At 58.4% G+C, this 102,272-nt stretch carries 88 protein-coding genes and 2 pseudogenes (1 of these 90 cut by a window edge); 61 read left to right on the forward strand and 29 right to left on the reverse strand.

The window, feature by feature from the left end; all coding sequences use genetic code 11:
* Positions 1 to 530 carry the 3' portion of a PfkB family carbohydrate kinase gene (locus tag D8U60_RS09760; protein ID WP_130900005.1) on the forward strand. It extends 400 nt beyond the left edge of the window, so the window shows 530 of its 930 coding nt (coding positions 401-930); its start codon lies beyond the left edge, outside the window; its stop codon occupies positions 528 to 530.
* Positions 531 to 675: 145 nt separating this feature from the next.
* Here D8U60_RS09760 and D8U60_RS09765 read toward each other — a convergent pair whose 3' ends face one another.
* From D8U60_RS09765 to D8U60_RS09780, 4 genes are all read right to left on the reverse strand, one after another.
* Entirely contained in the window at positions 676 to 1,056 is a 381-nt protein-coding gene (locus tag D8U60_RS09765) for a Rho termination factor N-terminal domain-containing protein (RefSeq protein ID WP_071173202.1), read from the reverse strand.
* 61 nt (positions 1,057 to 1,117) lie between these two features.
* A complete protein-coding gene (locus D8U60_RS09770; protein WP_130900006.1) occupies positions 1,118 to 1,375 on the reverse strand; it encodes a hypothetical protein in 258 nt (85 codons plus the stop codon).
* Positions 1,376 to 1,419: 44 nt separating this feature from the next.
* Positions 1,420 to 1,764: a hypothetical protein gene (locus tag D8U60_RS09775; protein WP_041479419.1), complete on the reverse strand. Its 345-nt coding sequence runs from the start codon at positions 1,762 to 1,764 to the stop codon at positions 1,420 to 1,422.
* A 108-nt stretch (positions 1,765 to 1,872) separates the two neighbouring features.
* Complete coding sequence (locus D8U60_RS09780) at positions 1,873 to 2,526, reverse strand: HD domain-containing protein (RefSeq protein ID WP_130900007.1); 654 nt, start codon at positions 2,524 to 2,526, stop codon at positions 1,873 to 1,875.
* 228 nt (positions 2,527 to 2,754) lie between these two features.
* Between D8U60_RS09780 and D8U60_RS09790 the strand changes: the two genes are divergently transcribed.
* From D8U60_RS09790 to D8U60_RS09835, 9 genes are all read left to right on the forward strand, one after another.
* Entirely contained in the window at positions 2,755 to 3,234 is a 480-nt protein-coding gene (locus D8U60_RS09790) for a GNAT family N-acetyltransferase (RefSeq protein WP_071173199.1), read from the forward strand.
* Between the two features lie 159 nt (positions 3,235 to 3,393).
* Positions 3,394 to 4,050 carry a hypothetical protein gene (locus D8U60_RS09795; RefSeq protein WP_241663529.1) on the forward strand — a complete coding sequence of 219 codons (657 nt, stop codon included), beginning with the start codon at positions 3,394 to 3,396 and terminating at the stop codon, positions 4,048 to 4,050.
* A gap of 1 nt (position 4,051) precedes the next feature.
* The gene (locus D8U60_RS09800) at positions 4,052 to 4,546 is read left to right on the forward strand and encodes a PAAR domain-containing protein (protein WP_073472301.1); all 495 of its coding nucleotides are present in this window, start codon (positions 4,052 to 4,054) and stop codon (positions 4,544 to 4,546) included.
* Positions 4,547 to 4,552: 6 nt separating this feature from the next.
* On the forward strand, positions 4,553 to 5,293 hold the full coding sequence (locus D8U60_RS09805; RefSeq protein ID WP_071173197.1) for an alpha/beta hydrolase: 741 nt from the start codon (positions 4,553 to 4,555) through the stop codon (positions 5,291 to 5,293).
* Positions 5,294 to 6,070: 777 nt separating this feature from the next.
* A complete protein-coding gene (locus D8U60_RS09815) occupies positions 6,071 to 7,060 on the forward strand; it encodes a 2-dehydro-3-deoxygalactonokinase (RefSeq protein ID WP_130900008.1) in 990 nt (329 codons plus the stop codon).
* A gap of 19 nt (positions 7,061 to 7,079) precedes the next feature.
* Complete coding sequence (locus D8U60_RS09820; RefSeq protein WP_073472308.1) at positions 7,080 to 7,700, forward strand: 2-dehydro-3-deoxy-6-phosphogalactonate aldolase; 621 nt, start codon at positions 7,080 to 7,082, stop codon at positions 7,698 to 7,700.
* 62 nt (positions 7,701 to 7,762) lie between these two features.
* Complete coding sequence (gene dgoD, locus D8U60_RS09825) at positions 7,763 to 8,911, forward strand: galactonate dehydratase (protein WP_016770960.1); 1,149 nt, start codon at positions 7,763 to 7,765, stop codon at positions 8,909 to 8,911.
* Positions 8,912 to 9,102: 191 nt separating this feature from the next.
* Positions 9,103 to 10,413: an MFS transporter gene (locus tag D8U60_RS09830; protein ID WP_130900009.1), complete on the forward strand. Its 1,311-nt coding sequence runs from the start codon at positions 9,103 to 9,105 to the stop codon at positions 10,411 to 10,413.
* A 61-nt stretch (positions 10,414 to 10,474) separates the two neighbouring features.
* Positions 10,475 to 11,278, forward strand: a complete 804-nt coding sequence (locus tag D8U60_RS09835) for an IclR family transcriptional regulator (RefSeq protein WP_016770958.1) — start codon at positions 10,475 to 10,477, stop codon at positions 11,276 to 11,278.
* A 9-nt stretch (positions 11,279 to 11,287) separates the two neighbouring features.
* Here D8U60_RS09835 and D8U60_RS09840 read toward each other — a convergent pair whose 3' ends face one another.
* Positions 11,288 to 12,340 (reverse strand): alcohol dehydrogenase catalytic domain-containing protein, encoded by a 1,053-nt coding sequence (locus tag D8U60_RS09840; protein ID WP_016770957.1) that lies wholly within the window; start codon positions 12,338 to 12,340, stop codon positions 11,288 to 11,290.
* A gap of 190 nt (positions 12,341 to 12,530) precedes the next feature.
* On the opposite strand from D8U60_RS09840, the gene D8U60_RS09845 reads away from it, so the two are divergent.
* Positions 12,531 to 13,421 carry an AraC family transcriptional regulator gene (locus tag D8U60_RS09845; protein ID WP_130900010.1) on the forward strand — a complete coding sequence of 297 codons (891 nt, stop codon included), beginning with the start codon at positions 12,531 to 12,533 and terminating at the stop codon, positions 13,419 to 13,421.
* 17 nt (positions 13,422 to 13,438) lie between these two features.
* A pseudogene (locus tag D8U60_RS27865) lies at positions 13,439 to 13,531 on the forward strand (metal ABC transporter ATP-binding protein); the annotation flags it as partial.
* A 74-nt stretch (positions 13,532 to 13,605) separates the two neighbouring features.
* Here the strand turns inward: D8U60_RS27865 and D8U60_RS09855 are convergent.
* The gene (locus tag D8U60_RS09855) at positions 13,606 to 15,270 is read right to left on the reverse strand and encodes an electron transfer flavoprotein-ubiquinone oxidoreductase (protein WP_130900011.1); all 1,665 of its coding nucleotides are present in this window, start codon (positions 15,268 to 15,270) and stop codon (positions 13,606 to 13,608) included.
* A 549-nt stretch (positions 15,271 to 15,819) separates the two neighbouring features.
* Here D8U60_RS09855 and D8U60_RS09860 point away from each other — a divergent pair.
* The 10 genes from D8U60_RS09860 to D8U60_RS09905 all read left to right on the forward strand — a co-directional run bounded on the left by D8U60_RS09860 (position 15,820) and on the right by D8U60_RS09905 (position 25,248).
* On the forward strand, positions 15,820 to 16,569 hold the full coding sequence (locus tag D8U60_RS09860) for an electron transfer flavoprotein subunit beta/FixA family protein (protein WP_007908338.1): 750 nt from the start codon (positions 15,820 to 15,822) through the stop codon (positions 16,567 to 16,569).
* On the forward strand, positions 16,570 to 17,499 hold the full coding sequence (locus D8U60_RS09865; protein WP_016770954.1) for an FAD-binding protein: 930 nt from the start codon (positions 16,570 to 16,572) through the stop codon (positions 17,497 to 17,499). It begins immediately after the preceding gene.
* 81 nt (positions 17,500 to 17,580) lie between these two features.
* A complete protein-coding gene (locus D8U60_RS09870; RefSeq protein ID WP_130888464.1) occupies positions 17,581 to 18,402 on the forward strand; it encodes a transporter substrate-binding domain-containing protein in 822 nt (273 codons plus the stop codon).
* A gap of 9 nt (positions 18,403 to 18,411) precedes the next feature.
* The gene (locus tag D8U60_RS09875; RefSeq protein ID WP_038860459.1) at positions 18,412 to 18,774 is read left to right on the forward strand and encodes a DUF4398 domain-containing protein; all 363 of its coding nucleotides are present in this window, start codon (positions 18,412 to 18,414) and stop codon (positions 18,772 to 18,774) included.
* Positions 18,771 to 19,583 (forward strand): OmpA family protein, encoded by an 813-nt coding sequence (locus D8U60_RS09880; RefSeq protein WP_024013894.1) that lies wholly within the window; start codon positions 18,771 to 18,773, stop codon positions 19,581 to 19,583. The genes D8U60_RS09875 and D8U60_RS09880 overlap by 4 nt, the downstream gene beginning before the upstream one ends.
* A gap of 201 nt (positions 19,584 to 19,784) precedes the next feature.
* Positions 19,785 to 21,224 (forward strand): PLP-dependent aminotransferase family protein, encoded by a 1,440-nt coding sequence (locus D8U60_RS09885; RefSeq protein ID WP_024013893.1) that lies wholly within the window; start codon positions 19,785 to 19,787, stop codon positions 21,222 to 21,224.
* Between the two features lie 78 nt (positions 21,225 to 21,302).
* On the forward strand, positions 21,303 to 21,776 hold the full coding sequence (locus D8U60_RS09890; protein WP_130900012.1) for a translation initiation factor 2: 474 nt from the start codon (positions 21,303 to 21,305) through the stop codon (positions 21,774 to 21,776).
* Between the two features lie 163 nt (positions 21,777 to 21,939).
* Entirely contained in the window at positions 21,940 to 22,194 is a 255-nt protein-coding gene (locus D8U60_RS09895; RefSeq protein WP_016770949.1) for a YkgJ family cysteine cluster protein, read from the forward strand.
* 40 nt (positions 22,195 to 22,234) lie between these two features.
* Entirely contained in the window at positions 22,235 to 22,840 is a 606-nt protein-coding gene (locus tag D8U60_RS09900) for an START domain-containing protein (RefSeq protein WP_056788309.1), read from the forward strand.
* Positions 22,841 to 23,154: 314 nt separating this feature from the next.
* Positions 23,155 to 25,248: an LTA synthase family protein gene (locus D8U60_RS09905; protein ID WP_130900013.1), complete on the forward strand. Its 2,094-nt coding sequence runs from the start codon at positions 23,155 to 23,157 to the stop codon at positions 25,246 to 25,248.
* A 72-nt stretch (positions 25,249 to 25,320) separates the two neighbouring features.
* Here D8U60_RS09905 and D8U60_RS09910 read toward each other — a convergent pair whose 3' ends face one another.
* The gene (locus tag D8U60_RS09910) at positions 25,321 to 25,473 is read right to left on the reverse strand and encodes a DUF3309 family protein (protein ID WP_003183939.1); all 153 of its coding nucleotides are present in this window, start codon (positions 25,471 to 25,473) and stop codon (positions 25,321 to 25,323) included.
* A 329-nt stretch (positions 25,474 to 25,802) separates the two neighbouring features.
* Here D8U60_RS09910 and D8U60_RS09915 point away from each other — a divergent pair, with 329 nt between their 5' ends.
* From D8U60_RS09915 to csrA, 3 genes are all read left to right on the forward strand, one after another.
* Complete coding sequence (locus tag D8U60_RS09915; RefSeq protein ID WP_101156344.1) at positions 25,803 to 26,618, forward strand: SDR family oxidoreductase; 816 nt, start codon at positions 25,803 to 25,805, stop codon at positions 26,616 to 26,618.
* 63 nt (positions 26,619 to 26,681) lie between these two features.
* Positions 26,682 to 27,014 (forward strand): YnfA family protein, encoded by a 333-nt coding sequence (locus tag D8U60_RS09920; protein WP_073472324.1) that lies wholly within the window; start codon positions 26,682 to 26,684, stop codon positions 27,012 to 27,014.
* Between the two features lie 133 nt (positions 27,015 to 27,147).
* Positions 27,148 to 27,333, forward strand: coding sequence for a carbon storage regulator CsrA (gene csrA / locus D8U60_RS09925; RefSeq protein ID WP_024013891.1), 186 nt, complete (start codon positions 27,148 to 27,150; stop codon positions 27,331 to 27,333).
* Positions 27,334 to 27,338: 5 nt separating this feature from the next.
* On the opposite strand, the gene D8U60_RS09930 is transcribed toward csrA, so the two are convergent.
* From D8U60_RS09930 to D8U60_RS09945, 4 genes are all read right to left on the reverse strand, one after another.
* Complete coding sequence (locus D8U60_RS09930) at positions 27,339 to 27,566, reverse strand: YheU family protein (RefSeq protein ID WP_003172962.1); 228 nt, start codon at positions 27,564 to 27,566, stop codon at positions 27,339 to 27,341.
* Between the two features lie 169 nt (positions 27,567 to 27,735).
* Positions 27,736 to 28,926, reverse strand: a complete 1,191-nt coding sequence (locus tag D8U60_RS09935) for an osmoprotectant NAGGN system M42 family peptidase (protein ID WP_024013890.1) — start codon at positions 28,924 to 28,926, stop codon at positions 27,736 to 27,738.
* A gap of 172 nt (positions 28,927 to 29,098) precedes the next feature.
* Entirely contained in the window at positions 29,099 to 30,847 is a 1,749-nt protein-coding gene (ngg, locus tag D8U60_RS09940; protein ID WP_122700180.1) for an N-acetylglutaminylglutamine synthetase, read from the reverse strand.
* Positions 30,848 to 30,850: 3 nt separating this feature from the next.
* Positions 30,851 to 32,623 (reverse strand): N-acetylglutaminylglutamine amidotransferase, encoded by a 1,773-nt coding sequence (locus tag D8U60_RS09945; RefSeq protein WP_130900014.1) that lies wholly within the window; start codon positions 32,621 to 32,623, stop codon positions 30,851 to 30,853.
* 318 nt (positions 32,624 to 32,941) lie between these two features.
* Between D8U60_RS09945 and D8U60_RS09950 the strand changes: the two genes are divergently transcribed.
* A complete protein-coding gene (locus D8U60_RS09950; protein ID WP_130900015.1) occupies positions 32,942 to 37,765 on the forward strand; it encodes an NEL-type E3 ubiquitin ligase domain-containing protein in 4,824 nt (1,607 codons plus the stop codon).
* Positions 37,766 to 37,768: 3 nt separating this feature from the next.
* Here the strand turns inward: D8U60_RS09950 and mnmC are convergent, their stop codons facing one another.
* Complete coding sequence (mnmC, locus tag D8U60_RS09955) at positions 37,769 to 39,748, reverse strand: bifunctional tRNA (5-methylaminomethyl-2-thiouridine)(34)-methyltransferase MnmD/FAD-dependent 5-carboxymethylaminomethyl-2-thiouridine(34) oxidoreductase MnmC (RefSeq protein ID WP_130900016.1); 1,980 nt, start codon at positions 39,746 to 39,748, stop codon at positions 37,769 to 37,771.
* Positions 39,749 to 39,975: 227 nt separating this feature from the next.
* Here mnmC and pap point away from each other — a divergent pair, with 227 nt between their 5' ends.
* A complete protein-coding gene (gene pap / locus D8U60_RS09960) occupies positions 39,976 to 41,490 on the forward strand; it encodes a polyphosphate:AMP phosphotransferase (RefSeq protein ID WP_122611468.1) in 1,515 nt (504 codons plus the stop codon).
* A 103-nt stretch (positions 41,491 to 41,593) separates the two neighbouring features.
* Positions 41,594 to 42,778, forward strand: a complete 1,185-nt coding sequence (locus D8U60_RS09965) for a thiolase family protein (RefSeq protein WP_130900017.1) — start codon at positions 41,594 to 41,596, stop codon at positions 42,776 to 42,778.
* 116 nt (positions 42,779 to 42,894) lie between these two features.
* On the opposite strand, the gene D8U60_RS09970 is transcribed toward D8U60_RS09965, so the two are convergent.
* On the reverse strand, positions 42,895 to 43,086 hold the full coding sequence (locus D8U60_RS09970) for a DUF6316 family protein (RefSeq protein WP_130900018.1): 192 nt from the start codon (positions 43,084 to 43,086) through the stop codon (positions 42,895 to 42,897).
* A 208-nt stretch (positions 43,087 to 43,294) separates the two neighbouring features.
* Here D8U60_RS09970 and D8U60_RS09975 point away from each other — a divergent pair, with 208 nt between their 5' ends.
* Positions 43,295 to 44,248, forward strand: coding sequence for a DMT family transporter (locus D8U60_RS09975; protein ID WP_130900019.1), 954 nt, complete (start codon positions 43,295 to 43,297; stop codon positions 44,246 to 44,248).
* Positions 44,249 to 44,333: 85 nt separating this feature from the next.
* Here D8U60_RS09975 and D8U60_RS09980 read toward each other — a convergent pair whose 3' ends face one another.
* The gene (locus D8U60_RS09980) at positions 44,334 to 45,728 is read right to left on the reverse strand and encodes a class II fumarate hydratase (protein WP_016770937.1); all 1,395 of its coding nucleotides are present in this window, start codon (positions 45,726 to 45,728) and stop codon (positions 44,334 to 44,336) included.
* Between the two features lie 191 nt (positions 45,729 to 45,919).
* On the opposite strand from D8U60_RS09980, the gene D8U60_RS09985 reads away from it, so the two are divergent.
* The 7 genes from D8U60_RS09985 to D8U60_RS10015 all read left to right on the forward strand — a co-directional run bounded on the left by D8U60_RS09985 (position 45,920) and on the right by D8U60_RS10015 (position 53,743).
* Positions 45,920 to 46,435, forward strand: a complete 516-nt coding sequence (locus tag D8U60_RS09985; protein WP_016770936.1) for a DUF2059 domain-containing protein — start codon at positions 45,920 to 45,922, stop codon at positions 46,433 to 46,435.
* A 12-nt stretch (positions 46,436 to 46,447) separates the two neighbouring features.
* On the forward strand, positions 46,448 to 46,747 hold the full coding sequence (locus D8U60_RS09990) for a BolA family protein (RefSeq protein WP_041478259.1): 300 nt from the start codon (positions 46,448 to 46,450) through the stop codon (positions 46,745 to 46,747).
* Positions 46,748 to 46,915: 168 nt separating this feature from the next.
* On the forward strand, positions 46,916 to 47,857 hold the full coding sequence (locus D8U60_RS09995) for a rhodanese-related sulfurtransferase (RefSeq protein WP_130900020.1): 942 nt from the start codon (positions 46,916 to 46,918) through the stop codon (positions 47,855 to 47,857).
* Positions 47,858 to 47,892: 35 nt separating this feature from the next.
* A complete protein-coding gene (locus D8U60_RS10000) occupies positions 47,893 to 48,495 on the forward strand; it encodes a DsbA family protein (protein ID WP_177435457.1) in 603 nt (200 codons plus the stop codon).
* Positions 48,488 to 50,305, forward strand: coding sequence for an ABC transporter ATP-binding protein (locus D8U60_RS10005; RefSeq protein ID WP_130900022.1), 1,818 nt, complete (start codon positions 48,488 to 48,490; stop codon positions 50,303 to 50,305). The genes D8U60_RS10000 and D8U60_RS10005 overlap by 8 nt, the downstream gene beginning before the upstream one ends.
* A gap of 137 nt (positions 50,306 to 50,442) precedes the next feature.
* Positions 50,443 to 52,902, forward strand: coding sequence for an EAL domain-containing protein (locus D8U60_RS10010; protein ID WP_130900023.1), 2,460 nt, complete (start codon positions 50,443 to 50,445; stop codon positions 52,900 to 52,902).
* A 46-nt stretch (positions 52,903 to 52,948) separates the two neighbouring features.
* A complete protein-coding gene (locus D8U60_RS10015; protein WP_024013878.1) occupies positions 52,949 to 53,743 on the forward strand; it encodes an iron-containing redox enzyme family protein in 795 nt (264 codons plus the stop codon).
* 41 nt (positions 53,744 to 53,784) lie between these two features.
* Here D8U60_RS10015 and D8U60_RS10020 read toward each other — a convergent pair whose 3' ends face one another.
* From D8U60_RS10020 to D8U60_RS10040, 5 genes are all read right to left on the reverse strand, one after another.
* Complete coding sequence (locus D8U60_RS10020; protein ID WP_130900024.1) at positions 53,785 to 54,711, reverse strand: GGDEF domain-containing protein; 927 nt, start codon at positions 54,709 to 54,711, stop codon at positions 53,785 to 53,787.
* A 362-nt stretch (positions 54,712 to 55,073) separates the two neighbouring features.
* Positions 55,074 to 55,814 carry a YciK family oxidoreductase gene (locus tag D8U60_RS10025; protein WP_024013876.1) on the reverse strand — a complete coding sequence of 247 codons (741 nt, stop codon included), beginning with the start codon at positions 55,812 to 55,814 and terminating at the stop codon, positions 55,074 to 55,076.
* Between the two features lie 102 nt (positions 55,815 to 55,916).
* On the reverse strand, positions 55,917 to 56,588 hold the full coding sequence (gene mupP / locus D8U60_RS10030) for an N-acetylmuramic acid 6-phosphate phosphatase MupP (RefSeq protein WP_073472346.1): 672 nt from the start codon (positions 56,586 to 56,588) through the stop codon (positions 55,917 to 55,919).
* 4 nt (positions 56,589 to 56,592) lie between these two features.
* Positions 56,593 to 57,291, reverse strand: a complete 699-nt coding sequence (gene ubiG / locus D8U60_RS10035; RefSeq protein ID WP_130900025.1) for a bifunctional 2-polyprenyl-6-hydroxyphenol methylase/3-demethylubiquinol 3-O-methyltransferase UbiG — start codon at positions 57,289 to 57,291, stop codon at positions 56,593 to 56,595.
* A 58-nt stretch (positions 57,292 to 57,349) separates the two neighbouring features.
* Positions 57,350 to 58,684: a TRZ/ATZ family hydrolase gene (locus D8U60_RS10040; protein WP_071173171.1), complete on the reverse strand. Its 1,335-nt coding sequence runs from the start codon at positions 58,682 to 58,684 to the stop codon at positions 57,350 to 57,352.
* A 108-nt stretch (positions 58,685 to 58,792) separates the two neighbouring features.
* Here D8U60_RS10040 and mtnA point away from each other — a divergent pair, with 108 nt between their 5' ends.
* The 19 genes from mtnA to D8U60_RS10135 all read left to right on the forward strand — a co-directional run bounded on the left by mtnA (position 58,793) and on the right by D8U60_RS10135 (position 80,435).
* Positions 58,793 to 59,869, forward strand: a complete 1,077-nt coding sequence (gene mtnA / locus D8U60_RS10045; RefSeq protein WP_122700173.1) for an S-methyl-5-thioribose-1-phosphate isomerase — start codon at positions 58,793 to 58,795, stop codon at positions 59,867 to 59,869.
* 423 nt (positions 59,870 to 60,292) lie between these two features.
* Positions 60,293 to 62,947, forward strand: coding sequence for a DNA gyrase subunit A (gyrA, locus tag D8U60_RS10050; protein ID WP_016770926.1), 2,655 nt, complete (start codon positions 60,293 to 60,295; stop codon positions 62,945 to 62,947).
* A 170-nt stretch (positions 62,948 to 63,117) separates the two neighbouring features.
* Entirely contained in the window at positions 63,118 to 64,203 is a 1,086-nt protein-coding gene (gene serC / locus D8U60_RS10055) for a 3-phosphoserine/phosphohydroxythreonine transaminase (RefSeq protein ID WP_038860448.1), read from the forward strand.
* Positions 64,203 to 65,297 (forward strand): prephenate dehydratase, encoded by a 1,095-nt coding sequence (gene pheA / locus D8U60_RS10060; RefSeq protein WP_130900026.1) that lies wholly within the window; start codon positions 64,203 to 64,205, stop codon positions 65,295 to 65,297. The genes serC and pheA overlap by 1 nt, the downstream gene beginning before the upstream one ends.
* Before the next feature lie 13 nt (positions 65,298 to 65,310).
* The gene (gene hisC / locus D8U60_RS10065; RefSeq protein WP_016770923.1) at positions 65,311 to 66,423 is read left to right on the forward strand and encodes a histidinol-phosphate transaminase; all 1,113 of its coding nucleotides are present in this window, start codon (positions 65,311 to 65,313) and stop codon (positions 66,421 to 66,423) included.
* 28 nt (positions 66,424 to 66,451) lie between these two features.
* Entirely contained in the window at positions 66,452 to 68,659 is a 2,208-nt protein-coding gene (locus D8U60_RS10070) for a bifunctional prephenate dehydrogenase/3-phosphoshikimate 1-carboxyvinyltransferase (RefSeq protein WP_241663533.1), read from the forward strand.
* Positions 68,656 to 69,345 carry a (d)CMP kinase gene (gene cmk, locus D8U60_RS10075; protein WP_130900028.1) on the forward strand — a complete coding sequence of 230 codons (690 nt, stop codon included), beginning with the start codon at positions 68,656 to 68,658 and terminating at the stop codon, positions 69,343 to 69,345. The genes D8U60_RS10070 and cmk overlap by 4 nt, the downstream gene beginning before the upstream one ends.
* Before the next feature lie 119 nt (positions 69,346 to 69,464).
* A complete protein-coding gene (gene rpsA / locus D8U60_RS10080; protein WP_016770920.1) occupies positions 69,465 to 71,150 on the forward strand; it encodes a 30S ribosomal protein S1 in 1,686 nt (561 codons plus the stop codon).
* Positions 71,151 to 71,342: 192 nt separating this feature from the next.
* Positions 71,343 to 71,621: a hypothetical protein gene (locus D8U60_RS10085; protein ID WP_073472356.1), complete on the forward strand. Its 279-nt coding sequence runs from the start codon at positions 71,343 to 71,345 to the stop codon at positions 71,619 to 71,621.
* Between the two features lie 153 nt (positions 71,622 to 71,774).
* Positions 71,775 to 72,071: an integration host factor subunit beta gene (gene ihfB / locus D8U60_RS10090; RefSeq protein ID WP_003189779.1), complete on the forward strand. Its 297-nt coding sequence runs from the start codon at positions 71,775 to 71,777 to the stop codon at positions 72,069 to 72,071.
* A 30-nt stretch (positions 72,072 to 72,101) separates the two neighbouring features.
* Entirely contained in the window at positions 72,102 to 72,341 is a 240-nt protein-coding gene (locus D8U60_RS10095) for a LapA family protein (protein WP_130900029.1), read from the forward strand.
* A gap of 225 nt (positions 72,342 to 72,566) precedes the next feature.
* On the forward strand, positions 72,567 to 73,643 hold the full coding sequence (gene rfbB / locus D8U60_RS10100; RefSeq protein WP_177435455.1) for a dTDP-glucose 4,6-dehydratase: 1,077 nt from the start codon (positions 72,567 to 72,569) through the stop codon (positions 73,641 to 73,643).
* Positions 73,640 to 74,533, forward strand: a complete 894-nt coding sequence (gene rfbD / locus D8U60_RS10105; protein WP_130900031.1) for a dTDP-4-dehydrorhamnose reductase — start codon at positions 73,640 to 73,642, stop codon at positions 74,531 to 74,533. Before rfbB ends, rfbD begins: the two co-directional genes overlap by 4 nt.
* Entirely contained in the window at positions 74,530 to 75,420 is an 891-nt protein-coding gene (gene rfbA, locus D8U60_RS10110; protein WP_130900032.1) for a glucose-1-phosphate thymidylyltransferase RfbA, read from the forward strand. Before rfbD ends, rfbA begins: the two co-directional genes overlap by 4 nt.
* A 55-nt stretch (positions 75,421 to 75,475) precedes the next feature.
* Positions 75,476 to 76,396 (forward strand): glycosyltransferase, encoded by a 921-nt coding sequence (locus D8U60_RS10115; RefSeq protein ID WP_130900033.1) that lies wholly within the window; start codon positions 75,476 to 75,478, stop codon positions 76,394 to 76,396.
* Complete coding sequence (locus D8U60_RS10120) at positions 76,393 to 77,355, forward strand: SDR family oxidoreductase (protein WP_130900034.1); 963 nt, start codon at positions 76,393 to 76,395, stop codon at positions 77,353 to 77,355. The genes D8U60_RS10115 and D8U60_RS10120 overlap by 4 nt, the downstream gene beginning before the upstream one ends.
* Positions 77,352 to 78,371, forward strand: a complete 1,020-nt coding sequence (locus D8U60_RS10125; RefSeq protein WP_130900035.1) for a glycosyltransferase family 4 protein — start codon at positions 77,352 to 77,354, stop codon at positions 78,369 to 78,371. Before D8U60_RS10120 ends, D8U60_RS10125 begins: the two co-directional genes overlap by 4 nt.
* Before the next feature lie 94 nt (positions 78,372 to 78,465).
* On the forward strand, positions 78,466 to 79,059 hold the full coding sequence (gene cysC / locus D8U60_RS10130) for an adenylyl-sulfate kinase (RefSeq protein ID WP_130900036.1): 594 nt from the start codon (positions 78,466 to 78,468) through the stop codon (positions 79,057 to 79,059).
* Positions 79,056 to 80,435: an FAD/NAD(P)-binding protein gene (locus D8U60_RS10135; protein ID WP_177435456.1), complete on the forward strand. Its 1,380-nt coding sequence runs from the start codon at positions 79,056 to 79,058 to the stop codon at positions 80,433 to 80,435. Before cysC ends, D8U60_RS10135 begins: the two co-directional genes overlap by 4 nt.
* A 140-nt stretch (positions 80,436 to 80,575) precedes the next feature.
* Here the strand turns inward: D8U60_RS10135 and D8U60_RS10140 are convergent, their stop codons facing one another.
* The 8 genes from D8U60_RS10140 to D8U60_RS10175 all read right to left on the reverse strand — a co-directional run bounded on the left by D8U60_RS10140 (position 80,576) and on the right by D8U60_RS10175 (position 93,565).
* A complete protein-coding gene (locus D8U60_RS10140; RefSeq protein ID WP_130900038.1) occupies positions 80,576 to 81,823 on the reverse strand; it encodes a glycosyltransferase in 1,248 nt (415 codons plus the stop codon).
* A gap of 2 nt (positions 81,824 to 81,825) precedes the next feature.
* The gene (locus tag D8U60_RS10145; protein WP_241663530.1) at positions 81,826 to 82,884 is read right to left on the reverse strand and encodes a glycosyltransferase family A protein; all 1,059 of its coding nucleotides are present in this window, start codon (positions 82,882 to 82,884) and stop codon (positions 81,826 to 81,828) included.
* Positions 82,809 to 83,741 carry an NAD-dependent epimerase/dehydratase family protein gene (locus tag D8U60_RS10150; protein WP_130900040.1) on the reverse strand — a complete coding sequence of 311 codons (933 nt, stop codon included), beginning with the start codon at positions 83,739 to 83,741 and terminating at the stop codon, positions 82,809 to 82,811. Before D8U60_RS10150 ends, D8U60_RS10145 begins: the two co-directional genes overlap by 76 nt.
* 1 nt (position 83,742) lies before the next feature.
* Positions 83,743 to 86,202, reverse strand: coding sequence for a rhamnan synthesis F family protein (locus tag D8U60_RS10155; protein ID WP_130900041.1), 2,460 nt, complete (start codon positions 86,200 to 86,202; stop codon positions 83,743 to 83,745).
* 17 nt (positions 86,203 to 86,219) lie between these two features.
* Positions 86,220 to 90,281: a glycosyltransferase gene (locus D8U60_RS10160; protein WP_130900042.1), complete on the reverse strand. Its 4,062-nt coding sequence runs from the start codon at positions 90,279 to 90,281 to the stop codon at positions 86,220 to 86,222.
* 3 nt (positions 90,282 to 90,284) lie between these two features.
* On the reverse strand, positions 90,285 to 91,697 hold the full coding sequence (locus D8U60_RS10165; RefSeq protein WP_130900043.1) for an ABC transporter ATP-binding protein: 1,413 nt from the start codon (positions 91,695 to 91,697) through the stop codon (positions 90,285 to 90,287).
* On the reverse strand, positions 91,687 to 92,523 hold the full coding sequence (locus D8U60_RS10170) for an ABC transporter permease (RefSeq protein WP_130900044.1): 837 nt from the start codon (positions 92,521 to 92,523) through the stop codon (positions 91,687 to 91,689). Before D8U60_RS10170 ends, D8U60_RS10165 begins: the two co-directional genes overlap by 11 nt.
* 130 nt (positions 92,524 to 92,653) lie before the next feature.
* Positions 92,654 to 93,565, reverse strand: coding sequence for a glycosyltransferase family 2 protein (locus D8U60_RS10175; RefSeq protein WP_241663531.1), 912 nt, complete (start codon positions 93,563 to 93,565; stop codon positions 92,654 to 92,656).
* A gap of 464 nt (positions 93,566 to 94,029) precedes the next feature.
* Here D8U60_RS10175 and D8U60_RS10180 point away from each other — a divergent pair, with 464 nt between their 5' ends.
* The 3 genes from D8U60_RS10180 (at position 94,030) to fabF (ending at position 97,997) form a co-directional block, all read left to right on the forward strand.
* Positions 94,030 to 96,024 (forward strand): nucleoside-diphosphate sugar epimerase/dehydratase, encoded by a 1,995-nt coding sequence (locus D8U60_RS10180; protein ID WP_130900045.1) that lies wholly within the window; start codon positions 94,030 to 94,032, stop codon positions 96,022 to 96,024.
* 110 nt (positions 96,025 to 96,134) lie between these two features.
* A complete protein-coding gene (locus D8U60_RS10185) occupies positions 96,135 to 96,473 on the forward strand; it encodes a helix-hairpin-helix domain-containing protein (protein WP_130900046.1) in 339 nt (112 codons plus the stop codon).
* A 249-nt stretch (positions 96,474 to 96,722) separates the two neighbouring features.
* Entirely contained in the window at positions 96,723 to 97,997 is a 1,275-nt protein-coding gene (fabF, locus tag D8U60_RS10190) for a beta-ketoacyl-ACP synthase II (RefSeq protein ID WP_130900047.1), read from the forward strand.
* A gap of 39 nt (positions 97,998 to 98,036) precedes the next feature.
* Here the strand turns inward: fabF and D8U60_RS10195 are convergent, their stop codons facing one another.
* Together D8U60_RS10195 and eat are read right to left on the reverse strand one after the other, a co-directional pair.
* Positions 98,037 to 98,204, reverse strand: a complete 168-nt coding sequence (locus tag D8U60_RS10195; protein WP_016770901.1) for a DUF2897 family protein — start codon at positions 98,202 to 98,204, stop codon at positions 98,037 to 98,039.
* A gap of 221 nt (positions 98,205 to 98,425) precedes the next feature.
* Positions 98,426 to 99,790 (reverse strand): ethanolamine permease, encoded by a 1,365-nt coding sequence (eat, locus tag D8U60_RS10200; protein WP_130900048.1) that lies wholly within the window; start codon positions 99,788 to 99,790, stop codon positions 98,426 to 98,428.
* Positions 99,791 to 100,213: 423 nt separating this feature from the next.
* Between eat and kdpF the strand changes: the two genes are divergently transcribed.
* From kdpF to D8U60_RS10215, 3 genes and pseudogenes are all read left to right on the forward strand, one after another.
* Positions 100,214 to 100,303, forward strand: a complete 90-nt coding sequence (kdpF, locus tag D8U60_RS10205) for a K(+)-transporting ATPase subunit F (protein ID WP_007899818.1) — start codon at positions 100,214 to 100,216, stop codon at positions 100,301 to 100,303.
* Positions 100,304 to 100,311: 8 nt separating this feature from the next.
* Complete coding sequence (gene kdpA / locus D8U60_RS10210; protein WP_130900049.1) at positions 100,312 to 102,006, forward strand: potassium-transporting ATPase subunit KdpA; 1,695 nt, start codon at positions 100,312 to 100,314, stop codon at positions 102,004 to 102,006.
* A 10-nt stretch (positions 102,007 to 102,016) separates the two neighbouring features.
* Positions 102,017 to 102,272, forward strand: a pseudogene (locus D8U60_RS10215) (potassium-transporting ATPase subunit B); the annotation flags it as partial.

Below are 102,272 nucleotides of genomic sequence, written 5' to 3' on the forward strand. Positions count from 1 at the left end.
GCGGTTACAGTCTGCTCCACGAGGGCAAGGCGCAGGCGTTACTCGACTGGACGCTGGCGCTGCCGGCGTCGGTCAATGTGGTGTTCGATCCGGGGCCGTTGGTGGAGTCGCCCGATGCGCCGATGATGCAGACGTTGCTGCCGCGCATCGATGTGTGGACCAGCAACAGTGTCGAGGCGCTGCGGTTTACCGGAGCCGATGAGATTGGTATCGCGATGGATCGCCTCGCGGAACTGCTGCCGGAAAGTGTGCTGATGGTCGTGCGCGACGGGCCGCAGGGTTGCTGGATTCAGCAGCGTGGTGAGCGCCGGCAGGTGCCGGGGTTTGCAGTGAAAGCGGTGGACAGCAATGGCGCTGGTGATGCGCATGCCGGGGTGTTTGTGGCCGGGTTGGCGCAGGGGCTGGATGCACTGGAGGCGGCGCGGCGGGCGAATGCGGCAGCCGCGTTGGCGGTAACTCGGTGGGGGCCGGCTACAGCGCCGGGGACGGCTGAGGTGGATGCGTTTATCCGCGAGTCCTGCGGCGACTGAAATGAGGCCTTCGCGAGCAAGCTCGCTCCCACATTGGATCTACGTCGTACACAAATCTTCTGTAGGAGCTGCCGAAGGCTGCGATCTTTTGATCTTGAAAAGCAAAAGATCGCAGCTTTCGGCGGTTCCTACAGTGGGCGTCGTTCTAGCTCGCCTTGCGCAACGCCTCAATCAACTCCTGCTTGCGCATCGACGAGCGCCCCGGAATGTTCTTCGCCCGGGCCTCTTTCATCAGGCTATCGACAGTCTGCGTATCCTTCGAAGTCTCGCTGTTGCGTGAATGGCCCTTGCGGCTGGCCACCGCGCGGCGCGATGACTCTTTGCGATCTTCCGACTTGGCACTGGCGGGCTTCTTGCGACCCGAACCGCCGGACTTTTCACCGCCACCGGATTGTTTGTTCACCGTCGCCCAGGCGCGCGCCTCAGCTTCATCTTTCGACACGCCTTTTTTCTCGTAGCTGTCTTCGATGTGCTCGGCTTTGCGCTTCTGTTCGCTGGTGTATTTGTCTTTGCTTCCACGAGGCATGGGATTTCTCCTCAAGTTGCGGATCCGGCCGCTCGCCGCTTCGACGGCGAGCGGCTTGGCACTACTGCATATCCAGTTTGCGCGCCGCTTCGACGCCGGCAGAACTCAGCTTGATCGGCAGGTTCAGCGAGTGTTCGCCCGCTTCGCTCAAGGTCACATGACCATGATGAATCAGCCCGCGATCCTGCAGGGCGGCGAGGGCGCTGGCCACGACTTTCTCGCCCCGGTAATTGTCCAGCACCTCCTTGCCCAAGCCGTTGGGATGGGCGTGCAGCAGGCGGGTGAGAACTTCTTTTTCCAGGTCTTTGTCGACGTTCATGGTTACCTCTTCATGGGAGTGAATAGGGCGCTCGCGTCGGCGAACTACTGACCGGCACCTTCGGAACCGGAGCCACCGGTGGTGGTTTTCGAGCCGACACCGGGGCCGGCATTGTCAGGCGGAGTAGCAGGAGAATCAGGCGTGTTCATGCCACCCTGACGCCCCGGATCACTGCCTTGAGTGCGCGGATCGGTGCCGGTGGCGGGTGGCTGATTGATCAACGGCACGCCGGAGCCATCGGTATTCATACCGGGGGCACTGTTAATGGCGGGCGCGCGTGGCGGGGTCGGATCGGTAGGGCCAGTGCCCGCTGCCGTAGACGAGGCGGCGAACACCGCAGGGCAGAGCAGGGCGCTGAAGACTAAAGCGGTCAACCTTGACGAGATCATAGGGCTTCTCCAGTGATTGGAATCCTTACACTGGGTTGGTCAGCCCTGATGACGGATTGGTGCCTGATGATCGACGAACGGTCTTCGCCGGGGTCATGTGGCTGCTGTTCAGACGATGCCAATTTCCTCCTTGAACTGCTCCATGAAACCCTTCAGTCGTTGATGACGAATGTGCGCCAGGCGCTGACCGGTCACCGTTTGAAAACCGTCGGCCAGATGTAGCAGTTTGGTCTGGAAATGATCGAGGCAAAAACGCGTGTCATCGTACTCACGCTCAAGCGCTTCGGGATCCTGCGAGTCGTACAGCGCCGAGCCCATGCGCCCGGCCACATAGAAGGTTCGGGCAACACCGAGCATGCCCAGCGAGTCGAGGCGATCGGCGTCCTGGACGATTTTCGCTTCGAGCGTGATTGGGGTGATGTTGGCAGAGAAACTGTGGGCTTCGATGGCGTGGGCGACGTTGCTGATTTTCTCGTTGGGCCAGTCCAATTCCTTCAGCACGGACGAAGCTTTGTCCGCTGCCAGACGCGAAGCTTGCGAGCGAAGCGGCGAGTTTTTTTCGACCGATACGCAGTCGTGCAACAGCACCGCTGCTAGCAAAACCTCCAAATCGCCGCCTTCGGTTGCATGCAGGGTGCGTGCGGTGTGCCACACCCGCTGCAGGTGGGCGAGGTCGTGGGCGCCGTCATCTGACGGCTCCAGTGTGTGCCTAATCAGCGCTGATGCCAGTGTTTCCATGGGTGCAAAACAGTTAACGGTCATAAGCATCCTTTCAGAATGTGCGATATCAATTGTGGGAGCGAGCTTGCTCGCGAAGGCGTCCGGTCAGGCGCAACCGATGGCGCCCGATCCACCGCTTTCGCGAGCAAGCTCGCTCCCACAAGGGCACTGCAATGTTGGTGGTGAACCTGCATCAATCTTTGTCTGGCATGTGACGAGCGCAGCTGCGCGCCTTAGTATGGCGCTTTAATTTGCAGACAAGGCCTGTCCATGACGATCGAAATCCGCCCGGCGACCCCCAGCGATGCGCCGCAAATCCTCGCCTTTATCACCGAACTGGCAGATTTCGAAAAGGCCCGTCACGAAGTCATCGCCAGCGTCGCCGACATCGAACGCAGCCTGTTCGGCGAAGGCGCCACCGCCCACGGCCTGATCTGCCTGCGCGACGGCTCGCCGATCGGCTTCGCGGTGTTCTTCTTCAGTTATTCAACGTGGCTGGGCAGCAATTGCCTGTACCTCGAAGACCTCTACATCACCCCCGAACAACGAGGCGGCGGCGCCGGCAAAACCCTGCTGCGCCACCTGGCAAAAATCGCCTGCGCCAACGACTGCGGCCGCTTCGAATGGAGCGTGCTGGAATGGAACACCCCGGCCATCGAATTCTACAAGTCGCTCGGTGCGCAACCGCAGGAGGAATGGGTGCGGTATCGCATGGATGGCAAGGTGTTGCGCGAATTTGCCGAGGGCTGAGCACAATGATGGCAATCTACTACTGATTCAGTTGTCGCCACCGCTCTAGTCCGGCATTCTGTGCGCCATTTTTGCGCGCTCACGGACGACACCTGCAATGCATCTGGCAAAATTTCTCCGCGCCTGTGGAGCCCTCGCTGCGTCAATGAGTGACCAGCTATGAGCGGACTGCAGGCGTCCATGCGTCTGTATGGTCTGGTGAAAACTACCGGCTCTTCTGACGACCCGAATCGACAGGCTGTCGAAATTCTCTGCATGGCCCAGCGCACTGGCGGCCTGGCTATACGGGCTTTCGTGTCGCGGCTCGACGCCGAGTTGATGTCGCGCAGCGCCGGCCTCGGCGAATACCGTGTGGTAGCGCTGAGAACCTTTGATCCAACTGCGATTATCGACGCTCATCAAGGCTGGCTGATGCTGCACATCTGTTGCGGCTTCGTCGCTCTCGCCGGTCATTCTCTGTTGAAAAACGGTGCGTTGATCCCGATGGGCTGGCACGTCTACTCCCAAGTGGGGCGCTGGACCTCCAGGCATCATCTGGACCTTGGCGTGGAAATGGGCGACTTGCTGCAATCGACTTTCGAGCGCAATCACCTGCGCAACTACAACGCCTGGCTCAACGAACTTGATGATGCAACGCCTGCCGAGTTGAGTTGGCAAGCCAACGAAGCCTGGCGTGCCATACAAACCGCGACAGCACCTGAAAGCCGTGAGCATTGTCATGCTCTGTTCGACCCGGTCGACAATCGCTGGCGCTTTGCCGCGACCGACTCGACATCTATCAGCCATCCCCGGCACCCCTTAAGCAAGGAGCTTTGAATTGAGTGGTAAACCCGCAGCTCGCGTCACCGACCCAACCGCCTGCCCACTGCCAGGTCACGGCACCAACCCGATTGTCTCCGGCTCGCCGAACGTATTCTTCGACGGCCTCGCTGCTGCACGCATGACCGATAAATCAGCGTGTGGCAGCCCTATCACCGGAGCGGTCTCCGGCACTGTTTTCATTAACGGCCTGAATGCCGCGATGCTCGATAGCACTGGTGGGCATGGCAATGTCGTGATCGGTGGCTCGGGCACGGTGATCATCGGCCAAAGTGGGGGAGGGGCAGCATTTAGTGGGCTGTTGCCGATGCCGGTGCATTTCACTGACAGGTTGCAAGTAGTCAATCAGGACACCGGAGAGCCGGTCTCTTATCACCCTTACATCATTCAGCGGGGTGACGGCAGTGAAGAGTCTGGCGTGACGGATGCGGCGGGATTTACCCATACCGTCAGTTCGCACCTGGCTGAGACGATTAAATTATTTGTGGAGTAATTAGAGATGGCAAATGGAAGTGCTACAGCAGAGGCTCCACCACCGCCAATGGCGAAAAGGGATCCGGTGAGTCATACACTTACTTGCAAGACAGATCAATCGGTCAAGCAAGTAACAGTAAGCGTCCGCGATGCAATGGTTTTTCTTGTTGGTGGAGCTGGCGATCAGGAACGGTATTACGTTGATGGTCCCAATCACAATGTCGACTATGTGCGAGACATGGTCGACGCGGACATCGAAGCGCTGGAAATACAGAAATCTTGTACGACGTTGCCTCTTGGTTATAACTCATTTATGAGTGAGGAGGATTTGGAGCGTAACGTTATTCGAAAAATTCCAAGTTGCAATACTGCGATTTATATCATTGGCCACAGTTTGGGCGGCTGGAACGGTGCTCATTTGTCTGCGATTTTAACCGAGCGCGGTTTCAAAATAAAAATTTTGGTGACCCTGGATCCCGTAGGACACGGCAAGATCGTATATGGTATTTCGAAAATATATCGTCAGGTTCCCAAGCCTAAAGCGCAGTATTGGGTAAATATCAGGGCAGCTGCGGTCGATTGGAACCTGTCAGATCTGGTTGCAGACTTCGGTGAGCAATGGGAGATCTCCGAAGGACCGAACGTCATGGGGCGGCTCGATATCAATCACGCAGATGCCAACTCTATGTATGCTCACGCCTTGCCCGGTGGAAAGTCAGCGCGACAGATTGTAGCGGAGTCAATATTCAAATGGATTAAGGGGTAACTACCTGTGAAGGTTTTAATCTTGACAATATGTATGTCGGTACTCTCGGCTTGTTCTTTGAATCATGGTCGGCCCATTGCTAACCTCAAATACGAAAAGACAGAGCGGCTTCGTACTACCGGAATTTATCAAGTTTATTTCAAGTCCGACGTGGAACTTCTCGGCCTGTTCAAGTCGTCTATAGGGCGTGGGCTGGTCTGCTCGTTGACGAATGACCTTGATTTCTCTCAGGCACACCGAATTAAACAGTCCGGCTTCGGGTTTATCGAGAGGGTTTCGCCGGACTCGTTAATCTATAGAGCAGATGTCATTTTTGACGAGTCGGTAGACGATGAGGGGGGAGAAAGGCGCCTGAAAGGGGAAACACTGGATCCCTTTTTAAAAGCCAGAGATTCCTTTTCCTGTGTTTATAGAGTCCACTCCACTACATACAAGACGTATTTTTCCAAGATTATGCGGGTACCTAGCGCGGATTTGCTGACAACTGGACCTGCAAAATAAAAAGTATCCCGTCCGGCCTTGCCTCTTTCGAGGGCCGCTCTCCCTGAGTATTTCCCGACCGCAGCGGCATGGCGAACCTTGCATTTTTGTCCGTGCAAGCCTGACTTGGCCCTTCGATCGCCATCGTTGCAGCCCAAGAGGGGGCGCTTTGAGTGAGGTGATACCGTTACTGTTGATTTTCCCATAATGTGGGATTGATATTTATATATTGAGATTTCCCGTCCCTCGGGTTTATAGTCCGTCGCACTCACTGCCAAAAACAAAACAGGTGAAGCGATGCAGGCGCAATTGATCGCGCTCGATTGGGGGACGACCTCATTACGTGCTTACAAACTCGCGGCGGACGGTGTGGTGCTGGAGCAGCGTGCGCTGTCGTCCGGGATCATGCAGTTGCCCAAGACCCCGCGAATCATCCACGGCCGTGAATGCGCCGATGGTTTTGAACTGGCCTTCGACGAGGCCTGTGGTGACTGGCTTGATGTGCAGCCGGATCTGCCGGTAATCGCTTGCGGCATGGTCGGCAGTGCGCAGGGCTGGCGCGAAGCGGCTTACTGCGAGACGCCGGCCGACGTCGCCCATCTCGGAAGTTCCCTACAAACCGTTGTCAGTCTGCGCGGTACGCCGGTGCATATCGTCCCGGGCGTGATTCAGCGTTCGCGACTGCCGAATGTAATGCGTGGCGAAGAAACCCAAGTCCTCGGCGTGCTGCAAAGTCTGCCGGCCGAGGCGGGTAACGATCTGTTGATCGGCCTGCCCGGCAGCCACTCGAAATGGGTGGAAGTGGTCGATGGCCGCATCATCCATTTCGACACGTTCATGACCGGCGAAGTGTTTGCCGTGCTCAGCGAGCACAGCATCCTCGGTCGTACCCAACAACCGAGCGCGACCTTCGATGCGCAGGCGTTTGATCGCGGCGTACAGATCGCGCTGTCGACAGATGCCGAGCTAGGTGTGCTGTCGACCTTGTTCAGCGCCCGTACCCTCGGCCTGACCGGCGAACTGAACCCGAGCGCTCAGGCAGATTATCTGTCCGGCCTGATGATCGGCCATGAGCTGGCCGCGCTCGCCAATGTGCAGCGGCGCCGGCGCAATCAAGCGAATCTTCCATCGATTGTGCTCATCGGCAATGCGCTTCTGTGCGCACGCTATCAACGCGCCCTCGACGCCTGCGGCTTTGCTCGGGTGACGCTGGCCGAGCAGGCCACCGAGCGTGGCCTGTGGCAACTGGCGCGTGCCGCCGGACTCATAGATTCCTCATCCCGTTAACCCTGACTGGAGGCCTGACATGCTCAAGCAAGCACTGGCACAAAACGGTCTGATCGCGATTTTGCGTGGCCTGCAACCGCAGGAAGCGGCGGCTGTCGGAGAAGTCCTGTATTCCGCCGGATTTCGCGTCATCGAAGTACCGCTCAATTCCCCATCGCCGTACGAAAGTATTCGCATCCTGCGTGATGCGCTGCCCGCCGATTGCCTGATCGGTGCCGGCACGGTGCTCAGCCCCGAGCAGGTCGAGCAGGTCAAAGCGGCTGGCGGCCAAGTGATCGTCATGCCGCACAGCGATGCCAAGGTGTTGCGCGCGGCGAAAGCGGCGGGGCTGTACCTGTCGCCGGGCGTGGCTACGCCGACCGAAGCCTTCGCCGCACTGGCTGAGGGCGCGGACATTCTCAAGCTGTTTCCGGCCGAGCAAATGAGCCCGGCGGTCGTCAAGGCCTGGCTCGCGGTGTTGCCAGCCGGCACGGTGCTGGCGCCGGTCGGCGGCATTACGCCGGACAACATGCAGGCCTTTATCGATGCCGGTGTGAAAGGTTTCGGTCTCGGTTCCGGCCTGTTCAAACCGGGCATGACGCCCGAGCAGGTGGCGGTCAATGCCAAGGCCTACGTGGCTGCCTGGAAAGCCCTGCGTTAAGAATTTTTGGGCGCTGTGTGCGCTGCATCTAATAAAAGCTGCATTTACAAAAGAGAGCAGAGATGAAAATCACCAAACTCACGACCTTCATCGTTCCGCCGCGCTGGTGCTTCCTCAAGGTCGAAACCGACGAGGGCGTGACCGGTTGGGGCGAGCCTGTGGTTGAAGGGCGCGCCCATACCGTAGCGGCTGCGGTGGAAGAATTGTCCGACTACCTGATTGGCAAAGACCCACGCAATATTGAAGACATCTGGACCGTGCTCTATCGCGGCGGCTTCTACCGTGGCGGCGCGATTCACATGAGCGCGCTGGCCGGTATCGACCAGGCACTTTGGGACATCAAGGGCAAGGCCCTCGGCGTGTCGGTCAGCGATCTGCTCGGTGGTCAGGTGCGCGACAAGATTCGTGTCTATTCGTGGATCGGTGGCGACCGTCCGGCCGACACCGCGCGTGCGGCGAAAGAAGCAGTGAGCCGTGGTTTCACGGCGGTAAAAATGAACGGCACCGAAGAACTGCAGTTCCTCGACACCTTCGAGAAAGTCGACCTCGCCCTGGCCAACGTTGCCGCCGTGCGTGATGCGGTGGGGCCGAACGTCGGTATCGGCGTCGACTTTCACGGCCGCGTGCACAAGCCGATGGCCAAGGTGCTGATGAAGGAGCTCGACCCGTACAAACTGATGTTCATCGAAGAACCGGTGCTCAGCGAAAACTACGAAGCGCTGAAAGAACTGGCGCCGCTGACCAGCACGCCGATTGCCCTCGGCGAGCGGCTGTTCTCGCGCTGGGACTTTAAACGGGTGTTGAGCGAAGGCTACGTCGACATTATCCAGCCGGATGCCTCTCACGCTGGCGGCATCACTGAAACCCGCAAGATCGCCAACATGGCCGAAGCCTACGACGTCGCGCTGGCGCTGCATTGCCCGCTGGGACCGATCGCCCTGGCGGCGTGTTTGCAACTCGACGCGGCTTGTTACAACGCGTTTATCCAGGAGCAGAGCCTCGGCATCCATTACAACGAGAGCAACGACTTGCTCGACTATGTGAAGGATCCGCGCGTGTTCGACTACGACCAGGGCTTCGTGAAGATTCCGAACGGCCCAGGGCTGGGCATCGAGATCAACGAGGAATACGTGATCGAGCGTGCCGCCGTCGGCCACCGCTGGCGCAACCCGATCTGGCGCCATGCCGATGGCAGCTTTGCCGAGTGGTGAGTCTCTGACTCGCTAGCATCAGATCGTTCCCACGCTCTGCGTGGGAATGCCTCAATGGACGCTCTGCGTCCGCTGCTGGGACGCGGAGCGTCCCGGGCTGCATTCCCACGCCGAGCGTGGGAACGATCAGTTCTCCGAGGGAGAGGAGATCTGCGTCATGACCTCAACAAACATAAAAAGAGGCATCTCTCATGCAAGCGCACACCCTCTCCGGGCAGGCGTCTTTAGTCACGCCTAGCCGCAAGCGATTTTTCATCATGGTGTTGCTGTTCATCACCGTGGTCATCAACTACCTGGACCGCAGCAACCTGTCGATTGCCGCGCCGGCGCTGACCAGTGAGCTGGGCATCGATCCGGTACACGTCGGTCTGATCTTCTCCGCCTTCGGCTGGACTTACGCTGCCATGCAGATCCCCGGCGGCTGGCTGGTCGATCGCGTGCCGCCGCGCATCCTTTACAGCGTCGCGCTGCTGCTGTGGTCGGTGGCCACGGTGATGCTCGGTTTCGTCAGCAGCTTCATCGCGCTGTTCGTGCTGCGCATGGCCGTCGGTGCGCTGGAGGCGCCGGCCTATCCGATCAACAGCCGCGTGGTCACCACCTGGTTTCCTGAGCGCGAGCGCGCCACGGCGATCGGTTTCTACACCTCCGGACAGTTTGTCGGTCTGGCTTTCCTGACCCCGGTGCTGGCGTGGCTGCAACATGAATTCGGCTGGCACATGGTGTTCGTCGCCACCGGCGCGGTGGGCATTCTCTGGGCGCTGATCTGGTACGCGGTGTATCGCGAGCCGCGCGATTTCAAAGGCACCAATCAGGCGGAAATCGACCTGATCCGCGAAGGCGGCGGGCTGGTGGATATCCAGGCCGAGACGGCCAAGGTCAAGGCCAGATTCAGCTGGACCGATCTGGGCATCGTCCTCAGCAAACGCAAGTTGTGGGGCATCTACCTTGGCCAGTTCTGCCTGAACTCGACGCTGTGGTTCTTCCTCACCTGGTTTCCGACCTATCTGGTGAAATATCGCGGCATGGACTTCATCAAGTCCGGTCTGCTCGCATCGCTGCCGTTTCTTGCCGCGTTCGTCGGCGTGTTGTGCTCGGGATTCTTTTCCGACTTCCTGATCCGGCGCGGCTACACCGTGGGCTTCGCACGCAAGTTGCCGATCATCGGCGGGCTGCTGATTTCGACTTCGATCATCGGCGCCAACTTCGTCGAATCGACACCGTTGGTGATTGCCTTCCTCGCCCTGGCATTTTTTGGCAACGGGCTGGCGTCCATCACTTGGTCGCTGGTGTCGACGCTGGCACCGGCGCGTTTGCTCGGTCTGACCGGTGGCGTGTTCAACTTCATCGGCAACCTGTCGGCGATTGCTACGCCGATCGTGATCGGCTTCCTCGCCAGCGGCGATTCGTTCGCTCCGGCGATCACCTACATCGCCGTGCTCGCACTGGTCGGTGCCTTGTCCTACGTGCTGCTGGTGGGCAAGGTCGAGCGTATCGAGTTGTAGTGCTCAGTCTCGGGCGACCATAATGCCGCCCGTTCCTTCGCTCAACGGTAAAAGGCTGGATATGCAGGAAGACGCCCCGGAAAAAACCAAGGACGCCGCGCCCACCGGCACCCAGACGCTACTGCGCGGCCTCGGTGTGGTGCAGGCGGTGGCCAGTGGCGCGCGTGATCTCAAGGAGATTGCCCGGCTGATCGGCACCACGCGCAGCACCACCCATCGTCTGGCCAGTTGCCTGGTCGACGAGCGTTATCTGCGCGTCGTGCCGCAAATCGGTTATCTGCTCGGGCCGAAACTGATCGAACTGGGCTTTCAGGCCCGTGAAGAGTTGCCGCTGGTGACCCTGGCCGGGCCGTATCTGGACGAGCTCTCGGCACTGACCGGCGACACCGTGCATTTGGGGATCAGGGAAGGCGACGAAGTGCTGTACCTGCTGAAGAATCCAGGACGCAACGGCCCGGAAATGCGCTCACGGGTTGGCCATCGCATGCCGCTGGTACGCACCGGGATCGGCAAGGCCTTGATGCTCGATGATTCGCCGCAGGACTGGCGGCGGCTGTACGACATCAGCCTGCCGGCGGGTGGCAAAAGTCAGTTCTGGCCGCAGCATCCGCAGCAGTCGTGGGAACAGCTTGAGCAGCGCATGGGCGAATACGTTGCCGGTGGCTACGCGTTCGATCTGGAAGACAACGAACCGTCGATCCGCTGTGTGGCGGCGCCAATTCGTGATGCGAGCAAGGGCATAGTCGCGGCGATCAGTATCGCCAGCACCGTGCCGTACATGCCGCTGGAAAAAATGGCCGAGTTGATCCCCCTGCTCAAAGGGGTCACAACCCGGCTGTCGGCGGAGCTTGGTTTGAAGGTATAGCCCTAAGGTTTAGGCCTTCAGCGTCGCCATGTCGATGACGAAGCGGTACTTCACATCACCGGCAATCATCCGCGCATAGGCTTCGTTGATCTGGCGGATGTCGAGCATTTCGATGTCGCAGGTGATGTTGTGCTCGGCGCAGAAATCCAGCACTTCCTGGGTCTCGGCGATACCGCCGATCAAGGAACCGGCCAGCACGCGGCGGCTCATCACCAGTTTGCCGGCGTGGACGGGCGGGTTCACCGGCTCGATCAGGCCGACCAGAATGTGCACACCGTCGAAACGCAGGGTGTCGAGGTACGGGTTCAAATCGTGCTGCACCGGAATGGTGTCGAGCAGGAAGTCGAAGTAGCCGGCCGCGGCCTTCATCTGCTCGGCATCGGTGGAGACGATGACGTGATCGGCGCCCTGACGGCGACCTTCTTCAGCCTTGCTCGCCGAGCGGGTGAACAGTGTCACTTCCGCGCCCATCGCCTTGGCGAACTTGATGCCCATGTGGCCGAGGCCGCCCATGCCGAGAATCCCGACCTTGTCACCGGCCTTGACGCCGTAGTGCTTGAGCGGCGAGTAAGTGGTGATGCCGGCACAGAGAATCGGTGCGGCGCTGGCCAGAGCGAGTTTCTCGGGGATGCGCACAACGAAGTGTTCGCTGACCACGATGCTGTCGGAATAACCGCCCATGGTGTTGCTGCCATCGACCCGGTCCGGGGTGGCGTAAGTCATGGTCGGGCCTTCGAGGCAATATTGCTCGAGGTTCGCCTGGCAGGCTTCGCAGCTGCGGCAGGAGTCGACCATGCAGCCGACGCCAACCAGATCGCCTACCTTGTGACGGGTGACATTCGCACCGACAGCGGTGACTTTTCCGACGATCTCATGGCCGGGCATCAGCGGATAAACGGCGATGCCCCATTCGTTGCGTGCCTGATGGATGTCGGAATGGCAGACGCCGCAGTAGAGAATTTCGATCGCCACGTCGTCGGCGCGCGGGCTGCGGCGTTCGAATTTCATCGGGGCGAGGGGAGTGGTGGCCGACTGGGCGGCATAGCCGATGGCGGTGTACATGGAGGACCTCGCAAAAACAGTGACAAGTGAGGCGGTGAATTCTGGCCGCCAGACGCGGGTGCGGCCATGACGATTTCTCCGGGTCTCATGCCTAATCCTCCGGCATGCGGGTCGCAGCGGTCGCATTGGCCAGCGGATCTGCGATGATGTTTTCATCCCCTTTTCCGTGAATTTTACGAAGACCTATTCGATGCAGTTGACCCGTCATCTTGATGCCAATGCCCGGCTGGTTTCGCTGATCGAACCGCTGGCGCTGCGCGATGGCTACAGCCAGACCGGCCTGCCCGGTGTGCAGATCCTGCGCGCCAGTTGCGACGTCGCCCGTGGCCCGCACATTTACGAGCCGAGCCTGATGATCATCGCCCAGGGCAGCAAACTGGCGTTCCTCGGCCCACGAACCATGGAATACGGCGCCGGGCATTACCTGATCCAGGCGCTGCCGGTGCCGTTCGAATGCGAAACCTTTGCCTTGCCCGATGCGCCATTGCTCGGTGTGTCGGTGGCGATCGATCGCGTCCTGCTCGGCGAATTGGTGCTGGCCATGGGGCTGGCGCCGGGTCGGCATATTCCGGCGCAGACGCCGGAGTCGATGACCTCGGTGGTGCTCGACGATGGCATGCGCGGTTGTGTCGAACGGCTGCTCAGCTGTCTGCACGATCCGCTGGAATGCCAGATTCTCGGCCCGGCACGGGTTCGCGAGTTATTGTTCGTCGCGCTGCGCGGACCGCAAGCGGATGTGTTGCGGGCGTTGGTCGAGCAACAAGGGCAATTCGCCCGGGTGGCGGCGTCGATCAGCCTTCTGCATGCGCATTACACCGAGCCGCTGAATGTCGAGACACTGGCCAGTTGCGCGAACATGAGCGTGTCGACGTTTCATGAGCATTTCAAACGCAGCACACTGTTGTCGCCGGTCCAGTATCTGAAGCGTTTACGTTTGTTGAAGGCGCAGACGCTGCTGGTGGCGGAGGGGCTGGGCGTGGCGCAGGTGGCGCATCGGGTGGGGTATCAGAGCACGTCGCAATTCAGTCGCGAATACAAGCGTTACTTCGAACGCAGCCCGGGGGAAGAGCGCGCTGCCTGATCCGCCGATAATCCCCTGTGGGAGCGAGCCTGCTCGCGAAGGCGGTGTATCAGTCGACATCATCTTTATATGACACACCGCTTTCGCGAGCAGGCTCGCTCCCACAGTTGTTTTGTGGTGGCAGAAGAATTTTGGGCAACAAAAAGGCCCCCATGTCGGGAGCCTTGTTGTTCAGCGTTTCGACTTACATGTTCGGGTAAGTCGGGCCGCCGGCGCCTTCCGGCGCGACCCAGGTGATGTTCTGCGCAGGGTCCTTGATGTCACAGGTCTTGCAGTGCACGCAGTTCTGGGCGTTGATCTGGAAGCGCTTCTCGCCGTCTTCCTTGGTGATCACTTCGTATACGCCGGCCGGGCAGTAACGCTGCGCCGGTTCGTCGTACAGCGGCAGGTTTTTGCTGATCGGGATGCTCGGATCGGTCAGCTTCAAGTGGCACGGCTGCTCTTCTTCGTGGTTGGTGCCGGAGATGAACACCGAGCTGAGTTTGTCGAAACTCAGTTTGCCGTCAGGTTTCGGGTAGTCGATCTTCTTGCAGTCGGCCGCGAGCTTGAGGCAGGCGTAATCCGGCTTGTTGTCGCGCAGGGTGAACGGCAGTTTGCCGCCGAAGATGTTCTGGTCCAGCCAGTTGAAACCACCGCCGATGATCGCGCCGTACTTGTGAATCGCCGGGCCGAAGTTACGGCTGGCGAACAGTTCTTCGTGCAGCCAGCTGTTCTTGAACGCGTCGACGTAAGTGGTCAGTTCGACGGTGCAATCCTGCTCGGCGAACAGCGCATCTGCCACCGATTCCGCCGCGAGCATGCCGGACTTCATCGCGGTGTGGCTGCCTTTGATCTTGGCGAAGTTCAGGGTGCCGAGGTCGCAACCGATCAACGCGCCGCCCTTGAAGACCATTTTCGGCAGCGAGTTCAGGCCGCCCTTGGCGATGGCGCGGGCGCCGTAGCTGACGCGCTTGCCGCCTTCCAGATATTGCTTGAGCACCGGGTGATGCTTGAGGCGCTGGAACTCATCGAACGGCGACAGGTAAGTGTTGCTGTAGGACAGGTCGACGATCAGACCGACCACCACCTGATTGTTTTCCAGGTGATAGAGGAACGAGCCGCCGGTGTTCTCGGTGCCCATGATGTCCAGCGGCCAGCCGGCGGTGTGCACCACCAGGCCTGGCTGATGCTTGGCCGGGTCGATTTCCCAGATTTCTTTCAGGCCGATGCCGTAGTGCTGAACGTCGGCATCGCTGTCGAGGTTGTAGCGTTTGATCAGTTGCTTGCCGATGTGGCCACGGCAGCCTTCGGCGAACAGCGTGTATTTGCCACGCAGTTCCATGCCCGGGGTGTACAGGCCTTCTTTCGGATGGCCTTCACGGTCGACGCCCAGATCACCGGTGATGATCCCGCGCACCACACCGTTTTCATCGATCAGCGCTTCCTGAGCGGCGAAGCCCGGGTAGATTTCCACACCGAGGTTTTCCGCCTGCTGAGCCAGCCAGCGGCACAGGTTGCCCAGGGAGATGATGTAGTTGCCTTCGTTGTGCATGGTCTTGGGCACAAAGAAGTCAGGAATCTTCTGCGCGCTGTCAGCGTTTTTCAGCACGAAAATGTCATCGCGTGTGACGGGCGTGTTCAGCGGAGCGCCGAGCTCTTTCCAGTCCGGGAACAATTCGTTCAGGGCGCGGGGTTCGAATACCGCACCGGAGAGGATGTGTGCACCGACTTCGGAGCCTTTTTCGACCACGCAGACGCTGATTTCCTTACCGGCGTCAGCGGCCTTCTGCTTCAAGCGGCAGGCGGCGGACAGACCAGCGGGGCCGGCACCGACGATGACGACGTCGAATTCCATGTATTCGCGTTCCACAGGCTATCTCCTACTCAAGGCTCAACAGTTTTTTTCTAATATGGAGGTTTGATCTCGCATCCGTATTGCCTTTACGTTAACGTCAAAGGGAATATTGGCGAATCCACCTTTCTCTCTAGGCGGCGCATTATATCTACACCACTCCGAGCGTCCAATACAAACGTTTGTTTGAATCGCCTCCAGCCCTGATAAATCAAAGAAGCGCGGCTTATGACAGGGCATTTTGGCGTATTGACCAGAATGGGCGTTCCGGTCAAGATACGGGCGGTTTTGCGCTCGCCGTAGGCAGACTGGCGGTTTCAAGAGCACCTCTAAAGACAGGGCACAGGCAGTAGACGGTGATGCGCAGCGCAAGTCCGGTGCGCAGTTTACACAGCGTGAGAATGAATGACCCGACAGTCACCCCTGACGAACGGTCACCTCCCTTCGCGAAGTGAATCACCTCACATTCAAGCCGGCGTTTTTAGAGGTGCCCTTGTCGCCCGATGAGCATCATCCGCCAGGTTCGCCTAGGCGACTTTCTTTTCACCGGAGAGTAACGAGGAATCCATGAAGGTTCTTGTAGCTGTCAAACGCGTTGTGGATTACAACGTCAAGGTCCGCGTCAAGGCGGACAATTCCGGCGTCGACCTCGCCAACGTCAAGATGTCGATGAACCCATTCTGCGAAATCGCCGTGGAAGAAGCCGTACGCCTGAAAGAGAAGGGCGTTGCGACTGAAATCGTCGTCGTCTCCATCGGCCCGACCACCGCTCAGGAGCAGCTGCGTACCGCACTGGCTCTGGGTGCCGATCGCGCCATCCTCGTCGAATCCGCTGAAGACCTGACCTCGCTGGCCGTGGCCAAGCTGCTCAAGGCTGTCGTCGACAAGGAGCAGCCGCAGCTGGTGATCCTTGGGAAACAGGCGATCGACAGCGACAATAACCAGACCGGCCAGATGCTCGCGGCACTGAGCGGCTACGGTCAGGGCACCTTCGCTTCGAAAGTCGAAGTCTCCGGCGACAGCGTTGCCGTGACCCGCGAAATCGACGGCGGCGCGCAGACCGTTTCGCTGAAACTGCCAGCCATCGTCACCACCGACCTGCGTTTGAACGAGCCGCGCTACGCGTCCCTGCCAAACATCATGAAAGCCAAGAAGAAGCCTCTCGAAGTGCTGACTCCGGACGCTTTGGGCGTTTCCACCGCCTCCACCAACAAGACCCTGAAAGTCGAAGCGCCGGCTGCACGCAGCGCGGGCATCAAGGTCAAGTCGGTGGCTGAACTGGTTGAAAAACTCAAGAACGAAGCGAAGGTAATCTAAATGACTATCTTGGTTATTGCTGAACACGACAACAAAGTGCTGGCCCCGGCCACACTGAACACCGTGGCCGCTGCTGCCAAAATCGGCGGCGACATTCACGTTCTGGTAGCAGGTCAGGGCGCAGGCCCGGTGGCCGAAGCCGCGGCTAAAATCGCTGGCGTGAGCAAAGTCCTGAATGCTGACAACGCCGCTTACGCGCATCAGTTGCCAGAGAACGTAGCGCCGCTGGTTGCAGAGCTGGGCGCTGGCTACAGCCACATCCTCGCTGCCGCCACTTCCAACGGCAAAAACATCCTGCCGCGCGTTGCTGCTGCGCTGGACGTTGACCAGATCTCCGAGATCATCTCGGTCGAAAGCGCTGACACTTTCAAGCGTCCGATCTACGCCGGTAACGCCATCGCTACCGTGCAATCGACTGCTGCGATCAAAGTGATCACCGTGCGTGCCACTGGTTTCGATCCGGTTGCTGCTGAAGGTGGTTCGGCTGCCGTTGAAGCCGTTGGCGCTGCCCACGACGCCGGTACTTCGAGCTTCGTCAGCGAAGAGCTGGCCAAGTCCGACCGTCCTGAGCTGACCGCTGCCAAGATCGTCGTTTCCGGCGGTCGCGGCATGCAGAACGGTGACAACTTCAAACACCTGTACGCGCTGGCCGACAAGCTCGGCGCTGCTGTTGGCGCTTCGCGCGCTGCGGTCGACGCAGGTTTCGTACCGAACGACATGCAGGTCGGTCAGACCGGCAAGATCGTTGCGCCACAGCTGTACATCGCCGTCGGTATCTCCGGCGCGATCCAGCATCTGGCCGGCATGAAAGACTCCAAAGTGATCGTTGCGATCAACAAGGACGAAGAAGCGCCGATCTTCCAGGTGGCCGATTACGGTCTCGTGGCGGATCTGTTCGAAGCAGTACCTGAGCTGGAGAAGCTGGTCTAATCCGGCGGCTTCACTTATAAAGAGCCCGGCCTGTTGGTCGGGCTTTTTTTTGTTTCGAATTTCAAGCGGGAGCGTTTTGCCATGGATCTGCGCTGCGGATGGTTGTTGGGATTGGTGCTGTTGCCAGGTTTGGCCATGGCCGCTGGCAAGTGCGAGCGCCTGGTCGTCACCGGCAGCCCGGACGCGCCGCCGTACCTGTGGCAGGACCCGCAAAACCCCAAGCGCCTGATCGGCGCCAGTGCCGATCTGTTGCAGCAAGTGGCCAAGGATCTGGGCATCAAAGTCGACCTGCTCTACGCCGGCAAACGCTCGCAGGCCCTCGATGAAGTGCGCAGCGGGCGCATGGACATGCTGGCCGACGCGCCGCTGACCGTTAATGAGCTGGAAACCCTTGACTACATCCATCCGCCACTGCTGGAAAACGACTATCTGGTGTGGACGCGCAAAGGCTCGACGCTGACCTATGCCGAGGCCAGCGACCTGAAAGGCCATGCCGGCGCGGTGTCGGAAAAGTCTCGGATGACCCAGGCATTCGGCACTTTCGCCGAGCAGAATCTGACCCTGACCCGCACAGCCAACCTTACCGAGGCATTACAGAAACTGCTGTTGGGCGAGGTGGAATATGTCCTCGCCGGACGTTACTCAGGCCTTGCCGCCGCGCAGACATTGGGCATGACCAGCGATCTGTTGGCGTTCGAACAACCCATCGACCGGCCGGGTCTGTTCCTCGCGGTTTCGCATAACTCGGCCTGCAACGATCCGTGGTTGCGCGGACAGCTCGCCAAAAAGATGACAGAATTGCCCGCGTCCGGACTGACGGAAGCCGCGCTGCAACGCAACATCGAGCGCTGGAAGGCGCAACAGCAACAGCCGCCACTACCTGTCAGTGCCCCAAAACAGTAGGGATTCTTAGTGAGTATTCGACCTCTTTTCGCGGCAGTGGCCGTTCTGGCCCTGGCCGGGTGCGCATCCGATCCGGCACCCAGTGAACAAATGCGTTTGACCGAACAAGCCATCGTGCAGGCCAAGGCAGTCGGCGCCACCGCTGACGAAGTGCCGGAAATGCAACTGGCCGAAACAAAATACAACCGCGCCAAAGGCAGCATGGCCGACGAGTCCTATCGCAACGCGCGCATGCGTGCCGAGCAGGCCGAACTGGATGCACGTCTGGCCGAGGCCAAGGTGCTGACGAAAAAAAGCGAAGAGCAGCTGAATGTGCTCAATACCCGCATTGTCCGCCTGCGCAAGCAGCTGCAACTGGGGGAAGCGCAATGAGCCTCAAGTCCAACGCGCTCGGCATTCTGCTTCTTGCCGGTTGCGCCAGCCTCTACGGCTGCGCCGGCCAGCACAGCGAGGCGGCGCTGCAACAGGCCGGCGCTGATTTCCAGAAGGTCAAGGAAGATTCCAACGTCCTGCGCATCGCGCCGAAAGACGTGATCCGCGCCGGCGAATCCCTGGCCCGCGCTGATCGGCTGTCGACCTATTGGGGCAGCGGTGCCGACGTGGTGCATTACGCCTACCTGAGCCAGCGCTACAGCGAAATCGCCCGTGAGCACACCAACCAGGCGCTCAACGAGGAGCGCGCAGCCAAGCTCGAGCTTGAGCGCCAGCGTCTGCAACTGGCCCTGCGCGAATCGAAACTGCTCAGCGTGCAGCAACAAGGCAAGTGGCTGGAGGAACAGATCGTCGCGCTGGCCACCACACAGACCGATCGCGGTCTGGTGATGACCCTCGGCGACGTGTTGTTCGACACCGGCCAGGCGGAACTGAAAAACTCGGCCAACCGCGTCGTGCTGAAGATCGTCCAGTTCCTGCAACTGAACCCCAAGCGAGTGGTGCGCATCGAGGGTTACACCGACAGCACCGGTGGCAGACAGGAAAACCTCAAACTGTCCCGCGATCGTGCGCAATCGGTGGCTGACGTGCTGGTCGATCTGGGTATCGATGAAAAACGCATTCAGGTCGAAGGTTATGGCGACCAGTTCCCGGTCGACGCCAACGCCTCCGAGCGTGGACGGGCGCAGAATCGCCGCGTCGAGATCGTGTTCTCTGACGAAAAAGGCCAGCTCGGCGCCGCCCGCTGAGGGCTGCGTCTCTGGAAAGCCCGGACTGTCATGCAGTGCCGGGCTTTTTTGTGTCTGTCGATTGCCGCGCAAAACCGTACAGGTGGGGCAGACACCGCACTGTACGGTCGAGTAATCTGGCAACTGTCCCAGTACACTTCTAAACTGTTCCGGTATTGTTTCAGACAAGAATAAAACGCCCGTGAAATCGAGTGCTGCGTCATGACCAATCTCTTGCTCTACCAACGTATTGCTCAGCAACTGGCCGAAGACATCCGCCGTGGTGTCTATCAACCGGGGGAGCGCGTGCCTTCGGTGCGCAAGATGAGTTCGCAGCTCAACGTCAGCCATGCGACGGTGTTGCAGGCTTACGCCAACCTTGAGGATCAGGGCCTGATTCGCGCCCGGCCACAGTCGGGTTATTACGTACACCAGACCCCGGCGCTGACCGCGCCGACGCCGGACATTGCCCGGGTCGAACGGCCGGGGCTGGTGACGCGCAGCAGCATCATTCAACAGGTATTGGTCGAATCCCGCCGCGAAGGCGTGTTTCCGCTGGGCGCTGCGGTGCCGAGTGTCGATTATCTGCCGGTGCGCGCGCTGCATCAGCAATTGGCCAAGGTCACCCGCTTCCACAGCCCTCGGGCGTTCAGCTACATGTTCAGCCCCGGCTTCGAACCGCTGCGCCGGCAAGTGGCGATCCGCATGCGTGACGCTGGCGTGGTGGTCGATCCGTCGGAAGTGGTGATCACCCACGGCTGTGTCGACGCCTTGCAGATGTCGTTGCGCGTGCTGACCCGGCCGGGCGATCTGATCGCTGCCGAATCGCCGACCTATTACGGCCTGCTGCAACTGGCCGATCTGCTCGGCCTGAAAGTCATCGAAATCCCCAGCGATCCCGCCACCGGCATGAGCCTGGAAGCCTTGCAACTGGCCGCCAACCAATGGTCGATCAAGGCGTTGGTGCTGACTACGCGCCTGAGCAATCCCCTTGGCGGCACCATGCCGGAAGAGCGGCAGAAACAGTTGTTGCGTCTGGCCTCGGATTTCGACATTCAGATTGTCGAAGACGATATCTACGGCGAACTGATGTTTGAACAGGGCCGCACCAAAGCGCTGAAAGCCTACGACCGCCTGGATCGGGTGATCTACTGCTCGAGCTTCTCCAAAACCCTGTCACCGGGTGTGCGCATCGGCTGGATGATCGCCGGCAAATACCAACAGGAAATCCAGCGCCTGCAAACCTTCAGTACCCATTCGGCGTGCAGCGTCACGCAGATGGCGATTGCCGCGTATCTGGAAAACGGCGGTTATGACCGGCATTTACGCTACATCCGCCAGGAGTACCGGAAAAACCTCAGCGCGTTCCAGCTGGCGGTGCAGCAGCACTTCCCCGAGGGCACGCAAATGTCCCGGCCCACGGGCGGTTTCATCCTCTGGGTGAGCTTGCCGGGGCGGGTCAACACTCAGGAATTGCATGTCCGCGCGCTGCAACAAGGCATCAGCATCGCGCCGGGGCTGATCTTCAGTAATACCGAGCAGTTCAACCACTGTATCCGCCTCAACTGCGGCATTCCGTGGAACCGCGAAGCGGAGCGGGCGCTGATGACGCTGGGTCTGTTGGCCACCCAGCTGTGTCAGGAAACCGCTGGCGGATTCTGAACGGGGAGGGCGCTGAGGCTTGTCATGTGACGCACAACAAGCGAGCATGTGGCCCTCTGCCGTTAGTTCGTTGGGTCCATGAAAGCCATTGTTCCTGCCGCGTGGGTATTGCTGGGTTTGCTGATGGTCGGTCAGGCACCGGGTGCTATGGCGGCCGCAGCCCAGGAAAAACCGGCAGCGACCAGTACCACGAAGAAAACCGTTAAAACCACAGCGCCTGCAAAAAAAGCCCAGGCCCAAAAAAACGCCACGGTAAAGAAGCGCCGCCCGGTTGCTTCGAAATCGAAACCTGCCAGCGAAGTGGCCAAAACCAAATTGCCGCCGGCAAAACTCGATCTCAGCCTGCCCAAGGATATGGTTGAAGACCTGAAGCCAAAGGGCACCGTGGAGCTGCCCAAACGCGAGGCGATCCTGCCGCAGATGTTTGGCGAGAAAGATAACGGCTTCCAGCTCAACGGCCGCTTGCTCAGCAATGAAATGGAGTTGCAATTGCGCAACGAAGCGCGACGCGATGTGGAAGGCGCGGCGCTGGATTTTGAATTCAAGCAATAGATCCGACCGTCTTCGATGCGTATAGCAGACGCTTCGTCGGAGACTGCCCGGTCACTTTTACTTATCGTTGAAAAGCCGCTTGTAGCAATTTGAAACAGTCGTTTTAGCGGTTACTCTGTTTCCCGTCTCTTTACACATCGCCCGTCGCGAGGATCTGTTCGTCATGAAATGCCGTGAAGGCTGTGGCGCTTGCTGCATTGCCCCCTCCATCAGTTCGCCGATCCCCGGCATGCCCGATGGCAAGCCCGCTGGCGAACGTTGCGTGCAACTGTCGGTCGATAACCTGTGCAGCATTTTCGGCCGTCCGGAACGTCCGGCTGTGTGCTCGGGCTTCGCTGCGGATGTCGAGGTGTGCGGCAGCAGTTCGGAAGAAGCGATCAGATTGATCGGCTGGTGGGAGCAGATGACGGCGGCGTGATGTGTTCACGAACGGAACTTCAACAATAAGGAATAACACTATGGGTTCGCTGCACCGTATCGCTGTGTTGTGTGGTCTGACTGCCGTACTTGCCACTTCGGTCGCCCACGCGGAAGACTGGAAAGTGGCGAAGAACGAAGACGGCATCAAGGTTTCCCTGAGCGAGATACCCGGTTCGGACTACAAGTCCTACCAAGGCGTCGCGCTGATGAAAACCACCGTTGCCAAACTGCGCGCCTTGCAGGAAGACGTCTCTGGCGCCTGCGCGTGGATTCACGAGTGCAAGAGTCAGAAACTGCTCAAGCACGAAGGCGATCTGAGCTGGACCTATTCGCAATTCAACACGCCATGGCCGGTGACCCCGCGTGATTCGGTGCTGAAGATCACCACCGTTGAGGGCGCCGATGGCAGCCTGACCCGTAATCTTGAAGGCGTACCGACCTATCTGCCGGAAGAAAAAGGTTTCGTGCGGGTTCAGCAGGTCAAAGGCTTCTGGAAGTTCGTGCCAAAGGGCGATCAGGTCGAAGTGACTTATCAAGTGCACACCGAGCCGGGCGGTAGCGTGCCGGCCATGGTCGCCAACAAGTTTGTGGTCGATGCGCCATTCAATACCCTGAAAGCGCTGAAAGAACGCGCCGAGAAATAATCAATTCGCTGTAAGCAAAACGCCCCGACCGGTTCGGGGCGTTTTGTTTTGTCTCTAAATTGTATTTCCAGATATGCGTTGCACGAAATTTTCACAAAGTCTCCAAGACAATTCGCCCGCACTTGTTGCCTGCCATAGCGCTGCCAACCCTTCGAATGAAAGTCTCGAGGAGCAGGGCAGTAATCAATGGCAATGGTGTGAACGATCGTGCAACATTTGCGCACCGCGCACGCCCCGGGGTCTGGATTGACCAATAGAGGGCATGGCGCCGCTGTATTTTTGCAACTTCAACTTCCAATGGGTCCTAAAACGACATGGCAAACCCGGACGCCCTGAGTCAGCAGCGATCTTCTGCTCGTCTGCTGCAACCGACCGTCAAATCGCATCTGGCCTACACGCTGCTGTGCGCACTGGTCATGATGGTCATGTTTTCCGCGCTGCGCCTCGCGCTGCTGGTCTACAACCGCGAGATGATCCTCGACACCCCAGCCGCGACCTTCCTTGAAGCGTTCGTCAACGGTCTGCGTTTCGACCTGCGCCTGGTGGTCTACCTGTGCATTCCGCTGGTGCTGGCGCTGTTCAGTGCCCGGGCCATGGCCGCGCGCGGTTTCTTCCGACTGTGGCTGACCGTCGCATCGAGCATCGCGCTGTTCCTCGGCCTGATGGAGATGGACTTCTACCGCGAGTTTCACCAGCGCCTCAATGGTCTGGTGTTCCAGTACGTGAAGGAAGACCCGAAAACCGTAATGAGCATGCTCTGGTACGGTTTCCCGGTGGTGCGCTATGTGCTGGCATGGGTAATCGGCACGGTCATTCTGACCCTGGCGTTCAAAGGCGCCGACCGTGCCACCCGCCCGCGCGGACCGTTCAGCGGCGGCAGCGTCAGCTCCCGTCAGGTTGCGCCGTGGTACACCCGCCTGGCGGTGTTCGTAGTCTGCCTGCTGATCTGCGTCGTCGCCGCTCGCGGCACCTTGCGTCAGGGCCCGCCGATGCGCTGGGGTGACGTCTACACCACCGATTCCAACTTCGCCAACCAGCTCGGCCTCAACGGCACGCTGTCGCTGGTCGCCGCAGCCAAGGCGCGCATGGGCGAAGACCGCGACAACATCTGGAAAGCCACCCTGCCGCAGGAACAGGCGCAGCAAGTGGTGCGCGACATGCTGTTGATGCCGGACGACAAACTGGTCGATGCCGACATCGCCGCTGTTCGCCGCGACTACATGCCGCCGGCCGACAAGACCCTGCCGATCAAGAACGTCGTGGTGATCCTGATGGAAAGCATGGCCGGTCACTCGGTCGGTGCTTTGGGCGCGCCAGGCAATATCACCCCGTACCTGGACAAGCTGTCGAAGGAAGGTCTGCTGTTCGACCGTTTCTTCTCCAACGGCACCCACACCCACCAGGGCATGTTCGCGACCATGGCCTGCTTCCCCAACCTGCCGGGTTTCGAATACCTGATGCAAACCCCGGAAGGCAGCCACAAACTGTCCGGCCTGCCGCAGTTGCTCAGCGCCCGCGACTATGACGATGTCTATGTCTACAACGGTGATTTCGCCTGGGATAACCAGTCGGGCTTCTTCAGCAACCAGGGCATGACCAACTTCGTTGGCCGCAACGACTTCGTCAATCCGGTGTTCTCCGATCCGACCTGGGGCGTGTCCGACCAGGACATGTTCGATCGTGGCCTGCAAGAGCTGAAGGCGCGGGAAAACGGCAAGCCGTTTTACGCGCTGCTGCAAACCCTGTCCAACCACACGCCGTACGCCTTGCCCACGCCATTGCCGGTCGAGCGCGTCACTGACCGTGGCAGCCTCAACGAACACCTGACCGCCATGCGCTACTCCGATTGGGCGCTCGGCCAGTTCTTCGAGAAGGCGCGCAAAGAGAAGTACTTCAACGAAACCCTGTTCGTCATCGTCGGCGACCACGGCTTCGGCAACGAGCGCCAGATCACTGAAATGGACCTGGGTCGCTTCAACGTGCCGATGCTGATGATTGCCCCGGGCATCCAGCAGAAGTTCGGTACCCGCGACCACACCGTGGGCACGCAGATCGACATCGTGCCGACCATCATGGGCCGTCTCGGTGGTGAAGTGCGTCACCAGTGCTGGGGCCGCGACCTGCTCAACCTGCCGCAGGGCGACACCGGTTTTGGCGTGATCAAGCCTTCGGGCAGCGAGCAGACCACCGCCATCGTCACCGCCGATGAGATTCTGGTGCTGCCGCGTGACAAGGACATGGGCCCGAAAATCTGGAAATACCAACTTGGCGCCAACCCGCACGCCGAAGTTGTGCCAGACGCGCCGCGCACTGCCGAACTCAAACTCAAACTTGAAGCGTTCCTGCAAACCGCGACCAAGAGCCTGCTGGATAACACCGCCGGTGTCATTCACGGCAAGCCGGACTGATGACTGGTTAAAGTCCACGCAATAAAAAAGAGGCCCTTGAACAAGGGCCTCTTTTTTTACAGCTTCAAATCGTCATATCTTGCCGAGTAACAACAGCACCAGCAGCACGACCAACACCACGCCGATAATACCCGACGGGCCATAACCCCAACTTCTGGAGTGCGGGAAGACCGGCAGACCACCGATCAGCAACAGGATCAGGATGATGATTAGAATTGTGCCCATGGGTGATTTCCTTGTTCAGAGTCTGGAAGAGTCTTGATGCTCAGTGGGCAGCTGGAGAGCAACTAAATTCCAGCCGGCTTACATGTTCCGACTTGCGCCGATGAAAAAAAATTCAATGTTTTTTTAATGTATTTGGATTGCTCGGTTATTTCCTTTCCAGCAAAAAGATCGCAGCCTCGTTGCACTCGTCAGCTCCTACATGAGACCAACCGGAACGATGACGGCTGGAATCTTTTGATCCTCCATTCAGCAACTGGATGGAGCGTGGGTGAACGAAGTTCCTTCGCTACACTCGGCGCATCTCTCCCGGAACAACAAGGCTGTCCGCTATGCAAAATCGCATGATGATCACTGGTGCAGGCTCAGGCCTGGGTCGCGAAATCGCCCTGCGCTGGGCCCGTGAAGGCTGGCGGCTGGCCTTGTCCGATGTCAGTGAACCCGGCCTGCAGGAAACCCTGAAACTGGTGCGCGAGGCGGGCGGTGACGGCTTCATTCAGCGCTGTGACGTGCGTGATTACAGCCAGCTCACCGCCTTCGCCCAGGCGTGCGAGGAGAAGCTCGGCGGCATCGACATCATCGTCAACAATGCCGGCGTCGCCTCGGGCGGATTCTTCAGCGAGTTGTCGCTGGAAGACTGGGACTGGCAGATCGCGATCAACCTGATGGGTGTGGTCAAGGGCTGCAAGGCGTTCCTGCCGCTGCTGGAACAGAGCAAGGGCAAGATCATCAACATCGCCTCCATGGCCGCGTTGATGCAAGGCCCGGCAATGAGCAATTACAACGTAGCCAAGGCCGGCGTGGTGGCGTTGTCGGAAAGTCTGCTGATCGAACTGGCGCAGCAGGAAGTGGCGGTGCATGTGGTTTGCCCATCGTTCTTCCAGACCAACTTGCTCGATTCTTTCCGCGGCCCGACCCCGGCCATGAAAGCCCAGGTCGGCAAGTTGCTGGAAAGTTCGCCGATCAGTGCCGCCGACATCGCTGACTACATCTATCAGCAAGTCGCCGCCGGTGAGTTCATGATTCTGCCCCACGAACAAGGGCGCATGGCCTGGGCGCTGAAACAGAAGAATCCGCAACTGCTCTACAACGAGATGACTTCCATGGCCGAGAAAATGCGCGCCAAGGCCAAACAAAACAACGCTTGATCTTGTCCGATTCCCGCCGCGTCGTTAGGGTGGCCGCCACGGTCACCCTGTCGAGACGCCTCCATGCTCAATTACTTGTGGTTCTTCCTTGCGGCGCTGTTTGAAATCGCCGGCTGTTTTGCCTTCTACATGTGGCTGCGCCAGGGCAAGAGTGCGTTGTGGGTGCTTCCCGCATTGCTCAGCCTGACCCTGTTCGCGCTGTTGCTGACCCGTGTTGAAGCGGCCTACGCCGGGCGCGCCTATGCCGCGTATGGCGGGATCTACATCGTTGCTTCGATTGGCTGGCTGGCGGTGGTCGAGCGGGTGCGTCCGCTGGGCTCGGACTGGATCGGCATGGCGCTGTGCGTGGTCGGTGCCAGCATCATTCTGTTCGGGCCGCGCTTTTCCGCCGCCTGAGGCTTTTGTGCGAAGCGTCTGACAGCTGCGGGCGTGGGCAGCTGTAGGGCAAGACTGATTTGCTCGTCGTGGATTGTGAAGACGCTGTAAGCCGCGCATCTTCAGGGTTTGCCAGTCCTGAAGGATGAATCCCATGCTTGTACTCAGCCGTGTGGTCGGTGAGTTGATTTCAATCGGAGACGACATCACCCTGCGTGTTCTGTCGGTCAACGGCTCCAGCGTGCGCTTCGGCGTCGAGGCGCCGAAAAAGGTCCATGTACACCGCGCCGAGGTCTATGACCGGATCAAGCGCAAGGAGGCCGCGGCGAAGGCTGGCTGACGGTTTCAGTCGAACAGATGCTTGGGTACGTCGTGCTTGAGCATCAGCTGGCACTGTTCGCTTTCCGGGTCGAACACGATCAGGGCCTGGCCTTTGGTCAGTGCCTGGCGCACGCGCAGGACGCGGGTTTCCAGCGGGGTGTCATCGCCGTTGTCGGTACCGTCGCGGGTGACGAAATCCTCGATCAGGCGGGTGAGGGTGTCGACTTCAAGCGCGTCGTGGGGAATGAGCATGGGCACCTCGGTCAAATCAATGTCGGGATGCTACGGGGATTGGGTTTCGTCTGCCAGTTCTGTATCGGTCTTGCCGGCCCATCCGCGAGCAGGCTCGCTCCCACATTTGAAAGCGATCCCCTGTGGGAGCGAGCCTGCTCGCGAAGGCGGTTATCTGTTCACCGAAGGCTCAACTGTCAGAACGCTGCCCCACCAGACTGTCCACCGGCGGCACGCGGGTTTCGCTTTCCATCTGCGTGTCATGCTCAATCTGATGGCTGAAGCGATCCAGTGAAGCATTGGCCGGTGCCGCGTCGCTGGCAAAGACCGGCGGGCTGAGGATGTACGCACCAAGCAAACGGCTGAGCGCTGCCAGACTGTCGATGTGCGTACGCTCGTAGCCGTGAGTGGCATCGCAGCCGAAAGCGAGCAGGGCGGTGCGAATATCGTGCCCGGCGGTGACCGCCGAGTGCGCATCGCTGAAGTAATAGCGGAACATGTCACGGCGCACCGGCAATTCGTGTTCATCGGCCAGACGCAACAGATGCCGCGACAGGTGATAGTCATACGGCCCGCCGGAGTCCTGCATCGCCACGCTCACCGCGTGTTCGCTGGAATGCTGGCCGGGGGCGACCGGTGCAATGTCGATGCCGACAAATTCGCTGACGTCCCACGGCAATGCCGCCGCTGCACCGCTGCCGGTTTCCTCGGTGATGGTGAACAGTGGATGGCAATCGATGTTCAGTTCCTGCCCACTGTCGACAATCGCCTTCAGAGCAGCGAGCAATGCGGCAACACCGGCCTTGTCGTCGAGGTGGCGGGCGCTGATATGGCCGCTTTCGGTGAACTCGGGCAGCGGATCGAAGGCCACCACGTCGCCGACATGAATGCCCAGCGACTCGCAATCGGCCTTGGTCGTGCAGTAGGCGTCCAGACGCAGCTCGACATGGTCCCAACTGATCGGCATTTCATCGACCTGGGTGTTGAACGCATGCCCGGACGCCATCAGCGGCAACACGCTGCCGCGAATCACCCCGGTGTCGGTAAACAGGCTGACCCGGCTGCCCTCGGCAAAACGGCTCGACCAGCAACCAACCGGGGCGAGGGTCAGGCGACCGTTGTCTTTCACCGCACGCACGGCGGCGCCGATGGTGTCCAGGTGCGCCGACACTGCGCGGTCAGGGCTGCTCTTTTTGCCCTTCAACGTCGCGCGAATCGTGCCGCGCCGGGTCATTTCGAACGGAATGCCCAGCTCTTCGAGACGCTCGGCGACATAGCGCACGATGGTGTCGGTGAACCCGGTAGGGCTGGGAATGGCGAGCATTTCCAGCAGGACTTTTTGCAGGTAAGCCAGATCCGGTTCAGGGATTTGTGTGGTCATGGTCATGGAAACTCCTGATGGGTTGAGCACACCGATGGTTTCGATGAGAGAAAGATTTGTGGCGCCTGATCGGTCCTCATCGCTGGCAAGCCAGCTCCCACAGTGTTGTGTATACCGCGGGAACTGTGGGAGCTGGCTTGCCAGCGATGGCGTCAGTGCAGCCGCTGGGTAATCAAGAGATCGCCGGCTGACTATGCGGAAACAACAGATCGACAAAGCGCTCCGCCGTCGGCTGCGGTTCATGGTTGGCGAGGCCGGCGCGTTCGTTGGCTTCGATGAACACGTACTCGGGCTGATCCGCTGCCGGCACCATCAGATCGAGCCCGACCATTGGAATATCCAGCGCCCGCGCCGCGCGCACGGCCGCGTCGACCAGCGTTGGATGAAGAATGTCGGTCACGTCTTCCAGCGTCCCGCCGGTGTGCAGGTTGGCCGTGCGCCGCACGAACAGATGCTCGCCGGCCGGCAGGATGCTGCTGTAGTCGTAACCGGCGGCATGCAGCGTGCGTTGGGTTTCGTGGTCCAGCGGAATCTTGCTTTCGCCACTGGTGGCCGCTTGCCGGCGGCGGCTCTGCGCTTCGATCAGCGCACCAATCGAATGCTGACCATCGCCGACCACTTCGGCGGGCTTGCGAATCGCCGCCGCCACCACTTCAAAACCGATCACCACGATGCGCAGATCAAGGCCTTCGTGGAAGCTTTCCAGCAGCACGCGACTGTCGAACTGCTTGGCGGTTTCGATGGCCTTCTGCACTTCTTCGATGGTGCGGAGATCCACCGCGACGCCGTGGCCCTGTTCGCCATCGAGAGGCTTGACCACCACCCGTTGGTGTTCGTCGAGGAAGGCCAGGTTGTCGTCGGCGTTGCCCGCCAGTTGCTGCGCGGGCAGTTTCAGACCTGCGCCTTTCAGCACCTTGTGGGTCAGGCTTTTGTCCTGGCACAGGGTCATGCTGATCGCACTGGTCAGATCGCTCAGCGACTCGCGGCAGCGCACGCGACGGCCGCCATGGCTGAGGGTGAACAGCCCGGCGTCGGCGTCATCGACTTGCACGTCGATACCGCGTCGATGCGCTTCTTCGACGATGATCCGCGCGTAAGGATTGAAATTCGCCTCCGGGCCCGGGCCGAGAAACAGCGGCTGGTTGATGCCGTTCTTGCGCTTGATGGCGAAGGTCGGCAGGTTGCGGAAACCCAGTTTGGCGTAAAGGTTTTTCGCCTGACGATTGTCGTGCAGCACCGACAGATCCAGATAAGCCAGGCCGCGACTCATGAAGTGCTCGACCAAATGTCGCACCAGCACTTCGCCGACGCCGGGGCGCGAGCAATGCGGGTCGACCGCCAGGCACCAGAGGCTGCTGCCATGTTCCGGATCGTTGAAGGCTTTTTCATGATTGAGGCCCATGACACTGCCGATCACCGCGCCGCTGTCTTCGTCTTCCGCCAGCCAGTAGACCGGGCCGCCCTGATGATGCGGGGTGAGCAACTCCTGATCGATCGGCAACATGCCGCGCGCCTGGTACAAACGGTTGATGCCCTGCCAGTCGGTTTCACTCTGCGCACGACGAATGCGGAAGCCGCGAAACACCCGCGTGGCCTGCCGGTAATCGCTGAACCACAAACGCAGGGTGTCGGATGGATCGAGAAACAGCTGCGTCGGCTCGAGGCCGAGAATCTGCTGCGGTGCGGCAACATACAGGGCGATATCGCGCTCGCCGGGTTGCTCGTTGAGCAGCTCCTGCGCCAGCGACGCCGGGTCGGGAAAGGTGTGACCGATCAGCAGCCGGCCCCAACCGCAATGCACGGCAATCGGGGCGCTGGCAGGCTCGCTGCCGTCTTCGGCCAGGCGCGCCTGCAAACGTTCATACGAGGGGGCCTGACCACGCAACAGGCGTTGGTTGATGGACGTGGCATGGGGTTTCATCAATCAGATTCCTTGTTCACTGAGCCACAGGTTCAGGGCTGCCAATTGCCACAGTTTCGAGCCGCGCAACGGGGTCAGCTGGCCTTGCGGATCAGTCAAAAGCTTGTCGAGCATGCTCGGGTTGAACAGGCCGCGATCCTGGCTCGGATCCAGCAGCAGCTCGCGCACCCAATTGAGCGTGTCGCCCTGCAAGTGCTTGAGACCCGGCACCGGGAAATAGCCTTTCTTGCGGTCGATCACTTCGCTGGGAATGACCCGACGCGCGGCTTCCTTGAGCACTTGCTTGCCGCCATCGGGCAGCTTGAATTTGCCCGGAACGCGAGCCGACAGTTCGACCAGTCGATAGTCGAGAAACGGCGTACGCGCTTCCAGGCCCCAGGCCATGGTCATGTTGTCGACGCGTTTGACCGGGTCATCGACCAGCATCACTGTGCTGTCCAGACGCAGCGCCTTGTCCACGGCAGCCTCGGCGCCGGGCTGGGCAAAGTGCTGTTTGACGAAATCGCCCGCCGCATCGTGGTCGACCAGCCATTTCGGCTGGACCGTCGCCGCGTAGTCGTCGTAGCTGCGATCGAAGAACGCATCGCGGTAGGCGGCGTATGGGTCCGCCGCGCCGTCGACCTGCGGATACCAGTGGTAACCGGCAAACAGTTCGTCCGCGCCTTGGCCGCTCTGCACCACTTTGCAGTGCTTGGCCACTTCGCGGGACAACAGATAGAACGCGATGCAGTCATGGCTGACCATCGGTTCGCTCATTGCGCGGAAGGCGGCGGGCAGTTGCTCGATGATTTCTTTCTCGTCAATGCGCAACTGATGGTGGCGGGTGCCGTAGTGCTTGGCGATCAGGTCGGAATACTGGAATTCGTCGCCGCGCTCGCCGCCGGCATCCTGGAAACCGATGGAGAAGGTCGACAGATTCTCTACACCGACTTCGCGCAACAGGCCGACGAGCATGCTCGAATCGACACCGCCGGATAGCAACACACCGACGTCCACTGCCGCACGCTGACGAATCGCCACCGCTTCGCGGGTGCCGTCGAGGACGCGATCGACCCAGTCTTCCAGATTGAGGTTTTTCTCGTCTTCATTCGGGCCGTAGGGCAGGGACCACCAGGTTTTCTGCTCGGTGCGGCCATCGGCTTCAACGCGCATCCAGGTGGCCGGCGGCAGTTTTTCGATACCGGCCAGCAACGTGCGCGGCGCAGGTACGACCGCGTGGAAATTCAGATAGTGATTGAGCGCAACCGGATCGAGGATCGGGTTGATATCGCCGCCCTTGAGCAGCGCCGGAAGTGCCGAGGCGAAGCGCAGGCGTTGGCCAGTGCGCGACAGGTACAACGGCTTTACGCCGAGACGGTCACGGGCGATGAACAGGCGCTGGGCATCACGCTCCCAAATGGCGAAGGCGAACATGCCGTTGAGTTTTGGCAGCAGTGCCTCGCCCCAGGCGTGATAACCCTTGAGCAGCACTTCGGTGTCGCCACCCGAATAGAAGGCATAACCCAGTGCTTCAAGCTCTGCGCGCAATTCCGGGAAGTTGTAGATCGCACCGTTGAACGCCAGGGACAGGCCCAGTTGACTGTCGATCATCGGCTGCGCCGAGCCGTCCGACAGGTCCATGATCTTCAGGCGTCGATGGCCCAGGGCAATCGGCCCCTGGGCATGGAAGCCCCACGCGTCAGGGCCGCGAGGGGCCAGGTGATGGGTGATTCTCTCGATCGCTGCAAGGTCTGCAGGTTGTTGATCAAAACGTAACTCGCCAGCTAATCCGCACATAAAGTCCTTACCGGTTTTTCCGTTGGGGAAGGTCAAGCCGTACCACGCGAAAAGTGCGGGTACTCAGAAACTGACCTGTCTCGGTAGGTGGAGTTTTAGATCGATAAGTTATAAGCGCGGCGTTACGGCCTCTGCAGGTCGGTGCTAGAGGGCGCCCTGGCAGCGTTAGCCGGTTTTTTTTGCGGGGCGGTAGCGGGCTGTTTTATAGGCCGAAAAACTGCGTGTGTTTGCGGCATTTGCCAGCAGTTTTTTCCATTATCAATTCATTCACACCATCGCTAAGGTCGAAAGCCCCAACAGCAATAAAGGACTATTGCCATGTCAGTGCAGCAACAGAAACAAAACCTTGCTCCATCTTCAGTGCTCGGCACGCTGCTGGAAGCCACCGCAGACCTCGACACGGCCGAAGCCCTGGAGAAAAGTCTGCCGCCTTATTTGCTCAAGGCTTCGACCGACACGCTGGCGACGCTGGATCAGACCGCTCGCGAGCTGCATCGCCTGCAGCTCAAAGTGGCCAAGGATCTGGCCGGATTGCAATCGTTGCGCGGTTTCTGCAAAAAAGAACTCACCGCTGCGTTGAACGCCAAGTGGCCGGCGGTCTATGACGTCGAACAGGATGTGCTCAGTCTGCCGGGTGACGATTGCGGCTGCGATGCGACGGCGACCAACCAGGCGGGTATCGATGTTGTAAAACACGCCGCGCAAACCCTGCTGCAGGCGGCGATGCAGAACTTCACTGAAGATGAGGAGCAAGCCGATGGTTTCCCGTCCGGCAGTGTCGTGCGCATTGCCAGTGCGCCTGCGGGTGTGCAGGGCCTGACACCGCAGGCGTTCGCCGCGTTGTGCCGCACGCTCGACCTCGGCAAGAAATATCAGCAACATTTCCAGCAAGTCTTCGGCCTGCGCGATGCCGACGGCAAAGTCTTGACCAGCAGTGTCCTGACCCGCGACATTGGCGCGATGAAAAAAAGCCTGTTGCAGCTCGACGCCCATCTGGCCGCGCTCAAGGCTGATATCACTCCGCAGGGATTGCGCATGCTGCAGGATCTGATTGATGCCCAGGGCGTGGCGTCGGCAACCCTGCGCCACGGCAACGACCCGATGATCATGCAGGGCATCGAGATACTGGACAGCTGCGTGTGGGGCGTCGTGGTGTTCTGCGCGCGCTCGGTGCAGGAACATCCCGAGGATGGTTGCCTGGTCTACATGGCGGGCGAGCCCGAGAGGGCGTTGTACGAATATCCGAGCTTCAATGCCTTCAAAAACTATCTCACGCAACAACTGCGCAAACCGGACTACAAGGATTATTTCGGTCGATGCCTTGATGAGGATGACAAGGCCGATTTCTTCAAAACGTTCGAGGAAAAAGGCGAGTTGGGCCTCATCAGGCAACTGTCGATGAGTGTCCCGCTTTTTGATTTCATGGTGCAGAGTCACGTCGGCAAATTACAGATCGATGCGCGCAAACTGGCAGTGCCGACGGCAGATATCGATGAGGACGCACGCCAGAAACGTCTGCTGGATTTTCTCCAGCTGGGCGTGACCATCGCGTCAGTGGCAGGCATGTTTGTGCCGGTCCTTGGCCAACTGATGAGGGGCGTTGCGGTCGGGCAATTGCTCGGCGAAGTGTATGAAGGGGTCGAAGACTGGCAGCGTGGCGATCATCAGCAAGCGCTTTCGCACCTGCTCAGCGTGGTGGAGAACATTGCGCTGATGGCGGCGTTTGCCGGCGGGCAGAAGGCGTTGGGCACGCTGGGCGGCAAACTGCTGCGCTCGCACCCGGAGTTCTTCGGGCAATTTCGGGCCATCCTCAATCACGCAGGCAAGGCACGTCTGTGGAAGCCCGATCTCGTTGCCTATGAGCATTCACTTCCGGCGGGATTCACCATTGATGCCAGCTCCAAGGAGTTTTATCAGGTGGGCCGCAAAACCCTCGGGCGTGTCGATCATCGATTCTTTGCCGGCAGTTACGATGCCGATGCCAGCCTGTGGCGTCTGGAGCATGCCAGTCGCGCTGACGCCTATGCCCCGGAGTTGGCCCGACACGTTGAGGGGGGCTGGCGCATTCCTGGCGAAGAGCCCGAGGAGTGGGGAAGTTCTGCGTACACACTCAAACGCATCGACCCGCACCTGAGCGAATTCACCGACAGCGACCTGGATAACATGCGTCGGCTCAGTGGCACCAGTCATGACCAATTGCTCCAGGCGTTCAACGATAACCTGGCGTTGCCGGAGCGTCTGCGCGACACGGTGGAACGCGTGCGTCTCTCCCGTCAACTGCGCCAGCTGACCCGCGAACTGCAGGCCGGCGAAGTACATTCCGGCCAGCCCGCCGAGGAGCAATTGCACGCATTGCCCAAGCTCAAGGGCTGGCCAACCGACCGCTACATCGAGGTTACCGACGCCGATGGCAGCGTCGAGGCAACTTATCCATCGACCCGCGAGCCCGACGAAGCTCTGAGCGTGGCAGTCAGCCGTGAACAACTGGCGGCGGGGCAGTTGCTGCGAACGGTCATTGATGGCCTGTACCAGAACGAAGTCGATGCTCTGCTCGGCGGTAAAACCGCCGCCAGCCTGGAAGAGTCGGCGCTGGCAAAAAAGCTCGGCGCGGCGCTGAAGACGGATCATCGTGAGGTGCTTGAGCGTATGTATCAGCGTTATGACCGGAGCGAGGCGGACGATGTGCTGAAGTTGCGCAAGGTCTTTGCCGCCATTGCGACGCGCCATGGGCAGCAGGTGATCGAGCGCGCGCCGAGTATCGAACGATTGCATCTGCGCGAGACCGGGCAGGTGCCGTTACGGATGGGGCAGCGCGTCAGGCAAAACATCAACGCAGTGCGACTCGATCGTGCCCTGGCAGGTTTGCATTGGCCACGACTGGCCAATGCCGATACCGACAAACTGGCCATTCAGTTGCTGCCACGACTGAGCGGCTGGGATGCGCAATTGCGCTTGCAAGTGCGTGACAAGACACTCGCCGGGCCGATCCTGGAAGCCATCGGCGATGCTGCTGCGAAACCCGAAAATACCTGCTCGCTGGTGAAGTCTGCTGCCGGTTACGAGGCGTTCAGTGGCGACGGCAAGTCACTTGGCAAAGTGGCAGCAGCGCCGGGGGATCTGTACAGCGCGATTCTCAAAGCGCTGCCGTTGCGTCAGCGGACGGCCGCCGGGTTGGGCGAGTCTGCGCAGGCCGACACCGTGCGCTTGCGCAGCAAATTGCTCGATGCGGCGCTGGACGAACGCGAGGAGACGGCGCAGACATTGGTTCGCGGCACGTTTGAGCCTCGGCTTATCGAGCCGGCCTGCATGCAGAGCGATCAGGCTGCCGGGACGGAGCATTCGCGGGCGCTGCTGCGCAAGGCGCGAAAACTGTATCCACGCTTGAATCAGCAGCAGCTCAGCCAATTGCTCGATGAGCTGGGCGATGATCCGTTGAGCCGTGCGACCCGCATCAAAGCCCTGCGTCAGGATCTGCAAACCCTGCGTGACGCGCTGTTTGTCTGGAGCGAAGATGCCGCGGCCCTGAAAGCCATGGGTGGCGATCTGGCCGAAGCGCGGCACAGCCGGAAAATCGCCGCCGAGTTGATCGAAGAAGGATTTCGACGCTTTCATTGGGCCACCAACGAAGAGGGAAAAAGCCTCTGTACCCTCAACCTTGACGGCATGCGCATCGGTAAGGTGCCAACATTGCCGCCGTCGGTGAGCTTCGACCACATAGAGCAATTGTCGATGCGCAACATGGCGCTGGGGGATGATGTGGCGTACTTCCTCAAGTCTTTCAAACAGCTGGACTCGCTGGAACTGGGCAGCAACGCGATCACCCGGTTGCCTGAAGTGTTGTCGCACATGCCGCGTCTGCAACGGCTGAGCCTGGCAAACAATCAGCTCAAGCTGACCGAGCAGACCCTGGCGAAGCTGAACAGGCTGAGCACGTTGCGCTACCTGAATCTGGACAAGAATCCGTTGGGCGCCACCCCGGATTTCAGTCAAATGACGCAACTGCGCCGCTTGTCCCTGCAAGACACCGGCATCACGGAACTGCCAGAAGGCCTGTCCAATTCCGTCCACATTGAATTGATGAACCTGACCGGGAATAAAATCAGAGAGCTGCCCGACTGGTTATTCCAGAAAACACGCCATTTCACCAGCGCACTCAAGCTGGGACTGAATCCTTTTTCCGAACGCAGCAAAACGCATCTGGAAAACTATCGCGATAATTTCGGCATCGGTATGGACTACCTCCCCGATGACATCGCCAGGATGAACGAGCAACACGCCCGCTCGCTCTGGTTGACCAAGAACAGTGGCGAGGAGTGGGCAGAACAGACGCGGATCTGGACGGCATTGCGAAACGAGCCGAAGGCCGATGGGTTGTTCACCGTGCTGGCGCAACTGGGCGATACCGCGGACGGGAAAAAGGCCAGCGCCGACTTGCAGCGACGCGTCTGGGCGGTACTGAAGGCGGCCGAAGCTGACGGGCCGCTGTGTGAGCAAGTGCTCGACACGGCTGCCGATCCGCTTCATTGCACCGACAACGCAACGCTGGTGTTCAGTCGCCTGGAAGTCGAGGTGGAAGTCGAGCGGGTAACCAGCGCGGCAAGCGGCCGCAAGGTCACTGCCAAAGCTCTGCTGGAACTGGGCCGCAGTCTGTTCAGGCTGGACAAGCTGGAAGAAATTGCCCTGGAGCATTCGCTCCGGGCGCCGAAGGTCGATGCACTGGAGATGAACCTTGCTTATCGCATCGGTCTGACCGATGAGCTGGGGCTGCGCGGTCAACCGAAAGGTATGCTGTTCGATGCCCAGAGTGGCGTGACAGCCGCTGATCTTGAGGTCGCCAGAAATCGCGTGATGACTGCCGAACTTTCCCCGCAATGGCTGAAATACATGCAGGAGCGAACGTTCTGGCGTGATTATCTGAAGCGTACGTTTACGCGCAAATTTTCAATGATCGATGAATCGTTTGCGCCGCGCATGAGTGCCCTCGATGAGCAGGCGGACACCCTGCTCAGTGCCGACTATGTGAGTCAGGCGAATGCCCTCCAGCTTGAAAAGGAGCAGGCACAAGAGGCAGTGATCAAGCGCCTGACCGAAGAGTCCATACGCCTGGTGGATCTCGGCCTCTGTGTGATGCCGGACATCTGATATTCACTTGCCGCGAATCAGTTTGCGCAAGGCAAACCGGTTGGGATGGCACGCTTCGGCCACGCTGCGCGGCAACGGCAGCGGCTCGTTGTCCAGCCACGCGGCGAGCAGTTCGCCGGACAGCGGCGCGGTGATCAGCCCGCGAGAACCGTGGCCGCTGTTGACGTATAGACCGTCGAGCCACGGGCAGGCGAGGTCCGGCACTTGTCGGGCGTCTTTGCTCAACGCAGCGTAGGTTTGATTGAAGGTTTGCAGATCAGCGAGCGGGCCGACAATCGGCAGGTAATCGGGGCTGGTGCAGCGATAGGCTGCGCGGCCCTCAAGGTTCTCAATTGGCTGCTCGCTGATGTTCAGACGGCTCAGCAGATCGCTGGAAATCTCTTCGAGCATCGCCAGATTGCCTTGGTGCTCGGCAGTCGTGGGCGTCAGGTCGTCGCTGTTGAAGTCGAAACTCGCGCCCAGGGTGTGCTCGCCCAGACGCGCCGGGGCGACGTAGCCTTCGGCGCACACCACGGTGGTCAGCGCATGACTGTCTGCGGTTTCAGGCAGACGCGTAATTTGTCCGCGAATGCGCTTGAGCGGCAATTCGGCACTCTGGGCAAAACGTTTGATTTCGGCAGCACCGGCCAGGATCACCACCGGCGCACTGGCGAGCATTCGCTCGCCGTCGAACGCTTGCCACTGGTCAGCGACTTTGCGCAGTTCCAAAGCTTCGTGATGGCTGAGCAATTCAATGTTGGCGTGCATCGCCTGGGCCTGACACAGTGCCGGCGGATGCACCCAGCCACCTTCGGGGTAATACAAGCCGCCGTGGGCCACGCCGACACCGGCGCGAGCCTGCGCTTCGGGTTGTTCCAGCCACTGCAAGAGATCTTCAGGAAACGCCGCCGCCAGTTGCGCGTGGCGCTCGGCTTCCTTGGCATTGAACGCCAATTGCAGCACGCCGCAGTCATCCCAGTCGCTGCCGCGTTGCAGGCTTTCCAGCAGGCGTCGGGTGTAACCGAAGCCACTGACAATCAACTGCGACAACGCCGTGCCATGGGCGGACAACTTGAGATAGAGCACGCCTTGCGGATTCCCCGAAGCTTCCTGCGCCACCGCCGCGTGACGCTCGAGCAGACTCACCTGCCAGCCGCGCGCCGCCAGACTCGACGCCGTCGCGCAGCCGGCCAGACCGGCGCCGATCACCAGCGCCCGGCGCTCACCGCGCAACGGAGCAGGGCGGGCGAACCAGGGTTTCGCCGGTAGGGGCGCCGCCACCTCGGCGGGCCAGCCGAGAAATTCGCCACGCAGGATTTCCCACTTGTGGCCGATGCCCGGTGTGCGCTTCATCTTGAACCCGGCAGCGTTGAGCAGACGCCGGACCCAACCGGTGCTGGTGAAGGTGCTGATGGTCGAGCCCGGCGCAGCCAGGCGCGCCAGTTCGACGAACAGCTCAGCCGTCCACATGTCCGGGTTTTTCGCCGGAGCGAAACCGTCGAGAAACCACGCGTCGATCTGTGCATCGAGTTGCGGCAGTTGCTCCAGCGCATCGCCGATCAGCAAGGTCAGCGTCACGCGGCCGTTGGCCAGAGTGATGCGTTGAAAGCCTTGATGAATCGCCACGTAGTGCTTGAGCAACTGATCGGCCAATGGCTTGAGTTCCGGCCACAGTGCCAAGGCCCGGCGCAGATCCGCAGGCGCCAGCGGGTACTTTTCCACGCTGACAAAATGCAAACGCGCGCCGGCCACCGCGTGCTGTTCGAACAACTGCCAGGCGCAGAGAAAATTCAGCCCGGTGCCGAAGCCGGTTTCGCCAATGACCAGCCGACCATCCGCCGGCAGCGCAGCAAAGCGCTCGGCCAGACGGTTCTGCTCAAGAAACACGTAACGGGTTTCCTCCAGCCCCGACTGGTCGGAAAAATACACGTCATCAAACACCCGCGAACGTGGGCGTCCCTGGTCGTCCCAGTCGAGTTGGGCGTGGGGCATTTCGGCTTTCATGGCAGGCTCGGCAAACACAAGGCGGCCATTCTAGCCGATCACGCGCGAGCTGCCTGATCCAGCGCAAGACGGGATTTGGGCGTGTCAGGGAAAATTTCAAAAGATCGCAGCCTTCGGCAGCTCCTACACGGAAACGCATTGCAAATGTAGGAGCTGCCGAAGGCTGCGATCTGTTCAGGTGCTGCAATCATCCGCTAGTCTTGCTGAACCCTGGAAGGAGCCGTCCAATGTTTGAATCCGCTGAAATCGGTCACGCCATCGACAAAGACACTTATGAGGCGGCGGTCCCTGCGCTGCGTGAAGCCTTGCTGGAAGCGCAGTTCGAGTTGCAGCAGCAGAAGCGCTTTCCGGTGATCATCCTGATCAACGGCATCGAAGGGGCGGGCAAGGGCGAGACGGTCAAGCTGCTCAATGAATGGATGGACCCGCGCCTGATCGAAGTGCGCACCTTCGACCAGCAAACCGATGAAGAACTGGCACGGCCACCGGCGTGGCGCTACTGGCGGATGCTGCCGGCCAAGGGCCGGATGGGCGTGTTCTTCGGCAACTGGTACAGCCAGATGCTCCAGGGCCGGGTGCACGGACTGTTCAAGGATCCGCGTCTGGACCAGGCCATCGCCGGCGCCGAGCGTCTGGAAAAAATGCTCTGCGATGAAGGCGCGCTGATCTTCAAGTTCTGGTTTCACCTGTCCAAGAAGCAGATGAAAGCGCGGCTCAAATCGCTGGCCGACGACCCGCTGCACAGCTGGCGCATCAGCCCGCTGGACTGGCAGCAGTCGCAGACCTACGACAAGTTCGTCAAATACGGCGAGCGCGTGCTGCGCCGTACCAGCCGCGATTACGCGCCGTGGCATGTCATCGAAGGCGTCGATGCCAATTACCGCAGCCTGGCGGTGGGCAAGATTCTCCTCGAAGGCCTGCAAAGTGCACTCAAGCGTGCCGACGTCAATCCACACGAAGTCAGTGCCGCGCCGCTGGGCACGCCGGTCGATCAGTTGAACCTGCTCGACAGCCTCGACCTGACCCAGCGTCTGGACAAGAAAGACTATGAAGAACAACTGATCACCGAACAGGCGCGTCTATCCGGGCTGATGCGCGACAAACGCATGCGTCGCCATGCGCTGGTCGCGGTGTTCGAGGGTAACGACGCGGCGGGCAAGGGCGGGGCGATTCGCCGCGTGGCAGCGGCGCTCGATCCGCGTCAGTACAGCATCGTGCCGATCGCTGCGCCGACCGAAGAAGAGCGCGCACAACCGTATCTGTGGCGGTTCTGGCGGCACATTCCAGCGCGGGGCAAATTCACCGTGTTTGACCGTTCGTGGTACGGGCGGGTGCTGGTCGAACGGATCGAGGGTTTCTGCACCCCGGCCGACTGGCTGCGTGCCTACGGCGAAATCAATGACTTCGAAGAGCAACTGGCCGATGCCGGCGTCATCGTCGTCAAGTTCTGGCTGGCCATCGACAAGGACACGCAGATGGAGCGCTTTCAGGAGCGCGAAGAGATTTCCTTCAAGCGTTTCAAGATTACCGAGGACGACTGGCGCAATCGGGAAAAGTGGGACGACTATCGCCGGGCGGTCGGCGACATGGTTGATCGCACCAGCACCGAGATCGCGCCGTGGACGCTGGTCGAGGCCAACGACAAACGCTGGGCACGGGTGAAAGTGTTGCGCACGATCAACCGCGCGCTGGAAGACGCGTTCGAGAAATCCGACAAGAAGGCCAAAAAGCACAAGGACTGAGGCGATGGCCGCGCATACGCCGGGTGAATGATCCTCGCGGTCGGCAAGAAGGTGGACTTATGCTCAGGTCCACTCTCAACCGACAACAACAATGAGGTATGCCATGCGTGAAGTGGTGATCGTCGACAGCGTGCGGACCGGCCTGGCCAAATCCTTTCGCGGCAAGTTCAACCAGACCCGCCCCGATGACATGGCGGCCCACTGCGTCAATGCGCTGCTGACCCGCAACGATATCGATCCGGCCAGCGTCGAGGACTGCATCGTCGGCGCCGGCTCCAACGAGGGCGCGCAGGGCTACAACATCGGCCGCAACGTCGCGGTACTGTCGCGCCTGGGCACCGGCACCGCCGGCATGACCCTCAACCGTTTCTGCTCCTCGGGCTTGCAGGCCATTGCGATTGCCGCCAACCAGATCGCCTCCGGTTGCAGCGATATCATCGTTGCCGGCGGCGTCGAGTCGATCAGCCTGACCCTGAAAAGCGTCAACACCGATCACCTGATCAACCCGCTGCTCAAGCAACAGACTCCCGGCATCTATTACACCATGGGCCAGACCGCCGAAGTGGTGGCGCGCCGTTACGGTGTCAGCCGCGAGGCCCAGGATCGCTATGCGCTGCAAAGCCAGATCCGTACGGCCCAGGCCCAGGCTGCGGGTTTGTTCGATGATGAAATCGTGCCGATGGCGGTGAAATATCGCGTCGAGGACAAGAACAGCGGCGAAGTGCAGATTGTCGACGGCGTCGTCGAGCGCGACGACTGCAACCGCCCGGACACCACCTACGAAAGCCTTGCCGGTTTGAAACCGGTGTTCGCCGACGACGGTTCGGTGACGGCGGGCAATTCCTCGCAGCTGTCCGATGGTGCCTCGATGACGCTGGTGATGAGCCTGGATAAAGCCTTGGAACTGGGGCTCAAGCCGAAAGCGTTTTTCCGTGGCTTCACCGTCGCCGGCTGCGAGCCGGACGAAATGGGCATCGGCCCGGTGTTCTCGGTGCCGAAACTGCTCAAGGCCAAGGGCCTGCAAGTGGCGGATATCGATCTGTGGGAGTTGAACGAGGCGTTCGCTTCGCAGTGCCTGTACAGCCGCGACCGGCTGGAGATCGACAACCACAAGTACAACGTCAACGGCGGCTCGATTTCCATCGGCCACCCGTTCGGCATGACCGGCTCGCGTCAGGTCGGGCATCTGATCCGGGAATTGCAGCGACGCAATTTGCGCTACGGCATCGTCACCATGTGCGTGGGTGGCGGGATGGGGGCGAGTGGGTTGTTTGAGGCGGTGCGCTGAATCCTCCGTTCGTTGTCGTCGGTCAGATCGCCATCGCTGGCAAGCCAGCTCCCACAGGTTTTGTATATGTCAAAAATCCTGTGGGAGCTGGCTTGCCAGCGATGGGATCAACACGGTTAGCCCTTGGAACCCTGCCGCTGCATCCGCGCTATATAAGCCTGAATCTCCCGCTCAATCACCTGACCGTCAAACGGCCCTTCAAGGGTATTTTCCCGGGTGCTGAAATACAGCTCGCCATTGACCCGACACACGCGGTCGCTGCGAAAACGGGTGGCGGGGGCGCAGTCCTCGGCGCGCATGGCGTACATGTCGGTCTCCCTGATATGCGTTGAAAAGTCTGCAATCAGCTTATGCCTGAAGCACTTGGCGCGCATGCCCGGCCGATCAACGGCGGCGCGCCGGTTTACTGCTGCGACCTGCACAGTTTCATTCGCGGCCTGCCGGCAACTGTCCCTGTGTTGTGCGCAGCCGGACGCCTAGAATGAGTGCTCTTGTCAGCAGGCTTTTGGGGTTCGCATGCACATTTCATCGGGGCGCTGGGTGTACGGACTGTTCCTGGCGCTGCTGACCGCGTTTCTGTGGGGCATCCTGCCGATCAAGCTCAAACAGGTATTGCAGGTGATGGACCCGGTCACGGTGACCTGGTTTCGCCTGATGGTTTCCGGCGGTTGCCTGTTCATCTATCTGGCTTCGGTCAAACGCCTGCCGAGTCGCAAGGTGCTCGGGCCCAAGGGTGGCTGGCTGGTGCTGATGGCGGTGCTGGGGCTGGTCGGCAATTACGTGTTGTACCTGATGGGCCTCAACCTGCTCAGCCCCGGCACCGCGCAATTGGTGGTGCAAATGGGGCCGATCATGCTGCTGATCGCCAGCCTGTTCGTCTTCAAGGAGCGCTTCAGCATCGGCCAGGGCATCGGCTTGCTGGTGTTGCTGGTCGGCTTTGGTCTGTTCTTCAATCAGCGTCTGGCCGAGCTGCTGACCTCGCTGTCCGACTACACCGCCGGCGTGCTCTTGGTGCTGCTGGCGTCGACGGTCTGGACCTTCTATGCGCTGGGTCAGAAGCAATTGCTCACGGTGTGGAATTCGTTGCAGGTGATGATGGTGATCTACCTGTTCTGCGCGCTGTTGCTGACGCCGTGGGTACATCCGCTTGAAGCGCTGAACCTGAGCCCGTTGCAGGGCTGGCTGTTGCTGGCGTGCTGCATGAACACCTTGATCGCCTACGGCGCATTCGCCGAAGCGCTGGCGCACTGGGAAGCATCGCGGGTCAGCGCAACATTGGCAATCACGCCGCTGGTGACGTTTGTGGCGGTGGCGATTGCGGCGCGGATCTGGCCGGACTACGTGCATGCCGAGCAGATCAATGCGCTGGGCTATGGCGGGGCGGTGCTGGTGGTGCTGGGTTCGGCGCTGGTGGCGTTGGGGCCATCGTTGATTGCCGGGCTCAGGGCGCGGCGGATGCGCATGGCCTGAAGATCAAAAGATCGCAGCCTGCGGCAGCTCCTACAATTGGAATGCGTTTCCCTGTAGGAGCTGCCGAAGGCTGCGATCTTTTGCTTTAGCCCTTGGCGCCAGCCTCGATCATGTTCTCCGGCCGCACCCAGGCATCGAACTCTTCATCCGTCAGATAACCCAACTGCAACGCCGCCTCACGCAAAGTCAGCCCTTCGCTGTAAGCCTTCTTGGCGATCTCCGCCGACTTGTCATAACCGATGTGCGGGTTCAGCGCGGTCACCAGCATAAGCCCCCGTTCCAGATGCTTGGCCATGACCTCGGCATCCGGTTCGAGCCCGGCAATGCAGTGCTGCTGGAAGTTGCTGCAGCCATCACCAAGCAGACGGATCGATTGCAGCAGGTTATGGATGATCACCGGTTTGAACACGTTCAGCTGCAAGTGCCCCTGACTGGCGGCAAAACCGATCGCCACGTCATTGCCGAGCACCTGACAGGCGAGCATCGACAGCGCTTCGCACTGGGTCGGGTTGACCTTGCCGGGCATGATCGAGCTGCCGGGTTCGTTGGCCGGCAGCTTCACTTCAGCGAAACCTGCGCGAGGACCTGAGCCCAGCAGACGCAGGTCGTTGGCGATCTTCATCAAGGCCACGGCGAGGGTTTTCAGCGCGCCGGACAGCGTTACCAACGGTTCATGACCGGCCAGCGCGGCGAACTTGTTCGGCGCGGTGACGAACGGCAGACCGGACAGTGCTGCGAGTTCGGCGGCAATCGCCTCACCGAAACCGTGTGGTGAATTCAAACCGGTACCAACGGCGGTGCCGCCCTGAGCCAGTTCGCAGACTGCCGGCAGCGCGGCACGAATCGCGCGCTCGGCGTAATCCAGTTGCGCGATGAAGCCGGACAGTTCCTGGCCGAAGGTGATCGGCGTCGCGTCCATCATGTGCGTGCGCCCGGTCTTCACCAGTTTCATGTGCCGCGCCGCCAGTTCGGCAAGGCCGCCGGACAGCTCGGCAATCGCCGGCAGCAGTTGTTCCTGCACCGCTTTGGCGGTGGCGATGCTCATGGCAGTGGGGAAGCAGTCGTTGGAACTTTGCGAGCGATTGACGTGATCGTTCGGATGCACCGGCGACTTGCCGCCGCGCGGGTTGCCGGCCAGTTCGTTGGCGCGACCGGCGATCACTTCGTTGACGTTCATGTTGCTCTGGGTACCGCTGCCGGTCTGCCAGACCACCAGCGGGAACTGCTCGTCATGCTCGCCGGCGAGCACTTCATCGGCGGCCTGTTCGATCAGGCGGGCGATGTCGGCGGGCAGGTCGCCGTTGCGGTCGTTGACCCGTGCGGCGGCTTTCTTGATCAGCGCCAGGGCGTGCAGTACCGGTAGCGGCATGCGTTCCTGACCGATGGCGAAGTTGATCAGCGAGCGTTGCGTCTGAGCACCCCAGTAAGCGTCGTCCGGGACCTCGATCTGGCCCAGGCTGTCGGTTTCGATACGGCTCATCGTGCACACTCCTGTTGGTCTGTTGGCGCAATTTAGGCCGGCATCGGCCCGGGTGGTTCCATCGGCTCGATTGTTGACCGCAAAACCCCGCCAATCAAGCGCGGCAAGGGCCGGGGGTTGAGCCACAGCGATTGTTAGGCGCAGAATGGTCGCCCTTGGGGTTCGACCTCGCTTTGCTTAAAGGAAACTCGATGACTCGTCTTCGCGCCATCTGTACCGCGGTTGCACTGGTTTGCGCCAGCGGCCAGGTGCTTGCCGATACCGCCAGCCACAACGCCAGTGCCGAAGCTTTCCTGACGCTGGCTCACGCTGACAAGCTGGGTACCCCGGTGTACATGCAAGTGCAGCAAATGTTCGCCCAGCGCTTTGAACAGACCAAAGCCCCTGAGTCGAAGAAAGCCGTGCTCGAAACCTACCAGGCCAAGGCCAACGCTGCGCTGGACCAGGCCATCGGCTGGAACAAGCTCAAGCCCGACATGGTCAAGCTCTACACCAGCAACTTCAGCGAATCCGAGCTGAAAGATCTGGTTGCCTTCTACCAGTCGCCACTGGGCAAAAAGGTCCTGGAAAAAATGCCGCAGCTGACCCAGCAGTCGGCGCAGATGACCCAGGGCAAACTGGAAAGCGCGGTGCCTGTGGTCAACAAGCTGCTCGACGACATGACCAAAGAGCTGACCCCGGCCGCGGCGCCAGCCAAGAAGAAGTAAGCGGAGTTCGTGATGACCATGCAACAACGCATCGAATCGACGCTGGCCCTGTTGCAGCCTGAGCACCTGCAAGTGCTGGACGAAAGCCACATGCACAGTCGCGGGTCACAGACCCACTACAAAGCGGTGGTGGTCAGCGCGCAGTTCGAAGGCCTGAACCGGGTCAAGCGCCACCAGAAAGTCTACGGCACGCTCGGCGAGCTGATGGGCGAGTTCCATGCGTTGGCGCTGCACACCTACACACCGCAGGAATGGGCAGAGATCGACGGCGCCCCGGCGTCGCCGACCTGTGCAGGAGGGGATCAGCGGTAAGCTTCAAGCGGCAAGCTGCAAGTTAAAGGCGGATGAGTTTTGGCTTGCCGCTTTAAGCTTGGAGCTTGTAGCTGCTTTTTTGCTAGAATCCCGACGCGCCGCTTAGCCGGCGCGTTTTTTTTGAATCCGGTTCACCCTTTGCGAGGGTAGCCACCTGGAGAAATACCCATGACACAACCGATTGTCGTGGCGGCACTGTACAAGTTCGTCACCCTCGAAGATTACGTTGACCTGCGCGAGCCTCTGCTGCAAGCGATGGTCGACAACGGCATCAAAGGCACTCTGCTGATCGCCGAAGAAGGCATCAACGGCACGGTTTCCGGCAGCCGCGAAGGCATCGACGGCCTGCTCGCCTGGCTCAAGAACGATCCACGCATGGTCGACATCGACCACAAGGAATCGTACTGCGATGAGCAGCCTTTCTATCGCACCAAGGTCAAGCTGAAGAAAGAGATCGTCACCCTTGGCGTCGAAGGCGTTGACCCGAACAAGAATGTCGGCACTTACGTCGAGCCGCAGGACTGGAACGCGCTGATCAGCGACCCGCAAGTGCTGCTGATCGACACGCGCAACGATTACGAAGTGTCGATCGGCACCTTCGAAGGCGCCATCGATCCGAAAACCACCAGTTTTCGCGAGTTTCCCGACTACATCAAAGAACACTTCGACCCGGCCGTGCACAAGAAGGTCGCGATGTTCTGCACCGGCGGCATCCGCTGCGAGAAAGCCTCGAGCTACATGCTCGGTGAAGGTTTCGAAGAGGTTTACCACCTCAAGGGCGGCATCCTGAAGTACCTCGAAGAGGTGCCGCAGGAAGAAACCAAGTGGCGCGGCGACTGCTTCGTCTTCGACAACCGCGTCACCGTGCGTCACGACCTGACGGAAGGCGACTACGATCAATGTCATGCCTGCCGCACGCCGGTCAGCGTTGAAGATCGCGCCTCCGAGCACTACGTCGCCGGCATCAGTTGCCCGCACTGCTGGGACAAGCTCAGCGAGAAAACCCGGCGCAGCGCCATCGATCGGCAAAAGCAGATCGAACTGGCCAAGGCGCGCAACCAGCCGCACCCGATCGGCTACAACTATAAGCAAGCATCTTCCGAGGCTTAACCATGTCTGCGCGCCTGCTCTATGTGATGGATCCGATGTGTTCATGGTGCTGGGGGTTTGCTCCGGTGGCCAAGGCACTGGTCGAGCAGGCGCAGGCAGCCGGGGTCGAGCTGCATCTGGTGGTCGGCGGTCTGCGCACCGGCAGCGGTTCGGCGCTGGAGCCGACCACGCGTCGCTACATCCTTGAGCACTGGCAAGCGGTCACCGAGGCCACCGGCCAGCCGTTCAAGTTCGATGGCGCGCTACCCGACGGTTTCGTCTACGACACTGAGCCCGCCTGTCGCGCGATTGTCACCGCGCGCAGTCTGGCGCCGGATTGCGCGTGGACATTGGTCGGGATGATCCAGCGGGCGTTCTACGCCGAAGGTCGCGATGTCACTCAGGCCAGCGTGCTGGTCGAACTGGCGGAGCAGGCCGGTGTGCCGCGTATCGAATTCGCGGCGTTGTTCGATCATGCCGATCAGCACAAGGCCACCCAGGCCGATTTCACCTGGGTCCAGGATCTGGGCATCGCCGGTTTTCCGACCCTGCTGGCCGAGCGCAACGGGCAACTGGCGCTGCTGACCAACGGCTATCAACCGCTCAGCGAGCTGTCGCCGTTGCTCGGCCGCTGGCTGGAGCGCGCGGCCTGTGTCTGACCGCGCCGATGACACGCCAGCCGTAGAGCGTGTCGACCGGCTGAGCTGGGCTGAAGTCCGGCGTCTGGCACTGCATCACAAGAAATCCCTGTGGATCGCCAACGGCGTAGCCGTGCTGGCGACGCTGTGCAGCGTGCCGATCCCATTGCTGCTGCCATTGCTGGTCGACGAAGTGCTGCTCGGCCACGGCGATGCCGCGCTGAAAGTCATGAACCACTTTCTGCCGAGCATGTGGCAGCAGGCGGCGGGTTATATCGGTCTGATGCTGGTGGTGACCCTGACCTTGCGTTGCAGCGCCCTGTGTTTTGGCGTGTTGCAGTCGCGATTGTTCGCGCGCCTGGCCAAGGACATCGTCTACCGCATTCGCGTGCGCCTGATCGAGCGGCTCAAGCGCATTTCCCTCGGCGAATACGAAAGCCTCGGCAGCGGCACGGTGACCACGCACCTGGTCACCGATCTGGATACCCTCGACAAATTCGTCGGCGAAACCCTCAGCCGCTTCCTCGTCGCGATGCTGACCCTGGTCGGCACCGCCAGCATCCTGATGTGGATGCACTGGAAGCTGGCGCTGCTGATCCTGCTGTTCAACCCGTTGGTGATCTACGCCACGGTGCAGCTGGGCAAGCGCGTCAAGCATCTGAAGAAGCTGGAGAACGACAGCACCTCACGCTTCACTCAGGCGCTGAGCGAAACCCTCGATGCGATTCAGGAAGTGCGCGCGGGCAATCGTCAGGGCTATTTCCTCGGGCGCCTCGGTTTGCGCGCGCAGGAGGTGCGCAACTACGCAGTCAACTCGCAGTGGAAAACCGACGCCTCGAACCGCGCCAGTGGTTTGCTGTTCCAGTTCGGCATCGACATCTTTCGCGCGGCGGCGATGCTCACCGTGCTGTTTTCCGACCTGTCGATCGGGCAGATGCTCGCGGTGTTCAGCTACTTGTGGTTCATGATCGGCCCGGTCGAACAGTTGCTCAATCTGCAATACGCCTACTACGCGGCGGGCGGTGCGCTGACGCGGATCAATGAACTGCTGGCGCGTGCCGACGAGCCGCAGTATCCCGGCGGCATCGATCCGTTCAAGGGGCGCGACACCGTCGGCATCGAGGTGCAAGGCCTGAGTTTCGGTTATGGCGACGAGTTGGTGCTGGATCAGATGAACCTGTCGATCCTGCCCGGCGAAAAAGTCGCGATCGTCGGCGCCAGCGGCGGCGGCAAAAGCACCTTGGTGCAATTGCTGTTGGGCCTGTACACGCCAGCGGCCGGGACCATTCGCTTTGGCGGGTCGACCCAGCAGGAGATCGGTCTGGAGACGGTGCGCGAGAACGTCGCGGTGGTGCTGCAGCATCCGGCGCTGTTCAACGACAGCGTGCGCGCCAACCTGACCATGGGCCGCATGCGCAGCGACGAAGCCTGCTGGCAGGCGCTGGAAATTGCGCAAATGGCCGCGACCATTCGCGCGCTGCCCAACGGCCTCGACAGCATCGTCGGGCGTTCCGGCGTGCGTTTGTCCGGCGGTCAGCGCCAGCGTCTGGCCATTGCGCGGATGATTCTCGCCGAGCCGAAAGTGGTGATTCTCGACGAAGCCACCTCGGCCCTCGATGCCGCCACCGAGTACAACCTGCACCAGGCGATGGCGAAATTTCTCCATGGCCGCACCACGCTGATCATTGCCCATCGCCTGTCGGCGGTGAAACAGGCGGACCGCGTGCTGGTGTTCGACGGCGGGCAGATCGCCGAGGACGGCGACCATCGCCAACTGATCGCGGACGGCGGTCTGTACGCCAAGCTCTACGGCAACTTGCAACAGCACTGATCGAAACCCTCGCCGACCTGTCAGAGGTTCTGCGCGCGGTGTAATGCCGCGCCTTGCCTTGAACGAGAACCCCACCTAGTCTCGTCATAGCGAATTCGCCCGGAAGGCGAGCGGGCAGCGCTCATGCAAGGACTCTCATGAAGCAAAAGCAGACTCTGGGAACACCACGGTTGTTGGGTATCGTCTGGCCCTTTATTGCTGTCGTGGTGTTCCAGGCATTACTGGGGGGCGTGAGCCTTTACGTGCTTTCGGCCGTGCGTGGCTACGTCGCTGGCGAAAGCCTGTGGTCCAAGGGCCAGAAAGACGCCATCTATTACCTCAACCTCTACGCCGACAGTCGTGACGAGGCGATCTATAACAAGTACCTGACGGCGATCGCCGTGCCCCAGGGCGGGCACCAACTGCGCCTGGCACTGGATCGTCAGCCGCCGGATCTGCAAGCGGCGCGCGAAGGCATACTCAAGGGTGGCAATCATCCAGACGATGTCTCCAGCGTCATCTGGCTATACCTCAATTTCCGCCACTACAGTTATCTGGAAACCGCGATCGATCGCTGGACGATTGGCGATGCCTATCTCGACCGACTGCACGAAGTCGCGCAGGAGATGCACCAAGGCATTGCGCAGAACCAGGCCAGTCCCGGCGATGTGCAGCGCTGGAAGTTACAGATCTTCGCCATCAACGATGCAGTCACCCCAGCGGCCAGGGCTTTCAGCGATGCCTTGGGCGAAGGCTCGCGGGTGATCATGCGCCTGCTGCTGTTCACCAACCTGGCCACCGCGCTGGGTCTGATCGCGCTGGCGCTGTGGCGCACGCACAAACTGCTCAAGCAGCGCCATGAGTTCGCCCAGGCGCTGCAACTGGAAAAGGATCGCGCGCATATCACGCTGCAGTCGATTGGCGATGGCGTGATCACCACCGACGTCAACGGCGCGATCGATTACATGAACCCGGCCGCCGAGGCCATGACGCACTGGAAGGCCGAGCAGGCGGCAGGGCTGCCGTTGTCGGCGCTGTTCAACCTTCTCGACGATAACGCCCAGACCGAAGGCCTGACGTTGATCGAGCACATTCTCAGCGGCCAGCTCAGCGGCGGCAGCGAACATTCCAAGCTGATCCAGCGTCTGGACGGCAGCACCCTGTCGGTGACACTGGTCGGCGCGCCGATCCGCAATGCCGGGAATGTCAGCGGCACGGTGCTGGTGCTGCACGACATGACTCAGGAGCGGCAATACATCGCCAATCTGTCCTGGCAGGCGACTCACGATGCGCTGACCGGGCTGGCCAACCGCCGCGAATTCGAATATCGCCTCGAACAGGCCTTGCACAAACTGACGCGCCAGCCCGGGCGGCACGCACTGATGTTCCTCGATCTCGACCAGTTCAAACTGGTCAACGACACCTGCGGTCACGCGGCGGGCGATGAGTTGCTGCGGCACATCTGCACGCTGTTGCAATCAGACTTGCGCGAGGGCGATACCCTGGCGCGACTGGGCGGCGATGAATTCGGGATTTTGCTCGAGAACTGCCCGCCGGACATCGCCGAGAAAATTGCCGAAAGCCTGCGCCAGACCGTGCAGAACCTGCATTTTGTCTGGAAGGGGCGGCCCTTCCTGACCACCGTCAGTATCGGCCTGGTGCATGTGGCGCAGAATCCGACCACCCTTGAAGCCTCCCTGCGCGCGGCGGACATGGCTTGCTACATGGCCAAGGAAAAAGGCCGCAACCGCGTGCAGGTCTATCATGCGGACGACTCCGAACTCTCCATGCGCTTCGGTGAAATGGCCTGGGTGCAGCGCCTGCATATGGCGCTGGAAGAAAACCGCTTCTGCCTTTATGCCCAGCAGATCGCACCGCTCAAGCCGCAACCCGGCCAGGCCGGACACATCGAAATCCTCCTGCGTTTGCATGATGAATCCGGGCGGATGATTTTGCCTGACAGTTTTATTCCGGCAGCGGAGCGATATGGTTTGATGACCCAGTTAGATCGCTGGGTAGTTGAAAATGTTTTCAAGGTTATTGCCCAGTGTATTGAACAGGAACATGAACTTCCTTTGGCAATGTGTGCGATTAATCTGTCAGGCATTACTATAGGAGATGACGCGTTTTTGCACTTCCTGCGGGAACAGTTCGTTAACTACGCTATACCGCCTGAAATGATTTGTTTTGAAATTACTGAAACCAGTGCAATCGCTAATCTTGGCAGTGCAATTCGTTTTATCAATGAACTCAAAGGCTTAGGCTGTCACTTTTCTCTGGATGACTTTTGTGCCGGAATGTCTTCATTCGCTTACTTGAAACATTTGCCTGTAGACTTCCTGAAGATCGACGGGAGTTTCGTTAAGGATATGCTGGACGACCCGATTAATCGGGCAATGGTCGAAGTGATCAATCACATTGGCCATGTTATGGGTAAGCAGACAATTGCCGAGTTTGTTGAAACTAACCAGATCGAACAGGCATTGCTTGAAATAGGTGTGGATTACGCTCAGGGGTATGTCATCGAGCGCCCGCAGTTATTTACCTGTGACAGTTTGCAAAGTCGCCCTGCCAGACCGCAGCCGTTGTTGTTCAAAGCGCCTGGCACGTTCCGTTGAAGTCTCTCGCCGATCCTTGCCATCACAACTCAAAAGGAGCCGAACAGTGATCGACACATTCAACCGAACCGGACCCCTCATGGAAGCTGCAAGTTATCCTGCCTGGGCGCAACAGCTCATCAAGGATTGCAGCGAGAGCAAGCGCCGGGTTGTCGAACATGAACTTTATCAGCGCATGCGCGACAACAGACTCAGCGCGAAAACCATGCGCCAGTACCTCATCGGTGGCTGGCCGGTGGTCGAGCAATTTGCCTTGTACATGGCGCAGAACCTGACCAAGACCCGCTTCGCCCGCCATCCCGGCGAAGACATGGCGCGGCGCTGGCTGATGCGCAACATCCGCGTCGAACTCAACCATGCCGACTACTGGATGCACTGGAGCCGCGCCCATGGCGTCAGCCTCGAAGATCTCCAGGCCCAGCAAGTGCCGCCGGAGCTGCACGCGCTGAGTCACTGGTGCTGGCACACCAGCTCGGCGGATTCGCTGATCGTGGCGATTGCCGCGACCAACTATGCGATCGAGGGCGCGACCGGGGAGTGGTCAGCGGTGGTCTGCTCGACCGGGGTCTACGCCGCGGCGTTCCCGGAAGAGGACCGCAAGCGCGCGATGAAGTGGTTGAAGATGCATGCCCAGTACGACGATGCCCATCCGTGGGAAGCGCTGGAAATCATCTGCACCCTGGCCGGCATGAACCCGAGCAAGGCGTTGCAGGCCGAGCTACGGCAGGCGATCTGCAAGAGTTATGACTACATGTACCTCTTTCTGGAGCGGTGCATGCAGTTGGAGACTTCGGAGCGCTTGCTGGTCAACCGCGAGCGCCGGACCGTAACCGAAAGCTGATCGAACTGTGGGAGCGAGCAGGCTCGCTCCCACAATGATTTTTAGCCGGCCATCGCCAGCCGATTCCGCCCCTCGCGCTTTGCGACATAGAGCGCACTGTCGGCGCGGCGCAGCAAGCTGTCCGCCGACTCCCCCGGCAGTAACGTCGAGCATCCCAGACTCACGGTGATCTCGATCAACTGGCCATCGGCAAAGTATTCCCCCGACTGCGTCGCCTGGCGCAAACGCTCGCCGACCATCGCTGCCGCTTCGCGGCCGGTGTTGGACAGCAGGATCAGAAACTCTTCGCCGCCATAACGGAACACCATGTCGACGTTGCGCAGTTGCGCCTTGATCGACGCGGCAATGGCTCTGAGCACCTCATCACCGGCGCCATGCCCGTGGTCATCGTTGACCCGTTTGAAGTGGTCGATGTCGAGCATCAGCACCGACAGCGGTTGCGCATGGCGGCGCGACATGTCGATCTCGCGCTGCAAGGTCTGCTCCATGGCTACCCGATTGCCGGCACCGGTCAACGAGTCGCGCAAGGCACTTTGCGTTGCGGCGCGATAGAGCAGGGCGTTGCGCATCGGGTACAGCAGGCAGGACAGCAGCGACTCGAGGTCGCCCTGTTCCTTGTCGTTGAAACGCTGATTGCGGCGGAAGACCAGCTCGCCCATGTGCTCGCCTTCATGGCTCAGGGTGTAGCTGACCGAATGGTGGCCGCGCGCGCCAAACTCCAGGCGCAAGTCACTGGCCTGATGCACATAGCTCAGGGCGTCCAGCGGCACCAGGCGTTGGATTTCGCGAAAGAACAGGCCAAGGATGCGCTGTGGCTCCAGGCTGGTTTGCAGTTGCAGGCTCATTTGCTGACGCAATTGCGCCAGGCTGGTCGGGCGCTCGATCAGCGCCGGTAGTTGACCGAAGCCCAGGCGCTGCAATTTGGCACTGTCGAAGTCAATTGCATGGGTCTGGGAAGGAGATTTCATATGGCGTGAGCCCCTAAGCAGTAAGTCTGTCTTACAGGCTGGGTGAGAGCGGCTATGGGCTGCGCGTCGTACTGATCCATCAGTCCCGTAGGACGTTTGGCGTAAGTTTAGTCTGCCGCAAGACGATCAGTCAGCTATCGAAATCGGCGTCTGCCCCATGGCCATCACACGGCATGTTTTGAGGGAATTTAGAGCGAAACCCGTGCCATTCGGTTCGATTTAAATTAAAGCTTTTCGAATCAATGACTTGCTGACAGATGCCGGGCCGCCGCGCTGGGTTATTGGCGGCTTTGTGATGGTTATGAGCGGCAAGGGCTTGCCGCGACAGCATTCTGCCGCGGCAACAAATGCGACGTATGGCGTTATTGGGCGTTGAAAGCCTGGCCATTGACGCCCGCGCTGTCCGGGCCCATCAGGTACAGATACACCGGCATGATCTCTTCCGGTGTCGGGTTGTTCAGCGGATTTTCCCCCGGATAAGCCTGCGCGCGCATGCTGGTGCGCGTACCGCCCGGGTTGATGCTGTTGGAGCGTACCGGCGCAACGCCCTCCACTTCATCGGCCAGGGTTTGCATCAGGCCTTCGGTGGCAAATTTCGACACGCCGTAAGCGCCCCAGTACGCGCGACCCTTGCGCCCGACGCTACTCGAGGTGAACACCACCGAAGCATCTTGCGAGAGCTTGAGCAGCGGCAGCAGGGTGCTGGTCAGCATGAACATCGCGTTGACGTTGACCTGCATGACACGCATGAAGTTTTCGCCGGAGAGTTGTTCGATCGGCGTGCGCGGGCCGATGATCGAAGCGTTGTGCAGCAGGCCATCGAGGTGGCCGAACTCGGTTTCGATCATCGCTGCCAGCTCATCATATTGATGGGGCAGGGCGGTCTCGAGGTTGAACGGGATCACCGCCGGTTGCGGGTGGCCGGCTGCTTCGATTTCGTCGTAGACCTCGGTCAGATTGGCTTCGGTCTTGCCCAGCAGCAGCACGGTGGCACCGTGGGCGGCATAGGTTTTCGCCGCAGCCGCGCCAATGCCACGGCCGGCACCGGTGACCAGAATGACCCGATCCTTGAGCAATTCAGGGCGAGCGGTGTAATCAAACATAAAAACCTCATAGTCCTTAAAAGATCGCAGCCTTCGGCAGCTCCTACATGGGTATGCATTCTCCTGTAGGAGCTGCCGAAGGCTGCGATCTTTTGATTTTGGTCAGCAGCTGCACAGCGCGCTGTCGAGTACCTTGCGCAACTCCAGCGGGTGATCCACCACCACGTCCGCGCCCCAGTGCCGTGGATTGTCGTCCGGGTGGATGTAGCCGTAAGTCACCGCAGCGGTTTTGGTCCCGGCATCGCGGCCCGATTCGATATCGCGCAGATCATCGCCGATAAACAGCACGGTCGACGGATCCAGATCAAGCATCTTGCAGGCGAGGATCAGCGGCTCCGGATCCGGCTTGCTGTTCTTCACATGATCCGGGCAGATCAGCAGCGCCGAACGCTCGGCCAGCCCCAGGCGCTGCATGATCGGCTCGGCGAAGCGCACCGGTTTGTTGGTGACCACGCCCCAGATCAGGTTGGCCTTTTCGATATCGGCGAGCAGTTCGCCCATGCCGTCGAACAGTTTACTGTGCACTGCGCAACCGACCAGATAGCGCTCGAGAAACTCCTGGCGCAGTTCCTCGAAGCCCGGCGATTCCGGATCCATCGAAAATGTCACCGCAACCATGGCCTTGGCCCCGCCGGAAATCTCGTCGCGGATGTGCTTGTCGTTGATCGGCGGCAAACCGCGATCGGCGCGCATCGCCTGGCAGATGGCGATGAAGTCCGGCGCGGTGTCGAGCAGGGTGCCGTCCATGTCGAAAAGTACCGCTCTGATGGCCATCGGCTTATTCCTCGCGCAGGGTCTGGATCATGTAGTTGACGTCAACGTCGTTGGCCAGCTTGTAGTGCTTGGTCAGCGGGTTGTAGGTCAGGCCGATGATGTCCTTGACGGTCAGGCCAGCCATGCGGCTCCACGCACCGAGCTCGGACGGGCGGATGAATTTCTTGAAGTCGTGGGTGCCGCGCGGCAACAGCTTCATGATGTATTCGGCGCCGACGATGGCGAACAGGTACGCCTTCGGGTTGCGGTTGATGGTGGAGAAGAACACCTGGCCGCCCGGCTTGACCATGCGGAAACAGGCGCGGATTACCGAGGATGGATCCGGCACGTGCTCGAGCATTTCCAGGCAGGTGACCACGTCGAACTGCTCGGGCATCTCGTCGGCGAGGGCTTCGGCGGTGATCTGGCGGTATTCGACGCTGACCCCGGATTCCAGCTGATGCAGTTGTGCGACCGCCAGCGGCGCTTCGCCCATGTCGATGCCCATCACGGTGGCGCCGCGCTGAGCCATGGCTTCGCTGAGGATGCCGCCGCCGCAGCCGACGTCGAGGACTTTCTTGCCGGCCAGGCTGACGCGTTCGTCAATCCAGTTGACCCGCAGCGGGTTGATGTCGTGCAGCGGTTTGAATTCGCTCTCGCGGTCCCACCAGCGATGGGCCAGGGCCTCGAATTTGGCGATTTCGGCGTGGTCGACGTTGCTCATGTTCAATTCCTCGAAAAACCTGAAAAGGGCTGTAGCCGCGGATATAGCGCCGCGGTGTTTACGATTCGGTGTGGCCGCTGATGCGCTGGCCCCAGTGGCGGGCGGTCGCGCCCAGCTGTTGTTCGTCCATGCGGGTCAGGCGCCGGTCGTCGAGCAGTTGCTTGCCGGCGACCCACAGGTGTTTCACGCAATCACGCCCGGTGGCATAAATCAGCTGCGACACCGGGTCATACACCGGTTGCTGCGCCAGACCGGACAGGTCGAAAGCGACGATGTCTGCGGCTTTGCCGATCTCCAGCGAGCCGACCTGCGCCTCGATCCCCAATGCGCGCGCCCCATTAAGGGTGGCCATGCGCAAGGCGCGATGGGCGTCCAGCGCAGTGGCGGAGCCGGCGACGGCTTTGGCCAGCAGGGCGGCGGTGCGGGTTTCGCCGAGCAGGTCGAGATCATTGTTGCTCGCCGCGCCATCGGTGCCGACGGCAACGTTCACCCCAGCCTGCCACAAACGTTCGACCGGGCAGAAGCCGCTGGCCAGTTTGAGGTTGGATTCCGGGCAGTGGATCACGCTGCTGTTGCTTTCTACCAGCAGCGCGAGGTCGTCATCGCTGATCTGGGTCATGTGCACCGCCTGGAAGCGCGGGCCGAGCAGGCCAAGGCGACCCAGGCGCGCCAGTGGCCGTTCGCCGGTTTGCTCGACAGCCTGCTGCACTTCGAATGCGGTTTCATGCACATGCATGTGGATCGAGGCGTCCAGCTCCTCGGCGATCACCCTGATTTTTTCCAGGTTCTCATCACCGACGGTGTAGGGTGCATGCGGGCCGAAAGTAATCTTGATGCGTTCGTGATGCTTGAGATCGCCGAACAATTCGACGCCCTGACGAATGGCTTCGTCGGCACTGCTGGCGCCGGGGATCGGGAAATCGAGGATCGGAATGGCGATCTGCGCGCGGATGCCGCTGTTGTGTACGCGCTCGCTGGCGACTTTCGGGAAGAAATACATGTCAGAGAAGCAGGTGATGCCGCCCTTGATCTGCTCGGCGATGGCCAGATCGGTGCCGTCGCGGACGAAGTCCTCATCGACCCATTTACCCTCGGCCGGCCAGATATGATTTTCCAGCCAGGTCATCAACGGCAGATCGTCAGCCAGGCCACGGAACAGCGTCATCGCCGCGTGGCCGTGGGCATTGATCAGTCCCGGCGCCAACAGAACATCCGGCAATTCACGGATTTCTGTCGCGTTACACTTCAACGCTTCGGCGCGCGGGCCGATAAACACGATGCAACCGTCACGGATGCCCAGGCCGTGCTCCTTGAGCACCACGCCTGCCGGTTCGACGGGGACCAGCCAGGTCGGCAGCAATAACAGGTCGAGCGCAATGGCAGGTTTCGGCATCGAGGGTCGGTTCCAGTGCTTTTGTAAAGGATGGCGAAGTATACCCGAGCGTCTTCGCGGGGGGATCGCTATAATCGGCGGCTTTTGTTCATGAGTGCGGGGTGTGGGATGCGCGATCGACTGTTGGCTGCGGAGAAAGTAAAGGCCATCGATTGGCGTGATGGCGCGCTGCACCTGCTGGATCAGCGTATTTTGCCGTTCGAGGAAACCTGGATCGCCTACACCAGCGCCGCCGGCGTGGCCGAGGCGATTCGCTCGATGGTCGTGCGTGGCGCACCGGCTATTGGCATCAGTGCGGCTTATGGCATCGTCCTCGCGGCGCGGGCGCGGATTGCCGAGGGCGGCGACTGGTACGCGGCGCTGGAAGAGGATTTCGCGCTGTTGGCCGATTCGCGTCCGACCGCGGTCAATCTGTTCTGGGCGCTGGGGCGCATGCACGATCGCCTGGATCGTTTGAAAAGCAAAGCCGATCCGCTGGCGGCGCTGGAAGCCGAGGCCATCGCCATTCACCAAAGCGACCGCGAGGCCAACCTGACCATGGCGCAGCTTGGTGTCGATCTGATTCGCAAGCATCAGGGTAACGCTCAAGCCATCCTGACCCATTGCAATACCGGCGCGCTGGCCACCGGCGGGTTCGGTACTGCGCTGGGGGTGATCCGCGCTGCTTATATAGAAGGCATGGTCGAGCGTGTTTACGCCGACGAAACCCGGCCGTGGCTGCAAGGCTCGCGCCTGACCGCGTGGGAACTGGCCAACGAAGGCATCCCGGTGACCCTGAACGCCGACTCCGCCGCCGCGCACATCATGAAAACCAAAGGCGTGACCTGGGTGATCGTCGGCGCTGACCGCATCACCGCCAATGGCGACGTGGCGAACAAGATCGGCACCTATCAATTAGCGGTGAATGCCATGCACCACGGCGTGCGCTTCATGGTCGTGGCACCAAGTTCGACCATCGACATGAATCTGGCCAGCGGCGATGACATCCCGATTGAAGAGCGTGATGGCGCCGAGTTGCTGGAAGTCGGCGGTAAACGCGTCGGTGCCAATGTTGAAGCGTTCAACCCGGTGTTTGATGTCACCCCGGCGGATCTGATCGATGCGATCGTCACCGAAAAAGGCATCGTCGAACGCCCGGATACCGCGAAAATGGCCCAGCTGATGTGTCGCAAGCGCCTGCATTGAAGGTCTTTAGCGTGTGAGCGGGCCCCATCGCTGGCAAGCCAGCTCCCACAGGTTTTGTGCCCGGCATTGAACCTGTGGGAGCTGGCTTGCCAGCGATGAGGGCCTGAATGTCAATAAACAACTGTAAATCTGCCCCAGATTTCACATTCAAAGAAGCTCAGAGCTTCTGTCGTCCCCCTCAAGCCTGTCATCGGTCAACTAACTATGCTCCATGCGCATCTGGGGGATAGGTGCGTGGCGGCCTTTGTGATAACATCCGGCGTTTTCCGAGGCGGCTCCACGGAGCTGTCTTTACTGCGCAAATCCGCGATCCAATGTTGATTTGTCGTAAGTCGGCGCATGGCACTCGGCCGGCCCCGACGAGCTTCGTTGCTCCCACATGGATATGACGAAGTTTCACCAGAAAAAGGAATCAGGCTTCTCATGGGCGAACTGGCCAAAGAAATCCTCCCGGTCAATATCGAAGACGAGCTGAAACAGTCCTACCTCGACTACGCAATGAGCGTGATCGTCGGCCGTGCACTGCCGGATGCGCGCGATGGCCTCAAGCCCGTGCACCGTCGCGTACTGTTCGCGATGAGCGAGCTGGGCAACGACTACAACAAGCCGTACAAGAAATCTGCCCGTGTCGTCGGCGACGTGATCGGTAAGTATCACCCGCACGGTGACACTGCCGTGTACGACACCATCGTTCGCATGGCCCAGCCTTTCTCCCTGCGCTACCTGCTGGTCGACGGCCAGGGCAACTTCGGTTCGGTCGACGGCGACAACGCTGCGGCCATGCGATACACCGAAGTGCGCATGACCAAGCTGGCGCACGAGCTGCTGGCTGACCTGCACAAGGAAACCGTGGACTGGGTGCCGAACTACGACGGCACCGAACTGATCCCGGCAGTCATGCCGACCCGCGTACCGAACCTGCTGGTCAACGGTTCCAGCGGTATCGCTGTGGGCATGGCGACCAACATTCCGCCGCACAACCTCGGTGAAGTCATCGACGGTTGCCTGGCCCTCATCGACAACCCTGAGCTGACCGTCGATGAGCTGATGCAATACATTCCCGGTCCGGACTTCCCGACGGCTGCGATCATCAACGGTCGCGCCGGCATCATCGAAGCCTACCGCACCGGTCGCGGGCGCATTTACATGCGTGCCCGCTCGATCATCGAAGACATTGACAAGGTCGGTGGCCGTCAGCAGATCGTCATCACCGAACTGCCTTACCAGCTGAACAAGGCGCGTCTGATCGAGAAGATCGCCGAGCTGGTCAAAGAGAAGAAGCTCGAAGGCATCACCGAGCTGCGCGACGAGTCCGACAAGGACGGTATGCGTGTCGTGATCGAACTGCGTCGCGGCGAAGTGCCGGAGGTGATCCTCAACAACCTCTACGCCCAGACCCAGCTGCAATCGGTGTTCGGTATCAACATCGTCGCGCTGATCGACGGCCGCCCACGCATCCTCAACCTCAAGGATCTGCTGGAAGCCTTCGTCCGTCACCGTCGCGAAGTGGTCACCCGCCGTACCGTGTTCGAATTGCGCAAGGCGCGCGAGCGTGGGCACATTCTCGAAGGTCAGGCTGTTGCGCTGTCGAACATCGATCCGGTAATCGCCCTGATCAAGGCTTCGCCAACACCGTCGGAAGCCAAGGAAGCGCTGATCAGCACGCCTTGGGAATCTTCGGCTGTGGTGGCGATGGTTGAGCGTGCCGGTGCCGATTCGTGCCGTCCGGAAAACCTCGATCCGCAATACGGTCTGCGTGAAGGCAAGTACTTCCTCTCGCCAGAACAGGCCCAAGCCATTCTCGAACTGCGCCTGCACCGTCTGACCGGTCTGGAGCACGAGAAGCTGCTGGCCGAGTATCAAGAGATCCTCAACCAGATCGGCGAGCTGATCCGCATCCTCAACAGCGCCGTGCGTCTGATGGAAGTGATCCGCGAAGAGCTGGAAGTGATCCGCGCCGAATACGGCGACGTGCGCCGCACCGAAATTCTCGATGCCCGTCTCGACCTGACCCTGGGCGACATGATCCCGGAAGAAGAGCGCGTCGTGACCATCTCCCACGGTGGCTACGCCAAGACCCAGCCGCTGGCTGCGTACCAGGCTCAGCGTCGTGGCGGCAAAGGCAAATCGGCCACCGGCGTCAAGGATGAGGACTACATCGCTCACCTGCTGGTCGCCAACAGCCACACCACGCTGCTGCTGTTCTCCAGCAAGGGCAAGGTGTACTGGCTCAAGACCTACGAGATTCCGGAAGCATCCCGCGCGGCCCGTGGTCGTCCGCTGGTCAACCTGTTGCCGCTGGATGACGGTGAATACATCACCACCATGCTGCCGGTCGAGGAATACACCGAAGGTCACTACATCTTCATGGCCACCGCCAACGGCACCGTGAAGAAGACCCCGCTGGAATCCTTCAGTCGTCAGCGCAGCGTCGGTCTGATCGCGCTGGAGCTGGACGAAGGCGACGTGCTGATCTCTGCAGCCATCACCGATGGCGAGCGCGAAGTGATGCTGTTCTCCGATGGCGGCAAGGTCACCCGTTTCAAAGAGTCCGACGTGCGTGCCATGGGCCGTACCGCTCGCGGCGTGCGCGGCATGCGTCTGCCGGAAGGGCAGAAGCTGATTTCCATGCTGATCCCGGAAGAAGGCAGCCAGATCCTCACCGCTTCCGAGCGTGGTTATGGCAAGCGCACCGCGATCACCGAGTTCCCTGAGTACAAGCGTGGCGGTCAGGGCGTGATCGCCATGGTCAGCAACGAGCGTAACGGCCGTCTGGTCGGCGCGGTACAAGTACTCGACGGCGAAGAAATCATGCTGATCTCCGATCAGGGCACCCTGGTGCGTACCCGTGTCGACGAAGTGTCGAGCCTGGGTCGTAACACTCAGGGCGTGACGCTGATCAAGCTGGCCAAGGATGAAACCCTGGTCGGGCTGGAGCGGGTTCAGGAGCCTTCGGAAATCGAAGGCGAAGAACTCGAAGGTGAAGAGGGCGAGGAAATCGCAGGCAGCGTCGGTATCGACGAAGCAGGTGAGGACCAGCAACTCGACGCCGCAGCAGACGAAGAACCGCAGGAATAAGCGGACAAACGAGGGGGCGGATGAGAATTCGCCCCCTTGTTATTTGTCCGGTATGAAAATTTGCAACACTGCGGATGATCGTTCCCACGCTCTGCGTGGGAATGCCGCTGGGAACGATCAGTCGCAAACCAAAAGATTCAAGTGACCACCAAATCAGAGCGAGATTGGATGTGAGCAAGCGAGCCTATAACTTCTGCGCCGGTCCGGCGGCGCTGCCTGAAGCTGTCCTGCAGCGCGCCCAGGGTGAACTCCTTGATTGGCACGGCAAGGGTCTGTCGGTCATGGAAATGAGCCATCGCAGCGATGAGTTCGTGTCCATCGCCACCCAGGCCGAGCAGGATCTGCGTGACCTGCTGAATATCCCGTCGAACTACAAAGTGCTGTTTCTGCAGGGCGGCGCCAGCCAGCAGTTCGCGCAGATCCCGCTGAACCTGTTGCCTGAAGGTGGCTCGGCCGACTACATCGACACCGGTATCTGGTCGCAGAAAGCCATCGAAGAAGCCTCGCGCTATGGCCACGTCAACGTTGCTGCCACTGCCAAGCCTTACGACTATTTCGCCATCCCCGGCCAGAACGAGTGGAATCTGTCGAAAGACGCCGCTTACGTTCACTACGCGCCGAACGAAACCATCGGCGGTCTGGAATTCCAGTGGATCCCGCAAACCGGTGACGTGCCGCTGGTCGCCGACATGTCTTCGGACATCCTCTCGCGCCCAGTCGATATTTCGCGTTTCGGCATGATCTACGCTGGCGCGCAGAAGAACATTGGCCCGAGCGGCATCGTCGTCAACATCATCCGCGAAGACCTGTTGGGCAAGGCCCGCTCGCTGTGCCCGACCATGCTTAATTACAAGGTCGCAGCTGATAACGGTTCGATGTACAACACCCCGCCGACGCTGGCCTGGTACCTGTCCGGTCTGGTGTTCCAATGGCTGAAAGAGCAGGGCGGCGTCGAAGCGATTGCCAAGCTCAACGACGTCAAGCAGCGCACCCTGTACGACTTCATCGATGCCAGCGGCCTCTACAGCAACCCGATCAACAAGTCGGATCGCTCGTGGATGAATGTACCGTTCCGTCTCGCTGACGATCGTCTGGACAAGCCGTTTCTCGCTGGTGCCGACGAGCGCGGTCTGCTCAACCTCAAGGGTCACCGTTCGGTGGGCGGCATGCGCGCCTCCATCTACAACGCCGTCGACATCACCGCAGTTAACGCGCTGGTGGCGTACATGGCGGAATTCGAGAAGGAACACGGCTGATGTCCGAGCAAGAACTCAAGGCACTGCGCGTTCGCATCGACGCTCTGGACACCAAAGTCCTCGAGCTGATCAGTGAGCGTGCGCGTTGCGCCCAGGAAGTCGCCCGCGTGAAGATGGCCTCGCTGGCCGAAGGCGAAGTGCCGGTGTTCTATCGTCCCGAGCGCGAAGCTCAGGTGCTCAAGCGTGTGATGGAGCGCAACCAGGGGCCACTGGGCAACGAAGAAATGGCGCGGCTGTTCCGCGAAATCATGTCGTCGTGCCTGGCGCTGGAGCAGCCCCTGAAAGTGGCCTACCTCGGCCCTGAAGGTACCTTCACCCAAGCGGCAGCGATGAAACACTTCGGTCACGCGGTGATCAGCAAGCCGATGGCGGCAATCGACGAAGTGTTCCGCGAAGTCGCCGCCGGTGCGGTGAATTTCGGCGTGGTGCCGGTGGAAAACTCCACCGAAGGCGCGGTCAACCACACGCTGGACAGCTTCCTCGAGCACGACATGGTGATCTGTGGCGAAGTCGAGTTGCGCATCCACCATCATCTGCTGGTCGGCGAAAACACCAAGACCGACAGCATCAGCCGCATCTATTCCCACGCGCAGTCGCTGGCTCAGTGCCGCAAGTGGCTGGACGCGCATTACCCGAATGTCGAACGCGTCGCGGTGTCGAGCAACGCCGAAGCGGCCAAGCGGGTCAAGGGTGAGTGGAATTCGGCAGCGATCGCTGGTGACATGGCGGCAGGGCTGTATGGCCTGACGCGCCTGGCCGAGAAGATCGAAGATCGCCCGGACAACTCGACGCGCTTCCTGATGATCGGTAACCAGGAAGTGCCGCCGACCGGCGACGACAAGACCTCGATCATCGTGTCGATGAGCAACAAGCCCGGCGCGCTCCACGAGCTGCTGGTGCCGTTCCATGACAATGGCATCGACCTGACCCGCATCGAAACCCGTCCGTCGCGCAGCGGTAAATGGACTTACGTGTTCTTCATCGACTTCGTCGGCCACCACCGTGATCCGTGGATCAAAGGTGTGCTGGAAAAGATCAGTCAGGAAGCAGTAGCACTCAAAGTGCTGGGTTCCTACCCGAAAGCAGTTCTCTAAGGGGCGGTAGCAAATGAGTGGCAACTTCCTCGCTCTGGCACAGCCGGGCGTGCAACAACTTTCGCCGTACGTTCCGGGCAAGCCTGTGGACGAACTGGCGCGCGAGCTGGATCTGGATCCGGCAAAAATCGTCAAACTGGCGAGCAACGAAAACCCATTGGGCGCCAGCCCGAAGGCATTGGCGGCGATCCGCGAAGAGCTGGCCGAGCTGACCCGCTACCCGGACGGCAATGGTTTCGCCCTGAAGTCGCTGCTCGCCGAGCAGTGCCGCGTCGAGCTGAACCAGGTCACGCTGGGCAATGGCTCCAACGACATTCTTGAGCTGGTTGCGCGTGCCTATCTGGCGCCGGGCCTGAATGCGGTGTTCAGTGAGCACGCCTTCGCGGTGTATCCGATCGCGACTCAAGCTGTCGGCGCACAAGCCAAAGTCGTTCCAGCCAAAGACTGGGGCCATGACCTGCCGGCGATGCTTGCGGCCATCGATGCCAACACCCGCGTGGTGTTTATCGCCAACCCGAACAACCCGACCGGCACCTGGTTCGGCGCCGAAGCGCTGGACGAATTCCTGCAGGACGTTCCCGAGCATGTGCTGGTAGTCCTCGACGAGGCTTATATCGAGTACGCCGAAGGCAGTGATTTGCCGGACGGTCTCGACTTCCTCGCCGCCTACCCGAACCTGCTGGTGTCGCGCACCTTCTCCAAGGCCTATGGCCTGGCCGCGCTGCGCGTCGGTTATGGCTTGTCGACACCTGTGGTGGCGGACGTGCTGAACCGCGTTCGTCAGCCATTCAACGTCAACAGCCTCGCGTTGGCGGCGGCGTGTGCGGCGCTGAAGGACGAGGAATATCTGGCGCAAAGCCGTCAGCTCAACGAATCCGGCATGCAGCAGTTGCAGGCCGGTTTCCGTGAGCTGGGGCTGGGCTGGATCGAATCCAAAGGCAACTTCATCTGCGTCGATCTCGGCCAGGTGGCGGCGCCAATTTTCCAGGGCTTGCTGCGCGAAGGCGTGATCGTGCGTCCGGTGGCCAATTACGGCATGCCGAACCACCTGCGGGTGACCATCGGTCTGCCGGCAGAAAACAGCCGTTTCCTCGAGGCGCTGCGCAAGGTTCTGGCTCGTGGTTGATGTCACTGCGCTGCAACCTGCTGCATCTATGATCGGTCGCCTTGTGGTGGTCGGTCTGGGGTTGATCGGTGGTTCGTTTGCCAAGGGTTTGCGTGAAAGCGGCCTGTGCCGTGAAGTGGTCGGCGTCGATCTCGACCCGCAATCGCGCAGGCTCGCGGTCGAATTGGGTGTGGTCGATCGCTGTGAAGACGACTTGGCGGCGGCTTGCGTCGGTGCCGATGTGATTCAGCTGGCGGTGCCGATTCTGGCCATGGAAAAGCTGCTCGCGCGTCTGGCTGTCATGGATCTGGGGCAGGCGATTCTCACGGATGTCGGTAGTGCCAAAGGCAACGTGGTGCGCGCCGCGACTGAAGCGTTCGGCGGCATGCCGGCGCGCTTCGTCCCGGGGCACCCGATTGCCGGTTCCGAGCAGAGCGGGGTGGAAGCCTCGAATGCCGAGCTGTTCCGCCGGCACAAGGTGATCCTGACGCCGCTCGAGCAGACCGATCCTGCCGCGCTGGCGGTGGTCGATCGTCTCTGGCGCGAACTGGGCGCCGATGTCGAGCACATGCAGGTCGAGCGTCACGATGAAGTGCTTGCCGCGACCAGCCATCTGCCGCACCTGCTGGCCTTCGGTCTGGTCGATTCATTGGCCAAGCGCAATGAAAATCTGGAGATCTTCCGTTACGCTGCCGGTGGTTTTCGCGATTTCACAAGAATCGCCGGAAGCGACCCGGTGATGTGGCACGACATCTTCCTCGCCAACCGCGAGGCTGTCCTGCGCACACTCGATACATTTCGCAGCGACCTCGACGCCTTGCGCGACGCGGTCGATGCAGGGGATGGGCACCAATTGTTGGGCGTTTTCACGCGCGCCCGGGTTGCCCGCGAGCATTTCAGTAAAATCCTGGCCCGCAGGGCCTATGTGGACGCTATGAATTCCAACGATCTGATCTTCCTGGCTCAACCTGGTGGCCGCCTGTCCGGTCGGATTCGCGTACCGGGTGACAAATCGATTTCCCACCGTTCGATCATGCTCGGCTCGCTGGCCGAAGGCGTCACCGAAGTCGAAGGCTTCCTTGAGGGCGAAGACGCCCTGGCGACCTTGCAGGCGTTTCGCGACATGGGCGTGGTCATCGAAGGTCCGCACCACGGCCGCGTGACCATTCACGGTGTCGGCCTGCACGGCCTGAAACCTGCGCCTGGCCCGATCTACCTGGGCAACTCCGGCACCTCGATGCGTCTGCTCTCCGGCCTGCTGGCGGCGCAGAACTTCGACAGCACCCTGACCGGCGACGCTTCGCTGTCCAAGCGTCCGATGAATCGCGTGGCCAATCCGCTGCGGGAAATGGGTGCGGTCATCGAGACCGCTGCTGAAGGTCGTCCACCGATGACCATTCGCGGTGGTCACAAGCTCAAAGGCCTGACCTACACCATGCCGATGGCCAGTGCCCAGGTGAAATCCTGTCTGCTGCTCGCCGGTCTGTATGCCGAAGGCAAGACCACCGTTACCGAGCCGGCACCGACCCGCGATCACACCGAGCGCATGCTGCGTGGCTTCGGCTACCCGGTCAGCGTTGACGGCGCCACGGCTTCGGTCGAGTCCGGCGGCAAGCTCACCGCGACTCACATCGAAGTGCCGGGCGATATCTCGTCGTCGGCGTTCTTCCTGGTTGCAGCCTCGATCGCCGAGGGTTCCGAGCTGGTGCTGGAGCACGTCGGCATCAACCCGACCCGTACTGGCGTGATCGATATCCTGCGCCTGATGGGTGCCGATATCACTCTGGAAAACCAGCGCGAAGTCGGTGGCGAGCCAGTGGCTGACTTGCGCGTGCGGGCAGCTAAACTCAAGGGTATCGAGATTCCGGAAGAACTGGTGCCGCTGGCGATCGACGAATTCCCGGTCCTGTTCGTTGCGGCTGCGTGCGCCGAAGGGCGTACCGTGCTCACCGGAGCCGAAGAGCTGCGGGTCAAGGAATCCGACCGGATTCAGGTCATGGCGGACGGTTTGCTGGCGCTGGGCGTCAAGTGCGAACCGACCCCGGACGGCATCATCATCGACGGCGGCCAGATCGGCGGCGGCGAAGTGCATGGTCACGGCGATCACCGTATCGCCATGGCCTTCAGCGTTGCCTCGTTGCGCGCTACCGCACCGATCCGCATCCACGATTGCGCCAACGTCGCGACCTCGTTCCCCAACTTCCTCGCGCTGTGCGGGCAAGTCGGCATTCGTGTGGCACAAGAGGCTCAGTCGTGAAAAACATTGCACCGGTCATCACCATCGATGGGCCAAGCGGCTCCGGCAAAGGCACGGTCGCCGGGATTCTGGCCAAGCGTCTGGGCTGGAACCTGCTGGATTCCGGTGCGCTTTATCGCTTGCTCGCGTTTGCTGCGCACAACCATGGCGTCGACCTGACCAATGAAGAGCTGCTGAAAACATTGGCCGCTCATCTGGATGTACAGTTCATCGCCGCGACCGAAGGTCAACTGCAGCGGATTATTCTGGAAGGCGACGAAGTCAGCGATGTCATTCGCACCGAAAGCGTCGGTTCAGGCGCTTCGCAAGTGGCTGCGCTGCCCGCTGTGCGTGAGGCGCTGCTGCAGCGCCAGCGTGCTTTCCAGGAAGCGCCGGGCCTGGTGGCCGACGGCCGCGACATGGGTACGGTGGTTTTTCCGGATGCACCGCTGAAGATTTTCCTCACCGCCAGTGCCGAGGAGCGGGCGCGCCGTCGATATTTGCAGTTGAAGGGCAAAGTCGAGGGTGTTAGTCTGTCGAGTCTGCTAGATGAGATCCGTGCACGCGATGAGCGTGACATCCAGCGCGCAGTAGCCCCGCTCAAGCCGGCGGCCGACGCGATTCAGCTGGATTCAACGGAGCTTTCCATCGATCAGGTGCTTGAACGCATCATGAGCGAGATCGCCATTCGCGATATCGCCGGGTGACTAAGAAGGCCGCAGGGGACCAGTCATAGTCCTGCGGTGCTTCTTTTAAATGAAACTAACCCACACCGTCTGGGGTGTGGAGATGGGCGTTTACTTCGCCCTCATCTACAGGAATTAAAATGAGCGAAAGCTTTGCGGAACTCTTTGAAGAAAGCCTGAAAACCCTGAACCTTCAGGCAGGCTCCATCATCACCGGTGTTATCGTTGATATCGATTACCAGGCTCGCTGGGTAACCGTTCACGCTGGTCTGAAGTCTGAAGCACTCATCCCGCTTGAGCAGTTCTACAACGATGCTGGCGAACTGAACATCAACGTTGGTGATGAAGTTCACGTTGCTCTGGATTCGGTTGAAGACGGCTTTGGCGAAACCAAGCTGTCCCGTGAAAAAGCCAAGCGCGCTGAATGCTGGATCGTTCTGGAAGCAGCCTTCGCAGCCGAGGAAGTGGTCAAGGGCGTTATCAACGGTAAGGTTAAAGGCGGCTTCACTGTCGACGTTAACGGCATCCGTGCGTTCCTGCCAGGTTCCCTGGTTGACGTCCGTCCAGTGCGCGACACCACGCACCTGGAAGGCAAAGAGCTGGAATTCAAGGTCATCAAGCTGGACCAGAAGCGCAACAACGTTGTCGTTTCCCGTCGCAGCGTCCTCGAAGCCGAGAACTCCGCCGAGCGTGAAGCTCTGCTGGAATCCCTGCAGGAAGGCCAGCAAGTCAAAGGTATCGTCAAAAACCTCACCGATTACGGCGCATTCGTCGATCTGGGTGGCGTGGACGGCCTGCTGCACATCACCGACATGGCCTGGAAGCGCATCAAGCATCCTTCCGAGATCGTCAACGTTGGTGACGAAATCGACGTCAAGGTTCTGAAATACGATCGCGAACGCAACCGTGTTTCCCTGGGCCTGAAGCAACTGGGCGAAGATCCATGGGTTGCTATCAAAGCCCGTTACCCAGAAGGCACTCGCGTTACCGCTCGTGTTACCAACCTGACCGACTACGGCTGCTTCGCTGAGCTGGAAGAAGGCGTTGAAGGTCTGGTACACGTTTCGGAAATGGACTGGACCAACAAGAACATCCACCCTTCGAAAGTCGTACAAGTCGGCGACGAAGTGGAAGTCATGGTTCTGGACATCGACGAAGAGCGTCGTCGTATCTCCCTGGGCATCAAGCAGTGCAAGTCGAACCCATGGGAAGACTTCTCTGGCCAGTTCAACAAGGGCGACAAGATCTCCGGCACCATCAAGTCGATCACCGATTTCGGTATCTTCATTGGTCTGGACGGCGGCATCGACGGTCTGGTTCACCTGTCCGACATCTCCTGGAACGAAGTGGGCGAAGAAGCCGTACGTCGTTTCAAGAAGGGCGACGAGCTGGACACCGTCATCCTGTCGGTTGACCCAGAGCGCGAGCGCATCTCCCTGGGCATCAAGCAACTGGAAAGCGATCCGTTCTCCGAGTACGTCTCGGTTAACGACAAGGGCGCTATCGTGACCGGTACCGTGAAAGAAGTTGACGCCAAAGGCGCCATCATCGTTCTGGCCGACGACATCGAAGCTACCCTGAAAGCCTCCGAAATCAGCCGTGACCGCGTTGAAGACGCGCGCAACGTTCTGAAAGAAGGCCAGGAAGTTGAAGCCAAGATCATCAGCGTTGATCGCAAGAGCCGCGTAATCCAGCTCTCGATCAAGTCGAAAGACGATGCTGAAGAGAAAGAAGCCATCCAGAGCCTGAAAGCAGCTCCGGAAGGTGAAGCAGCTGACACCACTATGGCGGCACTGCTGCGTCAAGCAATGGCCAAACAGAACTAAGTTCTGCTTGATCATTAAAAAGGGCGACTTCGGTCGCCCTTTTTTGTGCCTGCGATTCGGTCTTTGTACGTCCGTGCATGAAACCAATGGCTTCGGCTGCGGGTCTGTTTCTTTAATCGGATCAATCGCCTATTGGCGACTAAGCTTGATCTTGAGCATTAGTCGTCAGGCTTGCCTGGCATAAGGAAGTGGATGAACAAGTTATTTGTTGTTGCAGTGGTCTTGGCGCTGGCAGGGTGCACCACCAGTGCGAAAACCCATGCGGTGCGCGGCGTCAGTGGTATCGAGGTCGATTGCTCCGGGTTGGGTTCCGGTTGGGAAAAGTGCCAGAAGCGTGCAGCGAAGGAGTGTAAAGGCAAGGGCTATAAGGTTATCACCCGTTCTGATGATGCCAAAGATGAAGACGAATACCCGTTTGGCTTTAACCCGGCAGGCTTCGTCACCCGGACCATGCTGGTGATGTGTCGTTAGGCTTGTAGAGATCTGACTCGCCAATGGGATGCCCTGAAAATGGGCGTTTTGACCCCGGGAAAGATATGTCAATCCCTGGGCTGTTCAAAATCTTCCGGGCATGCTAAAACCTTTCAAGCGCTGATCTAGCTGCTTGAAAAAGAAGGGAAAAATATGACGAAGTCGGAGTTGATCGAACGAATTGTCACCCATCAAGGGCTACTCTCATCCAAGGATGTGGAGCTGGCCATCAAGACCATGCTTGAACAAATGTCTCAGTGCCTCGCCACCGGTGATCGTATCGAGATCCGTGGTTTCGGCAGCTTCTCCCTGCACTACCGCGCTCCGCGCGTGGGCCGCAATCCAAAGACCGGCCAATCTGTCAGTCTGGACGGTAAATTCGTTCCGCATTTCAAGCCAGGTAAAGAACTGCGCGATCGTGTGAACGAAGAAGAGGAGGAGGGGGTTTGATCTTCGCTCTGAATTATCAAGGAGGCGCGCGTGCGTAACCTCAAGCGCATTCTTCTCGGTGTTTTTGTATTGCTGCTGGTACTGGTTGTTCTGGCTTTTATCCTTGAAAACCAGCAGTCGGTCGCGCTGATGTTTCTGGGGTGGTCGGGGCCTCAACTGCCTGTTTCGCTCGTCGCGCTTGTAGCTTTGCTTATCGGCATGCTGATTGGTCCAATTATTGGCTGGTTTCGTGGGCGTTCGAATCGAGCAGCGCGCAAACGTCTGGCGTAACCCACGGTTGGTGCGACGCGTAAATCGATTTGCACCACAGTTTATCTATATCCATTAGTAAAACGCTCATTAAGCTGTAAAATGCTGCGGTTGTTCGATAGTGGCATGTTTACACATCGATTCAGACAGACTCTGACAGAAGCCTGCTTTCCTGCGGTTTTTGTATTCATGGATTAGACGGTGCTCGTTGGTGACACTGTCAGCAACTCAAGGGTATGGTTTCGCGTGAAAATTCTAGTTACCGGCGGCGCCGGGTTTATCGGCTCGGCAGTCATCCGTCACATCATCTCCAATACTACTGACTCTGTCGTTAACGTCGACAAGTTGACTTACGCCGGTAACCTGGAGTCTTTGGCTGAAGTCAGTCAGAACTCGCGTTATGCGTTCGAACGCGTTGATATCTGCGATCGCGAACAAATTGATCGCGTCCTGCGTGAGCACCAGCCGGATGCCATCATGCATTTGGCAGCGGAATCGCACGTCGACCGGTCAATCTCTGGCCCGTCCGAGTTCATCCAGACAAATATCATTGGCACTTACACTCTGTTGGAGGCCTCGCGTCACTATTGGGCGGCCATGGATGACGCACGTAAGGCCAATTTCCGCTTTCACCATATTTCCACTGACGAAGTGTATGGTGATCTGGAAGGCCCGGAGGATCTCTTCACTGAAACCACTCCGTATCAACCGAGCTCGCCGTACTCGGCCAGCAAGGCAAGTTCCGACCACCTGGTTCGTGCTTGGGCGCGCACTTACGGTTTGCCGACGCTTGTCACTAACTGCTCGAACAACTATGGCCCTTGCCACTTCCCTGAGAAATTGATTCCTCTGATCATTCTCAACGCACTGGAAGGAAAGCCGCTCCCGGTTTACGGGAAGGGCGATCAAATTCGCGATTGGCTGTATGTTGAAGATCACGCACGTGCCTTGTACAAGGTCGTCACCGAGGGTGTTTTGGGTGAGACTTACAACATCGGCGGTCATAACGAAAAGCAAAACATCGAAGTGGTGCACACCCTTTGCGCGCTGCTGGACGAGTTGCGTCCTGACTCTGCTCACCGTCCGCACGCAAGCTTGATCACTTATGTGCAAGATCGCCCAGGTCACGACCTACGCTATGCGATCGACGCGAGCAAGATCGAACGTGAACTTGGCTGGACGCCGGAAGAGACTTTCGAAACCGGTATTCGTAAAACTGTCGAATGGTACCTCACCAATACTGAGTGGGTTCAGCACGTGAAAAACGGTAGCTACCAGCAGTGGATCGACCAGAATTACGCGGATCGCTCGAACAAAGAATGAAAATCCTTCTTTTAGGAAAAAATGGCCAGGTGGGCTGGGAACTTCAACGTTCCCTGGCCCCGCTTGGTGATTTGACAGCTTTGGATCGATCTACGGTCAATGACTTGTGCGGCGATTTAGCTGATCTCGACGCATTGCGAAAGACGATCAGGCTTATCAACCCTCAGATTATTGTGAACGCAGCGGCTTATACTGCCGTGGATAAAGCTGAGTCAGAACCCGAGTTGGCTGATCGTGTTAACGGTCGGGCAACTCAGGTTCTTGCTGAAGAAGCGGCAGCTCTCGAAGCTTGGCTGGTGCACTACTCAACCGACTATGTATTCAATGGTGAAGGTTCGACGCCTTGGAGTGAAACGGCTGTTGTATCCCCCGTTAATCACTATGGCGCCAGCAAATTGCTGGGTGAACAAGCGATTATTGCATCCAATTGCAAGTATCTGATCTTCCGTACGAGTTGGGTCTATGGTGCACGTGGTAATAACTTCGCCAAAACAATGTTGCGCTTGGCCAAGGATCGCGAAACGCTGAGCGTCATTGCCGACCAGATCGGTGCGCCAACTGGAGCAGATTTGATTGCCGACGTGACAGCGTTGGCTATTCAGCACATCTTGCAGCGTCCTGAGCTGGCAGGTCTCTATCATCTTGCAGCCGCAGGCGAAGTGTCATGGCATGGTTATGCCAGTCATGTGATCGACTTTGCGAAAGCCAATGGTGAAGCGTTAGCGGTCAAAGAAATCAAGTCGATTGAAACAGTCGCCTATCCAACACCTGCACGCCGCCCACTGAACTCCCGTCTGGATACTCAGAAACTGCGTGACAATTTTTCTCTACACTTGCCGGATTGGCAAAGTGGTGTAACCCGAATGCTTAGGGAAGTTCTGAACAAATGACTACGACAAATCGTAAAGGCATTATCCTCGCTGGCGGTTCCGGCACACGTCTGCATCCACTGACTCTGGGTGTGTCCAAGCAGATGTTGCCGATCTACGACAAGCCAATGATCTTCTATCCGCTGTCGGTACTGATGCTGGCCGGCATGCGTGAAATTCTGATTATCTCAACGCCTGAAGATCTGCCACTGTTTCGCAAATTGCTGGGTGATGGCAGTCTTTACGGCATTGAGCTGACGTACGCTGAGCAACCTAGTCCTGATGGTCTGGCTCAGGCTTTTATCATCGGCGAAGAGTTTATCGGCGAAGATCCGTGCTGCCTGATTCTGGGCGACAATATTTTCTACGGTCAGCACTTCTCGGACAACCTGCGCTCCGCTACCGAGCAAAAAAGCGGCGCGACGGTCTTCGGTTATCACGTTTCCGATCCGGAGCGATTTGGTGTGGTTGAATTCGACTCCACTGGTCGCGCGCTCAGTATTGAAGAGAAACCGGCGAAGCCCAAGTCGAACTACGCAGTGACCGGCCTGTATTTCTACGACAACGAAGTTGTCGAGATTGCCAAGAACATCAAACCTTCTGAGCGTGGTGAACTGGAAATTACCGATGTCAACCGAGTTTATCTCGAGCGTCAGTCGCTGAATGTTGAAATGCTTGGCCGTGGTTTTGCCTGGCTTGATACCGGCACTCACGACTCGTTGCTTGAAGCCAGTCACTTTGTGCATACCATCGAGCAGCGTCAGGGTCTCAAGGTCGCTTGCCTGGAAGAGATCGCTTACCACCATGGCTGGATCACTTCCGAGCAGTTGGGCACACAGGCCAATGCGCTGAAGAAAACGGGTTACGGACAGTACCTGCAGAAGCTTTTGGACTCGCCTTCCCACTGATTTGTAAGCACTGTTGTTCCAACAGTAATGTTTAGTCGGTTCAAGCAGGAATTGCATGCCAGTAAAACATCCCAAGGTTGCGGTTTTGCTGGCTGCCTACAATGGTATGCAGTGGATTGAGGAGCAAATAGCCTCGATCCTCGGCCAGTCTGCTGTCGACGTCTGCATCTACATCAGTATCGACACCTCCTCGGACGGCACCGAACAATGGTGTTCCGAAAGCGCAGCCAGAGAAGAGCGCATCAACCTTTTACCTCCTGCAGGCACATTTGGCGGTGCCGCGCGCAATTTTTTCAGATTGATTCGTGACGTCGATCTGGATCCTTATGACTATGTCTCTTTCGCCGATCAAGATGACATTTGGTATCCAGATAAACTCTGGCGTGCCACACATGCGATTCAAACACGGCAAGTCGATGCCTATTCCAGCAATGTTCGGGCGTTTTGGCCGGACGGTCGCACTCATGTCCTGGATAAGGCGCAGCCCCAGGTTGATTGGGATTTTCTTTTCGAGGCGGCGGGACCCGGCTGCACGTATGTGATGAATAAAGCCGTTGCCTCATCGCTCAAGAAATCGACACTTGTTGATTGGCAGCAGTTGCATGCAGTTACTTTGCATGACTGGTATTGCTATGCGCATGCAAGAAGTCATGGCTTCAGCTGGTTCATCGATCCGAAACCTTCAATGGACTACCGTCAGCATGAGCGAAATCAAGTAGGTGCCAATAAAGGTCTGAGCTCTTTGGTCGCTCGATATAAAACGATTCGCGATGGCTGGTGGTTTAGCCAAGTGCAAATGATCGTCCGTTTGGTGGGGCTGGAATCCGATCCATTCGTCCAGAAATGGTTACCCCTTCGACCCATTCAATTGACGAGGCTTTCATTCAGCGCATGGCGTTGTCGACGGCGGGGACGCGATAAATTCCTCTTTTTTTGCATCTGCTGGGTCACGGCGGCAAGGAAGCTCTTCAAATGATCGGCGCAAAAGTATTGGTGACAGGGGCCGCGGGGTTTGTCGGTGAAGGTTTGATTTTTCGCCTGTTATTGGGCAGGCGTTACCGTCCGATTGCCGCCGCCCGTGGCCAGACGCGGCTGATTGGATTGTGTCCGGTGCAATCTTTCGATCTGCTTGATGAGCAATGTTTACTTGATTTGGATGATGTAGAGGTCGTAGTCCATGCGGCAGCTCGTGTGCATGTTTTGCACACGCAGTCTGAGAACGCATTGTCCGAATTTCGTAAAGTCAATGTTCAAGGAACGCTGAAGTTGGCACAGCGTGCTGCTCAATCCGGGGTCAAACGCTTCATTTTCATCAGCTCGATCAAGGTCAATGGTGAAAGCACTCATGAAGGGAAACCGTTTACTGCTGACGACCAGGCTAGACCGCTGGATCCTTACGGCGTCTCCAAGCATGAAGCTGAAGTCGGTTTGACCCAGTTAGGACGCGATACAGGCATGGAGATCGTGATCATTCGCCCTCCGCTGGTATATGGTCCTGGCGTAAAAGCCAATTTTCTAAGCATGTTGGTTTGGTTGGACAGAGGTCTGCCGCTGCCCTTGGGAGCGATTCGTAATCAACGTAGTCTGGTCACACTCGATAATCTACTCAGCCTCGTTGTCACCTGCATTGACCACCCGGCAGCCTCGGGACAGGTATTTTTGGTCAGCGATGGTGAGGACGTTTCTACCACTCAGTTGTTGCGCGTACTGTCCGAAGCATTGAATAAATCGTCCTGTCTGATTCCTATTCCCCAGGCAGTGTTGAAAGTTGTCGCACAAATGATTGGCAAGGGTGATGTGGCGCAACGGATTTGCGGTTCACTTCAGGTCGATATCGAAAAAACTCGTAAATTGCTCGATTGGACACCACCAGAAAAAATGAAAACTGCTGCACGTAAAACGGCAATTTACTACAGGGAAGAGAGTGCCAAATGATGGTGGGCGGACTGATATTGTCGGTATTCGCACTTTCCTGGCTGCTTACGGCATGCCTGCGGCGATACGCGCTCTCGCGAAGTTTGATGGATGTTCCTAACGAGCGCAGCGCGCACTCCGTACCCACCCCGCGTGGTGGTGGTGTCGCGATTGTTGTTTCATTTCTAGCTGGTTTGCCGGTTCTGGCTCAGTTGGACATTTTGAGTCTGACTACGCTTTACGCATTGCTGGGTGGGGGATTCTTGGTGGCCGTGATCGGTTTCGCTGATGATCATGGCCACATACCGGCAAGGTGGCGATTGATCGGACATTTTTTAGCGGGTTGCTGGGCGTTGTATTGGCTTGGAGGTCTTGCACCCCTTGAGATTTTCAATACACGAATTGATTTAGGTTGGGCGGGCCGCTTGTTCGCGCTGATGTACCTCGTCTGGATGCTCAATCTTTATAATTTCATGGATGGCATCGACGGGTTGGCCAGCGCTGAAGCCGTGAGTGTCTGCCTTGGTATATCTCTAGTTTATTGGGTCGGCGGTTACGGGGCGCTTGCCTGGTCGCCGCTGTTATTGGCAGCAGCGGTTGCTGGATTTTTATGCTGGAATTTTCCGCCGGCGAAAATTTTCATGGGTGATGCGGGAAGTGGTTTCCTTGGATTGATCTTCGGCACGATGACGCTGGAAGCTGCGTGGCAGAATCCGCAACTGTTATGGAGCTGGATCATTCTCTTGGCCATATTCATTGTCGACGCCACGTGGACGTTGGGACGGCGTTTATTCAGAGGTGAAAAAATCTATGAGGCCCATAGCAGCCATGGTTATCAACACGCGGCCAGGCGCTTCGGCCACAAGCCAGTGACACTTGCAGTTGTCACTATCAATATTGTGTTTTTGCTGCCGATATCGCTACTGGTCGCGCTGAAATATCTAGACGCGTTGAATGGCCTGCTGCTCGTTTTTGTACCGTTGAGTTTCATGGCAATTGCATTTAATGCCGGTCGTCCCAAAATCGTGCGTATGTGATTGATCTGGCGCCTGGTGCGGCCATTCCAGTGTTGGTTGGCTGATGTAGGTGCGCTAACCCGCTAATGATAAAAACTCCAGAGTGACTAGAACCATGAAAAACAACCTCACCAGCCAGCCTATTTCAACGACAGGCAGAGTTCGTGGCGAACAAAAAAATCAACGTCCTGTCGTGATCTGGCTTACCGGGCTCAGCGGGTCGGGTAAGTCGTCCTTGGCTGATGCACTCGAACAACGATTGGTCGCAAAAGGGTGCCATACCTATCTGCTGGACGGTGATAACGTCCGCATGGGGTTGTGCAAGGATCTGGGTTTCGGTGATCGTGATCGCGAGGAAAATATCCGGCGGGTCGCCGAGGTGGCAAATTTGTTCGTGGATGCCGGGCTGATCGTTATTACTTCTTTCATTTCACCTTTTCACCGTGATCGAGCATTGGCGCGTAGCGTGATTGGTGATGACTGTTTTATCGAGGTGTATATCAACACGCCGCTCAGCGAGTGCGAGCGCCGTGATCCCAAGGGGCTGTACAGCAAAGCACGACGAGGACTGATCAAGAATTTTACGGGTATTGATTCCCCTTATGAGCAACCCAGTGCTCCTGATATTACGATCGATACCCTGAGTCAATCTGTCGATCAAAGTGTCGATGTGGTTATTGAATACCTGAAAAACTGGGATGCCAAGTGAAGCATTTAGTCATCATTGGGGCAGGCTTTAGCGGAACGGTTACAGCGATCGAGTTTTTGAAATCGGCGCCGCAAGGTGCGCGACTGACGATCATCAATCGTTCAGGCAAGATGGCGCGTGGTTTGGCCTACGGTACCAATAGTCCGGATCATCTGCTCAATGTCCCTGCGGGCAATATGTCAGCACTGGTAGACGAGCCTGGCTCCTTTCTTGATTATTGCCAGAAAATTGATCCTGCGACCCATTCAGGCAGTTTTGTTTCCCGCAAGATATACGGGACCTATCTCAATGACCTACTTGATGGAATGAAATCTACTTCGAATGTTCAATGTGTCAGCATCATGGGCGAAGTACATTCAATCCGACCAGCGTACGGTAATGCGGGTGCCGTGATTGACTTGCACACAGGGGAGCAGTTAGAGGCTGATCATGTTGTTTTGGCCTTCGGTAACTTCCCTCCCGCGAATCCGGCGGGCTTACAGATGCTTAAAGGTTCTGCGCGTTATGTGGAGGATCCATGGTCGTCCGCGGCAGAGCAGCCTTTGCGCTCGAAAGCTGAGCACATCTTGTTAATTGGTAGCGGCCTGACCGCAGTTGATACCTTCATTTCGTTGCAACAGTCGAATCCTCAGGCCAGGATTACAATGCTTTCGCGTCGAGGGTTATTACCCACCAATCATCGTCAAAAAATGCCTGCGAGTGGCTATACAACCACTATCTGTGATCACATGCTGGCGGCAACGCCAACCATCGCTTGCTATGTGAGACTTGTTCGACAAGAGATCGCACAATCCCCTGAGCACTGGCGAGAAATAGTTGCTGCACTCAGGCCAATCACCTCTGAGTTGTGGGATCGATTGCCAATTATTGAGCGTCGGCGTTTTCTTCGTCATGTGCAGCCGCATTGGGATGTTTACAGACATCGGGTGGCGCCTCAAACATTCCAGGTATTTCAAGAAGCGCTCGACACGTCCAGAATTGAGTCGCTTGCTGGTCGAATAGTGTCTGCGAACATCGAACAGGATGGTGTTTCCTTGCGCATCAAATCAAGGGGCAAGCATGACGTTCTCGAGTATCGCTTCGACCAAGTGATCAATTGCACTGGTCCTTGCACGGACATCACCAGAATTTCTGATACGTTTATTTCTTACCTGGCGGGCGAGTCAATGGTTTGCGCTGATCCATTGAGTATCGGTATAAATGTCGGCAAAGATTACTCAGTCCTGAACTCGGCGGGGGAGAGTAAGCAGTGGTTGAGCTACGTCGGACCCATGCTGAAAGCCGGGCTTTGGGAGGCAACGGCAGTGCCTGAACTTCGACATCATGCCCGTTTGCTCGCACGACAAGTTGCTGAGCGTTTTCGGCGACTCGAGTAGGTTGGTCCTGCCGGGGATTCCTCACCTCGTTTCAGCCGACTTGTACCAACACCAAAAAAAAGCCCGTACTTTTACAAATACGGGCTTTTTTCGATTTGTGCAGTAGGGATGCTTTGACAAGTTGTCGTTAAATGCGTGTCTTATTCTTGCGATGTCATGATCGCCGAGTGGGAAAGGATCTGTTCAAGTCCTCCCACCATTTTGTCCCCTTCAGCTGACCAAGACGCTGACTCAGTAAAGGCAAACGCATTTTTCTTGATCTGCTCCCTCAATGTTGATGAGCAAAGAACTTGTTCCAGCGCGTCTGCCAAGTCGTTGACGGTTGGCGTGGCGAGCATGGCGATGTCGTCGTTAAGCAGCCATTCGGTGCAGTCCGCGCGGTTACTGACAACCGGTACGCCACAGGCCATTATTTCTAGTGGCAAGAGCGAAAGATTTGTCATAGACAGGACGAGCGCTGCATCACAGGAACTGTACAACTCGGCCAATTCATCAGGGTTTTTCAAGCCTGCGTGATCGCAGGAGAAAGGAAATGCGTAATGATGAACGTCCCAGCCTGCCATCACCACCGTCAAGTTAGGAATTCGTCGAGCCAGTTCGGCGAGCACCAGTACACCAAGGTCGAAAGCTCTGCGTGCGGTGGGAGGTCGCACGTAAAAGAATACGCGGGTAGTTGCCGTGTTGAGTCTTGAATGGGGTTTATACAACGCTCTGTCAAATGAGAAGCCTAGTGCAGTAGTCGACATGCCGAACTCCTTGGTCAGCAGCGTTGACAGCCAACTGCCGGCCGTGAAACCGTGGAAGCCAAACCGATAGGTTTGCTCCGCCAACGCATATTCTGTCCCTGCCGGATAAAACCAAGGTTCAAAGTCTTGAACGAAATAGCATTTGTGAGTTGATGCTTCGATGTTTTTAACTGAATAAGCTGTTTGCCACGATGTTGCGATAGAAAATGCAGCAGAGGGGACCACTTCGCTGATGAAGTAGACCTCAAGGTTGTCGATGCCAAACCAGGAACGAATCTTCGCCTGAGTCTTGGCGACAGATTGCTCACCATCATCTTCCACAATGACAACTCGACTAGTGAACCCCTGCGTCCCTACGTGTTGCATAAAACGGAAGAGATTGAGGTGACCCCCGGAGCCTTTGCCAATGGGCGGAATATACCAATTAATGGTTTTGGCGCCATTGCGTAAAGCATCATCTGGCTGTTGAACGACCGGTGCAAAGTTCAGGAAACGATAAGCATGCATGACGTCAGGCTTGGTAAACAGCGAACGCGAACTTCTCATGCGCCGAGACAGAATATTGAGGAATGACGACACGCCTTCCTGTCTTATATGGTTCAACGATTTTTTGATTTGTGCAGCCAGCAAGTGAGTATTCACGTTTAACGTTTCACCTGTTTAAGTTTCTTGTCACGAGAGCAAAACGCAATTAGCGCTGGAGACCGAAAACCTGCGTGCACGCCTAACCAACTACCGGAAACCCGCATGAAGTTGTCGATTGGCATTCGAAGTGTCGGTATTAGCAACTTCCAACCCTCTTTGGATAGATTCTGGCGCACTGAGCGAAGATCACGCAGAGTCAGCCCAACCCAGCTTCTCAGCAGTACCAGCAAAGACGTTGATTGGTCATAGTGGAAGAGTTCATTCAGCGCCATGCTTTCATCGAAGCTTCGCTGAAATCGCTCCCATAAACCGTAGTTATGGGAGTGATACACGACAGCGCCGTGGCTGTAGGACTTTTTATAACCCGCTTCGATAATGATGCGAGCCCAAGCCTGGTCTTCGGAAAAGTCGACTTCCGGATAAGGGTGCTGCTCCCAGATCGAACGGCGCAGCAGTGCGTTGTTATCTGAGAAAAAATACAGAAACTGGCGATAGCCATCGTCAGTTCGATATCGGTCCTGATCGTCGAGTTGCACTTTGGGCTGTGCCTGAAATCCAGCGAAGTGCTGCACCAATTCGTCACGGGTGAAGAGCGAGGCGTCGTCATAGGCAATGTGCCTGCCGAAGACTCCAGCGACCTGCTCGTCCGCCTCGATTTCACGAACCAGGCAGCGCAACCAGTTGTCAGCCACCGGTTGTGCGTCCTGAGTAATCATGGCGATGTACTCGCCTTTTGCGGACTGGATGGCAGTATTGCGCGTGCGTCCATGCTGAAAGTCCGTCGGCTCAACCTCCATGAGGCGAACAGTCGGGTTGGCCCTGGCAATTGCCAAGGTGTCATCACGCGAACCGGAGTCAATGACAATGACTTCAAAGGGCCAGTCTGTTTGTTGTTCCAGAACAGCGTTCAATACTGCCTGAAACCTGCTTCCACCGTTTTTGGTGGGAATGACCACTGACACCTTGATACCGGTGGTCTCCATTACTTGCCCATCGTTCTTTTCATCCAGGCACTCGTCAATTGCAAGCCGTCTTCCAGGCTCACTTTTGGTGTCCACTTCAGTTCTTGCGCTGCAAGGGCGTTATCCAGAACACTAACCGGAACGTCATAAGGCCGGCCAGGAAGATATTTCTTGTCGATTGCACCGCCCACGACGGTTTCGATTCGCTCGATGAGTTCGTTGATGCTTACGCCGGTGCCAGAGCTAATGTTGAAAACGCTATGGGATCCCTCGTATTTCAGAGCAAGGGCGAACGCTTCAGCGACATCGGACACGTAGACATAGTCACGCGTAACGCTGCCATCACCCCAGATCTGGATCGAATCGTTTTTCAAGGCACGGCTAAGGAATACGCCGACTGCGCCTTGCGCGGTTTCGACGCGCTGACGTTCACCGTATGGATTAGTCACCCGCAGTACGGTGGCTTTGATCCCGTGCAGATGTTGGTACATCAGAATGTATTTTTCGATCGCCAGCTTGGTGATGCCGTAAGAGACCTGTGGATCGGTCGGGTGTGCTTCGTCAATCGGCAAATAATTCGGCTCACCATATACGGTACCTCCGGAGGAGATAAATATGATGCGGCGTACACGTTTCTCAACCATTGCATTGAGCATCTGCAGTGTCGCGACGAGGTTGGTCTGTACGTCGTACACCGGATCGTCATTTGAGGTCTTCGGCAGCGTAGTCGATACAAGGTGCAGAACTGCATCCATGCCATCAATGGCTTCATTGACGTCATGTTGACTCATCAGGTCGCCAGTCACCCACTCAACGACTTCTGTGGGGGCAAACTCTCTATAAGGTTCTACCCTCGGGCGCTCGAAGATGCGCAAAGAATGGCCGTCAGCCAATAGCCGATCAGCAATAGTCGAGCCAATGAAGCCGCCGCCACCAAAGATTAGTATTTTCATTTTATCTCGTAATGCTTTTAACGTTGGTCAACGCAATGTCGAAGCCATTGCTTTGCACGATAAACGGGAACAGGCGCTCAAGCGCGTGCAACATGCTGCCATCATATGGCAGAGGCTCTTCAGGGTAGTCATCCCAAGTCAGTTCCAGTGCGTCCAGCGAACGAAGGCTTTCCGTCCGTGCCCAGAACATGGTACCTACCGGGAAAACTATGTTCTCGGGGAGTGGCTTCAAATCCAGACGTTCCTGGAAGGCCTCGGCGAACACTCGGTTCTTGCCCCAGCAGACGATATGGGGATCATCAGCAAACACCATGCCCGTGCCTGGAGTGCTTAGCAATCTCGACGTAATGACATCTGCCATCGGACTGCTGCGTCCCAAAAGGTTTTCAATCAGGAAGTCGTACCAGACAGAGCCTACTTCCGGGTTGCTCTGATCTTTGCTCTTCTTGGTGTGCAGGTGGCCAACAATGTCGTATTCACGCAGATGACGACGATTGAACGCACTGAGGAATGGTCCGATGTCCCGCCCTTTGTTTGGCACGACCTCGATAGCCACTATGTTGCCCGAGTATCTGGAGCGCAATGCATCAAGTTCGGCTTTGACTTGCTCGTTTGGTGCGCTCAGAAACAGATCGGGACGTACTTTGTTGATCGCCAGACAATCAAGAATCTGCTCGAACAAGTCGGCGTAAAACACATGGACGTGCAACGCAATGCGGCCCTTTTCAATATCGGCGCTGACCGGAGAGTCAGGAGTCAATACATCATGTACCCACGGACCCTGAGGTTTTCCTGCGCGTAGGTAACAGGCCAGCGGATTCTGGCCGGCAACGTAGTCAGGAGATTGTTCAGCGAAAACCGCAGGGTGGAAACCTGGAAACAGTCTTCGCTCCTTGATGTTACTTGCCCACGAGCGGCCATGCATGCGCAGCGTTTCGAACTCGGAAATTGTCCTGTGATAACGCGGAATGAAATCGTCTCTGTAGACGGCGGCTTGATCGATAGTGGTGTAATCGAGTTGCTCTTGCTGCGTCTGGGCAATCGCTTCCTTGGCGATATCCTCAAGGCCATTCATATAGGTCTGCATGGCAAATCGCAGCGCCGACGCGGATTTCAACTTTTCGCCAATAGCTGTTGTGCGAGCTTCGTCCGACAGTAATGCGACCAGTTGGCGAGCCATGTCCGGGACATGCAGGTAGCGTGCAACACAGGTCTCCCTCAGGCCGCACTCATCAAGGAAATCTACGATGCCTGTGGTTTTATCGAAGCAGAATACGGGAAGCCCCAGGCTCATTGCATCAATAGCCACGTTCGGCAGTGGGTCGAGGCGTGAGGTGATCAAGACTGCCGAAGACTCGTCATAAACGACCTGAATAGCCGAGGTTTCAGGAATAAATGTGATGTGATCCTGAAGGCCGGCACGAAGAATCTGGTCCTGGAGATAGGCCGAGTACTGCACGTCGCCTTCAGGGTCGTAGCCCTTGCCAACCCAAACAAAATGCAGGTCATCCATGTCACCGTTTTCGAGGACACGAGCAGCACAATCAATGAAAAGATCCACACCTTTGCGCAGTTGAATCAGACCTGCGCCGAGGACGATCCGCTTGTTACCCTTCTTAAGCGTTTTGAATACTGTTCTGAGTTGTGCCTCTTCATGCGCAACAACGTTTTTGTCGACATCGGCGAAGGTAACGTCGCAGCGACCCTGGGGCAGAATATGGACCGGATACTCTGCAAGGTTCGGGAAGTCCCTGATTGCGCTCTGATGGATCACGGTAGAGGAAAACACGGTTCGTGTTGACCAGAACATGCTTTCCATAAAGGCAGTTTTAGGGCGGGTGTAGGCAGAAAACTCGTGCAGCAGGCTGATCGTCGGCACAAAGTTGGCCGCCAGTCCTTTTAGAACCACGCGCGATTCAATGCTGTTGATCAGTGCAAATTTTATGGAGTGCAAGCTGCATATTTTATCGATCAGCACGCGAGCATGATCTGGATTGAAGCGCATGCCGGCCGAGTCAATGAACACGGCGCCGGAGTTCTTGAACTCTTCCGTCAACTCACCGCCACCAAGCACCATTGCGATAACGTTGTAGCGTTGTTTGAGCCGCATGATGAGATTGAGGCTCAGAATCGGTGCGCCGGTTCTCGAGGCTTCATGGCTTACAACGATCACGGTTTCTCGAGTCGGGTCGAGCGGCGCAAGTTCAAAGCTGCTTTGACTCAATACCGGAGAATGCCCGATGCGACCTTCTCGGCGACCATGAAATACATAGTGGCTGAACGGGTCGGTACCGGAATTTTTGATATCCGGATATTGGTTCAGGTAGAAAACCGGGTCGAAGCCCAAGGCGTCACCCTTGGCCTTGATATAGGCTCTTGCATAGAGGCGTTGAGCAATCCCTAGTGCCAATTGCTTTATTTGGCGGCCTTTATTGCGCATCTTGTTCTTCAACTCGTTCATTCCATGACAGCATTATGTTAGTAGGTGACGCCGGTGACGACTGTTGTGTTAATACGCATTTTTCGGCTGGTACACGCGAGCGGCAACATTTGCGCCAGAATTCGATCTTCAACCGCGTCAGGCAAGTGCATTTTCTTGACCGCCACCTTTAGCTGCGGGAGCGAGTTCACCAAAGGCGATATGGCCGCCGGAACGCTCCAGAATACGCCATTTACAGGGTAAGCCAGGTGTTTGTGTTGAGCGGGAGCAAAATCCGCTGCCTTGCACAAATGATCGAGTTGCTCGAAGTCTTGCGACAAATATCCGATATTCGGATCTTCCGGGAAAACCAGACCAAGAGCGCTTACAGTGTCTTGCTCGGTCAACTGACAAGCAATTGTCCGCAGCGCCAGGTGTTCGCCGTCGATCATGTTTTCGATCAAGAAGCGATGATAAGCGCTTTGAGTCGTAAATTCCGCATCAATAGGTTCGGCTTGCAGATTCAGGTGGCCGATCAGGTCAAAAGTTTGATAGTCAATGCTCGCCAAATGACCGAGCAATGACGAGAGAGGACCTCTGTCGCAAACTTTGATATCAAGCGGTTGCTCACTATGGTTGCTTGCAATATCGCGAAACGCCAGCCGGCTGGCTTCGTTACGGGCTTGCACAATCACGCTAACGTTTATCCCGCACACGGTGATCTGATCGAGGGCGGTTAGCAGTTGCGCAGGCTCCGAAACGCTGACAAACAAAAGTGCTTTGATTGCGTCTGTAGGGGTGTGGGTTTTTTTCCAGTCCAACCGGTCAGAAAGCCAAGGTCCCAGCGGTCGGCCCATCCGGATGTAATGGGCCAGCGGATCATGCTGTCCCACGGCCTGGGAGTTGAGCTCCTTATAGAAAGCTGGATCAAAGCCTGGGAAAGGTTTACGACGCAATACGCCGCGGCTCCACGAGCGCACGTAGCGACGTATTGCCGAAGCCTCATCTTCCAGTGTGATATTTGCGGGGGTGTAGAAGTCTACGTCCAGTACACCGGCCTCTGCGATAGTTGCACAATCGTTCTTTTCGAATTGGCCCGCAATATTCAGATCCGTGGCAATGTTCACGAGTTTTTCAACATAGCTGGCCATGTTGAACTCACGTGCGGCAACGGCTTTCACTTGCTCGCCAACGCTCAGACGAGTGCTGTGCGAGGATGCCAGGCGAATGATTTTTTCCGCCATGTTGCCAGTGTCCAGATACGGTGCAATGCAATCTGGCGCCAGGCCGTTGCGTTCAAGGACGTCAGCAATCCCTGTGGTACGGTCGAAGCAAAGAACCGGGAGGCCGCGTACCATTGCGTCAATGGCAACGTTCGGCAAGGGGTCAAGGCGCGAGCTGAGCAGCAGCATATCGCTCATCGCGTAAACTTCTTCGATTTGCGCAGTTTCCGAGATGATTGTGAACTGCTCGGCAATTCCGCTGCGCTTGATCTGATCGTACAAATAGACCGAGTAGGCAATATCCGTTTCCGGGTCGTAGTTGTCGCCAATCCAGATGAAACGGCACTTGTGACCGATGGGAGAGTTGATCACTCGAGTAGCGCATTCGATAAAGATGTCCACGCCCTTGCGAAGCTGCACGCGACCGGCACCGAGAATAATGATGGTGTCCGCATCTTGATCTTTCGGGCGCATCTCGTGCTGAAGGCGCATTTTTTCGGCGTTGGCCTGAGCCTCATCCTGCGCTTCTCCTGGCACGGTACTTTTACCCTGAGCCAGAACGGGAATGCTGCAGTCGTTGAGTTGCGGCAGCACTTGCACCGCGCTGTCCAGCGTGACATCCGAGGAGAACACCGTCTGGCTCGCCCAGAGCAGTGCATTCTGGATCGCCGAGCGGGGCCGGGTATATACCGCAAATTCATGAATGAGGCTGACAGCAGGTATATAGCGGTCGGCCAACGGTTTGAGTGCGAGATTGGACTCAAGGCTGTTGACGATCGCGAAATCGATTTTGTACGTATCGAGGAATTCGGCGATGGCCAGCGATGCGCCGATGGGGTTATTGCGATCCAGCGGGCCTGCGACGACGGCTCCGATATCAACGAACGCATCAAACAATGAGCCAGGGCCCAACAACAGAGCAACGACATTGAAATGTTCTGTTAACTGCTGCGCTATGTTCAGACTAAGGATCGGCGCTCCGGTACGCGACGCTTCATGACTGACCAACAATGCAGTCTGCTTACCGTTGCGTTGCAATTCTTCAAGTGAGCAATTCAGCGTCACTTTCGGAACTGTCCCGATACGACCTTCATGCTGTCCATGCATGAAGAAGTGCTGGCGCGGGTCCATGCCGCAATTCGCGATGTCAGGGTACATCGTGAGATAGAAGGCTTCATCGAACTCGACTTCGACAATCGAAGCGGCAACTTCGCACGCTGTCGCAGAACGAGTGTCATCCGGTGTAACTGCTTCGGTTGCAGGCTCCTCGGGCAACTCGGCGACGTCGACCTGTGGCGAATGTACGGGTACCACCGCAGGTACTGGAGGGGCCTGTTCAGCCAGCGGTTGGCGACCTTCACGCAATCCTGCGCCAAGATAATGTTCGCGTGCAGTCATGCCGGCGGCTACTACGTCCGGGTAGCTGCTCATGTAGAACTGATCGTCAAACTCACGACCATTGCTCAATATGATCGCTGGTTTGTTTTTGAAACCTGGTATGAGGCGTAACGATCTCCAGGACTTCGACAAAAAGTAAGTTGCCCAGGAGTTGGTCAGTGCGTCTATCTTCTCGCCTGCTGTTACAAGGCTGCCTTGAGTGGAGGCCAAGGCGGATGACAATTGTCTGATTTGTTGATCAAGTGACTGTATGTGAGCGTCTGCTCGCTCAAGTGCGGACTGATGCTCAGCAATGGTTGACTTCAGTACAGTATTGCGCGCCGTCTGCTCAGCCAGTGATTTTTCAAGGGCCGAGTTTTGAGCGGCCTGCTGGGCAACAAACTTTTCATACGCTGCGTTTTCGGCGGCCTGCCTCACTCGCGCGGCGGCAAGCTCAATATAGCGAGAGGTTTGCTCAAGCTGAAGCGTAGTGAAGCGCGCACGCTGTTCCTCTTCAGACAATTTGAGTCTTATATAGAGAGGCTGTTGGCTCTGTTCGGCTTGATGCTCTTCATTGAGGTGATTGATGTGCTTGTTGAGCGCTTCAATCTGACGGTCTCGGGTAATGATGCCTTCGTTGGCCGCAACGGTAGCGGATTCTGCTTGAGAAAGAAGTTGCAGCATTGGCAGCAGTCGGCGCAACGCCGACAGTAGTGGTTCGAGCCTTTCGTCAAATTCCTGACTGTTGATATTCAGCTCATCAAGCGCGCATTCGAGCAGCAATTTGTAGGTAGGGGCTAGAAATTGCGGATTAATGTCATTTTTGAACAACTCGTCATCGTTGTGTTGGCCGTGCCGCAATCCCTTGTCGAGGAATTGTTCAGCATAGATTTCAAGTTGTTCTTGCGATGGCGCATCAAGTTCGAGTGTGGCGGATATACGCAACAGTTGTTCGTTAGGCGCGCTTAACAGGTTGTCGTAGCTCACGACCAACCGTTTATCCGAATGAGTATTGGCTACCGCCTGCAGCATATGCTCCAGCCAAAGCACATAGGATTTAACGGGGGCAGTCTGGTTGCGGGCAGTCAATGAGGCCGCGACATTCAGCGGATTGCGCAAGGCGATGACATAACCGACTTCGAATCCCAGCTCATCCAGAAGTTTTTTCCAGAAGGGTAGCAGTCGGGTAATGCGCGGATCTTTCATGCCCCAAATCGAAGTGGACGCGGTCTTTTTCCGGACCAGTTCCTTGGCGGTTTCATAGAGGCGGGGGAATTCAGGGAGATCGAACACATTGGCGTCGATGACGCCAACATGGTCGTGCGCCGAGCCCAGCAGGCAGAGAATTTCATTATTAATGGCAATGACGTCGCTGTCTTCCCAGAAACCGGTCGGGTTGTCCGGCCCCGCAGGATGAAGTTCATCGCCCAGGCTAACACCGAGTGCGCTGAGGCCACGGGTCAAAGCGCTGGTTCCGCTGCGGTGCATGCCTAGGACAATGATGATTTTCTTGGTATTCATAACTCAAATGCCTTCAGAAAATTTCAGCGTTGGCACGCATTGAAAGTCGACAATACTGGTAGCCAAGCAATCAGATTCGGTGATGACGCGGAAAGCTGCGATATCCAGCGCACGGTGCAGAAATGTCTCCACTTGATCGGAAATACCAGTAACACCCGCATTCAGAAAGTACATGCCAGGTGTCAGGTTGCATGAAAACTGAAACTGAACCTGCACGCAGCTGCCTGCTTCCACCCACTCCACCGCGTCTGCGACTGAAGGCGCCGAAATAGCACCACCGAGTTCAGCACCGCTCACTGTTTTAATCAGCATGCCGAAGCGCACACGCTCGGCGACCGTGGCAAAGTCGACGTGGTAACGGTAAAAATAGCTGCGCCCACGCACCAGATTATTGACCTTGATGTTGGACTGGGTATAGATCCCGGCGTCGCGAATCCGCGCGCCTTTGTCCTCATACTCAATGGTGCTGTTGGGTTTGAGGTCTGGGTCGAAGCTTTCTTCGATGTCATGTTCGAGCTGGAGAAGTTCCGGCGCCTCGGCATCCGGGTCCACGCCCGTGGGCGCTTGCCCCAAGAGGATCTGCTGACGAATGATTGCTCGGCGATCGGCAGCCGCGTAGAGCATTTTCTGATAGTTCCCCACGACCTGTTTAGGTGCGCCTTGGGTCAGCATGTCGCCGCAATCGAGCAGGATTGCCCGGTCACAGAGTTCGACAATTGCGCTACCAGCGTGCGAAACGAACAGGATCGTTGCGCCTTTTTGACGTATCGCTTCAATTCTCGAAAAGCATTTACGCTGAAACAACTCGTCGCCAACAGAGAGCGCTTCATCAACGATCAGAATTTCGGGGTCAGCGTTGATAGCGACCGCAAATGCCAGACGTACAGCCATGCCGCTCGAATACGATTTGACCTGCTGATCAATGAAATCACCAATGTCGGCAAACGCTTCGATTTCCGCAAAACGATCATCAATTTCCTGACGGCTCAGACCCAATATGGAACCGTTCAGGTAGATGTTTTCCCTGCCGGTAAAGTCTGGGTTGAAACCTGAGCCGAGTTCCAGGAGGGCCGCGATTCGGCCGTTGACCTGTACCGAGCCCTCAGACGCCGACAGGGTTCCGCAGATAATCTGCAATAGCGTCGACTTGCCTGAACCGTTTTTGCCGATGATACCGACTGTCTCTCCACGAGAGACTTCAAAGTTGATGCTCTTTAAAGCCCAAAACTCTCGATAGTATTTGACGTCGGCGTTTTTAAGCTTGCTCTTGATGGGCGCCAACATGAGCTGTTGCAGACGCTGACGAGGCCGATCATAGATATGAAAGCACTTGCTCAGGTTTTCGACACGGATAGCGAGTGTCGAAGGCGGGGCCGGTAATGCAGATTGATCTGCAGTAATCATTTCAGAGGACATCTGCAAAACCCGATCTTGTTTTCTGGAACCACGCATACCCGGCCGCGGCAATAAATACGGATACGATCAAATACGTTCCCAAGCCCATGAAGTCAGGGATTCTTCCCCAAATGATGACTTCTCTCATCTGCTCGATTATGAACGTCAGAGGGTTGAGCAGGATAAGGCCCCGATACTGCTCGGGCAGGGAACTCAGTGGGAAAAATACCGGAGACAGGAACAGCATGATGGTAGTGATGATGCCGGTGGTCTGTCCTACGTCCTGCAGGTAGACGCCTAGAGACGCGAGAATCCACGCCAGCCCCAAGGTCAATACAATCAGCGGCAGCATCACGACCGGCACCAATAGAATGGTGAGGTGAGGAATGCCCTGAAATATGGTGTAGGCAAGAATCAGTACGGAAAGACTGATCAGGCCGTGAAACAGGGCTCCACCCATCGTAATGACCGGAAGCACTTCCAGCGGGAAAACTACTTTCTTTACGTAGTTGACATTGCTCAGAACGATGCTGGGTGAGCGGTTGATGACCTCAGCGAACACAGCATGCACGATCAAGCCGGTAAACAGCATGATTGCAAACATGGTTTTGCTTTCTTCGGTACCGGCGGGAGTAATACCCCAGCGCGATTTGAATACCACGGAGAAAACAAAGGTGTAGACGCTCAACATCATTAGCGGATTGAGAAATGACCAAAGCAGGCCCAGTACCGAGCCTCGATAGCGGCCAATAACTTCACGCTTGGTCATCTGAAAAATCAGATGGCGATGCAATATCAAGTTTTTGGTCAGCCCGTACAGGCTGAATGTCTTTTGCGTAACACTCATTAAAATATCCAGACAAATGAAAGTGATAAGGCGAAGGTGTCGTTGCAGGCCGGCGTCGAAATCGTCCTGCGCAAGAATGGGTTGTCTTGACCGCTTGGGCGCGCATTCTCCCAGACGAGGGAGCGCATCACTAGATCCTTTTGATCAGAACAGCAAGCGCCAGACCCAAATTGCCAAACAGAGTCTGTCGATAGAAGCGTCCAAGCACCATGAGTCTGACTCTTGTGAAGAGCGAGGCTCGGCGAGCCTGTTCGAAGCGTTCAAGGCTCGCGACACTGGCAGGTGCCAGCAGGGATGAGAGTGTATTGAGCGCAGCGACGTTCGTAGAGTTCCATTCGCTGAGATTGCCTTTGAACATGCGTTCAAGACGAGACAGGCGATTTTTCATCGATGTGTTAGCGCCAATCACGTTGTGGCTGTGTTGGCGATAGTCAAGTGTCGGCACGGGATCGTAGTGCACCCGCCCCGCGCAGCCGGACACCAGCAAATAGGCCCACCAGTCATGGCACACCAGCGGAGTGTTGATCGGCGTTTCCTTTAAAAGGGCGCAGGCAGCCTGGTTGATTACCATCGTATTGCCACCGGCGAGATTTTGCATCAATGCATTCTCGAAGCTCGGGCGTTTACTGAACAGTGGCGATAAACCAATGATCTCGGCGTTGGCATTTATGATCCTCGTACGCCCGCAGTACAACGAAGGCAGATCGACAGGTTGCTTCGCCAGCCATTTCACAGCGACCTGTAACTTGGATGGATGCCACAAGTCGTCCTGATCGCAAAAGGCGTAGTACTGATGCTTGCCACATGCTTGCTTGAGGACAGACAGAAAGTTGTTGGTAAAGCCGCTTCTCGGCCCTTGGCTCAATACCAGACGACCTTCACCCCAAGCTTGTTGGTACTGCCGCAAAATGTCGAGCGTTTCATCCGATGAGCCATCGTCTGAGGCATAAACGACCCAGCTCGGGTGCATCTGCGCTGCGATCGAGTCGAGCTGATCCTTGAGAAAGCGGCCACCATTGAACGAACATAGCAATACAGCCACGCTCTCAGTACTTGTTACCGAGCTGTTTAAAGGTACAGCGGCAACCGGGCGTGATAGGTTTGGCACAAGTTCTGACGCTCTTTCCATGATGGCGAATTTGGTAGTCACAGCGCATTGAGCGCGCTAGTTTACCGGGTTTATCAATGTTTTACACGACGCCCACTCGTCGAAAAATCCGCCCTGTCGGGATTACCATCAATTCTCGTTTCTCTTACCGTCATGGCTCGGTTGACTCGTTGGTCAAGCTCAATTCAGCTTGTGTTTTGCTATTTGATCTGCACACTTGGGTATTTCCAGCGGTGTGACATGATGTACGGTAGCGAATCAATCGTTACCTGGCATGTAGAAGGCTTACTACTCACGGGCGACATTCCATTCAGGGAGGCAGGGTGTGTTTCGCTTGTTGATTTCCAAGCCGCGGATGCGGAAGGTGAAAGGAGAAAACACAGGTGAGTGAGGGAAGTATGGATAAAGTCAGGACATTGCTGTTAGGCCTCCCGAGACGGCGCAAACGCCTGATTCAGGTTGCCACGGATATCTTGCTTGTCTGGATTGCCCTATGGCTGGCTTTTATCGTTCGATTGGGCATCGACGATATGTACAACCCCTTCAAAATCCACCTTTGGCTTTTTGCCTCTGCGCCCCTCATCGCCATACCACTGTTCGTACGATTCGGCATGTATCGCGCGGTCATGCGATATTTCGGCAACGATGCACTCATCGCTATTATCAAGGCAGTCAGCCTTTCATCACTGATCCTGGCGCTCGTGGTGTTTTGGTATAGCAATCACGAGTCCGTTGTACCTCGTTCAATAATTTTCAACTATTGGTGGTTAAGTCTGGTCATCATTGGTGGTCTGCGTTTATGCATGCGCCAATATTTCATGGGCGACTGGTTTACGGCCGCTCAGCATGTTCCGTTCACCAGTCGCGACGATGGTTTGACCAAGGTTGCCATCTATGGCGCGGGGGTGGCAGGCAATCAATTGGTGGCGGCGCTTCGCATGGGGCGGGTTATGCGTCCCGTAGCGTTTATCGACGATGATGCGAGCATCGCGGACCGATCTATTTCAGGGTTGCAGGTCTACAAGCCTAAGCACATTCAACAGATGATCGATGTTACCGGGGCCCAGGAAATACTGCTGGCCCTTCCTTCATCCACTCGCGCCAGACGACGTGAAATTCTCAACCTGTTGGAAGGCTTCCCACTACATGTAAGAAGCGTTCCGAACTTCACTGACCTGGCTAGTGGTCGTGTCAGGGTCGAAGACATTCAGGAAGTCGACATCGCCGACCTGCTGGGACGAGATGCAGTTCCGGCTCAGCCGGATTTGCTCAAGCACTGCATCAAAGACAGGACTGTAATGGTGACCGGGGCAGGGGGATCTATCGGATCCGAACTGTGCCGGCAGATATTTTCGTTGCAGCCGACGACGCTTCTGCTGTTCGAGCACAGTGAATTCAATCTTTACAGCATTTTGTCGGAGCTGGAGCAGCGCGCCATCCGTGACTCTACGCCTGTGCGTTTGTTACCGATCCTCGGTTCGATCCGCCATCAGGACAAGCTGCTGGATGTGATGAAAACCTGGAAAGTCGACACCGTTTACCACGCGGCAGCTTACAAGCATGTACCGATGGTCGAGCACAACATCGCCGAAGGTGTGCTGAATAACGTGATCGGTACGCTTAATACAGCGCAAGCGGCATTGCAGTCGGGAGTTTCCAATTTCGTGCTGATCTCGACCGACAAGGCTGTCCGTCCGACCAACGTGATGGGCAGTACGAAACGTCTGGCGGAGCTCACGCTTCAGGCTTTGAGTCGGGAAGTTGCGCCAGTATTGTTCGGTGACAAGGCGAACGTTTCCAGGGTCAACAAAACCCGGTTCACCATGGTCCGTTTCGGCAACGTGCTCGGCTCTTCCGGCTCTGTCATCCCGCTGTTCCATAGCCAGATCAAGGCTGGTGGCCCGCTTACAGTCACCCATCCGAAGATAACCCGCTATTTCATGACAATCCCCGAAGCAGCACAGTTAGTGATCCAGGCTGGCTCAATGGGCCAGGGCGGCGATGTCTTCGTCCTAGACATGGGCGAGCCGGTGCGGATCGTAGAGCTGGCGGAAAAAATGATCCACCTGTCCGGCTTAAGCATCCGTTCCGAGCGAAACCCGCAGGGCGATATCTCCATCGAGTTCACCGGTTTGCGCCCGGGCGAAAAACTCTACGAGGAATTGCTCATCGGGGACAATGTCGCAGCCACTTCGCATCCGATGATCATGAGCGCCAATGAGGATCATCTTCCTTGGGATATTCTGAAAATCCGCTTGGATGGACTTTTGAAAGCCGTGGAAGCCGACGACTACACCCGCGTTCGCCAGCTCCTGCGCGAAACTGTCTCCGGCTACACCCCCGACGGCGAAATCGTCGACTGGATCTACCAGCAACGTCGTCTCGAACCCTGATTGTTTCACATTCTGTAACGCTCGCATTTTTGACTTCTCTACGTGATGACCTACGTTTGGAGAGCAGCTTGGGAAAAGCTGCTTTCTAAAACGATGATGGAGCGTCACTTATGCGTACCGGTTATTTCTATTCGCTGATCTTTGCTTTCCTCACCAGCGCCTCGATTGCTGCGATTGCTGCCCCAGCAGCACCCTCGGAATCGACGAAGGCGCCTCTGATGATGGATGCCGCGACGCTTCCTGCGCAGACTGCCAAGGTCGATCTCAACGGCGCGGATGCGGCAACCTTGCAGAAAGAGTTGGCGGGCGTAGGTGAGGCGAAGGCGCAGGCGATTGTTGCGTATCGGGATACAAACGGGCCGTTTGCGTCGGTGGATGAGTTGCTGGAAGTGAAGGGGATTGGTAAGGCGATTCTGGATCGCAATCGTGAAAAGCTGGAAGTGAACTAAGCTGACAGTTCAACGCCGAGAGGCCGGTCATTGACCGGCCTTTTTATTGGCCACTGATCTGGTGAACGCTGGGAGACTGAAAATTACGGGTATCATATTGAGCTTCTATTATGCCTATAATAAATTTCGCTCGGAATTGTTTCAGCAGTCGAAACGGCTGTTCCAGCGCTGGGGGTTGTAAATGCAGCAGCCAGATTCCAGGACATCGCTATCCGTCGAATATTTGAATTGATAAGGGGTAACCACGGTATGAACCAACGTCGGGTCGTCGTCACGGGCATGGGCCTGGTTTCACCTTTGGGCAGTGACGTTGAGATCGTCTGGCAGCGTTTACTCGCCGGGCGTTCCGGGTTGCGTAATCTGCCCGACGCTGTGGTGGCTGATCTGCCGACGCGGGTTGGCGGCAGTGTGCCGACGGTGGAGGAGGACACCGAGGCTGGGTTTGATCCAGATCGTGCGACGCAGCCCAAAGAACAGAAGAAGATGGATCGCTTCATCCTGTTCGCCATGGAAGCGGCGCGGCAGGCGCTGGAGCAGGCCGGTTGGCATCCAGCCGACGCTGAAAAACAGGAGCGTACTGCGACAATCATCGGTTCAGGTGTCGGCGGTTTTGGTGCCATTGCCGCAGCGGTGCGTACCACCGACAGCCGGGGGCCTCGGCGGCTGTCGCCATTCACCATTCCATCGTTCCTGGTCAATCTCGCAGCCGGTCATGTGTCGATACAGCATGGCCTCAAGGGACCATTGGGCGCACCAGTCACTGCTTGTGCCGCCGGGGTTCAGGCGATCGGCGATGCCGCGCGGTTGATTCGCGCAGGTGAGGCAGACATCGCGGTATGTGGCGGGGCGGAGGCATCGATCGATCGCGTCAGCCTGGCCGGTTTCGCGGCAGCGCGGGCGTTGTCCAGTGCCTACAACGACACCCCTGAGCGTGCCTCGCGTCCATTTGACAGTGGCCGCGACGGTTTCGTAATGGGTGAGGGCGCCGGTCTACTAGTCATCGAGTCGTTGGAGCACGCGCTGGCTCGGGGTGCGAAACCGTTGGCGGAACTGGTTGGCTACGGCACCACGGCCGATGCCTATCACCTGACCGCCGGGCCGGAGGATGGCAGCGGCGCGCGCCGAGCGATGCAGTTGGCGCTGGCTCAGGGCGGTGTGATGCCGGAACAGGTGCAGCACCTCAACGCTCATGCCACTTCAACACCCGTCGGCGACCTGGGCGAGTTGGCGGCGATAAAGGCTGTGTTCGGTACGCAGAACAAAATCGCTGTAACTTCGACCAAATCCGCTACCGGTCATTTGCTTGGCGCGGCGGGCGGGCTGGAGGCGATCTTTACGTTGCTGGCGATCCGTGATCAGGTGGTGCCGCCGACCCTCAACTTTGAAAAACCCGATCCAGCCAGCGAAGGGGTGGACATCGTCCACGGCGAGGCGCGCGCGATCGCGATCGAATATGCCTTGTCCAATGGGTTCGGTTTTGGCGGGGTCAATGCGAGCGTGCTGTTCAAGCGCTGGAAAGGTTGATTGGAAAAAACAAGCCCCGCCATTGCGGCGGGGTTCTTGTCAGCGGTCCTGTGCATCCTTGGCATCCGCTTCGGCATTGCGCTGTGCGACGCGCTTGCGTTCTTCATCGGTCAGTTCGACCTTGTTGGCGGTGTCGCGCAACATCATCAATCCGCCGACAATCGAGCCGATCGCAACGACCAGAATCAACCAGGCATACCAGGGCATAACGGCTCTCCTTAATGGCAGCTCGACGGGCGAGGACTTCGCCGTGCGATGCTGCATACCACCTTTGAGCGAAACGACTTCGCGGTGGTTCCATTCTAGGCGCTTGCACCCGGGGCATCCGAAATTCCTGTAGGCGCTGCCGAAGGCTGCGATCTTTTGATCTTGAAAAGCAAAGATCGCAGCCTCGTTTCACTCGTCAGCTCCTACAGGGGGGCGGGTCGTTACAGGCCTGTGAGCATCGCATCCGCCGGCGCATCGGCACGCAGTTGCCCAGTGAGCATGAAGTAGCAGAACCCCACCGCCATGAAACCGAGGAAAATCAGCCCGATCAGTGTGTTGAACCACGCCATCGCCACCAGGCAAACCACCGCCAGCACCAGCGCGATCAGCGGAACCAGCGGATAGCACGGCGCGCGGAAAGTACGTTCCAGATTCGGTTCCGATTTACGCAGTTTGAACAGGCTGAGCATGCTCATGATGTACATCACGATCGCGCCGAACACGGCCATGGTGATCATCGCTGCGGTGAGTGTCATGCCGCCGAGGTTGATCAGGCCGTCGCTGTAGATCGCCGCGATGCCGATAAGCCCGCCAGCGATGATTGCGCGGTGCGGGGTCTGGAAGCGCGACAGTTTTGCCAATGAGGCAGGCAGGTAACCGGCGCGGGCGAGGGCGAAGAATTGTCGTGAGTAGCCGAGGATGATGCCGTGGAAACTGGCAACCAGGCCAAACAGGCCTATCCACACCAGCATGTGCAGCCAGCCGGAGTTGTCACCGACCACGGTTTTCATCGCCTGCGGCAGTGGGTCGTTGATGTTGGACAAGGTGCGCCAGTCGCCGACGCCGCCCGCGAAGAACATCACGCCCATTGCCAGCAGCACCAAGGTCAGGATGCCGCTGATGTAGGCCTTGGGAATCGTGCGTTTCGGGTCCTTGGCTTCTTCGGCAGCCATGGCGGCGCCTTCGATGGCGAGGAAGAACCAGATCGCAAACGGAATCGCCGCGAACATCCCGGCAATTGCCGGCGCGCCGAAGACGTCGGAACCGGCCCAGCCATTCAGCGCGAAGTTGCTGAAGCTGAACGCCGGTGCGACCACGCCCATGAACACCAGCAACTCAGCCACCGCCAGCACGCAGACGATCAGCTCGAACGTCGCGGCCAGTTTCACCCCGAGAATGTTCAGGCCCATGAACACGATGTACGCGCCGACCGCCGCGTGTTTCGGGTCCAGTGCCGGAAATTGCACATTGAGATACGCGCCAATCGCCAAAGCAATCGCTGGCGGGGCGAAGACGAATTCGATCAGTGTGGCCAGTCCGGCGATCAATCCGCCTTTTTCGCCAAACGCGCGGCGGCTGTAGGCAAACGGCCCGCCGGCATGGGGAATCGCGGTGGTCAGTTCGGTGAAACTGAAGATGAAGCAGGTGTACATGGTCGCGACCATGAATGAAGTCACCAGAAAACCCAGCGTACCGGCCACGCCCCAGCCGTAACTCCAGCCGAAATATTCCCCGGAAATCACCAGCCCCACGGCAATGCCCCACAGGTGCAACGTGCCCAGCGTGGGTTTGAGTTTTGTGTTCATGCGCTTGCTCCCTGAAGGATTGGAAAGCTTCGGGGAGGGCGTGTGCAGTGGGCGTGCCATCGCCGTGAAACAAGTCGTAATGAGTTCAAAGCTGTCGCAGCGGGGATGATTGGCGCTGGATGTGTGGGTTTTGTGCGCCAGTTGGAAGCAGCGGAGTCTGTTATGCCGCCTTCGCGGGCAAGCCCGCTCCCACAGGTTTCTGCGTCGTCCGCTGAATTTGATTCCACCGCATAACCTGTGGGAGTCGGGCTTGCCCGCGATGAGGCCCGACCTGACGCTGCAAAAACCTGCTGTAACGCCGGCATAAACCCACTCTTTACGCTTTCTTTATGACCCACGCCGCGCCTCGCTCTCGTTCCTTTACAGCCTCCTTCCCGACAATCGCTGCACACACGGCAATACGCCGTTACACGGAGATCTTCCATGAGCGTTCTGGACGGGGTGTCACTGCTGTTGGCGGTGGGGCTGTTCATTTATCTGTTGGTTGCGCTGTTGCGCGCGGACCGGAACTAGGAGCGGCTATGCACAGTTATGACTATTGGCTGATCCTCGGGTTTTTTGCGCTGGTTCTGCTGCCGGCGCCGTTCCTTGGGCGCTTCTATTACAAGGTGATGGAGGGCCAGCGCACCTGGCTGACGCCGATTCTCGGCCCGGTCGAGCGCGGTTGCTATCGCCTTGCCGGGGTCGATGCGCAGGCGGAGCAGAGCTGGCAGAAGTACACGCTGGCGCTGCTGGCGTTCAACCTTGCCGGTTTTCTGCTGCTGTTTGCGATTCTGCTGTTCCAGGATCACCTGCCGCTGAACCCGCAAAACCTGCCGGGCCAGGAATGGACCCAGGCGTTCAACACCGCGGTCAGTTTCATGACCAACACCAACTGGCAGTCCTACAGCGGTGAAGCGACCCTCAGCTACCTGAGCCAGATGGTCGGTCTCACCGTGCAGAACTTCGTCAGCGCCGCCACCGGCCTCGCCGTGCTGGTCGCGCTGTGCCGTGGCATCGGCCGTAAGTCGGCGCAGACCCTCGGCAACTTCTGGGTCGACATGACCCGCGCCACCCTCTATGGCCTGCTGCCGCTGTGCCTGCTGCTGGCGCTGTATCTGGTCTGGCAGGGCGTGCCGCAAACCTTCGCCCAGTATGTAAATGCCGTGACCCTGCAAGGCGTCGATCAGGTGATCCCCCTCGGCCCGGCCGCCAGCCAGATTGCGATCAAGCAACTGGGTACCAACGGTGGCGGTTTCTTCGGGGTCAACTCGGCGCATCCGTTCGAGAACCCGACCGCTTGGAGCAACCTGTTCGAAGTCGCTTCGATCATTCTGATCCCGGTGGCGCTGGTGTTCACCTTCGGCCATTACGTCAAGGACCTGCGCCAGAGCCGCGCGATCATCGCCTGCATGCTGGCGCTGTTCCTGATCGGCGGTGCGACCTCGCTGTGGGCTGAGTATCAGCCGAATCCGACCCTGAACAATGCCGCCGTCGAGCAGGCCGCGCCGCTGGAAGGCAAGGAAGCGCGCTTCGGTACCACCGCGACGGTGCTGTGGTCGGTGACCACCACGGCGGCGTCGAACGGCTCGGTCAACGGCATGCACGACAGCCTCAACCCGCTCAGCGGCATGGTCGCGCTGGTCAACATGATGGTCGGCGAAGTGATCTTCGGCGGGGTCGGTGCCGGGCTCTACGGCATGTTGCTCAACGTGCTGATCGCGGTGTTCCTCGCCGGTCTGATGATCGGTCGTACGCCGGAATACCTCGGCAAGAAACTCCAGGCCCGCGAAGTTCAGTTGCTGGTGGTGACGCTGCTGGTGATGCCGGTCGGCGTGCTGGTGCTCGGCGCGATTGCCGCCACGGTTCCCAGCGCTGCGGCAACCATCAGCAACCCCGGCGCGCACGGTTTCAGTCAGTTGCTCTATGCCTACACCTCGGCGAGCGCCAACAACGGTTCGGCATTCGGTGGCCTGGGCGCGAACACGCCGTTCCACAACCTGATGCTCGGCCTGGGCATGTTGATCGGCCGCTTCGGCTACATCCTGCCGGTGCTGGCACTGGCCGGTAGCCTGGCGATGAAGAAAAGCGCACCGGTCGGCCAGAACAGCTTCCCGACTCACGGCCCGCTGTTCGTGACCCTGTTGACCGTGACCATTCTGCTGGTGGGCGGCCTGACGTTCTTGCCGACGCTGGCGCTCGGTCCTGTCGCCGAACATTTAAGTATGGGCTTCTAAGGAATCCATCATGAATATGCCTGCAATCAAACCCGCCGCCGTCAAAGCGCCGGAACAAGCCAAAACCGCGATCTCGGCCCTGTGGCGTCCGGCGCTGGTGCAAGCCTTCGTCAAGCTCGACCCACGGCAACTGGCCCGTTCGCCAGTGATGCTGGTGGTCGAACTGACGGCGATTTTCACCACCGTGCTGTGCTTCCTTCCGGATGCCGACGTGCCGACCTTCGTCGCCGCGCAAATCGCCCTGTGGCTGTGGTTCACCGTGCTGT

The organism is Pseudomonas sp. Sample_11, from assembly GCF_004307505.1.
Lineage (GTDB): Bacteria > Pseudomonadota > Gammaproteobacteria > Pseudomonadales > Pseudomonadaceae > Aquipseudomonas > Aquipseudomonas atacamensis.

Coding starts and splice junctions, on each gene's coding strand:
- D8U60_RS09990 (WP_041478259.1), top strand. CDS start 46,448: ATGACCATGCAACAACGCATCGAATCGACGCTGGCCCTGTTGCAGCCT.
- D8U60_RS10010 (WP_130900023.1), top strand. CDS start 50,443: ATGAAGCAAAAGCAGACTCTGGGAACACCACGGTTGTTGGGTATCGTC.
- D8U60_RS10170 (WP_130900044.1), bottom strand. CDS start 92,523: ATGAGTGTTACGCAAAAGACATTCAGCCTGTACGGGCTGACCAAAAAC.
- D8U60_RS09880 (WP_024013894.1), top strand. CDS start 18,771: ATGAGCCTCAAGTCCAACGCGCTCGGCATTCTGCTTCTTGCCGGTTGC.
- pap (WP_122611468.1), top strand. CDS start 39,976: ATGTTTGAATCCGCTGAAATCGGTCACGCCATCGACAAAGACACTTAT.
- hisC (WP_016770923.1), top strand. CDS start 65,311: ATGAGTGGCAACTTCCTCGCTCTGGCACAGCCGGGCGTGCAACAACTT.
- D8U60_RS09890 (WP_130900012.1), top strand. CDS start 21,303: ATGAAAGCCATTGTTCCTGCCGCGTGGGTATTGCTGGGTTTGCTGATG.
- D8U60_RS10040 (WP_071173171.1), bottom strand. CDS start 58,684: ATGCCGAAACCTGCCATTGCGCTCGACCTGTTATTGCTGCCGACCTGG.
- D8U60_RS09910 (WP_003183939.1), bottom strand. CDS start 25,473: ATGGGCACAATTCTAATCATCATCCTGATCCTGTTGCTGATCGGTGGT.
- D8U60_RS10025 (WP_024013876.1), bottom strand. CDS start 55,814: ATGTTTGATTACACCGCTCGCCCTGAATTGCTCAAGGATCGGGTCATT.
- ihfB (WP_003189779.1), top strand. CDS start 71,775: ATGACGAAGTCGGAGTTGATCGAACGAATTGTCACCCATCAAGGGCTA.
- fabF (WP_130900047.1), top strand. CDS start 96,723: ATGAACCAACGTCGGGTCGTCGTCACGGGCATGGGCCTGGTTTCACCT.
- mnmC (WP_130900016.1), bottom strand. CDS start 39,748: ATGAAAGCCGAAATGCCCCACGCCCAACTCGACTGGGACGACCAGGGA.
- D8U60_RS09970 (WP_130900018.1), bottom strand. CDS start 43,086: ATGTACGCCATGCGCGCCGAGGACTGCGCCCCCGCCACCCGTTTTCGC.
- D8U60_RS09995 (WP_130900020.1), top strand. CDS start 46,916: ATGACACAACCGATTGTCGTGGCGGCACTGTACAAGTTCGTCACCCTC.
- D8U60_RS09935 (WP_024013890.1), bottom strand. CDS start 28,926: ATGACCACACAAATCCCTGAACCGGATCTGGCTTACCTGCAAAAAGTC.
- D8U60_RS10150 (WP_130900040.1), bottom strand. CDS start 83,741: ATGAAAATACTAATCTTTGGTGGCGGCGGCTTCATTGGCTCGACTATT.
- D8U60_RS09965 (WP_130900017.1), top strand. CDS start 41,594: ATGCGTGAAGTGGTGATCGTCGACAGCGTGCGGACCGGCCTGGCCAAA.
- D8U60_RS09820 (WP_073472308.1), top strand. CDS start 7,080: ATGCTCAAGCAAGCACTGGCACAAAACGGTCTGATCGCGATTTTGCGT.
- mtnA (WP_122700173.1), top strand. CDS start 58,793: ATGCGCGATCGACTGTTGGCTGCGGAGAAAGTAAAGGCCATCGATTGG.
- rfbD (WP_130900031.1), top strand. CDS start 73,640: ATGAAAATCCTTCTTTTAGGAAAAAATGGCCAGGTGGGCTGGGAACTT.
- D8U60_RS10125 (WP_130900035.1), top strand. CDS start 77,352: ATGATGGTGGGCGGACTGATATTGTCGGTATTCGCACTTTCCTGGCTG.
- D8U60_RS09845 (WP_130900010.1), top strand. CDS start 12,531: ATGCAGTTGACCCGTCATCTTGATGCCAATGCCCGGCTGGTTTCGCTG.
- D8U60_RS09945 (WP_130900014.1), bottom strand. CDS start 32,623: ATGTGCGGATTAGCTGGCGAGTTACGTTTTGATCAACAACCTGCAGAC.
- D8U60_RS09885 (WP_024013893.1), top strand. CDS start 19,785: ATGACCAATCTCTTGCTCTACCAACGTATTGCTCAGCAACTGGCCGAA.
- mupP (WP_073472346.1), bottom strand. CDS start 56,588: ATGGCCATCAGAGCGGTACTTTTCGACATGGACGGCACCCTGCTCGAC.
- D8U60_RS09975 (WP_130900019.1), top strand. CDS start 43,295: ATGCACATTTCATCGGGGCGCTGGGTGTACGGACTGTTCCTGGCGCTG.
- cysC (WP_130900036.1), top strand. CDS start 78,466: ATGAAAAACAACCTCACCAGCCAGCCTATTTCAACGACAGGCAGAGTT.
- D8U60_RS10085 (WP_073472356.1), top strand. CDS start 71,343: ATGAACAAGTTATTTGTTGTTGCAGTGGTCTTGGCGCTGGCAGGGTGC.
- D8U60_RS09840 (WP_016770957.1), bottom strand. CDS start 12,340: ATGTACACCGCCATCGGCTATGCCGCCCAGTCGGCCACCACTCCCCTC.
- D8U60_RS09865 (WP_016770954.1), top strand. CDS start 16,570: ATGACTATCTTGGTTATTGCTGAACACGACAACAAAGTGCTGGCCCCG.
- D8U60_RS09805 (WP_071173197.1), top strand. CDS start 4,553: ATGGCAAATGGAAGTGCTACAGCAGAGGCTCCACCACCGCCAATGGCG.
- D8U60_RS09900 (WP_056788309.1), top strand. CDS start 22,235: ATGGGTTCGCTGCACCGTATCGCTGTGTTGTGTGGTCTGACTGCCGTA.
- eat (WP_130900048.1), bottom strand. CDS start 99,790: ATGAACACAAAACTCAAACCCACGCTGGGCACGTTGCACCTGTGGGGC.
- kdpF (WP_007899818.1), top strand. CDS start 100,214: ATGAGCGTTCTGGACGGGGTGTCACTGCTGTTGGCGGTGGGGCTGTTC.
- D8U60_RS09765 (WP_071173202.1), bottom strand. CDS start 1,056: ATGCCTCGTGGAAGCAAAGACAAATACACCAGCGAACAGAAGCGCAAA.
- dgoD (WP_016770960.1), top strand. CDS start 7,763: ATGAAAATCACCAAACTCACGACCTTCATCGTTCCGCCGCGCTGGTGC.
- D8U60_RS10020 (WP_130900024.1), bottom strand. CDS start 54,711: ATGAAATCTCCTTCCCAGACCCATGCAATTGACTTCGACAGTGCCAAA.
- D8U60_RS09780 (WP_130900007.1), bottom strand. CDS start 2,526: ATGACCGTTAACTGTTTTGCACCCATGGAAACACTGGCATCAGCGCTG.
- D8U60_RS09830 (WP_130900009.1), top strand. CDS start 9,103: ATGCAAGCGCACACCCTCTCCGGGCAGGCGTCTTTAGTCACGCCTAGC.
- D8U60_RS09905 (WP_130900013.1), top strand. CDS start 23,155: ATGGCAAACCCGGACGCCCTGAGTCAGCAGCGATCTTCTGCTCGTCTG.
- D8U60_RS10160 (WP_130900042.1), bottom strand. CDS start 90,281: ATGAATACCAAGAAAATCATCATTGTCCTAGGCATGCACCGCAGCGGA.
- D8U60_RS09860 (WP_007908338.1), top strand. CDS start 15,820: ATGAAGGTTCTTGTAGCTGTCAAACGCGTTGTGGATTACAACGTCAAG.
- ubiG (WP_130900025.1), bottom strand. CDS start 57,291: ATGAGCAACGTCGACCACGCCGAAATCGCCAAATTCGAGGCCCTGGCC.
- D8U60_RS09775 (WP_041479419.1), bottom strand. CDS start 1,764: ATGATCTCGTCAAGGTTGACCGCTTTAGTCTTCAGCGCCCTGCTCTGC.
- ngg (WP_122700180.1), bottom strand. CDS start 30,847: ATGAAACCCCATGCCACGTCCATCAACCAACGCCTGTTGCGTGGTCAG.
- pheA (WP_130900026.1), top strand. CDS start 64,203: ATGTCCGAGCAAGAACTCAAGGCACTGCGCGTTCGCATCGACGCTCTG.
- D8U60_RS10115 (WP_130900033.1), top strand. CDS start 75,476: ATGCCAGTAAAACATCCCAAGGTTGCGGTTTTGCTGGCTGCCTACAAT.
- D8U60_RS09835 (WP_016770958.1), top strand. CDS start 10,475: ATGCAGGAAGACGCCCCGGAAAAAACCAAGGACGCCGCGCCCACCGGC.
- D8U60_RS09895 (WP_016770949.1), top strand. CDS start 21,940: ATGAAATGCCGTGAAGGCTGTGGCGCTTGCTGCATTGCCCCCTCCATC.
- D8U60_RS10000 (WP_177435457.1), top strand. CDS start 47,893: ATGTGTTCATGGTGCTGGGGGTTTGCTCCGGTGGCCAAGGCACTGGTC.
- D8U60_RS09770 (WP_130900006.1), bottom strand. CDS start 1,375: ATGAACGTCGACAAAGACCTGGAAAAAGAAGTTCTCACCCGCCTGCTG.
- D8U60_RS09870 (WP_130888464.1), top strand. CDS start 17,581: ATGGATCTGCGCTGCGGATGGTTGTTGGGATTGGTGCTGTTGCCAGGT.
- D8U60_RS09950 (WP_130900015.1), top strand. CDS start 32,942: ATGTCAGTGCAGCAACAGAAACAAAACCTTGCTCCATCTTCAGTGCTC.
- csrA (WP_024013891.1), top strand. CDS start 27,148: ATGCTTGTACTCAGCCGTGTGGTCGGTGAGTTGATTTCAATCGGAGAC.
- D8U60_RS10120 (WP_130900034.1), top strand. CDS start 76,393: ATGATCGGCGCAAAAGTATTGGTGACAGGGGCCGCGGGGTTTGTCGGT.
- D8U60_RS10070 (WP_241663533.1), top strand. CDS start 66,452: ATGATCGGTCGCCTTGTGGTGGTCGGTCTGGGGTTGATCGGTGGTTCG.
- kdpA (WP_130900049.1), top strand. CDS start 100,312: ATGCACAGTTATGACTATTGGCTGATCCTCGGGTTTTTTGCGCTGGTT.
- D8U60_RS09795 (WP_241663529.1), top strand. CDS start 3,394: ATGAGCGGACTGCAGGCGTCCATGCGTCTGTATGGTCTGGTGAAAACT.
- D8U60_RS09920 (WP_073472324.1), top strand. CDS start 26,682: ATGCTCAATTACTTGTGGTTCTTCCTTGCGGCGCTGTTTGAAATCGCC.
- D8U60_RS09930 (WP_003172962.1), bottom strand. CDS start 27,566: ATGCTCATTCCCCACGACGCGCTTGAAGTCGACACCCTCACCCGCCTG.
- D8U60_RS10180 (WP_130900045.1), top strand. CDS start 94,030: ATGGATAAAGTCAGGACATTGCTGTTAGGCCTCCCGAGACGGCGCAAA.
- D8U60_RS09815 (WP_130900008.1), top strand. CDS start 6,071: ATGCAGGCGCAATTGATCGCGCTCGATTGGGGGACGACCTCATTACGT.
- gyrA (WP_016770926.1), top strand. CDS start 60,293: ATGGGCGAACTGGCCAAAGAAATCCTCCCGGTCAATATCGAAGACGAG.
- D8U60_RS10165 (WP_130900043.1), bottom strand. CDS start 91,697: ATGTCCTCTGAAATGATTACTGCAGATCAATCTGCATTACCGGCCCCG.
- D8U60_RS09915 (WP_101156344.1), top strand. CDS start 25,803: ATGCAAAATCGCATGATGATCACTGGTGCAGGCTCAGGCCTGGGTCGC.
- D8U60_RS10155 (WP_130900041.1), bottom strand. CDS start 86,202: ATGAACGAGTTGAAGAACAAGATGCGCAATAAAGGCCGCCAAATAAAG.
- rpsA (WP_016770920.1), top strand. CDS start 69,465: ATGAGCGAAAGCTTTGCGGAACTCTTTGAAGAAAGCCTGAAAACCCTG.
- D8U60_RS09985 (WP_016770936.1), top strand. CDS start 45,920: ATGACTCGTCTTCGCGCCATCTGTACCGCGGTTGCACTGGTTTGCGCC.
- rfbA (WP_130900032.1), top strand. CDS start 74,530: ATGACTACGACAAATCGTAAAGGCATTATCCTCGCTGGCGGTTCCGGC.
- D8U60_RS10195 (WP_016770901.1), bottom strand. CDS start 98,204: ATGCCCTGGTATGCCTGGTTGATTCTGGTCGTTGCGATCGGCTCGATT.
- D8U60_RS09980 (WP_016770937.1), bottom strand. CDS start 45,728: ATGAGCCGTATCGAAACCGACAGCCTGGGCCAGATCGAGGTCCCGGAC.
- D8U60_RS10185 (WP_130900046.1), top strand. CDS start 96,135: ATGCGTACCGGTTATTTCTATTCGCTGATCTTTGCTTTCCTCACCAGC.
- D8U60_RS09790 (WP_071173199.1), top strand. CDS start 2,755: ATGACGATCGAAATCCGCCCGGCGACCCCCAGCGATGCGCCGCAAATC.